This window comes from Cupriavidus sp. GW821-FHT02F09 (genome assembly GCF_059421605.1).
In genome coordinates this window covers 1-97,786 of the sequence record NZ_JBWKVH010000029.1, presented here as the reverse complement: position 1 = coordinate 97,786, position 97,786 = coordinate 1, and the positions used below count along the sequence as shown (strand labels likewise).

General features: G+C 65.6%; 83 protein-coding genes. 51 read left to right on the top strand and 32 right to left on the bottom strand.

Annotation, left to right across the window (positions count from 1 at the left end; translation table 11 throughout):
- Positions 1-159: 159 nt before the first annotated feature.
- Positions 160-480 carry a flagellar hook-basal body complex protein FliE gene (gene fliE / locus AC07XB_RS26795; RefSeq protein WP_043353483.1) on the bottom strand — a complete coding sequence of 107 codons (321 nt, stop codon included), beginning with the start codon at positions 478-480 and terminating at the stop codon, positions 160-162.
- Between the two features lie 511 nt (positions 481-991).
- Between fliE and fliF the strand changes: the two genes are divergently transcribed.
- The 7 genes from fliF (at position 992) to alkB (ending at position 8,780) form a co-directional block, all read left to right on the top strand.
- Entirely contained in the window at positions 992-2,701 is a 1,710-nt protein-coding gene (gene fliF / locus AC07XB_RS26790) for a flagellar basal-body MS-ring/collar protein FliF (protein WP_492376682.1), read from the top strand.
- Positions 2,691-3,683 carry a flagellar motor switch protein FliG gene (gene fliG, locus AC07XB_RS26785; RefSeq protein WP_492376681.1) on the top strand — a complete coding sequence of 331 codons (993 nt, stop codon included), beginning with the start codon at positions 2,691-2,693 and terminating at the stop codon, positions 3,681-3,683. Before fliF ends, fliG begins: the two co-directional genes overlap by 11 nt.
- Positions 3,670-4,527 (top strand): flagellar assembly protein FliH, encoded by an 858-nt coding sequence (gene fliH / locus AC07XB_RS26780; RefSeq protein ID WP_253928365.1) that lies wholly within the window; start codon positions 3,670-3,672, stop codon positions 4,525-4,527. Before fliG ends, fliH begins: the two co-directional genes overlap by 14 nt.
- Positions 4,520-5,995, top strand: a complete 1,476-nt coding sequence (gene fliI, locus AC07XB_RS26775) for a flagellar protein export ATPase FliI (protein ID WP_416051744.1) — start codon at positions 4,520-4,522, stop codon at positions 5,993-5,995. Before fliH ends, fliI begins: the two co-directional genes overlap by 8 nt.
- Positions 5,988-6,443: a flagellar export protein FliJ gene (fliJ, locus tag AC07XB_RS26770; RefSeq protein ID WP_174425237.1), complete on the top strand. Its 456-nt coding sequence runs from the start codon at positions 5,988-5,990 to the stop codon at positions 6,441-6,443. The genes fliI and fliJ overlap by 8 nt, the downstream gene beginning before the upstream one ends.
- 28 nt (positions 6,444-6,471) lie before the next feature.
- Entirely contained in the window at positions 6,472-7,992 is a 1,521-nt protein-coding gene (locus AC07XB_RS26765) for a flagellar hook-length control protein FliK (RefSeq protein ID WP_492828830.1), read from the top strand.
- Positions 7,993-8,126: 134 nt separating this feature from the next.
- Positions 8,127-8,780: a DNA oxidative demethylase AlkB gene (gene alkB / locus AC07XB_RS26760; RefSeq protein WP_253928368.1), complete on the top strand. Its 654-nt coding sequence runs from the start codon at positions 8,127-8,129 to the stop codon at positions 8,778-8,780.
- A 30-nt stretch (positions 8,781-8,810) separates the two neighbouring features.
- Here the strand turns inward: alkB and AC07XB_RS26755 are convergent, their stop codons facing one another.
- Positions 8,811-10,061 carry a DUF1444 domain-containing protein gene (locus AC07XB_RS26755; RefSeq protein ID WP_492828833.1) on the bottom strand — a complete coding sequence of 417 codons (1,251 nt, stop codon included), beginning with the start codon at positions 10,059-10,061 and terminating at the stop codon, positions 8,811-8,813.
- 218 nt (positions 10,062-10,279) lie between these two features.
- Between AC07XB_RS26755 and AC07XB_RS26750 the strand changes: the two genes are divergently transcribed.
- Complete coding sequence (locus tag AC07XB_RS26750; protein WP_492828835.1) at positions 10,280-11,401, top strand: tetratricopeptide repeat-containing glycosyltransferase; 1,122 nt, start codon at positions 10,280-10,282, stop codon at positions 11,399-11,401.
- A 20-nt stretch (positions 11,402-11,421) separates the two neighbouring features.
- On the opposite strand, the gene AC07XB_RS26745 is transcribed toward AC07XB_RS26750, so the two are convergent.
- From AC07XB_RS26745 to AC07XB_RS26735, 3 genes are all read right to left on the bottom strand, one after another.
- The gene (locus AC07XB_RS26745; protein ID WP_492828837.1) at positions 11,422-11,895 is read right to left on the bottom strand and encodes a thioesterase family protein; all 474 of its coding nucleotides are present in this window, start codon (positions 11,893-11,895) and stop codon (positions 11,422-11,424) included.
- Positions 11,896-13,057: 1,162 nt separating this feature from the next.
- Positions 13,058-15,643, bottom strand: a complete 2,586-nt coding sequence (gene acnB / locus AC07XB_RS26740; RefSeq protein WP_150990488.1) for a bifunctional aconitate hydratase 2/2-methylisocitrate dehydratase — start codon at positions 15,641-15,643, stop codon at positions 13,058-13,060.
- A 174-nt stretch (positions 15,644-15,817) separates the two neighbouring features.
- The gene (locus AC07XB_RS26735) at positions 15,818-16,735 is read right to left on the bottom strand and encodes a LysR family transcriptional regulator (RefSeq protein WP_492828839.1); all 918 of its coding nucleotides are present in this window, start codon (positions 16,733-16,735) and stop codon (positions 15,818-15,820) included.
- Between the two features lie 197 nt (positions 16,736-16,932).
- Here AC07XB_RS26735 and catA point away from each other — a divergent pair, with 197 nt between their 5' ends.
- The 13 genes from catA (at position 16,933) to AC07XB_RS26670 (ending at position 28,199) form a co-directional block, all read left to right on the top strand.
- On the top strand, positions 16,933-17,847 hold the full coding sequence (gene catA, locus AC07XB_RS26730; RefSeq protein WP_492373382.1) for a catechol 1,2-dioxygenase: 915 nt from the start codon (positions 16,933-16,935) through the stop codon (positions 17,845-17,847).
- A gap of 121 nt (positions 17,848-17,968) precedes the next feature.
- On the top strand, positions 17,969-19,357 hold the full coding sequence (gene benA / locus AC07XB_RS26725) for a benzoate 1,2-dioxygenase large subunit (RefSeq protein WP_492373383.1): 1,389 nt from the start codon (positions 17,969-17,971) through the stop codon (positions 19,355-19,357).
- Positions 19,354-19,863, top strand: coding sequence for a benzoate 1,2-dioxygenase small subunit (benB, locus tag AC07XB_RS26720; RefSeq protein ID WP_492373384.1), 510 nt, complete (start codon positions 19,354-19,356; stop codon positions 19,861-19,863). Before benA ends, benB begins: the two co-directional genes overlap by 4 nt.
- A 25-nt stretch (positions 19,864-19,888) precedes the next feature.
- Positions 19,889-20,908 (top strand): benzoate 1,2-dioxygenase electron transfer component BenC, encoded by a 1,020-nt coding sequence (gene benC / locus AC07XB_RS26715; RefSeq protein ID WP_492373385.1) that lies wholly within the window; start codon positions 19,889-19,891, stop codon positions 20,906-20,908.
- 28 nt (positions 20,909-20,936) lie between these two features.
- The gene (locus AC07XB_RS26710) at positions 20,937-21,722 is read left to right on the top strand and encodes a 1,6-dihydroxycyclohexa-2,4-diene-1-carboxylate dehydrogenase (RefSeq protein WP_492812967.1); all 786 of its coding nucleotides are present in this window, start codon (positions 20,937-20,939) and stop codon (positions 21,720-21,722) included.
- A gap of 684 nt (positions 21,723-22,406) precedes the next feature.
- The gene (gene fliL, locus AC07XB_RS26705; RefSeq protein ID WP_150990480.1) at positions 22,407-22,892 is read left to right on the top strand and encodes a flagellar basal body-associated protein FliL; all 486 of its coding nucleotides are present in this window, start codon (positions 22,407-22,409) and stop codon (positions 22,890-22,892) included.
- 150 nt (positions 22,893-23,042) lie between these two features.
- Positions 23,043-24,050, top strand: coding sequence for a flagellar motor switch protein FliM (fliM, locus tag AC07XB_RS26700; RefSeq protein WP_150990478.1), 1,008 nt, complete (start codon positions 23,043-23,045; stop codon positions 24,048-24,050).
- Entirely contained in the window at positions 24,043-24,501 is a 459-nt protein-coding gene (fliN, locus tag AC07XB_RS26695) for a flagellar motor switch protein FliN (protein WP_492373387.1), read from the top strand. The genes fliM and fliN overlap by 8 nt, the downstream gene beginning before the upstream one ends.
- Complete coding sequence (gene fliO, locus AC07XB_RS26690; protein WP_492373388.1) at positions 24,498-25,016, top strand: flagellar biosynthetic protein FliO; 519 nt, start codon at positions 24,498-24,500, stop codon at positions 25,014-25,016. The genes fliN and fliO overlap by 4 nt, the downstream gene beginning before the upstream one ends.
- On the top strand, positions 25,013-25,855 hold the full coding sequence (gene fliP / locus AC07XB_RS26685) for a flagellar type III secretion system pore protein FliP (protein WP_492373389.1): 843 nt from the start codon (positions 25,013-25,015) through the stop codon (positions 25,853-25,855). Before fliO ends, fliP begins: the two co-directional genes overlap by 4 nt.
- A gap of 34 nt (positions 25,856-25,889) precedes the next feature.
- A complete protein-coding gene (gene fliQ, locus AC07XB_RS26680) occupies positions 25,890-26,159 on the top strand; it encodes a flagellar biosynthesis protein FliQ (RefSeq protein WP_043353410.1) in 270 nt (89 codons plus the stop codon).
- A gap of 117 nt (positions 26,160-26,276) precedes the next feature.
- A complete protein-coding gene (fliR, locus tag AC07XB_RS26675; protein ID WP_492373390.1) occupies positions 26,277-27,062 on the top strand; it encodes a flagellar biosynthetic protein FliR in 786 nt (261 codons plus the stop codon).
- Positions 27,063-27,251: 189 nt separating this feature from the next.
- A complete protein-coding gene (locus AC07XB_RS26670) occupies positions 27,252-28,199 on the top strand; it encodes a methionyl-tRNA formyltransferase (RefSeq protein WP_492828842.1) in 948 nt (315 codons plus the stop codon).
- 109 nt (positions 28,200-28,308) lie between these two features.
- Here the strand turns inward: AC07XB_RS26670 and rtcA are convergent, their stop codons facing one another.
- From rtcA to AC07XB_RS26655, 3 genes are all read right to left on the bottom strand, one after another.
- On the bottom strand, positions 28,309-29,328 hold the full coding sequence (gene rtcA / locus AC07XB_RS26665; protein ID WP_492373392.1) for an RNA 3'-terminal phosphate cyclase: 1,020 nt from the start codon (positions 29,326-29,328) through the stop codon (positions 28,309-28,311).
- Positions 29,329-29,405: 77 nt separating this feature from the next.
- On the bottom strand, positions 29,406-30,632 hold the full coding sequence (locus AC07XB_RS26660) for an RtcB family protein (RefSeq protein ID WP_492828844.1): 1,227 nt from the start codon (positions 30,630-30,632) through the stop codon (positions 29,406-29,408).
- Positions 30,633-31,005: 373 nt separating this feature from the next.
- Complete coding sequence (locus AC07XB_RS26655) at positions 31,006-32,568, bottom strand: vWA domain-containing protein (protein ID WP_492812979.1); 1,563 nt, start codon at positions 32,566-32,568, stop codon at positions 31,006-31,008.
- Between the two features lie 206 nt (positions 32,569-32,774).
- On the opposite strand from AC07XB_RS26655, the gene rtcR reads away from it, so the two are divergent.
- Positions 32,775-34,379, top strand: a complete 1,605-nt coding sequence (gene rtcR / locus AC07XB_RS26650) for an RNA repair transcriptional activator RtcR (protein ID WP_492812981.1) — start codon at positions 32,775-32,777, stop codon at positions 34,377-34,379.
- Here rtcR and bla read toward each other — a convergent pair.
- Both bla and blaOXA read right to left on the bottom strand, forming a co-directional pair.
- The gene (gene bla / locus AC07XB_RS26645) at positions 34,376-35,263 is read right to left on the bottom strand and encodes a class A beta-lactamase (RefSeq protein ID WP_492828846.1); all 888 of its coding nucleotides are present in this window, start codon (positions 35,261-35,263) and stop codon (positions 34,376-34,378) included. The genes rtcR and bla overlap by 4 nt on opposite strands.
- 29 nt (positions 35,264-35,292) lie before the next feature.
- Positions 35,293-36,093: a class D beta-lactamase gene (gene blaOXA, locus AC07XB_RS26640; protein ID WP_492828960.1), complete on the bottom strand. Its 801-nt coding sequence runs from the start codon at positions 36,091-36,093 to the stop codon at positions 35,293-35,295.
- A 259-nt stretch (positions 36,094-36,352) separates the two neighbouring features.
- Between blaOXA and AC07XB_RS26635 the strand changes: the two genes are divergently transcribed.
- From AC07XB_RS26635 to AC07XB_RS26625, 3 genes are all read left to right on the top strand, one after another.
- On the top strand, positions 36,353-38,032 hold the full coding sequence (locus AC07XB_RS26635) for a hypothetical protein (RefSeq protein ID WP_492828848.1): 1,680 nt from the start codon (positions 36,353-36,355) through the stop codon (positions 38,030-38,032).
- 78 nt (positions 38,033-38,110) lie between these two features.
- On the top strand, positions 38,111-39,664 hold the full coding sequence (locus AC07XB_RS26630; protein WP_492812985.1) for a metallophosphoesterase family protein: 1,554 nt from the start codon (positions 38,111-38,113) through the stop codon (positions 39,662-39,664).
- The gene (locus tag AC07XB_RS26625; protein WP_492828850.1) at positions 39,661-41,007 is read left to right on the top strand and encodes a cytochrome-c peroxidase; all 1,347 of its coding nucleotides are present in this window, start codon (positions 39,661-39,663) and stop codon (positions 41,005-41,007) included. Before AC07XB_RS26630 ends, AC07XB_RS26625 begins: the two co-directional genes overlap by 4 nt.
- Here the strand turns inward: AC07XB_RS26625 and AC07XB_RS26620 are convergent.
- Positions 41,004-41,579 carry a hypothetical protein gene (locus tag AC07XB_RS26620; protein ID WP_492828852.1) on the bottom strand — a complete coding sequence of 192 codons (576 nt, stop codon included), beginning with the start codon at positions 41,577-41,579 and terminating at the stop codon, positions 41,004-41,006. The two genes, AC07XB_RS26625 and AC07XB_RS26620, sit on opposite strands and share 4 nt — an antisense overlap.
- Positions 41,580-41,735: 156 nt before the next feature.
- Here AC07XB_RS26620 and AC07XB_RS26615 point away from each other — a divergent pair, with 156 nt between their 5' ends.
- Positions 41,736-42,638, top strand: coding sequence for a LysR family transcriptional regulator (locus tag AC07XB_RS26615; RefSeq protein WP_492812991.1), 903 nt, complete (start codon positions 41,736-41,738; stop codon positions 42,636-42,638).
- A gap of 29 nt (positions 42,639-42,667) precedes the next feature.
- Here AC07XB_RS26615 and AC07XB_RS26610 read toward each other — a convergent pair whose 3' ends face one another.
- The 4 genes from AC07XB_RS26610 to AC07XB_RS26595 are packed head-to-tail and all read right to left on the bottom strand — an operon-like array spanning position 42,668 to position 47,173.
- Positions 42,668-43,405: an enoyl-CoA hydratase/isomerase family protein gene (locus tag AC07XB_RS26610; protein ID WP_492812993.1), complete on the bottom strand. Its 738-nt coding sequence runs from the start codon at positions 43,403-43,405 to the stop codon at positions 42,668-42,670.
- Between the two features lie 32 nt (positions 43,406-43,437).
- Complete coding sequence (locus AC07XB_RS26605) at positions 43,438-44,955, bottom strand: AMP-binding protein (protein ID WP_492828854.1); 1,518 nt, start codon at positions 44,953-44,955, stop codon at positions 43,438-43,440.
- A gap of 47 nt (positions 44,956-45,002) precedes the next feature.
- Positions 45,003-46,025, bottom strand: coding sequence for a Bug family tripartite tricarboxylate transporter substrate binding protein (locus AC07XB_RS26600; RefSeq protein WP_492828856.1), 1,023 nt, complete (start codon positions 46,023-46,025; stop codon positions 45,003-45,005).
- A gap of 32 nt (positions 46,026-46,057) precedes the next feature.
- On the bottom strand, positions 46,058-47,173 hold the full coding sequence (locus AC07XB_RS26595) for a porin (RefSeq protein ID WP_492828858.1): 1,116 nt from the start codon (positions 47,171-47,173) through the stop codon (positions 46,058-46,060).
- A gap of 287 nt (positions 47,174-47,460) precedes the next feature.
- On the opposite strand from AC07XB_RS26595, the gene AC07XB_RS26590 reads away from it, so the two are divergent.
- The 4 genes from AC07XB_RS26590 to AC07XB_RS26575 all read left to right on the top strand — a co-directional run bounded on the left by AC07XB_RS26590 (position 47,461) and on the right by AC07XB_RS26575 (position 51,223).
- On the top strand, positions 47,461-48,468 hold the full coding sequence (locus AC07XB_RS26590) for an NAD(P)H-dependent flavin oxidoreductase (protein WP_492828860.1): 1,008 nt from the start codon (positions 47,461-47,463) through the stop codon (positions 48,466-48,468).
- Between the two features lie 82 nt (positions 48,469-48,550).
- A complete protein-coding gene (locus tag AC07XB_RS26585; RefSeq protein WP_492828861.1) occupies positions 48,551-49,066 on the top strand; it encodes a pyridoxamine 5'-phosphate oxidase family protein in 516 nt (171 codons plus the stop codon).
- Between the two features lie 263 nt (positions 49,067-49,329).
- Positions 49,330-50,499 carry an MFS transporter gene (locus AC07XB_RS26580; RefSeq protein WP_492828962.1) on the top strand — a complete coding sequence of 390 codons (1,170 nt, stop codon included), beginning with the start codon at positions 49,330-49,332 and terminating at the stop codon, positions 50,497-50,499.
- A 28-nt stretch (positions 50,500-50,527) separates the two neighbouring features.
- Positions 50,528-51,223 (top strand): glutathione S-transferase family protein, encoded by a 696-nt coding sequence (locus AC07XB_RS26575; RefSeq protein WP_492373401.1) that lies wholly within the window; start codon positions 50,528-50,530, stop codon positions 51,221-51,223.
- A gap of 493 nt (positions 51,224-51,716) precedes the next feature.
- Here the strand turns inward: AC07XB_RS26575 and AC07XB_RS26570 are convergent, their stop codons facing one another.
- Entirely contained in the window at positions 51,717-52,592 is an 876-nt protein-coding gene (locus AC07XB_RS26570; RefSeq protein WP_492813007.1) for a LysR family transcriptional regulator, read from the bottom strand.
- A 185-nt stretch (positions 52,593-52,777) separates the two neighbouring features.
- On the opposite strand from AC07XB_RS26570, the gene AC07XB_RS26565 reads away from it, so the two are divergent.
- The 8 genes from AC07XB_RS26565 (at position 52,778) to AC07XB_RS26530 (ending at position 60,812) form a co-directional block, all read left to right on the top strand.
- Positions 52,778-53,200: a VOC family protein gene (locus AC07XB_RS26565; protein ID WP_150990449.1), complete on the top strand. Its 423-nt coding sequence runs from the start codon at positions 52,778-52,780 to the stop codon at positions 53,198-53,200.
- 34 nt (positions 53,201-53,234) lie between these two features.
- A complete protein-coding gene (locus AC07XB_RS26560; protein WP_492828863.1) occupies positions 53,235-53,930 on the top strand; it encodes a fumarylacetoacetate hydrolase family protein in 696 nt (231 codons plus the stop codon).
- Positions 53,931-54,143: 213 nt separating this feature from the next.
- Positions 54,144-54,935, top strand: coding sequence for an HpcH/HpaI aldolase family protein (locus tag AC07XB_RS26555; protein WP_492813011.1), 792 nt, complete (start codon positions 54,144-54,146; stop codon positions 54,933-54,935).
- 156 nt (positions 54,936-55,091) lie between these two features.
- Entirely contained in the window at positions 55,092-55,982 is an 891-nt protein-coding gene (gene glxR / locus AC07XB_RS26550; protein ID WP_492828865.1) for a 2-hydroxy-3-oxopropionate reductase, read from the top strand.
- A gap of 132 nt (positions 55,983-56,114) precedes the next feature.
- On the top strand, positions 56,115-57,305 hold the full coding sequence (locus AC07XB_RS26545; RefSeq protein ID WP_492828867.1) for a glycerate kinase: 1,191 nt from the start codon (positions 56,115-56,117) through the stop codon (positions 57,303-57,305).
- Between the two features lie 149 nt (positions 57,306-57,454).
- The gene (locus AC07XB_RS26540) at positions 57,455-57,829 is read left to right on the top strand and encodes a DUF1484 family protein (protein ID WP_492813015.1); all 375 of its coding nucleotides are present in this window, start codon (positions 57,455-57,457) and stop codon (positions 57,827-57,829) included.
- 392 nt (positions 57,830-58,221) lie between these two features.
- Positions 58,222-59,292 (top strand): hypothetical protein, encoded by a 1,071-nt coding sequence (locus AC07XB_RS26535; protein WP_492828869.1) that lies wholly within the window; start codon positions 58,222-58,224, stop codon positions 59,290-59,292.
- Positions 59,289-60,812 carry a hypothetical protein gene (locus AC07XB_RS26530; RefSeq protein ID WP_492828871.1) on the top strand — a complete coding sequence of 508 codons (1,524 nt, stop codon included), beginning with the start codon at positions 59,289-59,291 and terminating at the stop codon, positions 60,810-60,812. Before AC07XB_RS26535 ends, AC07XB_RS26530 begins: the two co-directional genes overlap by 4 nt.
- A 118-nt stretch (positions 60,813-60,930) precedes the next feature.
- On the opposite strand, the gene AC07XB_RS26525 is transcribed toward AC07XB_RS26530, so the two are convergent.
- On the bottom strand, positions 60,931-61,374 hold the full coding sequence (locus AC07XB_RS26525) for a MarR family winged helix-turn-helix transcriptional regulator (RefSeq protein WP_174425270.1): 444 nt from the start codon (positions 61,372-61,374) through the stop codon (positions 60,931-60,933).
- Positions 61,375-61,503: 129 nt separating this feature from the next.
- Here AC07XB_RS26525 and AC07XB_RS26520 point away from each other — a divergent pair, with 129 nt between their 5' ends.
- Positions 61,504-63,042, top strand: coding sequence for a DHA2 family efflux MFS transporter permease subunit (locus tag AC07XB_RS26520; protein WP_492373410.1), 1,539 nt, complete (start codon positions 61,504-61,506; stop codon positions 63,040-63,042).
- Between the two features lie 24 nt (positions 63,043-63,066).
- On the opposite strand, the gene AC07XB_RS26515 is transcribed toward AC07XB_RS26520, so the two are convergent.
- The 3 genes from AC07XB_RS26515 to AC07XB_RS26505 form a co-directional block, all read right to left on the bottom strand.
- Positions 63,067-63,462, bottom strand: coding sequence for a transposase (locus AC07XB_RS26515; RefSeq protein WP_492828873.1), 396 nt, complete (start codon positions 63,460-63,462; stop codon positions 63,067-63,069).
- 171 nt (positions 63,463-63,633) lie between these two features.
- A complete protein-coding gene (locus AC07XB_RS26510; protein ID WP_492813024.1) occupies positions 63,634-64,011 on the bottom strand; it encodes a c-type cytochrome in 378 nt (125 codons plus the stop codon).
- A gap of 123 nt (positions 64,012-64,134) precedes the next feature.
- Complete coding sequence (locus tag AC07XB_RS26505; protein ID WP_492373412.1) at positions 64,135-64,812, bottom strand: alpha/beta hydrolase; 678 nt, start codon at positions 64,810-64,812, stop codon at positions 64,135-64,137.
- A 225-nt stretch (positions 64,813-65,037) separates the two neighbouring features.
- On the opposite strand from AC07XB_RS26505, the gene AC07XB_RS26500 reads away from it, so the two are divergent.
- Positions 65,038-65,427, top strand: a complete 390-nt coding sequence (locus tag AC07XB_RS26500; protein ID WP_492828875.1) for a hypothetical protein — start codon at positions 65,038-65,040, stop codon at positions 65,425-65,427.
- Between the two features lie 91 nt (positions 65,428-65,518).
- Positions 65,519-65,959: a GFA family protein gene (locus AC07XB_RS26495; RefSeq protein WP_492373414.1), complete on the top strand. Its 441-nt coding sequence runs from the start codon at positions 65,519-65,521 to the stop codon at positions 65,957-65,959.
- Positions 65,960-66,161: 202 nt separating this feature from the next.
- Here AC07XB_RS26495 and AC07XB_RS26490 read toward each other — a convergent pair whose 3' ends face one another.
- Positions 66,162-67,109: a DMT family transporter gene (locus tag AC07XB_RS26490; RefSeq protein WP_492813027.1), complete on the bottom strand. Its 948-nt coding sequence runs from the start codon at positions 67,107-67,109 to the stop codon at positions 66,162-66,164.
- A gap of 109 nt (positions 67,110-67,218) precedes the next feature.
- Positions 67,219-67,746 carry a hypothetical protein gene (locus AC07XB_RS26485; protein ID WP_492828877.1) on the bottom strand — a complete coding sequence of 176 codons (528 nt, stop codon included), beginning with the start codon at positions 67,744-67,746 and terminating at the stop codon, positions 67,219-67,221.
- Positions 67,747-67,866: 120 nt separating this feature from the next.
- On the opposite strand from AC07XB_RS26485, the gene AC07XB_RS26480 reads away from it, so the two are divergent.
- The 3 genes from AC07XB_RS26480 to AC07XB_RS26470 all read left to right on the top strand — a co-directional run bounded on the left by AC07XB_RS26480 (position 67,867) and on the right by AC07XB_RS26470 (position 70,761).
- Positions 67,867-68,916 (top strand): DMT family transporter, encoded by a 1,050-nt coding sequence (locus tag AC07XB_RS26480; RefSeq protein ID WP_492813031.1) that lies wholly within the window; start codon positions 67,867-67,869, stop codon positions 68,914-68,916.
- 233 nt (positions 68,917-69,149) lie between these two features.
- Entirely contained in the window at positions 69,150-69,914 is a 765-nt protein-coding gene (locus AC07XB_RS26475) for an SDR family oxidoreductase (protein WP_492373418.1), read from the top strand.
- 268 nt (positions 69,915-70,182) lie between these two features.
- Positions 70,183-70,761 (top strand): hypothetical protein, encoded by a 579-nt coding sequence (locus AC07XB_RS26470; protein WP_492828879.1) that lies wholly within the window; start codon positions 70,183-70,185, stop codon positions 70,759-70,761.
- 189 nt (positions 70,762-70,950) lie between these two features.
- Here AC07XB_RS26470 and ada read toward each other — a convergent pair whose 3' ends face one another.
- The 3 genes from ada to AC07XB_RS26455 form a co-directional block, all read right to left on the bottom strand.
- Positions 70,951-72,018 (bottom strand): bifunctional DNA-binding transcriptional regulator/O6-methylguanine-DNA methyltransferase Ada, encoded by a 1,068-nt coding sequence (ada, locus tag AC07XB_RS26465; RefSeq protein WP_492373420.1) that lies wholly within the window; start codon positions 72,016-72,018, stop codon positions 70,951-70,953.
- Between the two features lie 150 nt (positions 72,019-72,168).
- Positions 72,169-76,011 (bottom strand): response regulator, encoded by a 3,843-nt coding sequence (locus tag AC07XB_RS26460; protein WP_492813034.1) that lies wholly within the window; start codon positions 76,009-76,011, stop codon positions 72,169-72,171.
- Entirely contained in the window at positions 76,008-77,174 is a 1,167-nt protein-coding gene (locus tag AC07XB_RS26455; protein ID WP_492813036.1) for an HD domain-containing phosphohydrolase, read from the bottom strand. Before AC07XB_RS26455 ends, AC07XB_RS26460 begins: the two co-directional genes overlap by 4 nt.
- Positions 77,175-77,836: 662 nt before the next feature.
- On the opposite strand from AC07XB_RS26455, the gene AC07XB_RS26450 reads away from it, so the two are divergent.
- Entirely contained in the window at positions 77,837-78,256 is a 420-nt protein-coding gene (locus AC07XB_RS26450) for a hypothetical protein (RefSeq protein WP_492373423.1), read from the top strand.
- Positions 78,257-78,443: 187 nt separating this feature from the next.
- Here AC07XB_RS26450 and AC07XB_RS26445 read toward each other — a convergent pair whose 3' ends face one another.
- The gene (locus AC07XB_RS26445) at positions 78,444-81,470 is read right to left on the bottom strand and encodes a hybrid sensor histidine kinase/response regulator (RefSeq protein WP_492828881.1); all 3,027 of its coding nucleotides are present in this window, start codon (positions 81,468-81,470) and stop codon (positions 78,444-78,446) included.
- A gap of 60 nt (positions 81,471-81,530) precedes the next feature.
- On the opposite strand from AC07XB_RS26445, the gene AC07XB_RS26440 reads away from it, so the two are divergent.
- Complete coding sequence (locus tag AC07XB_RS26440; protein WP_492813040.1) at positions 81,531-81,704, top strand: hypothetical protein; 174 nt, start codon at positions 81,531-81,533, stop codon at positions 81,702-81,704.
- A 54-nt stretch (positions 81,705-81,758) separates the two neighbouring features.
- Here the strand turns inward: AC07XB_RS26440 and AC07XB_RS26435 are convergent, their stop codons facing one another.
- The 3 genes from AC07XB_RS26435 to AC07XB_RS26425 all read right to left on the bottom strand — a co-directional run bounded on the left by AC07XB_RS26435 (position 81,759) and on the right by AC07XB_RS26425 (position 86,426).
- Complete coding sequence (locus AC07XB_RS26435) at positions 81,759-82,361, bottom strand: response regulator transcription factor (RefSeq protein ID WP_492373425.1); 603 nt, start codon at positions 82,359-82,361, stop codon at positions 81,759-81,761.
- A gap of 432 nt (positions 82,362-82,793) precedes the next feature.
- On the bottom strand, positions 82,794-84,431 hold the full coding sequence (locus AC07XB_RS26430; protein ID WP_492828882.1) for a methyl-accepting chemotaxis protein: 1,638 nt from the start codon (positions 84,429-84,431) through the stop codon (positions 82,794-82,796).
- A gap of 381 nt (positions 84,432-84,812) precedes the next feature.
- Positions 84,813-86,426: an EAL domain-containing protein gene (locus AC07XB_RS26425; RefSeq protein ID WP_492828884.1), complete on the bottom strand. Its 1,614-nt coding sequence runs from the start codon at positions 86,424-86,426 to the stop codon at positions 84,813-84,815.
- A 472-nt stretch (positions 86,427-86,898) separates the two neighbouring features.
- Between AC07XB_RS26425 and AC07XB_RS26420 the strand changes: the two genes are divergently transcribed.
- The 4 genes from AC07XB_RS26420 to AC07XB_RS26405 all read left to right on the top strand — a co-directional run bounded on the left by AC07XB_RS26420 (position 86,899) and on the right by AC07XB_RS26405 (position 91,529).
- Positions 86,899-87,738 (top strand): tetratricopeptide repeat protein, encoded by an 840-nt coding sequence (locus tag AC07XB_RS26420; RefSeq protein ID WP_492813045.1) that lies wholly within the window; start codon positions 86,899-86,901, stop codon positions 87,736-87,738.
- A gap of 7 nt (positions 87,739-87,745) precedes the next feature.
- Positions 87,746-88,033 (top strand): hypothetical protein, encoded by a 288-nt coding sequence (locus tag AC07XB_RS26415; RefSeq protein WP_492813047.1) that lies wholly within the window; start codon positions 87,746-87,748, stop codon positions 88,031-88,033.
- A 321-nt stretch (positions 88,034-88,354) separates the two neighbouring features.
- Positions 88,355-89,491 carry a transporter gene (locus AC07XB_RS26410; protein ID WP_493688055.1) on the top strand — a complete coding sequence of 379 codons (1,137 nt, stop codon included), beginning with the start codon at positions 88,355-88,357 and terminating at the stop codon, positions 89,489-89,491.
- A 49-nt stretch (positions 89,492-89,540) separates the two neighbouring features.
- Positions 89,541-91,529 (top strand): alkyl/aryl-sulfatase, encoded by a 1,989-nt coding sequence (locus tag AC07XB_RS26405; RefSeq protein WP_492828888.1) that lies wholly within the window; start codon positions 89,541-89,543, stop codon positions 91,527-91,529.
- Positions 91,530-91,552: 23 nt separating this feature from the next.
- Here the strand turns inward: AC07XB_RS26405 and AC07XB_RS26400 are convergent, their stop codons facing one another.
- From AC07XB_RS26400 to AC07XB_RS26390, 3 genes are read right to left on the bottom strand one after another with little or no spacing between them, the layout of a single operon-like run.
- Positions 91,553-93,145, bottom strand: coding sequence for a hypothetical protein (locus AC07XB_RS26400; protein ID WP_492828890.1), 1,593 nt, complete (start codon positions 93,143-93,145; stop codon positions 91,553-91,555).
- Positions 93,123-94,400, bottom strand: coding sequence for an ATP-grasp domain-containing protein (locus AC07XB_RS26395; protein ID WP_492373433.1), 1,278 nt, complete (start codon positions 94,398-94,400; stop codon positions 93,123-93,125). Before AC07XB_RS26395 ends, AC07XB_RS26400 begins: the two co-directional genes overlap by 23 nt.
- Positions 94,397-95,941, bottom strand: coding sequence for a pyridoxal phosphate-dependent decarboxylase family protein (locus AC07XB_RS26390; RefSeq protein WP_492828892.1), 1,545 nt, complete (start codon positions 95,939-95,941; stop codon positions 94,397-94,399). Before AC07XB_RS26390 ends, AC07XB_RS26395 begins: the two co-directional genes overlap by 4 nt.
- Positions 95,942-96,221: 280 nt before the next feature.
- On the opposite strand from AC07XB_RS26390, the gene AC07XB_RS26385 reads away from it, so the two are divergent.
- The gene (locus AC07XB_RS26385) at positions 96,222-97,628 is read left to right on the top strand and encodes an MFS transporter (RefSeq protein ID WP_492828895.1); all 1,407 of its coding nucleotides are present in this window, start codon (positions 96,222-96,224) and stop codon (positions 97,626-97,628) included.
- Positions 97,629-97,786 lie beyond the last annotated feature (158 nt).

Here is a 97,786-nt window from a genome sequence, read left to right as displayed (position 1 = left end):
GTAGTCGCCCCATCCGGCGCGCCTTCTTTGCCTACTTTCTTGGCAAGACAAGAAAGTAGGTCGCCGCCCCGCAGGGGCGGTGAAACTGCAGTTGCCTTTGACGGTAAGCAGTTGCAGCTGCCCTTGCCCCAAAGCAGCCACAAGCAAAACCCACTCCCCTCAAACCGTCATATTCATCATTTCCTGATACGCCGCCGTCAACCGATTCCGAACCTGTACCCCGGTCTGAAACGAAACATTAGCCTTCTGCATATCGATCATCACATCGTTGAGCGATACACCCGGCTTGCCAAGCTCAAAAGCCTCGGCCTGCCCATAAGCCTTCTCCTGCACGTTGCTGATGCGCGCCAGCGAACGCTGGAGCTCGCCGGCAAAACCGCCGGAAGAAACGGCGGAAGCCTGGCTTTCCTGCCCGGTGGCGCTCTGGGCCAGCCCGCGCAGTTGCTGCAACATGCCGTCGATGGAAGAGATGGTAGTCATGGCGATCCGCTTGGAACCCGCCCCGCCCTGGCCAGCCGAAGCCCGCCCCGGGGGAAACCGGTTCGAAAATGAGTCATTGAGGGTTGCGCCGGGCACCCGCCCGGGCTGCTGCCGGCAAACCTGGCGCAATGCGCCGCCTATGCCACAAATACCGCATCCGCGCGCGCCGCCTGTGCCAGCCCCCGAAGCGTACTCGCGGCGTCACCTGGGCCATTGCGGGAATTCGGGTGGAAAACGAGGCCTATTCGCCGGATTGTCTGCACCCGCCTTGGATGATCATCGATACCGTGCCGAATCTGGGATGCCGCTTACCTTTGCGCGCCCGGTCCGGACCCGAATCTCATCAACTATCGCGGGGAGTACGCGTGTTTTGTCAGCAGCGTGATCTTAGCCATGCCGAAGCCAGGGTTAGCCAGGCCAGCCGGGGTGGACAGGGCAGCCAGAGCGGCGCCCGCCATCCGGCCCAGCCGATCCTGACCCATGCCGGCCCGGCCGTGACGGGGGCGCGCGCATGAACGCCGTGGCAGCCCTGTCGAACAAGTCCGAGCTGTTCGAGCGACTCAAGACCAATCCGCGCCTGCCCCTGATGCTGGGCGGCGCGGCCCTCGCCGCAGCCATCGCGGTGGGTGTGCTTTGGTCGCGTGCGCCGGACTACAAGGTGCTCTACAGCAATCTGTCCGAGCGCGACGGCGGTGCCGTCATCGCCTCCCTGCAGCAGATGAACGTGCCGTACAAGTTCGCCGAAGGCGGCGGTGCGGTAATGGTGCCCTCCGAAAAAGTCCACGAAACGCGGCTGCGCCTGGCTTCGCAGGGCTTGCCCAAGAGCGGCACCACGGGCATGGAACTGATGGACACGCAGAAATTCGGCATCAGCCAGTTTGCCGAACAGGTCAACTACCAGCGCGGCCTCGAAGGCGAGCTGGCCCGCTCGATCGAATCGATTGCGGCGGTGCAGTCGGCGCGCGTGCACCTGGCCATTCCCAAGCCGACGCTGTTCGTGCGCGAACGCCAGAAGCCGACCGCCTCGATCGTGCTGCAACTCTACCCGGGCCGCGCCATCGATGACGGCCAGGTCGCCGCGATCGGCCACCTGGTTTCGTCCAGCGTGCCGGAGCTCACGCCCAAGGCCATCTCCATCGTCGACCAGCACGGCAACCTGCTGTCCGGCAGCGGCACCAACGAGCGTATGCTCGACGCCGGCCAGATCAAGTACGTGCAGGCGCTGGAGCGCAACTACGCGCAGCGCGTGGAGGCCATCCTGGCCCCGATCCTCGGCCAGGACAACGTGAAAGCGCAGGTGACCGCCGACGTGGACTTCTCCATCGTCGAGCACACGGACGAATCCTACAAGCCGAACCAGGACCCGACCCGCGCCGCCATTCGCAGCCAGCAATCGAGCGAGTCGAGCCAGCAAGGCGCGGCGCCGGTCGGCGGCGTGCCTGGCGCGCTGTCCAACCAGCCGCCGGCACCGGCCACGGCCCCGATCGCCACGGCCCAGCCGCCGCGCCCGGGCCAGCCGAACCAGCCGGGGCAGCAGCCCGGCCAGCAAGGCCAGGCCGCGGGCCAGGCCCAGGGCGGCGCCACCGCCACGGCCCAGACCGGCCCGAGCAGCAACCGCCACGACTCCACCACCAACTACGAGCTCGACCGTACCGTGCGCCATGTGCAGCAGGCACCAGGCGGCGTGAAGCGCCTGTCGGTGGCCGTGGTGGTCAACTACCGTCAAAAGGCGGGCGCCAACGGCAAGATGGTGTCTGAAGCCCTGCCCGCCGCGCAGCTCGCCCAGATCGAGAACCTGACCAAGGAAGCCATGGGCTTCTCGGCCGACCGGGGCGACTCGCTCAATGTGGTCAACAGCCCGTTCACCGTGGACAACGACATCAAGCCGGAACTGCCGCTGTGGAAGCAGCCGGAAATGATCGCCCTGGCCAAGACCGCCGCCGGCTACCTGCTGCTGGCACTGCTGGCGCTGTTCGTGTGGTTCAAGGTAGCGCGTCCGGTGCTGCGCAAGTACACCGCGCCGCCCCTGCCGCCGCCACAGGAAAAGTCGGCCGACAACGAAGCCATTTTGTTGCCGCCTGAAGAGCCGGCAAATCCGGAAGTCCTGCGGCTTGCCGCTAAATATGAAAGCGATCTCGCCCTGGTGCGTGACGCCGCGCAGCGCGACCCGCGCCTGGTTGCTAGTGTGATCAAAAACTGGATGGCTAGCGATGACCGATGAAGGATTGCAGAAGAGCGCCATCCTGATGATGTCGCTCGGTGAAGACGCCGCAGCTGAAGTATTCAAGCACCTTGGCCCCCGCGAGGTGCAGAGCCTGGGCTCGGCCATGGCCACGCTCAACTCGGTGACGCGCGAGCAGATGTCCGCCGTGCTGGCCGAGTTCCGCCAGGAGACCGAGCAGTATCTCGCGCTGAATGTGGACTCGAGCGCCTTTATCCGCAGCGTGCTGAACAAGGCGCTGGGCGAGGAGCGCGCGGTATCGGTGATCGAGGACATCCTCGAGTCCCGCGACCCGGGCGCCGGCATCGACTCGCTGAACTGGATGGATTCCACTTCGGTGGCAGAACTGATCCGCGACGAACACCCGCAGATCATTGCCACCATCCTGATCCACCTGGACCGGCAGAAGTCGTCCGAGATCATCGCCATGTTCACCGAGCGCCTGCGCCAGGACGTGATCCTGCGGATCGCCACCTTCGGCGGCGTGCAGCCTGGCGCCCTGCAGGAACTGACCGACGTGCTGACCAAGCTGCTGGCGGGCCAGAGCCTCAAGCGCAGCCGCATGGGCGGTGTGCGTACGGCGGCCGAGATCATCAACCTGATGAGCACGGCCCACGAAGAAGCGGTGATCGAAGGCGTGCGCCTGCACGACGGCGACCTCGCGCAGAAGATCATCGACGAGATGTTCCTGTTCGAGAACCTGATGGAAGTCGACGATCGCGGCATCCAGCGCGTGCTCAAGGAAGTGGCCACCGAATCGCTCATCGTCGCGCTCAAGGGCGCGCCGGTGGAGTTGCGCGACAAGTTCATCCGCAACATGTCGACCCGCGCTGGCGAAATGCTGCGCGAAGACCTCGAAGCGCTGGGCCCGGTGCGGGTCTCGCAAGTCGAGGCCGAGCAGAAGAACATCCTCCAGGTGGTACGACGCCTGGCCGAAGCCGGCGAAGTTGTAATCGGTGGTGGCGACGATGCCTACGTCTGAACGTGCCCTGCGCCAGTTCCGGGGCCTTGCCTCGGACAGCGATTTTGTCGATGGTCGCAGCGAGCTTCGCGGCGATCATGCCAGCGATGCCGGCGATGGCCGCGCAGCGGGCAACCGCGGCGCGCCACGCCAGGCTGGCTTCGAGAGCTTTGCCGCGCCGGCGGGCCGCGCCCCGCAGAAAAACGGCTGGCAGCGCTGGCAGATGGTCTCGCTGGATCCGCGCAAGGCCGCGCCCGCTCCGGCAGAGTTCATGCCGCTGGAGCCCGCACCGCCCCCCATCGACTTTGCCGCGCTCGACGCAATGCGTGAAGGCGCGCGCAAGGAAGGCTACGCCCAGGGCTATACCCAGGGCCAGACCCAGGGCTACGGCGACGGCCACCGCGAAGGCTATGCGCGCGGCCTGGAAGGCGCACGCACCGAAGCCGCCCACCTGCAGCAACTGGCCGCCACCTTCAGCCACGCGCTTGGCCGCGTTGACGAAGAAGTGGCCCAGACCCTGATTTCACTGGCGCTGGATGTGGCGCGCCAGCTCGTGCAGCAGGCCGTGCAGGCCGATCCCGCCGTGCTGCTTCCAGCGGTGCGCGAACTGCTCGCGGCCGAGCCGGCGCTGTCCGGCTCGCCCTGCCTGCTGCTCAATCCCGAAGATGTCACGCTGGTGGAAACCCACCTGACGGGCGAGCTTCAGGCCGCCGGCTGGAGCGTGCGCGCCGACCCGGCCATCGCGCGCGGCGGCTGCGTGGCGAGTGCCGCCAGCGGCGAGCTCGATGCCACGCTGTCCACGCGCTGGAGCCGCGTAGTCAAGGCGCTCGGCCGTGACGACCCGTGGGAGCCGCCGCATGCCTGATACCTCGGCCAATACTTCGGCCAATACTTCGGTGAATACGGATTTCACCGCCGGCCTGCATGGCCAGCGCTGGCGCGATGCGCTCACCGCGGCCTCGGCCGGCATTGCCGAGATCGACAGCAAGCGCAGCTGCGGCCGCCTGACCCGCGCCGCCGGCCTGGTGCTGGAAGCCGTGGGCCTGCGCCTGCCGGTCGGCAGCGATTGCCTGATCGAGCTGCCGGGTGGCCAGTTGCACGGCAAGAACACCGGCCCGCGCCTAGCCGAGGCAGAAGTCGTTGGCTTCGGCGCCGACCGGCTCTACCTGATGCCGCAATCCGACGTGGTGGGCCTGGTGCCCGGCGCGCGCGTCTATCCGCTCGAGCCCACGCCGCTGCCCAGCGGCGACACCACCCCGCGTGAGCCGGGCTCCAAGCGCCTGCCGGTGGGTGAAGGCCTGCTCGGGCGCGTGCTCGATGCTGCCGGGCGTCCGCTGGACGGCCTGGGCCCCATCACCGCTGCCACGGAAGTCACGCTCGGCGGCACGCAGATCAACCCGCTGTCGCGCGCGCCTATCGAGACCGTGCTCGACGTGGGCGTGCGTGCCATCAACGGCATGCTCACCGTGGGCCGCGGCCAGCGCATGGGACTGTTCGCCGGCTCCGGCGTGGGCAAGAGCGTGTTGCTGGGCATGATGGCGCGCTACACCAGCGCGGAAGTGATCGTGGTCGGCCTGATCGGCGAGCGCGGCCGCGAAGTGAAGGACTTCATCGAGAACATCCTGGGCCCCGAAGGGCGCGCGCGCTCCGTGGTGGTGGCGGCACCTGCCGACACCTCGCCGCTGCTGCGCATGCAGGGCGCCTCCTATGCCACGCGCCTGGCCGAGTACTTCCGCGACCAGGGCCGCCACGTGCTGCTGATCATGGACTCGCTCACGCGTTACGCCATGGCCCAGCGCGAGATCGCCCTGGCCATCGGCGAGCCGCCCGCCACCAAGGGCTATCCGCCCTCGGTGTTCGCCAAGCTCCCCACACTGGTGGAGCGTACCGGCAACGGCGCCGAAGGCGGCGGCTCGATCACGGCCTTCTACACCGTGCTGACCGAAGGCGACGACCAGCAGGACCCGATCGCAGATTCCGCGCGCGCCATCCTGGACGGCCACATCGTGCTCTCGCGCAGCCTGGCGGAATCCGGCCACTACCCCGCCATCGACGTGGAAGCTTCGATCAGCCGGGCCATGACGGCGCTGATCGAGCCGCCGCAGTTCGCCTCAGTGCGGCGCTTCAAGCAATTGATGTCGCGCTACCAGCGCAACCGTGACCTGATCAGCGTGGGCGCGTACGTGCCGGGTAACGATCCGGAGCTGGATCTGGCCATCCACCTGCATCCACAGATGGAGGCCTTCCTGCAGCAAGACATCCATGAGCGCGCCGGCTACGACGCCTCGATCGGCCAGTTGCATAGTCTCTTCCAACGGAGTGAACATGGCTAAGCCATCTGCATTGAATACCTTGGCCGACCTGGCCCAGAACGATACGGATGCAGCCGCGCGCGAGCTGGGCCGGCTGCAAGGCCTGCGCAACCAGGCGGAGCAGCAACTGGCCGCGCTCACGCAGTACCGTCAGGAATACCGCGAGCGCATGCAAGCCATCGCGCAGGACGGCATGACTTCCACCCGCTGGCAGGACTTTGCACAGTTCCTGGCCTCGCTCGATACCGCCATCCGCCAGCAGACCGAAGCGCTGGCCCGGGCCGAAGCCCAGTTGCTCGCTGGCCGCGCCAACTGGCAGCAGCAAAAGCGCCGCCAGAGTTCCTTCGACACGCTCATTACCCGCGCGGATACGCGCGAGCAGATTGCCAGCACGCGCCGCGAGCAACGCGACACCGACGAATACGCAGCCCGCGCCGCCCGCCTGCAAGTTGCAGGCCGCCACCGCTAAGCCGCCCAGACAAACCGAGCCCGAACACATGATCGACATCAGCCAGATTGTCAGCAATGCCGCCGCGGCCGCCACAGCCGCCTCTTCGCGCAGTACCAGCAACACCAGCAGTGCCGACGCGCAGCAGCAAGGGTTCGGCGATGCGCTGGCGCGCGCCCGCAACGACGACCGCACCAGCACCAATAGCACCAATAGCACCAATAGCACCAATAGCAGCAATAGCAGCAACGCCGGCAATGGCAGCGCAAGCAACGCCAGCAGCAACAACACCAACAACGCGTCCACACGCAACGACGCCGGCGGCCAGAACGCCAACGCCGCCAATCAAGGCACGCAGTCCAGCACGGTAGCCACCAAGCCGTCACGCCGCCAGGACAAGGACGACGAGACGTCCGAGAACCAGGCCGCGGATCCCGCCGCACAGTCCGCCGCCGCCGCGCTGGCCGCCCTGCTCGCACCGCAACCGGCCCAGCCAGCACAGCCTGCCGCGCTGGCAGCCAACGGCGCGCTGCCGGGCTCGGCTGGACTGCCCGGCACTGCTGCCCTGGGCGCACAAGCCGGCTTGAAGGACATGAAGGACCCGGCGCTCGCCAGCGCCGCGGCCGCTACGCCCAATGCGGCCGCACCGGCGACCTCGGCCGCCGCCGATACGCTGGCCACCATCGCGTCCCAGCGCGCCGCGCTGCAGGCCGTGCCGCAAACCGCGGCCAGCACCCAGGCGGCAACCGCGGACAAGTCCGCCGCAACACCCGGCACCGACGCCACCAAGACCGCCCCGGACCTGGCCGCGAGCCTCAAGGCCGCCATGGCCGGCCAGCAAGGCGGCAATGGCCAGGCCTCCTCCGGGCAGCAGGACGCCTCGCTCGGCCAGCCGTACAAGGCCCCGCTGCAGCTTGGCGATGCCGGCAAGAACAACGCGCCTGCGGCAGCCACCGCCGCCGCGCCGGCCAACCCGATGCAACTGGCGGCAGCCATGCGCGCCGCCGAGCCGGCCAGCACCGAAGCCACGCCCGCCGCCGTCACGCCGCTGATGGCGGCCGGCAGCCTGGCCGCGAGCCAGGCGCCGACTTCCGGCGGCCTGTCGCCGACCACCTCGCTGCCGATCGCGCCGCCCGTGGGTGACGGCCAGTGGCCGCAAGCGCTGGGCCAGCAGATGGTGCGCCTGTCGACCCAAGGCAACCACACCGCCGAGCTGCAGCTCAATCCGCCCGACCTCGGCCCGCTCAAGGTCGTGCTCAACGTCGTCAACGACCAGGCCCAGGCCCAGTTCGTCTCGCCGCATGCCGCCGTGCGCGCCGCGGTCGAAGCCGCGCTGCCGCAACTGCGCACCGCGCTGGCCGACAACGGGATCCAGCTGGGCCAGACTTCGGTGGGCGCCGACGGCTTTGCCGGCCAGGCCGGCAACGGCCAACAGCAGCAACGCCAGCCGGGCAACGCGCAGAACGGCTTTGGCACGTTGGCCGGTATCCCGGCAGCCCCGGTCAATGCCGGCCCCGTGGCCCCGGTGGCGCGCACCCTCGCACGCGGCGAAGTCGACACCTTCGCCTGACCGCCCGGGCGGGATGGAGGCTCGGGCGCACACGCCCGGGCATGCCACGCAGCCCAGCGCATTCGCGCTTACCATGTCGTTTTAGAGCAGGGCCGCAGCCACCAAGGCTGGCGCGCCCCGCCCGCCAGGACGCCATGACCTTCGACCTGTTCGATTCCCTCCCCCAGGACGCCCCCCGCGCCGAGCCCATCGTGCCCGGCGCAGTGGTGCTGCGCGGCTTCGCACGGGAGCATGAATTAACCCTGCTGGATAACGTGCGCGCCATTGCCACGCAAGCGCCGTGGCGGCACCTCATCACGCCGGGCGGCCTGCGCATGTCGGTGGCCATGACCAACTGCGGCCAGTTTGGCTGGGTTTCGGATGTCACCGGCTACCGCTACGAAGCGGCCGATCCCCTCAGCGGCCAGCCCTGGCCCGGCATGCCGGATGCCTTCCTGGCGCTGGCGCGCGATGCGGCCGCCACGGCCGGCTTTGCCGATTTCCGGCCGGACGCGTGCCTGCTCAACCGCTATGCGCCGGGCACCCGGCTCTCCCTGCACCAGGACCGCGATGAGCTCGACCTGCGCGCGCCCATCGTCTCGGTGTCGCTTGGCCTGCCGGCCGTGTTCCTGTTCGGCGGCCTTGCCCGCGCCGAGCGCCCGCTGCGCGTGCGGCTGGCGCATGGCGATGTGGTGGTATGGGGTGGCCCGGCCAGGCTGGCGTTCCACGGCATTGCGCCGCTGGCCGACGGCGATCACGCGCTGGTGGGCCGCGAGCGGATCAACCTGACTTTCCGCAAGACGCGCTAACGGCGTGCCGGGCGCATTGGCAGGCGAGCGTCAGCCGATCTCATCGAGCAACGCCAGCCGGCTATCGTCGGGAAACGCCTTGACGCGATACCTGGCAGGATACTGCGCCTCCGGCTCCATCAGGTCACCCAGCAAGGCCAGCGCCTGCTGCCAGCCCACCACGCGCGTCTGCCCCATGCCATCAGCCGCGTCGGGCCGTACCAGGGCGATGCGATCCGCGCGCGGCAGCGAAGTCTCCACGCCGCACGTCCAGGTGGTAATCGAGAACGAAGTGAGCGGATCGTCCTGCCGCCCATAAAGCAGGTAATTGGCCAGGAAAACACCGGCGCCGTCGCGCTCGTTCAGGCGGTCCAGGGCGGCCTTTTGCGTGTCGTATTCTTCCTTGCGGTACAGCCGCGCCAGATGGGCAAGGTGCCGTGCAGCCTCCTCGCCGGCTGGGACGAAATGCGACACCTCGGTCCCCGTGGGCACAGCGTGCGCCACGCCCCCGGGCTGGTAGCGGAACATGGCCGGCGAGATCGTGCGGCCCTGGCGGGACGCCTGCAGGCTGAGCTCGACCATGCGCAGTTGCCCGGCATCATCCTGGTCGCCCGTCACCAGCAGCACCTCGCGGGTTGGCATCATGAACACCGGACGGCCGCGTACCGGTACCCGCTCCAGCACATCCGGCAGCAGCGCGCGGCTGGCCTCGTAGCCGTCGCTCCAGGCACCCTGGTAGACGCCCTGCGCGACCGGGACGAAGGCTTCGCCAGTGTGGTCGCGCAGGTTGTCGCCCGCCATCTGCAGCGCCTGGCCAAGCGTCACCTGCCAGGAGGCGGAGGGGCCACTGAGCAGCGTCGACGTGGTTTCCGGATAGTCCACCGCCAGCAGGATCACGCAATCCTCGCCGAAGGGCAGGTAGGCGACATCAAAGGTCGAAGGATCGCCTTCCGTGCGCAAGTGGTGCAGCCGGATCTCGTCGATCAGCGAGCGGCTTCGGATCAGCGGGCGCAGCATGGGCCGGGCCTCGGACAGCAAGGCCGGCGTGGCTTGCCCGCTGGAACACAAGGTGGCCACGAAGCCATGCAGCACCTTGTCGCGCTGCGCGCCAGGCGCCTCGCAGTACGCCCGGTAGGCGTTATGGAGGTTGAAAAAAGCGTTGCGCCCGTGCTCCAGCCGGAACTCGTCCGCGTTGACATCGAGGCGCCCCTCAAAGCCCTGGCGCCGGGCAGCGGCAATGAACAACGCCGCGAAACGATCCGGCGGCGGCTTGCGCAGGAAAAACGAATCGAAGAAACCCATGGCGATGGCGTGGCCCGGATGTTGACTGGGAGGTTGGCCTGGATGACAGTGCTTACACCTTACCCCATGTCCCGGCGTTTCGGCATCCTCGCCGTGCTCCGCCATGCGCCCTGCCGCGCGGTGTTGCGCTGCCATGTTTTCCGCTATTCTTGGGCTCGCCGCGGCGCCGGGCCGACCATCCCGCCCGTGGCCCCCCCCAGGATCACAGGAAACCCGAATTGACGCGCATCTGCCTGAACATGATCGTGAAGAACGAGGCCCCGGTGATCGCCCGCTGCCTCGCGTCCGTCAAGCCATGGATCGACCGCTGGGCGATCGTCGACACCGGGTCCACCGACGGCACCCAGGCGCTGGTGCGCAAGATCATGGGGGACCTGCCCGGCGCGCTCCATGAACGGCCCTGGATCGATTTCGCGCACAACCGCAACGAGGCCCTGGCGCTGGCGCGCGCCGGCATGGAGGGCGCGGCCGGTGCCGAAGACTACGTGCTGTTCATCGATGCCGATGAAACCCTGCGCATGCCCGAAGGATTCCGCTGGCCCCGGCTGGCCGACGACGGCTATCGCTTCCAGTGCGAGCTGGGCGGCTGGCAATACCAGCGCAACGCCCTGGTCAAGGCGGGCCAGCCCTGGCGCTGGGAAGGCGTGCTGCACGAATACCTGACGCAGGATCCGGCGCATGCCTGGCAGCACCTGCCCGGCCCCGCCATCGTGGTCTCGCGCGATGGCGCCCGCGCCCGGGATCCGCAGACCTACCTGCGTGACATCGAAGTGCTGGAGCGCGCCCTGTGCAAGGATCCGGCCAACGCGCGCTACTGCTTCTACCTGGCGCAGAGCTACCGCGACGCCGGCAAGCTGGAAGCCAGCCTGAAGCAATACCAGGTGCGCGTGGCCATGGGCGGCTGGGAGGAGGAGCGCTGGTTCGCGCTGTTCCAGATCGCGGTGCTGACCAAGCGCCTTGCCGCCGACGCCGCGCATGCGGCAAACCCGGCCTACGCCCCCGGTGCCGTGCGCGATGCCTACCTCGCTGCCTACCAGGCGCGCCCCGCGCGTGCCGAGCCGCTGTGCGAACTGGCCCGCTACCACCGGCTGCGCGGCGAGTTCGCGCAGGCGCACCTCTACGCCCAGCAGGCCGCGGCCATGCCCTGCCCGGCCGATACCCTGTTTGTCGATGCGTCGGTCTATGCCTGGCGCGCGCTCGACGAACTCACGGTTAGCGCGTACTACATCGGCGCGCTGGCGCAAGGCAAGGCCGCCTTGCAAAAGCTGCTGACCGAGGAGCGTTTCCCGCCCACCGAAAGCACGCGCATCCAGTCGAACCGGCCTTACTACGGGCTGTAGCTTTTCATCCCGGGCCTGCCTTAGCCTGCCTTGGCCGCCCCACGGTCCACCCAGTTGACCTTGGGGAACTTGCGCGCGAACGCCTCCGGCATCGGCACGACCTGCTTGCGCTCGTAGCTGAAAAAGACAAAGCCGGACTTGGCCATGGCCACCAGCGCCTGGTCTGCCGGGCGCGTGATGCGGAAGGTGATATCGCCGCCATAGCGGTTGAAGTCCATCACCCCCACCTCGAACAGCAACTGGTCGCGGGCATGGGCCTCGGTGCGGTACGTGGTGGCCAGGTCGGTCACGATGATGCCCACCTTGTCGGTCTCGCCGTCCTCCGCGTCACTCGCATGCAGGTCGAAGAGAAAGCGCGCCCGCGCCTCGGAAATCATCGAGATCATCGAGTCGTTGCCGAGGTGGTTGGCGGAGTTGATATCGGTCACGCGCACCGTCAGGTGGGTGGAGTAGCAGAATTGGTCTTCGGGGAATTCGAGATTTAGGCGGGCCATGATGTGATGGGGGAAACTCAGTGAGTGATTGTTGCTGTTTCTTTTTGCGGCGTTGGTTTTTGGACCTGCGGGCCGTACGACATTGGTCTTTGGGGTTGGTCACTGTTTCTTTTTGCGGCGTTGGCTTTTGCACCCAACAGCCATACGACATCCCCCCCTGCGGGGTTGGTCGCTGTTTCTTTGAGCGGCGATGGCTTTTGCACCCAACAGCCATACGACATCCCCCTGCGGGGTTGGTCGCTGTTTCTTTGAGCGGCGATGGCTTTTGCACCCAACAGCCATACGACATCCCCCTGCGGGGGCTGCCGGTCACTCTTCTTTGCGTCGGCAAAGAAGACTAACGAGAAGAAAGCCGACCCTGCCGGGAGCAGAGCAATCGGGCTTATGCGGGGCGGTGGTTTCGTCGTACGGCCCGGAGTGTTGGCTGGCCTTTGCCATACCGGCTTGGAGGGCATCGCAAATGCATGATCCAATGGTCACGTGGTGGTGCCCCTGATCGCTTTGCTCGGTGCGCGTTCGACCATCTGCCGATACCGGCGCGGACCATCACGACACATCGCCTGCCAATGGTTTCGTGGTGGGGCGGGCGCGGTGGTCAGGGCCTTGGGTATATCAAGCCGGTGCCACCGCGCCCACGACGGAACCGGTGCGCCTGCAACTTCGTGGCCGGCCACGCCGCGAGCGACAGACGGCTTGAAGCAAGTGGTGTCCGCTACCGGGGGCCTCACCACGAATCCCAGAAGCCGGCAGGTTCGTGGCCAGTCAATCCGGTACCGGCAGAAGCCCGCAGAACCGCTGGCCATACGACGAAACCAGCACCCCTAGCACCCGCGATTGCTCTGCCCCCGGCAGGGTCGGCTTTCTTCTCGTTAGTCTTCTTTGCCGACGCAAAGAAGAGTGACCGGCAGCCCCCGCAGGGGGATGTCGTATGGCCCTTGGGTGCAAAAGCCATCGCCGCTCAAAAAAACAGCGACCAACACCGCAGGGGGATGTCGTATGGCCCTTGGGTCCAAAAACCAACGCCGATGAAATAAACAGCGACCAACCCCAAAGACCAATGTCGTACGGCCCGCGAGTCCAAGATGCCAACACCGCCAGCAAACCATAAAAGAAAAGCCCCGCAAGGGGCCTTTCAAACGTACGGCTAGAAAACCAGGACAGCTTAAACCGTCACCGTATCCGCCACGCCCTTGAAGTCTTCAATCTTGTCGAAGTTCAGGTACTTGTAGATCTGATCACCGTTGGTGGCCAGCACGCCCATGTCCGACATGTACTCTTCCTTGGTCGGAATACGACCCAGACGCGAGCAGATCGCGGCCAGCTCGGCCGAACCCAGGTACACGTTGGTGTTCTTGCCCAGACGGTTCGGGAAGTTACGGGTGCTGGTCGACATCACCGTGGCGCCTTCGCGCACTTGTGCCTGGTTACCCATGCACAGCGAGCAGCCCGGCATTTCGGTGCGGGCGCCGGCCGTGCCGAACACGCCGTAGTGGCCTTCTTCGGTCAGTTGCTTGGCGTCCATCTTGGTCGGCGGGGCAACCCACAGCTTGACGGGGATGTCGCGCTTGCCTTCCAGCAGCTTGGAGGCTGCGCGGAAGTGGCCGATGTTGGTCATGCACGAACCGATGAAGACTTCGTCGATCTTGGCGCCAGCCACTTCCGACAGGGTCTTGACGTCGTCCGGGTCGTTCGGGCAGGCCACGATGGGCTCATGCACGTCGGCCAGGTCGATCTCGATCACGGCGGCGTACTCGGCGTCCGCATCCGGCTCCAGCAGCTTGGGGTCGGCCAGCCAGGCTTCCATGGCCTGGATACGGCGCGACAGGCTGCGCGGGTCTTGGTAGCCTTCGGCGATCATCCACTTCAGCAGCGTGATGTTGCTGTTGATGTATTCGATGATCGGTTCCTTGTTCAGACGCACCGAGCAACCGGCGGCCGAACGCTCGGCGGAAGCGTCGGACAGCTCGAACGCTTGCTCGACCTTCAGGTCGGGCAGGCCTTCGATTTCCAGGACGCGGCCCGAGAAGATGTTCTTCTTGCCTTGCTTGGCCACGGTCAGCAGACCCGACTTGATGGCGTACAGCGGAATGGCGTTGACCAGGTCACGCAGGGTGACGCCGGGCTGCATCTTGCCCTTGAAGCGCACCAGCACGGATTCCGGCATGTCCAGCGGCATCACGCCGGTGGCAGCCGCGAACGCCACCAGGCCCGAACCCGCCGGGAAACTGATGCCGATCGGGAAGCGGGTGTGCGAGTCGCCGCCGGTGCCAACGGTGTCGGGCAGCAGCATGCGGTTCAGCCACGAGTGGATCACGCCATCGCCCGGGCGCAGAGAGATGCCGCCACGGGTGCTGATGAACTGCGGCAGCGTGTGATGGGTCTTGACGTCGACCGGCTTCGGATAAGCGGCGGTGTGGCAGAACGACTGCATCACCAGGTCGGCCGAGAAGCCCAGGCAAGCCAGGTCCTTCAGCTCGTCGCGGGTCATCGGGCCGGTGGTGTCTTGCGAGCCCACCGAGGTCATCTTCGGTTCGCAGTAGGTGCCCGGGCGGATGCCCTTGCCTTCCGGCAGGCCGCAGGCGCGGCCAACCATCTTCTGGGCCAGCGTGAAACCGCGGCCAGTGTCGGCCGGGTTGTGCGGCAGGCGGAACAGCGTGGACGGGGCCAGGCCGAGCGCCTCGCGGGCCTTGGCGGTCAGGCCACGGCCAACGATCAGGGGAATACGGCCGCCGGCGCGCACTTCGTCGAACAGCACGTCGGACTTGACGGTGAACTCGGCGATGACCTGGCCGTTCTTCAGGGCCTTGCCATCATAGGGACGCAGCTCGACCACGTCGCCCATTTCCATCTGCGACACGTCCAGCTCGATCGGCAGTGCGCCGGCGTCTTCCATGGTGTTGTAGAAGATCGGGGCAATCTTGCTGCCCAGGCACACGCCGCCGAAACGCTTGTTCGGCACGAAGGGGATGTCTTCGCCGGTGAACCACAGCACCGAGTTGGTGGCGGACTTGCGCGAGGAACCGGTACCGACCACATCGCCCACGTAGGCGACCAGGTTGCCCTTTTCCTTCAGCGATTCGATGAACTTGACCGGGCCGCGCTTGCCGTCTTCTTCCGGGGTGATGCCCGGGCGCGCGTTCTTCAGCATGGCCAGCGCGTGCAGCGGGATGTCGGGGCGGGTGGTGGCGTCCGGCGCCGGTGAGAGGTCGTCGGTGTTGGTTTCGCCGGTGACCTTGAACACGGTCACGGTCAGGCTTTGCGGCACTTCCGGGCGGCTGGTGAACCACTCGGCGTCGGCCCAGCTTTGCAGCACGGACTTGGCGATGGCATTGCCCTTGTCGGCCTTTTCCTTGACGTCGTGGAAGGCGTCGAACATCAGCAGCGTCTTCTTGAGCGCTTCAGCCGCAACGGGACCAATCTCGGCGTCGTCCAGCAGTTCGATCAGCGGGGCGATGTTGTAGCCGCCCAGCATGGTGCCCAGCAGCTCGGCAGCCTTGGCACGCGAGATCAGCGTGCAGGCTTCCTTGCCCAGCGCCACGGCGGCCAGGTACGAGGCCTTGACCTTGGCGGCGTCGTCCACGCCCGCCGGCACGCGATGCGTGATCAGGTCGACCAGGACTTGTTCCTCGCCAGCCGGCGGGGACTTCAGCAATTCAATCAACTCCGCAGTCTGCTTGGCCGTCAGCGGCAGAGGGGGGATGCCGAGCGCGGCGCGTTCGGCTACATGGGCGCGATAGTTTTCAAGCATGGGAACCTGCGGGTGATAGGGTTGCAAAAACCGGTTGTGCCGCGATTGTAAAATAAAGTGCACCCTTGGGTCAAACGTCTTATATCTTATATAAGAGTTAGAAACAGAAAACCCAATAAAATCAAGGCCAGGCCGCATGCAAGAGTTCCCCCGGCACCATCAGGCCACCCGCCATCAGTCCTGGCTCGGCGGCAGGAAAACCAGCTTCTCCTCCTCATACAGCCGGTAGATCATGTCCAGCATGGCGCTGATCTCCTCGGTCTCGTCGAGCCTGCGCATGCTCATGATGATGGGCGAGACCAGGTTGGGATCGTCCAGCTCCCGGTAGCTGATGTCGTCCCGCTTGAGGCCGTGCACGCTGCTCGGGACGATCGAGATACCCTCCCCGGCCGCCACCAGCCCCAGCGCGATCTGCAGCTCGCGCGCTTCATGGATACGCCCGGGCTGCAAGGCCCGGTCGTGAAACGCTGCCAGCACCTGGTCGGCGTAACTTGGGCGGGGCGCCTTCGGAAAGATGATCAGGTTCTCGCCCAGCAGGTCATGCAGGGCCAGCACGGGCTTGGCCAGCGAGAGCGGGTGCCCGACCGGCAGCGCCACGATCATCCGCTCCTCGCGCAGCACGACCCGGCGCACGTTCGGGTCCTCGTGCCGGATGCGGCCAAACCCCACGTCGATGGTGCCCTGCTTGAGCGCCGCGATCTGGTCCATGGTGGTCATCTCAACCAGGCTCAGCTCGATCTGCGGGTGCTCGGCGCGAAAGCGCCGGATGATCTTGGGCAGCATGCCGTACAGGGTCGAGCCGACAAAGCCGAGCGACATCTTCCGCTCGATCTGCCCCACCCGCCGTGTCATCGACTCCAGTTCCGCGGCTTGCGCCAGCAACTGCTGGGCGTGCGCGTAGAAAAAGCGCCCGGCCTCGGTCAGCTTGAGCGGGCGCGCGTTGCGCTCGAAGAGCTGCACCCCCAGGCCCTCTTCCAGTTGCTGGATCTGCCGGCTCAGCGGCGGCTGGGCGATATGCAGCCGTTCGGCCGCCCGGGTGAAGTTGAGCTCCTCCGCGACGGCGACAAAGTAACGTAAGTGACGCAAGTCCACGACTATACCTTTTGAGTATTCAGCCAATACTAAAACAGTGTTGGACCGCCAATTTCTGCACTCCTATCCTTCGCATCAGGCTGTGACAACGACTTTTTATACCTTTATGGCATTTTAGTTCGAATCACGCGGCCCTGGCGGAATGCCACTGCAAAGACGGACCCCCACATAGAAAACCCGAGACAAGGAGCAGACAAATGACGCATCCGGAAATCGAAGCGCTGGTGAAAGCGTTCATCCTCGACACCGCCAACGGCAAGGCCGATGCGCGCGTGCAAAGCGTAGTGGTCCGCCTGACCACCGACCTCTTCAAGGCGATCGAAGACCTGGACCTGAGCGCCAGTGAAGTCTGGAAGGGCATCGAGTACTTCGCCGAGGCCGGGCCGGAACTTGGCCTGCTGGCCGCCGGCCTGGGCCTGGAGCGCTTCCTGGACATCCGCGCGGATGAAGCCGAGGCAAAGGCCGGTCTCGCCGGCGGCACGCCGCGCACCATCGAAGGCCCGCTGTACGTGGCCGGCGCGCCCGCGAGCGAAGGCTTCGCGCGGCTGGACGACGGCAGCGAAGACGGCCAGGGCGAAGTCCTGTTCATGCAGGGCACTGTGTTCGACACCAACGGCAAGCCGCTGCCCGGCGCCGCGGTGGAGGTCTGGCATGCCAACTTGCTCGGCAACTACTCGTTCTTCGACAAGACGCAGTCCGACTTCAACCTGCGCCGCACCATCACGACCGATAGCGAGGGCCGCTACCAGTTCCGCAGCATCGTGCCGATGGGCTATGGCTGCCCGCCGCAAGGCACCACGCAGCGCCTGCTGGACCTGCTGGGCCGCCATGGCCGGCGCCCCGCGCACATCCACTTCTTCGTGTCCGCGCCCGGCCATCGCAAGCTGACCACCCAGATCAACATCGACGGCGACGAATACCTGTGGGACGACTTTGCCTTTGCCAGCCGCGAGGGCCTGGTGCCAGCGCTCAGGCACGTCGAGTCCCCGCGGGCACTGGCCGAGCACGGCCTGGACAAGCCGTTTGCCGCCATCGATTTCGATTTCCGCCTGTACGCAGATTGCGCGGCAGCGCCGGCACCGGAAGTGGAGCGCACGCGCGCCGCCGCGTAAGCCCCGGCGCCCGAGGCATCTCAGGCGCCCGCACCGCATCAGCAACGACGCAGCAACATCAGGGCCGACCTGAGGATCCCTCACGGCCCGGCGCATCCGCCACGGATGCAGGAGACACCGCATGATCCCCATTTACCCGGACCACAGCCCGGCCCTCGCGCGCCTGGACGACTACCTGGTGGAAAACCGCGAGACCGGCGACCACCGCCTGCATCGCAGCGCCTTCACCGACGAGGCCCTGTTCGAACTCGAGATGAAGCACATCTTCGAGGGCAACTGGATCTACCTGGCGCACGAAAGCCAGATCCCCGGCAACAACGATTACTACACCACCTACATGGGCCGCCAGCCGATCGTGATCGCACGCAACCGCCAGGGCGAACTCAACGCGCTGATCAACGCCTGCACCCATCGCGGCGCCATGCTGTGCCGCCACAAGCGCGGCAACAAGGCGACCTACACCTGCCCGTTCCATGGCTGGACCTTCAATAACAGCGGCAAGCTGCTCAAGGTCAAGGATCCGGAGGGCGCCGGCTACCCCGATTGCTTCAACAAGGAAGCCTCGCACGACCTGAAGAAGGTGGCGCGCTTCGAGAACTATCGCGGCTTCCTGTTCGGCAGCCTGAACCCGGATGTGGCGCCGCTCAAGGACTTCCTGGGCGAGGCCGCCAAGATCATCGACATGATCGTGGACCAGTCCGCCGACGGGCTCGAAGTGCTGCGCGGCGCGTCCACCTATACCTTCGAAGGCAACTGGAAGCTGCAAACCGAGAACGGCGCCGACGGCTACCACGTCTCCGCCGTGCACTGGAACTACGCCGCCACCACCAACCACCGCAAGCAGGAAAACGCCCGCGAGGACAAGATCCGCGCGATGGATGCTGGCAACTGGGGCCGGCAAGGCGGCGGCTTCTACGCGTTTGATCACGGCCACATGCTGTTGTGGTCGCGCTGGGCCAACCCGGAGGACCGGCCGAACTTCAACCGGCGCGAGGAATTCGCCGAGCGCTGCGGTGCCGAGACGGCGGACTGGATGATCCAGAACTCGCGCAACCTGTGCCTGTACCCCAACGTCTACCTGATGGACCAGTTCGGCTCGCAGATCCGCGTGCTGCGCCCGCTGTCGGTTGGCAAGACCGAAGTCACCATCTACTGCATCGCGCCCAAGGGCGAAGCCGACGACGCGCGCGCACGCCGCATCCGCCAGTACGAGGATTTCTTCAACGTCAGCGGCATGGCCACGCCCGACGACCTGGAAGAATTCCGCGCCTGCCAGCAAGGCTATGCCGGCAGCGCGGTGGCATGGAACGACATGTGCCGCGGCGCCACGCACTGGGTGGAAGGCGCCGACGAGGCCGCCCGCAAGATTGGCCTCAAGCCGTTGATGAGCGGCGTCAAGACCGAGGACGAAGGCCTGTACACGGTGCAGCACCGCTACTGGCTGGACGTGATGAAGAAGGCCACGGGAGCCGAAGCCAGCAAGATCAGCAGCGCCGGGAGCGAAGCATGAGCACGACCCCAACGACCGCACCCATCGGCCTTGCCGAAATCCAGGCCTTCCTCTACCGGGAAAGCCGCTTGCTTGACGACGAACAATGGGATGAATGGCTGGCCTGCTATCACCCGGATGCCGCTTTCTGGATGCCGTCCTGGGACGACGACGACACCCTGGTGACCGATCCGCAGCGCGAGATCTCGCTGATCTACTACCCGAACCGCCAAGGCCTGGAAGACCGCGTGTTCCGCATCAAGACCGAGCGCTCGAGCGCCACCATGCCGGACACGCGCACCAGCCACAACATCAGCAACGTCGAACTGGAGCGCCAGGAAGGCAGCGCCTGCACGGTGCGCTTCAACTGGCACACGCTGAGCCACCGCTACAAGACCAACTACAGCTACTTCGGCATGTCGCGCTACGTCATCGACTTCGCCGGCGAGCAAGCGCAGATCCTGGACAAGTACGTCGTGCTGAAGAACGACTACATCCACCAGGTCATCGACATCTATCACATCTGAGCGGACGCGCCGGAGGAACCACGCCATGGAATACAACATCGCTCTGCAGTTTGAAGACGGCGTTACCCGCTTCATCACCTGCGCCGCCAACGAAACCCTGTCCGACGCCGCCTACCGCCAGCAGATCAATATCCCGCTGGACTGCCGCGACGGCGCCTGCGGCACCTGCCGCGGCTTGTGCGAATCCGGCGAGTACGACCTGCCGGCGTCGAGCTATATCGAGGACGCGCTGACGCCCGAGGAGGCCGCCAAGGGCTACGTGCTGGCCTGCCAGACCCGCCCGCGCTCCGATTGCGTGATCAAGGTGCCGGCCTCGTCGGCCGCCTGCAAGACCGGCGTGACCCGCTACCAGGGCAAGCTGGCGGCGGTGGACAAGCTGTCGGACTCCACCATCGGGTTCTCGATCGAGCTTGGCGCGACCGCCGCCCCGACCTTCCTGGCGGGGCAATATGTGAACGTGGAAATTCCGGGTACCGGCCTGACCCGCTCGTACTCGTTTTCCTCCGCCCCCGGCGCCGCCCGCACCTCGTTCGTGGTGCGCAACGTGCCCAACGGCCGCATGAGCGAGTTCCTGAGCAAGGAGGCACTGCCCGGCCAGCCCATTTCCTTCGCCGGCCCCTATGGCAGCTTCTACCTGCGCGAAGTGACCCGCCCGGTACTGTTCCTGGCGGGCGGCACCGGCATCGCGCCCTTCCTGTCCATGCTGGACGTGCTGGCCGCGAACGGCAGCCCGCACCCCATCCGCCTGGTGTACGGCGTGACGCATGAGATCGACCTGGTGGCATTGGCACAACTCGACGGCGCAAAGGACAAGCTCGCCGGCTTCGAGTACCGCACCTGCGTGCTCGATCCGGTCAGCGGCGAAACCCGCAAGGGCTATGTCACGCAGCACGTGGAGCAGGACTGGCTCAACGGCGGCGATGTCGACATCTACCTGTGCGGCCCCGTTGCCATGGTGGATGCGGTGCGCGCCTGGCTGCAGGACGCCGGGGTGACGCCGGCCAGCTTCCACTACGAAAAATTCTCGGCCAGCAACGCTGCCTGACCCACCTTCCACGGATCACAGACACGCCATGAACAACAACGCGCGCTTTAGCGGGAAAATCGCCGTGGTAACCGGCGCGGCGCAGGGGATTGGACGCGGCGTGGCGCTCGCCGCCGCGGCCGAGGGCGCCAGCCTGGTGCTGGTCGACCGCTCGGCCCTGGTGCACGAGGCCGCCGCGCAAATCCTCGCCAACGGCGGTCAGGCACTGGCGGTGGAGGCCGACCTGGAAACCTATGCCGGCGCCCGCCTGATGACCAGCGCGGCGCTGCAGGCCCATGGCCGCATCGATGTCCTCGTCAATAACGTGGGCGGCACCATCTGGGCCAAGCCCTACCAGGAATACGAGGAAGCGCAGGTCGAAGCCGAGATCCGCCGCTCCCTGTTTCCCACCCTGTGGTGCTGCCGCACCGTGCTGCCCGGCATGATCGAGCGCAAGCAGGGCGTGATCGTCAATGTCTCGTCCATCGCCACGCGCAGCATCTACCGCGTGCCCTACGCGGCCGCCAAGGGCGGCGTCAATGCCCTGACCGCTAGCCTCGCCTTCGAGCACGCGCAGGACGGCATCCGCGTCAATGCGATCGCCACCGGCGGCACCGAAGCGCCGCCGCGCAAAGTGCCCCGCAACACGGCGGAGCAGACCCCGCAGGAAGCCGCGTGGTACCAGAGCATCGTCGACCAGACCATGGCATCCAGCCTGATGCACCGCTACGGCACCATCGACGAACAGGTGCGCGCGATTCTGTTTTTGGCGTCCGATGAGGCCTCTTACATCACCGGCACCGTCCTGCCCGTAGGCGGCGGCGACCTCGGCTGAGCTGCGACGACGCCGGCTCGCGCCCTCCCGGCAGACTGACGCTTCACATTTTCGTGTTTTTTCTCCACGAAGCAGCTGGGAGCTGCGTTTTCGGGGCGATGCCCTGAATGGCGAGGCGCACAACGTATTCGCCACCTCAAAAAATATGCCTTTAAGCGCATATTTCTGTGCCGCCTCGGACAGGTAACACCACTCGCGCATGGGTGGACCCGGGTATGCGGATTTCTCGGTCCGCAGCCGGCTCGCACAGCCCGCCAGGCGCGGCGTGGCGCCTGGCGCCCGCGGCACGCGGTTCTCCGCGCCGTCCCACCATTGGATTTAATCCGAAATCCAATCAATGACTTAGCAAATCGGCGCGACAAGCGGCGGCGCCATCGTCAACGCCAATTCCATGCCCTTGGCGGCCACCTGCGCCTGCTTGCCGCCCTCTCGCCAACCCGGCAAATCATGGCGGTTTCCTGGTCCGTCACCCGCTATCCGGTACCCCGCGCGGCTTTTAGTCAAACATCCACTCAAGTTCCGTGCCCGTCATTCGTTAACCCCTGTAAGACCATCCGCGTAGCTCGGATGACAAGACCTGTTCGGCTCAAAGGGCCAAGCTGAGCGGGTTTCACCCTTTTTTTCGGCCCTTTGCTTGCCGGTCATTCCCTCAAGAATGGCAAGGCATTCCGATACAGGCATCTCATGGCGAATACGCTCACTTCTTCCCAGGCTGACGGCAACACGAGCAAGCGCGGGCGACTGCTGCTGGTGCTCGGCGTCGTGCTCGTCGCGGCGCTGGGTGCCGGGGGCTTTTTTCTGGGCAACATCCTGAGCAACCGCCAACCGGCCGCGCCTGCCGCTCCTGTTGTGCCGCCGCCGATTTTTGTGCCCTTGGAAGCATTTACCGTCAATCTGAAGAGCGATGACGGTGACCGCTTCCTGCACACCGGTTTGTCGCTCAAGGTGGCCGACGCGAAGGACCAGGCGCGCATCACCGAGTACCTGCCGGAAGTCCGCAGCCGCATCTTGCTACTGCTGTCGGCCAAGCAACCGCCGGATCTGGCGACGGTGGACGGCAAGCGCAAGCTGGCCCAGGAAATCCAGAGTGTCATCAGCCAGCCGTTCGCGCCCAACCTGCCCAAGCAGCAGATCCTGGACGTCCTATTTACTTCCTTCGTGGTGCAGTAAGCGCTTTGCCCTGCCCCACCAGCAACTCCGATATGAATTCGTCCTTGTTTTCCTTGCCTGTCTCACAGCGCGCGCGCCAACGCCAGCGCGCGGGCTGATCGGTACATGGTCGCTTTCATTCATCACGGCACTCAAGGGGCAGGACACTAGATGGCCTACGACAAGTTTCTCTCGCAGGACGAGGTAGACGAATTACTGAAAGGCGTGTCAGGCGAGACCGATACGCCCGAGGTCGCCGCGCCGGTCTCCGAGGATGGCGTGCGCCCGTACAACCTGGCCACGCAAGAGCGCATCGTGCGCGGCCGGCTGCACACGCTCGAAATCATCAACGAGCGCTTTGCCCGCCAGCTTCGGACCCAGCTGTTCAACTTCATCCGCCGCGGCGCCGACATCTCGGTTGGCTCGGTGCGGATCGAGAAGTACGGCGACTTCGTGCGCAACCTGCCGGTGCCGACCAACCTGAACCTGGTGCACATGAAGCCGCTGCGCGGCACGTCGCTGTTCGTGTTCGACCCCAACCTGGTGTTCCTGGTGGTCGACAACCTGTTCGGTGGCGACGGGCGCTTCCACACCCGCGTGGAAGGCCGCGACTTTACCCAGACCGAGCAGCGCATCATCCGGCGCCTGCTGGACCTTGCGCTCAACAGCTACGGCCAGGCCTGGAATGCCGTGCATCCGATCGAGCTGGAATATGTCCGCTCGGAAATGCACACGAAGTTTGCCAACATCGCCATGCTCAGCGAGGTGGTGGTGACCACCGCCTTCCATATCGAGCTTGGCGCGGTGGGTGGCCAGCTGCACGTCTGCTTCCCGTACTCGATGATCGAGCCGGTGCGCGACCTGCTGATGAACCCGCTGCAGGACGAGGTTGAAGTAGACAAGCGCTGGATCTCCCAGCTGTCGCAGCAGATTCGCTCGGCGGAGGTGGATCTGGTGGCCGAATTTGCCCACGTGGAAAGCACCGTAGCCGAAGTGCTGGCGCTGCGCGTCGGCGACGTACTCCCCATCGAGCTGCCCGAGCAGGTCTTCGGCAAGGTCGATGGCGTACCCGTGCTGCAGGCCGGCTTTGGCACCATGAACGGCCAATATGCGTTGCGGGTAGAACGGATGATCAATCACCAAGAAATCGATTCCAACAAGGAAACCGACCATGACTGACGGCAAAGACGACAAGCCGGCCGACCCGATGGACGACTGGGCCAGCGCCCTGGCGGAGCAGACCAGCGCCGAGGAAATCGCCGCTGCCGCCGCGCCTGCCCAGGCTGTCGCCGCCACGCCTGCCACAGCCACACCAGCCGCCTCCAAGGTCTTCCAGCCGCTGGAGAAGGAAACGCCGAGCGGCTTCCACAACGATATCGAGATGATTCTCGATATCCCGGTCCAGCTCACGGTAGAGCTTGGTCGCACCAAGGTGCCGATCAAGACGCTGCTGCAGCTGGCCCAGGGCTCCGTGGTGGAACTCGACGGCCTGGCCGGCGAGCCGATGGATGTGCTGGTCAACGGCTACCTGATCGCCCAGGGCGAAGTCGTCGTGGTGAACGATAAGTTCGGCATCCGCCTGACCGACATCATCACGCCGTCCGAACGCATCCGGAAGCTCAACCGATGAAAGCCGGCCTGCGCCGGACCGCCAACGCTGCGCTTGCCGCCGGCGTGGGCCTGGCGCATGCGGCGGGCGCGTACGCGCAAGCCAGTGCCGCGGCGGCCAGCCCTGCCGGTACCGGCACGATCGCCGGCAACGCCGGGGCCGGCAGCCATGTCCCGGTCAGCAGCGCGACGGGGCTGGCGCAAGCCGGCCTCGGCCTGTTCGCCGTCATCGCCCTGATCCTGCTGCTGGCCTGGCTGGCGCGCCGCGCCGGCCTGGTCCGGCACGGCCAGGGCGGCCAGATGAAGGTGGTAGGCAGCACCATGCTCGGCCCCCGCCAGCGCCTGGTGATGGTGGAAGTGGGCGACACCTGCCTGGTGCTGGGCGTGAGCGCCGGCGAGATTCGCACGCTCCACACTTTGCCCGCGCAAGCCGCGCACAAGCCAGACCACCCCAGCGGCAGCGCGGCAACCCCGGGCTCGGCCGGCAGCTTTGGACAAAAGCTGCTGCGCGCCATGCAAGACAACCTGAAGTCATGAATTTCCTGCCTGACGCCTCCCGGCGCACTTTGCAACACCACCTGCAACGCCATCTCCGGTCCGTGCGCGAATGCGCCAGCCAACCCTGCCGGCTTGCGCTCGCGGCATTGCTGGTGAGCGCCTGCCTTGCGCTGGTGCTGTTGCCTGCCATGGCCCACGCGCAGGCGTTGCCCGGCCTGACCAGCAAAGCCGGCCCGGGCGGCAGCCAGACCTGGTCGCTGTCGGTGCAGACGCTGGTCCTGCTTACCTCGCTGTCGTTCCTGCCCGCGGCCATGCTGATGATGACGGGCTTCACCCGCATCATCATCGTGCTGGGGCTGCTGCGCAATGCGCTGGGCACGGCCAGTTCCCCGCCCAACCAGGTGCTGGTGGGGCTGTCGCTGTTCCTGACCTTCTTTGTCATGTCGCCGGTGTTCGACCGCATCTACACCGACGCCTACAAGCCGCTGTCCGAGAACAAGCTCAGCCTGGAAGACGCCGCCGCCAAGGCCGCCGCGCCGCTCAAGACCTTCATGCTCAAGCAGACCCGAGAGAAGGACCTGGCGCTGTTTGCCCAGATGGCCAAGGTGCCCGAGATGCAGGGCCCCGAAGACGTGCAGATGCACATCCTGGTGCCCGCCTTTGTCACCAGCGAGCTCAAGACCGCGTTCCAGATCGGCTTTACCGTCTTTATCCCCTTCCTGATCATCGACCTGGTGGTAGCCAGCGTGCTGATGGCGATGGGCATGATGATGGTGCCGCCGGCCACCATCGCGCTGCCATTCAAGCTGATGCTGTTCGTGCTGGTGGACGGTTGGCAATTGCTGCTGGGCTCGCTGGCGCAGAGCTTCCTGAACTGATCACGGGGCGCTAGCCCCATCCAAGGCCTTCGCCATGACGCCGGAAACCGTAATGAGCATCGCCACCCAGGCGATGAAAATGACCCTGATGCTGTCCGCGCCGCTGCTGCTGGTGGCGCTGGTGGCCGGCCTGGTGGTGAGCCTGTTCCAGGCCGCCACGCAGATCAATGAAATGACGCTGTCCTTCATCCCCAAGCTGCTGGCTCTGTTCGCCACCATGGTGCTGGCCGGCCCGTGGATGATCAACACCTTTGTCGACTACATGCGCGAAGTGTTCCAGGGCATTCCCGCCCTGGTGCATTGAGTCCGATGCGTCCGATGCGTCGGATAAGCCTGGCGTCGCACCTGGCCGCGCTGGGCAACATCTAACGCCGCAATAGCCGTAATAGCTGCAACAGCCGTATCCGCCGCAACAGCCGCCGTGCTCTCCGTCACCTCCGCCCAGCTCTACGCCTGGATCGCCGCCTTCCTCTGGCCCTTGTTCCGCCTGCTGGCCCTGATCGGCACCGCCCCGCTGTTTGGCGAGTCGACCATCCCGAGACGCGCCAAGGTTGGCCTGGCGGCCCTGATGGCGGTGATCATCTCGCCCACCATCGACCACCTGCCGCTGGTGCCGGTGTACTCGCTGGAAGGCTTCCTGATCATCCTCAACGAGGTAGGCATCGGGCTGGCAATGGGCTTCAGCATGCGGCTGGTGTTCTCCGCCGTGCAATTCGCCGGCGAAACCATCGGCCTGCAGATGGGCCTGTCGTTCGCCTCCTTCTACGACCGCTCCTCCGGCGGCCAGACCATGGTGCTGGCGCGCTTTCTCAACGTGGTCGCCATGCTGATGTTCCTGGCCATGGACGGCCACCTGATGCTGCTGGCCACCATCGCCGATAGCTTCGCCAGCCTGCCCATCGCCGCCCAGCCCCTCACCGGCGCCGGCTGGGCAGCGGTGGCCGCCTCCGGCGCCACCGTGTTCTCCTCGGGACTGCTGCTGGCCCTGCCGCTGATCGCCGCGCTGCTCACGCTCAACCTTGCCATGGGCATCCTGAACCGCGCATCTCCCCAACTGTCGATCTTCGCGGTCGGCTTCCCGGTCACGCTGGGCGGCGGCATCCTGATGATGATGCTGATCATGCCGCAGATGAGCACCTTCATGGCGCGGCTGATCGAGGGCGGGTTGAGTACGGTGGCGACGGTGTTGGGGCAGTTTGGGCGGTGAGGGTCAGGTCTCGGCAGACCCGCCCGGAGCTTTAAGAATCCGTTTCAAATTGATTCTGGCAGCGTCGCGCGGCGGTGCCGTACAGTAACGTGTCGGCGGCCGCGGTTCCAGCCAGGGTCCTTTTGCTCCCTGCTGAAGCGGCATCCATAGGTTACAAGCAGGGCCGCCCGACGATTCAGGAATCGATCGTTGAGCACCCTCTCTGCCTCCCTCGACACCGGTGCAAACGCCGGCTTCGGCCCCGCCGCCGTGCACCCCGCGGCGGTACCCGCCACGCCAAAACGCTTCGCCATCACCGCGTCCGACCGTTATGTTGGCGTCTTCGACGCCTTCGTCCAGCACGGATGGGAACCGGTGAAGCTGTTCACCGCCCGCGTCGACGGTCGCATGCATCGCACCGACGCCATCCTCGGCCGCGCGGAAGCCCGCAAGATCGACATCCAGCTCTCGCCCATGAATGACCGCTCACTCGACGGCTTGCGCGATCTCGGGTGTGACTTGCTGGTGGTGGCGAGCTACGCGTGGCGCATCGGAGACTGGGCCTCGCGGATTCCGATGGCCATCAATTTCCACCCCTCGCCATTGCCGGTGGGCCGCGGCCCCTATCCGCTGCCACGGGCCATCCTGGACGGTCTCGCCACCTGGGGCGTGAGCTGCCACAAGATCAGCAGGGACTTCGATCAGGGCGACATCCTGGCCCAGCGCCAGTTCGACCTTGCCTCCGACGAAACGCATGAAAGCCTCGATCTGAAAACGCAGCGCGCCACCTCGCGCCTGGCCCACGAAGTGGCCTTCAATCTCGATGCCCTGTGGAAGAACGCCGTGCCGCAGGGTGCGGGCTCCTACATCCCCTTCTGGACCGACGCCGACCGTACGATCGACTTTTCCCTGACACCCGAGCGCATTAACGCGATGCTGCGCGCCTTCGGGCGCCATGAATGCCTGGCGCGCATCAACGGCAATGTGGTCCACGTCATCGACGCCCACGCCTGGCACGAACCGCATAACCTGCCACCGGGCGTGGTAGACCATGTCGATGGCGAGCGCTTCGTCGTCTCCTGCACGGGTGGATTCATCGCCATTCTCGAGTGGAACCTGTTGCCACCCGGACAGATGCGGGGCACGGCGCCGCGCTGAGCGCACACGGCCGCGGGACACCACGGGCGAATTGCAGCGTTGCCCCTCAGCCCTTCAGCCCCTCGGCCCCTCAGCCCTTCAGCCCCTCGGCCCCTCGGCCCAGCCCCCCTCACGCAACCACCACCCGCGTACACCCCTCCTGCGCCTCAAACCCGATATCCACCGGCAGGAACTTGGCAATCACCTCGGCATTGCTGCGCACGTGATTGGTCACTTCATCCACGGTGAAGCTGCCGCCGCCCGCCAGGGCCATTGGCAGCAGGAGCTGGTCAGCCAGGTGTGGGCCCACCGCACCCTTGCCAGCCAGATAGGCGCTAGCCTGGCGGCAGGCGGCGGCGGCTACGCTTTGCGCGGGGCGGCCCTTCTCGCCGAACTCGCAGAAGACCTCGGTCACGTGCTCGTGCGGCAGCGTCAGCAGCACGGCGTTGCCGGGGCCTTCCTCATGGCGCAAGCCACCCACGTGCAACTGGCTGGCGTCCCATCCCATGTGCTCGCCGACGAGGTCGAGCTCGCGGCGAGCTACGTGGAACGGGACGCCGGCGATCAGCACGCGTGCATCGGGCCTGCCGGATGCGCCGCGCGTGTCCAGCGCCAGCGGGCGCCAGGCCGCGCCGGAGCGTCCGCTCACTGTCAGTTCGCCGCCGCCGGCGGGATAGAAGCCGTGGCGGCGCAGCGCGAGCTCGGCAGGCGCGCCCATGCGGGCCATCAGCGGCAGCCAGGCGTCGCGCAGGAAGGTGGCTGAAGGCGCCATGGGGTTGTGGGTGCCACCGGACAGGGTGAGCGTAAAGCCGTCGTCCCCCGCGACGGACCACAGCGCCGGCAGCAAGGTCTGCAGCACCAGCGTGCAACTGCCGGCGGAGCCAATGGCAAAGTCGTAGTTGCCGGCGCGCACGGGCCCCGGCTCGAACGTCAGCGCCGTCGAGCCGATCGCTGCGCCTTCGGTGCGCGCGCCGCTGATCGCCTGCGCCGCCACCACGGCGCTCAGGTGCTGGCGCATCAGCCCGGGCTTGCTGCGCCGGGCGCGCACGTTGGCGATATGCACGGGCGTGCCGGTCACCATGGCAAGCGACAGCGCGGTGCGCAGGATCTGGCCCCCGCCCTCGCCGTAGGCACCGTCGATTTCAATCATCACGGAATACTCTTCTGTTCTTGTTGTTATGCCAGCGCCGCCAGGGACAGGTTCGTCCCCGGCGGCGGTTGCTGCCCTCAGCCCTTCACGCACACCACCTGCTTGAGCGTGTGGACGATCTCGACCAGGTCGGACTGCGCCGCCATCACCGCGTCGATGTCCTTGTAGGCCATCGGGATCTCGTCGATGACTTCGGCATCCTTGCGGCACTCGACGCCTTGCGTGGCCAGTCGCTGGTCTTCCACCGAGAATTGGCGCTTGGCTTCGGAGCGGCTCATGGTGCGGCCCGCACCGTGGCTGCAGGAGCAAAACGATTCCGCGTTGCCCTTGCCACGCACGATGTAGGAGCGCGCGCCCATCGAGCCCGGAATGATGCCAAGCTCGCCGGCCTTGGCGCTGACCGCACCCTTGCGGGTGACCAGCACGTCTTCGCCGAAGTGGCGCTCCTTCTGCACGTAGTTATGGTGGCAGTTCACAGCCTCCATCTCCGTGGCAAAGGGCTTGCCGATCACGGCGCGCGCGGCGTCCAGCACGTTGGCCATCATCGTCTCGCAGTTGCGGCGCGCGTACTGCTGCGCCCACTCCACCGCGAACACGTAGTCTTCATAGTGCTCGCTGCCTTCCACCAGGTAGGCCAGGTCGCGGTCGGGCAGGTTGATGAAGTGTCGGCGCATATCCGCTTGCGCCAGCTCGATAAAGGTGTTGCCGATGGCATTGCCCACCCCGCGCGAGCCCGAGTGCAGCATGAACCAGACCGACTGGCTCTCATCCAGGCAGACCTCGATAAAGTGGTTGCCGGTGCCCAGCGTGCCCAGGTGGTTGCGGTTGTTGGTGCGCGCCAGCTTCGGGTGCTTCTGCGTGATGCGCTCGAAGCCACCTGCCAGCGCGGCCCAGCTCGCATCCACCGCATCCGGCACCTCGCCCCAGGCACCCTTGTCGCGCCCGCTGCGGTTGTTGGAGCGGCCGTGCGGCACCGCTTTCTCGATGGCGCTGCGCAGCGGGCCGAGGCTATCGGGCAGGTCGCTGGCGGTTAGCGTGGTCTTGACGGCGATCATGCCGCAACCGATATCCACGCCCACCGCCGCCGGGATGATGGCGCCGCGTGTGGGAATCACCGAGCCGATGGTGGAACCCTTGCCCAGGTGTACGTCCGGCATCACGGCCAGGTGCTTGAAGATGAACGGCATCTGTGCGGTGTTGGCGAGCTGCGCGCGCGCGCCGTCATCGACGGGCACGCCATGGGTCCACATCTTGACCGGGCGGCCGGTGCCAGACTGGAATACGTCGTAATTCTCCTTGCTCATGTCTTCTTCTCTCTTTGCCTTGCGGCGGGACTACGCTGGCGTTGGCCAGCAAGATACCAAATAAGGTGGGCGACTAGTGGTTGTGGAACCGGCGCTCTAATCGTAGGGCAATGCGGCATCACCACGACAAGGATCGGCAGGATTTACGCTGCGTATGCCGCAGCGGCCGGAATTGAACCGGCAATCACCAGATGTAATCCTGGCCAGCATTCGTGGCGAGTCCGCATACCGCAGGCGCCATGCGCGGCGGCTGGGGTATGCCGGCTCGGGGGCGGTAACCAGCGACAAGGGATAGGACAGACAAGCCTTGGATGTAGTCTGCCCGGCATTCGCCAGTCACCGCCGAACCTCACAACTTCAGAACTTCAAACCTTCACAGCGTCGTGGCCGATATCTCGCCCACCCAGTGGCCGGCCTGCAACTGCCCTGCAGCGAAGGCTGCGACGACTTGGAACACCGAGTCGGAGAAGCCCCCGATGTTCAGGATGTCGTCGCGCTCCGGCGCCTGGCTGGACGCGTAGGGCTGCATATCCAGGCACACCAGCCGCGCCTTGGGATTGCGCTGCCTGAAACGCTCCCACTCCCGCAGCGTGGCCGTTTCGCCATGGCGTGCATCCATCCACGACTGGTTGTCCGACACCAGCATGACCACGTCGGCGCTCACGCGGCGATGGTTCAGCCACGCCAGCGGCGCGCTGCAGTTGGTGCCGCCCGCGCCGATCGCCGCCATCTTCTGCGCGTTGGTCATCACCGTGTCGCGCGGGTTCAGCGTCAGCTTCACCACTTCCTCCTTGAACGGCAGCACCATCGTGTCCGGCTGCTTGCGCAGGAAGGTTGCGGCGACCAGCGCCGCGGCGTCCACGCAGCGCACCGCGCTGCTCGACCCCGCACGGTAGCCCGTCACCGGCGAGTGCATGGAGCCCGACACGTCGGGGCAAACCACCATGCGGCCCTCCACCAGCGGCACATTGGCCAGCGCCAGTTCCAGCGCATCCTGCAAGGCCTCGCGCACGCCCGCCGGCATGTCTTCCCCGGCGGCGTGGTACGCGGCCAGCAACTGGTACGGAAACACCCGGGCCCGCGCGATGGCTTCAGGCTGCCGCAGCTTTGCCGCGATCTCGTCCGCCATGCCCGGCAGGGCAAACACGCCGTGGCGCGCAAAGGTGTTCAGGTTCATGCGCACCATCTGCCAGCCGCCATGGCGTGCCACCTCGGCCCAGGCCTGGGCATCCAGGTCCAGCGATGCCAGCATCTGGAACGGCACCGCCGGCACCGGCGCCTGCCGCCCTTCGGCCCGCGCCAGCTTGTAGGCCTCCAGGGCCTGCGTCACCGGTGGCAGCGCAGACACGTCATACGGCTTGCCGATCAGCCGGGCAAAGAAGGCGGCGCGCCAGGCTTGCGCCGGCTTCGGGTGCACCATCTTCACCACATCGGCCAGCGACGGGCTGGTGCCCACCGATGCCGACAGCAACGCACGCTCATCGGCCGTGTTGAGCCATTGCTGCACCAGCTTCTTCGGCCGGGTGCCCAGCGACTTGCGGCCCACCGCGCCGCTGCGCAGGATCTGCACAAAGGTGCGCAGCATCTTGCCGTTGTCGATCACGCGGCCGAACACCGCCGGCAGGTACTGCGAGCCCCGCACGGTCAATGCGGCCAACAGCAGGGCCGGCATGTCCTTCATATAGCCGCGCTCGCGGCAATACACGGCGGTCTTGGCGATAAAGGCCGGATCGACGTCCTCGCACAGCGCCATCACGGCGTCGAGCTGCGCTTCGGCGCTGGCGTAGAAGGTGCCGTTCAGGCAACCCGTTGCCGCGTACTGCGCCAGGCGATGTTCGCGTCCCAGGGCATAGGCAGTGCCGCCCGCCTCGTTGATCGCGTCCGCCGGCGGCAGGAAGCGGCCACGCAGGCTTTGGAACAGATTGGTATTTGCCATTTGCATTCTCCCCAGGAGACAAGGTTGCGTCGTATTCGATGGTCTCTATTTTGCAAACGGCGTGCCAGGGAGCCGCAGGCAAGCAGCAACAAACACATAACCCAATGATTTATAACGACTTCTATCGGACCCCCTCAAGAAACGCACCAATTTCCTGCTTGTTTGCCACACCTAATATCTATATATTTGTATAGCTATCTATAAATATGAAGAACATGAAAAAGGTCGTCATCGGCTTCATCGGCACACAACTCGACCGGGGCAAAGGCTCCGCGCGCTGGGAAAAATGGCGGCCCAGCGTAGCCCTGTGCCAGCACGAAGACCTGTTGCTGGATCGCTTCGAGCTGCTCTATACCGGCCGCCACCGGGCGCTGGCCGAGCAGGTCGCGGCCGACATCGCCAAGGTCTCGCCGCAGACGGAGGTCAGGCTGAACCTGCTGGCGCTGGAGGATCCCTGGGATTTCAGCGAGGTCTATGCTTCGCTGCATGAGTTCACGCGCGGCTACCGCTTCGATACGGAGCGCGAGCAGTACTGGGTGCACATCACCACCGGCACCCACGTGGCACAGATCTGCCTGTTCCTGCTGACCGAGGCGCGCTACCTGCCGGCCTGCCTGTTGCAGACCTCGCCGCCCTTGCGGCAGGCCAGCGGCCAGCCGGGCCACTACGCCGCCATCGATCTCGACCTGTCCCGTTACGACCAGCTGGCCGCGCGCTTCTCGCGCGAGCAGCAGGATGCGGTGTCGTTGCTCAAATCCGGCATTGCCACCCGCAACGCCGCCTTCAACCAGATGATCGACGAGATCGAGCGCGTAGTGCTGCGCTCGCGCGCGCCGGTGCTGCTGACCGGCCCGACCGGCGCCGGCAAGTCGTTCCTGGCGCGGCGCGTGTTCGAGCTGAAGAAAGGCCGCCACCAGCTCAGCGGCGGCTTTGTGGAAGTGAACTGCGCCACCATCCGCGGCGACGGCGCCATGTCGGCGCTGTTTGGCCACGTCAAGGGTGCCTTCACCGGCGCGCAGGGCGAGCGCACGGGTTGGCTGCGCTCGGCCCATCAGGGCTTGCTGTTCCTGGATGAGATCGGCGAGCTGGGGCTGGACGAGCAGGCGATGCTGTTGAAAGCCATCGAGGAAAAGCGCTTCTTTCCGGTAGGCGGCGACAAGGAAGTGCAGAGCGATTTCCAGCTGATCGCCGGCACCAACCGAGACCTGCGCGCCGAGGTGCGCGCCGGACGTTTTCGCGAGGACCTGTTTGCCCGCATCAACTTGTGGACCTACCGGCTGCCGGGACTGGCCGAGCGCCCGGAGGACGTGGAGCCCAACCTGGACTACGAGCTCGTGCGCCAGGCGCGCGAGCTCGGCAGCCAGGTGCGCTTCAACAAGGAAGCACGCCAGGCGTGGCTGGATTTTGCGGTATCGCCGCAGGCCTGCTGGCGCGGCAACTTCCGCGACCTCGCCGCGTCGGTGACGCGCATGATGACGCTGGCCGACAGCGGCCGCATCGATGCCAGTGTCGTGGACGCGGAAATCGCGCGGCTGAACGACTCGTGGCAGGACGGCGCTCAGCAGGCGGTAGCCCAGGGCCAGGCGCTGGCCATCCTGGATCCCGCCGTGCGAGCCGCCACGGACCCGTTCGACCTGGTGCAGCTCGACTATGTGCTGAGCGTGTGTCGCCGGAGCAAGAGCCAGGCCGAGGCCGGGCGTACGCTGTTTGCCGTGTCGCGGCTGGGCAAGAGCAGCAGCAACGACAGCGACCGGTTGGCCAAGTACCTCGGCAAATTCGGCCTGACCTTCGCGGCCGCGAGCCAGCCCTAGCTTAGCGCCTCGGCCGCGATCCGCGCCGCAGAGGCCAGCACGTCGTTGCGATAGGCGGCGTCCTTGCCGGGTTGCGTGAAATAGATCGCCAGCACGATGGGCGGCTTTCCGGGCGGCCATGCCACACCAATGTCGTTGGCCGTGCCGTAGTCGCCGGAGCCCGTCTTGTCCGCCACCTGCCAGTCCGCCGGCATGCCGGCGCGGATCCGCGTGGCGCCAGTGGTATTGCCGCGCATCCATGCCACCAGCTGTTCGCGCTCTGCCCCGCCCAGCGCATCGCCCAACGTGAGCCGTTGCAGGCTAGCTGTCATGGCCGCCGGAGTCGACGTATCGCGCGGGTCGCCAGGCAACGCGGTGTTGAGCTCGGTCTCCCAGCGGTCGAGCCGGAACTGGTCGTCGCCGATCGCACGGGCAAACGCGGTCACGGCGGCGGGGCCGCCGAGCAGCTTCATCAGCAGGTTGGCGGCCGTGTTGTCGCTGTACTGAAGGGCGGCCGCGCACAGTTCGGCTACCGTCAGGCCGTCGCCGACGTGTTTCTCGGTGATCGGGGAATAGGCAACCAGTTCGTCCTTCTTGTAGGCAATGCGCCGTTGCAGCAGCCCGGCCTGCGTTGCGCTGCGCTGCAGGACGGCGGATGCGGCGATCACCTTGAATGTGCTGCACAGCGCAAAGCGTTCGTTTGCACGGTGACTGAGCCGCGCGCCATTGGCGGTGTTCAGCGCAGCGATGCCAAGGCGCCCGCCTGCTGCGGATTCGAGCGCGGCCAGGCGGTCTTGCGCCGCGACGCTCCCTTCGGTCCTGCCGGCCCACGGCGTACAGGCGGCGGTAAAGGGGGCCGTCGCGGCGGCGAGCAGCAGCGTGCGGCGAACGGGGCAATGTGTCATCGGTCCTTTCCTGTGATTAAGCGGTTGCATCAGAGTGATCCCAACAGTCCCGGCAACGCCTGCATGAACGCATCGCGCGCGCGCAATCCTGCGCTGACAGGCTCCTTCTTCTCATCCTGGATCAGGCGCGCAAAGACGACGTTCCGGCCGTCCTTCGCCGCCCAGCCGACAAACCATCCGTAGCCGTGGCTCCAGTCCTCGGTGCCATTGGCCAGGCGCGGGGCGCCGGTGCCCGTCTTGCCGTAAACGGCCCATCCGTTTGGCAACGCGCCGAGCGCCATGATCCGGCTTGTCATTTCATAGGCATGCGCGGTCACGGGCAATTTGCGATTGACCACCTTTTGCAAAAACGCAACCTGCTCCAGCGGCGAGATCTTCAGCGACGAGCTAAGCCATGAGCGCGTCAGCCCGTTGTGCTTGCCGGGGTCGCCGGAGATATCGCCATTGCCGTACTGGAACGCACTGACGTACCGCCCGAAGCGCGCCTGGCCAAGCTGTTGCGTCAACTGCTGCGAGTACCACACAACCGAGGTCTTCATCCAGCGCTGGGGGTCCGTGGTGACGCGCTTGGACGGGTTGCTCTCACGATACGCCTCACGATACGGCATGGCTGGCGCGTGTTCATCCGCCAGTAGCCCCGCGTCGAAGCCCATCAGGCTGAGCGGGACCTTGAATGTCGATGCCGCGGTCACGCGCTGGTCGCAGGTGCCCTCTTGTTTAAGCAGCTTGCCGCTACTGGCATCCGCAAGGACCGTGCACGTCAGCTCGGCACGGGCGGTTGATAGGGACAGCGCCGCGCAGAGCGCGGCAAAGATGGCGATTGGCTTCAAGATGATCTCCGTGATTTTTATGAGCGCGATCGATCTGGCCGGCCAGGCCGGCGCACGAAACGGAGCATAGGAGCGCGGCGGCATGACGCCAAGCCCGCTGGCTGTAACCTGCGTAACATAGCACCCTCGGCACACGCGCTGATGGCACAATTCCCACACGTCCCGCTGCAAATTACCGCTAGAAAGTGCCGCCGCAAAGGCCCGTTTCAACGTCCTGCATCAACGTCCTGCATCAACGCCCCACACACAACCGTCCCGCATGCGCCAGCCCGCCCTTGCCATCGAGCTATCCGCCCCCTATCTCGTCAACGGCGAGCCCGCGCGCTACCAGAGCCTGTGGCTGCTCGCCGCCGTCTGCGCGGCCGCGCGCAACCGCGGGGCCAGCCTGCCGGCGGTGCATTTGCAAACCCGCTTCCCCGATGCCGCCAATATCCGCATGATGGTCTCGCGCGCCTTTGCCGACTTCGCACGCTGGGGCGTGCCGGTGGGCTGGGGACCGGACCGGGGCCAGGGCATCGCGGGCCTCAACCCGGCGCGCCGCAGCCGCGGGCCGTTCTGGATCGAGCCGGAGCACGGCAAGCGCGTGCGCTTCACCGTGGATGGCCGCAGCGCTGGCGATGCGGCATTGGCGCGCTTCGTGGGGCTGGGCACTGCCGCCGCGAAGCATGCCGCCCGCCAGGCAGACGAGGCCCACCCCGCGGTCGACTACGTGATGCGCGACATCAGCTACTGGAGCCATCTCACGCAAGCCATGCGCGGCATGCAGGACGGTGTGGGCGTTGCCGGCGTTGCGGGTGGTGGCGCCAGCAACGGGGTAGCGGATGCCCTGCGCGCCGCGCAGCGCTGCGCCACCGACGATTTCCAGCACGCCTTCGCGCTGCTCAAGGAGAGCCTGGCCTGGCGGCGCGGCGACGACCTTGCGCGCAGCCGCGCGGCGCTCCAGCGCTTTGACCGCATCGTGGGCACCGGCACCGTGGACACGGCGGTGCCCACCTTCGCCGCCATGGCGCGCGTGGTGCGGGCCTGGGAGCGCTATGCGGGTAACCAGATGGAGGCGGCGCAGGCGGAACTGGAAGGCCTTGCCGCCGATCCCGCGCTGCAGCCCGTGGTGCGCTACAACCCGCGTGTGCGTTTCGAGACCCTCAACCTCGGTGCGCTGATCCACAAGACGGTGGCGATCCGCGACATGGCAACGCAGCCAGAGGCGGCGCGGCAAGCGGCCGAAGCGGCCGTGGCAGGCTTCTCCGGCGCCCTGCAGGCAGCCTATGAGGCAGACTCGGTGGATGCCGCGCAGCACGTGGCGGCCAACCTCGGGCTTTGCCTGTGGCTGTTCTGGAACCACGCGCTGATCGATCCGCGGCGCGCTTGGCCCGCGGGCCAGGTGCAGCGCCAGGCCGTGCGCTGGCTGGGCTTGTCAGAATGGATCTGCGACCGCTTTGGCGTGGGCGGCGGCTCGGCGTGGAACATCATCTTCCTGCTACGCATTGCGCGCGGCAACTGCGCGCAGGACGGCGGCGGGGCGCTCCAGGCGTTTCGCGCGCAACGGCCGCTGCTGCTGGATGAAGCGGTGGACGCGCTGCGCCCCTTCCATGCGCCCTTTGCGCGAGCCAAGGGCTTTATCAGCTGGTCGTCGCTGGCCAGCTTTGCGCTCGACGAGCACGACACCGGCCACGTGCACTACGGCGCCCTGCCGCTCGCCAACCTGCTGCTGGAAGCCAGCTGGTTCCACGCCTTCGAGCACGGCGCCACGCCTGCCGCGTTTGCCACGGTGGAGCGCCTGGCCGAGCTGCTCGGCAAGCTGCGCCCGGCGGAGCGCCGCTTCTTCGTCTCAGCCATCACCGCGCTGCCACGCGAGCTGCAACTGGCCGCCGCCGAAGCCATCCGGGCCGCACCGCGCCCCGCCCGCAAGACCAAAGCAACGCCACGCCGGTCAGGCTGACACATAACGTTCATCGTGCCGAAACATCCCATCCGTATATTTCCGCCTCGCAATCAGGGATAACAGGGAGATATAAGAATGGGTAACCACAACACCAACCGGCAAGCCGGTCCCGCCATGCGCCTGGGCGCTGGTGCCATCCTCGCCATGCTGGCTGCGGCCGCCGTGCTGCACGGCTGCGGCAGCGACAGCACGGACGCGGCGCCAGCCGCCGCCGCGCCGGTCACGCCGGTCACGCCGTCCGGCGATGCACCCAGCGCCAGCGCCAACATCCAGGCCGCGTGGGTCGAGATCGGCGACAGCAACCAGGCCATCGCCCGCGTCATCACCAACTATGCGGCGCCAACCGCCGCCGCAGGCAGCGCGTTGCCTTCGAACGCCCTTTGCCCGCTGCTGACGGTGGACGGCGTGCAGCAACGCATGGCGCTGCGGGCCGGCGCCGGCACGATGGCGCAGCGCACCACGGCCAGCGCCGCGGCTGACTCCAAACCGTCGGATTTCCCGGTCTCCGTATGCGAGGCCACGCTGCCAGCCGGCGCCGCCGCCGCCAGCGTGGCGGGCCAGACGCTGCCGCTGCCCAAGGCCCAGCCGCAACGCGTGCTGGTGCTGGCCGACACCGGCTGCCGCCTGAAGAAGGCGGATAACGCCTACCAGCCTTGCAGCGATGGCACCGCCTGGCCGTTTGCCGCGCTGGCCACCACCGCCGCCGGCATGAACCCGGACCTGGTGCTGCATATTGGCGACTACCACTACCGCGAAAACCTCTGCCCGCCCGACATCGCCGGCTGCCAGGGCACGCCGTGGGGCTATGGCTGGGATACCTGGCAGGCCGATCTCTTCAAGCCCGCCGCGGCACTCATGGCCAAGGCACCGTGGGTGGTCGTGCGCGGCAACCATGAGGAATGCGCCCGTGCCGGCCAGGGCTGGTTCCGCTTCCTCGATCCGCGCCCATATTCGGACGCGCGCTCCTGCAACGACCCCGCCAACGACAGCAACGCCAACTACTCGGAGCCCTATGCGGTTGCGCTGGGCACCGGCTCGCAGGTCATCGTGTTCGACTCGGCCAAGGCCGGCAAGGCCGCGCTGCCGACCACCGACCCGCAGTTCGTCGCCTACCAGAAGCAGTTCCAGACGGTAGGCTGGCTGGCCGCCAAGCCGGGCATGACCACCACCATGTTCACCAACCACCATCCCATCCTGGCCTTTGCGCCGGTGGCGGGCAGCAACCCGGCGCCGGGCAACCTGGCCCTGCAATCGGTCATGAGCAATGCCAACGCCCAGGCCTACTACCCGCCCGGCGTGCAAGTGGCGCTGCACGGCCACGTGCATGACTTCCAGGCCATCAACTTTGCCTCCAGCCACCCGGCTACCATCGTGTCGGGCAACGGCGGCGACAACCTGGACGTAGCGCTGCCCGATCCGCTGCCGCCCGGCACGATTCCCGCGCCCGGCACCGTGATCGACAAGATCACGCACAGCGCAAGCTTTGGCTTCGTGATGATGGAGCGCAATGCGTCGCCCGCCACCGGCTGGACCTTCAAGGCGTATAGCGTGGCCGGCAAGCTGATGGCGACCTGCGTGCAAACCTCCAATACGCTGGCTTGCGACAAGACCGGCTTCCTGGCGCCGTGATCGGGGCCCTGCGCGCCGCCAGCGCCACCATTGCCGCCAGCGCCGCCGTCTGTCTCGCGGCTGGCGCTGGCGGCGCGGCGCTTGCCGCGCCCGCGCCGGGCGTGGTGCTGATGCCCGGCGCCCCGCCCGCCAGCGTGGTGGACACCATCGGCAAGGGCACGCCCAAGGTCGCCGCCAAGGTCGACCCCACCGCCGCCGTGTTCCGTCCCGATCCGGCACTGGCCGCGTTGGGCAAGCGCATCTTCTTCGATGCGCGCCTGTCCGAGCCGCGCGGCACGTCCTGCGCCGGCTGCCACGACCCCGCGCGCGCCTTCGCGCCGACACTATCGCCCGCGTCGCTGGCAGGCCCGCACGTGCCCCAGGGCAGCCGGCCCGGCCGCTTCAGCCTGCGCAACGCGCCCTCGCTGCTGTACGTGCGCTACATCCCGCGCCGGCATTTCTACCAGGACGACGACGCGCCTTACGCCTCGCCCTTCGGCGGCCTGTTCGCCGACGGCCGCGCCGATACGCTTGCCGAACAGGCGCGCGGCCCCTTGCTCGACCCCAACGAGATGAACAACGGCACGCCGGCCAGCCTGCTGCGCAAGGTCAAGGGGACAGAGCTGGCGCCCGTGCTGGCGGCGCGCTTCGGCCCCGCCGTGCAGACCGATCCCGAGCAAATGCTGCTGGCGCTCGGCAAGGCGCTGGAGGCCTACCTGCAGAGCGATGAGATGGCGCCGTTCAGCTCCCGCTTTGACGACTACCTGCGCCATCGCACGCCGCTGGCGCCGGCACAAGCCCGCGGCCTGGCCTTGTTCAAGAACCCGGACAAGGGCAACTGCATGACCTGCCACACGCTCTCGGATACCGCCAGCCGCCCAGAGCGCTCGCTGTTCACGGATTTCGGCTATGACGCGATTGCCGTGCCCCGCAACCGGGCGCTGGCCGCCAACCGTGATCCCAAGCGCTTCGACAATGGCCTGTGCGACACCGCCCGCCGCCTGCGCTGGCCCGAGCCGGAGCAATGGTGCGGGTATATCCGCACGCCCGGCCTGCGCAATGTCGCGGTGCGTCAGAGCTTCATGCACAACGGCGTGTTCACCACGCTGCGCGATGCCGTGGCCTTCTACAACACGCGCTCGACCGACCCGGGCAAGTGGTATCGCGGCGGCAAGACCTTCGATGACGTGCCGGCGGCGTATCGGGGCAATATCAATATCAACTCGACGCCGATGAACCGGCGCGCGGGCACCAAGCCGGCCATGACCGAAGCGGAAATCGACGATCTCGTGGCGTTCCTGCGCACGCTGACCGATGCGCCCTATGTGGGCATCATGCCGGCTGCGCAGGCCGCCAAGCCCTAAGGACCCCGCGCCGCACAGACGGCATCGGCCTCGAACCCGCGAAAGACCAGCTGCGTGGGATCCGGCTGCGGCTCAATCTCGCGGCCGTCCTTGCCGGCCAGCCGCAGCACCTGCCCGGTGCAGCTCTTCGCCGCCGCGTTGCGCTGGTAGCGCAACTCGTACTGCCAGCCCGGCAGCGGCACAAAGGAAACCCCCACCGAGCACCGATAGGGCTGCTCGCCAGCGGCAACCGCCGCTGCCGTCAGGTAGATGCGCTGGCCAGCCACCAGCCACCGCTCACGCGTGTGGCCGGGCGGCTCCGGCGATATCCCCACCATGACCAGGTCACGCTCCGTGCCCATCGCGGGCAGCTGCTTGCCCGTGCCGCCCAGCAGGAGCGGCTTGGGTGGCTTCGGGCACCTGGTGGCGTCCACCACGCTGAAGGTCGTGTTGTCGTCCGTGTTGGTCACCAGCCGGATGCGGGCGGCGGGCGTGCCGGTCTCGACCCGATAGTGGGAAATGCAGCCGGACAGGGCAAGCGCCAGGACGCAGAGCGCAGCGGGCGGGATGGCGGTTTTGCGGACTTTCGACATGGGGATGCAGGAAAGTTGGCCACCGGCAAAGCATACCTGCTTTGATTTCATGACGGTTTTCCCCAAGAGGCCAATTGCGTGTGCCATGGCACAATGATCGCGAACGTGCGCGTTCGGTCTGTCAGGTGGCCAGTCAACCAATACCGCCCGCTCAACATGATAAATATCAATCACATCTACGCATTCCTTGAGCTGGTGGAGCAGCGCAACTTCAACGCCGCAGCGGAGAAACTGCACCTGACCCAGTCAGGCCTGTCGCGTAAGATCAGCGCCATCGAGGAACGGGTCAACCAACGGCTGTTCGAGCGCACCACCCGCTTCGTCCGCCCTACCCGCGCTGCCATGGTGCTGGCGCGCCACTGGCGCGAAGCGCTGGTCAGCTATCAAGCGGGGCTTGCGGAGATTGGCGCAACGGACGCGGACCTGGCCGGCTCGCTGTTGATTGGCGTTAGCGCCACCTCCCGGTTTGGCGAGTGGCAGAAGTTCAGCGACCTGTTCTTTCAGACCTTTCCCAGCGTGAATGGCCGCATCGAGTCGATGCCTTCGCAAGACGTGGTGTTCTATGTGCGCAACGGCGATCTGGACGTCGGTTTTTGCGGCGGCCCGATCGAGGACGACAGCCTGGGGGTCATCCAGATAGAGCAGATCCGCTACCGCGCGCTCCTGCCTGACGATCATCCGCTGGCACAGCGCGCGTCGCTGGCCATGGCGGACCTGGAGGGGGAGGGGCTGAGCCTGGTGAACGCCAAGACCTGGCCGCGGGTGCGCGAGAACCTGGATGCGTTGCTGGCGCAACGCGGCCTGCTCGGCGCGGTCGCCTACGAGTCCAACTTCATCGATCTGGTCCTGCGGGACATCATCGACAACCGCCGCGTCGGCATCCACCCGCTGGCCGAGAACTACCTGCTGCCCAGAGGCGTGACGTTGCGCGAGATCGATGACCTGACGCTCTGCCTGGAGAATATGTTCGTGTGGCGAAAATCCACCACGTCGCCCCTGGTTCGCAGCATGGTCAGCATGCTCACGCGGTACTGCGACGGCGCTGCGGCGAAGGCGTGAGTGCAGGCCTTCGCCCGCACCCACGGCTCCTATCGTCCTACGAAATTCGCCTTGCGTTTCTCCGTGATGCTGCCCATGCCCTCCTTCAGGTCATCGCTTTCCAGCATGAAGGACAGCTCTTTCTGCAGGCGATAGGCCTGCACGGCTGGGCTGTCTGGCACCACCGCACTGACCAGCCGCCGCAGCCGCGCGATGACCAGCGGCGAGTTGTCCGCCAATGCCCTCGCATACTCGAGCGCTGCGTTCAGCTGTTCGCCTTCGGGCACCAGCCGGTTGACCAGCCCGACCTCATAAGCGCGCCGGGCCGGCAGCACGCCGCCGAGCAGCATCACCTCCATCGCCACCTTGTGCGGAATCCGCGCGGCCAGACCGGCGATCATGCCCATCGACACGCCCAGCTTGGCTTCCGGGTACATAAACCTGGTCGTCTCCGTGGCCACGCACAGATCGCACATCTGGACCAGTGTCATCGCTGCACCGAGGCACCAGCCGTTGACAGCGGCCACGAGCGGCTTGCCAGACGGTGCGCCCGCGCCGGGAATGCTGCGAGCGATATCTTTGGGGAAGGCCCGGAGATCGGCGCCCATCGTGAAGTTCTCGCCGTTGGCGCAAATGACGCCTGCCCGCGCACTGCCTTCGTTGAGCCGGCAAAGCGAGTCGTGCAGCCCCTGCACGACCTCATCACTGAACAGGTTCTTGCCTGGACGGTTCAGCGTGATGATCGCGACCCGATCCCGCTCCTCATACAACACGACCTGATCTGACATATGCCTCCTTGGGATGGGTCAAACTAGTAGAACTAGCGTCTCGCGTACCGCTGTTGCAGCGGCAGCTTGTAGAGTTTCCCGTTGGGCTCACGGGGCAGCGCGGGATCGAAATCGATCGTCTTGGGGCATTTGATCGCCGAGAGCTTGCTACGGCACCAGGAGATCAGCTCCCGACCAAGCTCGGGGCCCGCGTCGTGCGGCGTGACGGTCTGCACCACCGCCTTGACCTGCTCGCCGAGGTCCTCGTCCGGAATGCCAAACACCGCGCAGTCCGCAACCGCCGGATGGGCACCCAGCACATCCTCCACTTCCTGTGGATACACGTTGACCCCGCCCGTAATGATCGTGAATGACTTGCGGCCCGTCAGGTACAGATAGCCTTCAGCGTCGACGTAACCCAGGTCGCCATAGGTCCGCCAGCCTTGCGGGCTCGTCACCTTCTCGGTCTTTGCGGCGTCACCGTGATAACTGAAATTGCCCGTGCCCTCGAAGAAGATCATGCCGACCTGCCCCACCGGCAACTCATGCCATTCGTCGTCAAGGATGTGGATGGGTGCCTGCGTGGAGCGCCCGACCGAGCCCTTGTGCAGCAGCCACTCCTCGGACGTGATGCCGCATGCGCCGACGCCTTCGGTGCCCGCATACACCTCGTAGAGAACCGGGCCCCACCACGCGATCATGGCCTCCTTCACGTAGACCGGACAAGGCGCGGCGCCATGGACCGCGAAGGTCATCGACAAGAGCTGGTAGCGCCGTTTCACGGCATCGGGCAGGCGCAACATGCGGGAGAACATGGTTGGCACCCACAAGCTGGCCGTGCATTGGTATCGTTCGATCAGTGCCAGCGCCTGCTCCGGGTCGAAACGCTTCATCACGATCAGCGTTCCCCCCGTTGCCAGGATGGCGCACGCATACCGGAACGGCGCGCTGTGGTAGAGCGGCGACGTGGAGAGGAAGACCGTGTCGCGGGTGCAGGTCTGCATCAGCGCTGCCAGGCGAGGATCGGCGCTGTCGTACGGGCGGGTCATCGTGGCACGCTTGACGCCCTTGGGCTTGCCCGTGGTGCCGGACGAATACAGCAACACCTCCCCGCAGGCCGGGTCGGAGAGTTCGCTGTCGTCAAATCCCGCGGCGGCGCGGTCCCAGTCCAGGTAACCTGCCACTTCTCCCGCGCAGGCAATGCGGTGTACACCGGGATCGAGCAGGCCAGGCAGGCCCGGCATTGCCGCAACCTTGCTGGCCGCGATGACCAGCACGCTGGCACCGCTATCCGCCACGATGTACGCAAGTTCTTCCGCCGTCGCCCGTGTCGAAACCGGCGTGAAGTAGACGCCGATGCGTTGCGCTGCGAGACAGACCGCCAGGAACGCTGCGTCGTTTTCCAGGCAGAAGACCAGCGTATCACCCGCACGAAGTCCCTGGCTCATCAACAAGCGTGCGCCGCGATTGGCTCTGCGCTCCAGCTCGCCATACGTCAACGAAGAATTGTCGTCTGCAAAAATGGCGCACACGTCTTCCGGCGCGGTCTTTCCAAAAAGGGATGGATGCATGATTCAGTTGGCTAGTCGGCTTGGTGCCTTTGCGGATTGCATGGCTTCTATTCTTCGATCGAGATGCCGGAATGGCGAACCGCGTCCGACCAGAATTTCAGCTCCGTCTGGAAGTACCGCGCGGATTCCTCCACGCTGAGGTTGAGCGGCTGGAGGTTGTAAGCCAGCGACTTCGCCTTGATCTCTTCGTCGACCGCTTCGCGAAACGCCAGGTTCAGCTTGCGCAGGACCGCCACCGGCGTACCTGCCGGCGCGTACAGGCCTACGTGGAATTTCAGGGAGAACTTCTCCATGCCCGGTGTTTCGGAGGCCAGCGGTATGTCTGGCATGGAAGGACTGCGGTGCGGGCCCGTTTGCGCGATCACCTTGACCCTGCCGGTAGGCAGCAGCGACGCCATCCCGGTGTAGCCGTCGAAGGTCATGTCGATGACGCCGGAACCCAGGTCGTTGAGCAGGGTCGGCCCACCTTTGTAGGAAACCTGCGTCAGCTTGATCCCCGCCATCTGTTCGAGCAGCACCGGGCCCAGGTGCGTCGTGCCGCCTACCGTCGATGTCCCGTAGGTGAGGCCACCCGGCTTGGTCCTGGCCAGGGCGAGAAAGCCCGCGAGGTTCGTCACGGGCAGCGTGCCGCTGACGGCCACCGCGAAGCCGTCTTCGCCCAGGTAGGTGACGGGAACCAGATCGGTTGCCGTGTTGTAGGGCAGCTTGCGGTAGAGCGCGGAGTTGGTCAGCAGCGTGTTGACGGCGATCAACAGGGTGTAGCCATCGGCGGGGCTCTTCGCCAAGGCGCTGGTCGCAATGATCGTGTTGCCGCCCGGCCGGGGCTCGATCACGACGGGCTGGCCCAGGATCCTGGCGACCCGGATGGCAAGCGGGCGAAGAAAATTGTCGGTGGACCCGCCCGCGGGGAACGGCGTGATGACACGGACGGGACGCGATGGAAATGCATCGGGCTGCTGCGCCGACGCACCTGGGCCCAGGGCCGCAAGCCCCAGCAAGACGGCAGGCGCTGCCGCAAGCCGCGCACGGCGCGTCCATGACAAAGCTGGGAACCGGCTATTCGTGATCATATTCATACACTCCTCTTGGGATGCGCGCAGCATCAGAATTTGTGACGGATGCCGACGGCCGCGCCCAGCATGCTGTCCTTGCCCGCGCCCAGGAAGTAGCCATTGGCGAAGCTGATCGCCGAGGTATCGAAATCCAGGCCGGCGTTCTTGGCATAGGCCGTGGTCAGGTACACATCCGTGCGCTTGGACAGGTTGTAGTCCACCATGAATGAGACCTGCCACGGGTTCTTGATGTTCGCGCCGCCCAGGCTCTTTACGTCGTCGTAGTAGTAGGCCAGCGTGAGGCCAAGCGCCGGCGTGGCCTGATAGTTGGTGCCGAGCCAGTAGTAGTCGTCGCGCAGGATCGCAGCGCCGCTGGCGTCGGTGTTCTTGCCCCAGCGGTAGCCGCCCATGAGCTTTGCGGCACCCACGGTATAACTAGCGGCGGCGCCGACCTTCTTGAACGTGCCGGTGCCGCCCGCCGCGTTCAGCGTGGGGTTGAACTGGTCATAGGCAAGGCTCGCGCCGAACGGGCCGGCTGCGTAGGACACGCCCGCCCCGTAGCCGGTATCGCGGCGGAATTGCCCTGGCACCTCGCCACTACCGGCAACGCCGTTGCCGAAGCTCCAGTGCGCGATGGCCGTGACAGGCCCAAAGACACCGTTGTACTTGACCGCGTTGTCCGACCTGACGTTAAGGCCAAGCAACGCCACGAATGGCTCGTACTGGCTCGCGTAGCCCGTGGGGGAGAAATCAGCGAGCATGCTGAACAGCGTGGAGTACTGGCGGCCGAAGGTAACGCGGCCGAAGCGCGCGCTCTCCAGGCCCACGTAGGCCTGCCGCCCGAACAGGCGGCCACCTTGCTGCAGCTTGCCATCGTCGGAGCCAAAGCCGTTCTCCAGCACGAACAAGGCTTTCATGCCGCCGCCGAGCTCCTCCACGCCGCGCAGGCCCCAGCGCGAGCCGGACAACCCACCCGCCGTCATCCGTGCCACGTTGCTGGCCGGGCCGGCGGCAAAGCCATTGGCTGCGGACGGCGTGACGCCGGAAAGATTGGTGACGTACTCGATATTGGTATCCACGACGCCGTACAAGGTCACACTGGAATCGGCCTGCGCCACACCAGCGAACAGGCTGAATGCAGCCAACGCGAAAAGCGATTGCTTCATGCTCGAAATCTCCTCCTGCCATCGTTATTGTTCTGATCCGTGGGAGCATCGCGTCCGGCGAGATGTCCTGCCGCAAACTATTTCATATCGACCCGGGAGCGTCCAATGACGGTTCCGGGTTTATTGATGTGAGAGTGGAATCAATGCGAAAGAGACGGGGCAGACGGCATGGAGCGTTTCATGCGAGGTTCGCATCATTAAAGCCCGAACGCGCATTGGACGCGGCCGGCGCACGGCTCGTATAGTTTTTTGAAGCACGCTCCCCCTCCATCCCACAAGGAAATTCCATGGCCATTCCGTCGGCGCTGAACAATGCGCTTCGCCTGCCAATCATCGGGTCACCCATGTTCATCAGCTCGGGCATCGAACTGGTGGTCCAGCAATGCATAAACGGCATCGTGGGGGCCTTCCCGGCGCTCAACGCGCGCCCGCAGGCGCAGCTTGCCGACTGGATCGCGGAGATTCGCGAGCGCCTGGCTAGCGCGCGGCGGGCTGACCCGGCGCGCAAGGTCGCGCCCTTCGCCGTGAACCAGGTCATGAGCAAGCTCAACACACGCTGGGAGCAAGACCTCGTCACCATCGTTGAGCACCAGGTTCCCATTATCATCACCAGCCTGAAGGCCCCCCCAATGGAAGTCATCCAGGAAGTGCATGCCTACGGTGGCCTGGTCTTGCATGACGTGACCAATGTGCGGCATGCCAGGAAAGCCGCGTCGATGGGCGTGGATGGCCTGATCCTGGTGGCCGCCGGCGCCGGCGGCCAGGGCGGGGACCGCAGCCCGTTCGCCCTGATCAACGAGGTGCGGCGCTTCTTCGATGGCGCCGTCGTGCTGGGCGGCGCCATATCCACGGGCGGCGACGTGCTGGCCGCGCAGGCCATGGGCGCTGATCTCGCGTACATGGGCACGCGCTTCCTCGCCGCGCAGGAGTCATGCGTAAGCGATGTCTACAAGGAAGAGCTCATCCAGAGCACGGCGGCCGACATCGTCTACAGCAACACCTTTACCGGGGTGTACGGCAACTACCTGCGGGCAAGCCTGGTCAAGGCAAACCTGGACCCCGACAACCTGCCGCCGTTCAGCGAGGAAACCAGCAAGTACCGCAGTGCCGGGGACGGCAACGTAAAGGTCTGGCGCGATGTTCGCGGCGCCGGCCACGGATGCGGCTCCATCGATGCGAGCGAGCACGTGGCGGACATCATCGCCACGCTTGAGGCCGGGTATCACCGCGCTGCCGATGAGATGCTGCGCAAGCGCTTCGCCCCGGCAGCCAGGGCGGCCGCGTCAATGTCCTGAAGTTTGACATACGGCTGCCGTGGTCCGTATAAAAGAGGGGCGCGCGCAACCCGGCGCGTCCCGACAACCTCCACGGATCCCTATGCGGACGCCTTCCCTTGCCGATGCCTGGCCCACCATCCGCGCGCTGATCGAGCGCGGACAGCGATCCTCCCTTTATTGCGCCCTTGCCACCGTCGGCGCCGACGGCATGCCTACGGTCACGCCCATCGGGACCGTGTTCGCGCGCGCGGACCAGACGGCATACTTCTTCGACCGCTACACCAGCACGCTGGCCGCCAACCTTGCGCACAACGACCACGTTTGCCTGATGGCCATCGACTCTGGCAAAGGATTCTGGTTGCGTTCGCTGCTGCGCGGCCGCTTTCACCAGCCGCCTGGGGTACGCCTCTATGGCACTGTCGGTCCGCTGCGCCCGGCAACGGCCGCAGAGCTTCAGTTGATCGAAGCCAGGGTTAAGGGGTCTCGCTGGCTCAAGGGGACGCGGCTGTTGTGGTCGAGCTTCACCCACGTGCGGGATATCCAGTTCTCTGCCTTCAGGCCAGTGGCCTACCCGGTCATGATGGAGGGGCTGTGGGAGACCGCGCGCAAGCCCTGACCTCGCCCGCCAGCGAAACCCAGCCTTTGCCATATCCAGATTGACAGCGCTTGCGCTCGGACTTACCCTCGGCCGGGTTATCCGATCGGCCCGCATACCGATATCCCTATCGATATCACTTCACGGCTGCCCGTAGTGTGACAATCAGGTCACGACAAAGAAGAAAACAATAACAACAATACAAAGACAGAGACCGTTCCACCGTGCCCCCTCGCCTGTCCGACCTCCGCCCCGTCCTGCCGATCCTGATTGGCGCTTCCGTCATGCTGAGCCTGGCCATGGGCCTGCGCCAGAGCCTTGGCATCTTCATGCCCCCGCTGACCAGGGACATCGGCATCTCGGTGTCGGATTTCACGATTGCGATTGCGGTGCAGAACCTGGCCTGGGGACTGCTCCAGCCCATGGCCGGCGCCTGGGCCACGCGGGTGGGGTTCCGGCCGTTGATGATGAGCGGCTCGCTGCTCTATGTGCTGGGGCTGGCGCTGCTGGCCACGGCGCACGGCATCGCAGGCGTGACGCTCGGCGCGGGCGTGGCGATCGGCGCATCGATGGCTTGCACGGGCAGCGCCATTGCCATGGCGGTGGCCGCGCGGCCGGTGCCGGCGGCGTTGCGCAGCGCGGTGCTTGGCATTGTGTCCGGCGCCGGCTCGCTCGGGGCTCTGGTGGCGGCGCCGATCGGGCAGGTGGTGGCGCAGTCGTTCGGCTGGCGCGTGGGGCTGGCGGCCTTTATCCTGCTTGCGCTGGTCATGCTGCCCGCCGCGTGGTACGCGGGCAAGGTGGATCGCCTGCCGCTGCCCACGTTGCCCGGCGCCGTGCAGCAGAATGCGCGCGAGGCGCTTGGCGCGGCGCTGCGGAACAAGGCGTTCCTGGTGATGGGCGCCGCGTATTTCGTGTGCGGCATGCAACTGGTCTTCCTCACTACGCACCTGCCTTCGTATCTCGACATCTGCGGCATGGACCCGATGCTCAGCGCCAAGGCACTCGGCGTGATCGGCGGCTTCAATGTGCTGGGCAGCCTGTTCTTCGGCTGGGCCGGCGGGCGGGTCAACAAGCTCGTGCTGCTCGGCATCATCTACAGCGTGCGCTCGCTCGCGCTGGCCTGGTACTTCTCATCGGCGCCCACGCCGGGCAGCACGCTGGTGTTTGCCGCCATAATGGGCTTCCTGTGGCTGGGCGTGGCGCCGCTGGTGGCGGGCTGGATCGCGCAGACCTTCGGCCTGCGCTGGCAGGCCATGCTGGGCGGCGTGGCGTTCTTCAGCCACCAGATCGGCAGCTTCGTCGGCGCGTTTGGGGGTGGCCTGGTCTACGATGCGCTGGGTTCCTACACCCTGGCGTGGCAGACCGGAGTGACACTTGGGCTGGCCGCCGGGCTGGCGCAGATTGCCTTTGCGGTGGCCACGCGCCCGCGGCCGCCGCAGCTGATGGCCACGTAGGCGGGCGCTACGGCAAGGAGCAACCATCATGGCACTGACTCTCCACTACCATCCGCTGTCTTCGTTCTGCCACAAGGTGCTGATCGCGCTCTACGAAAACCAGACGCCATTTTCCGGCGTTGTGGTGAACCTTGGCGAAAAGGACTCGCGCGCCGCGTTCCTGGCGCTCTGGCCCATCGGCAAGATGCCGGTGCTGCGCGACGACAGCCGCGACGTGACGCTCCCGGAAACCACGATCATCATCGACTACCTCAACCAGCACTACCCCGGCGCGCGCGCGCTGCTGCCGACCGATGATGACGAGCGCCGCGAGGCGCGGCTGTGGGATCGCATCTTCGATCTCTACGTGCACCTGCCGATGCAGAAGATCGTAGGCGACCGGCTGCGGGCGGAGGCAGAGCGCGACCCGCGCGGCGTGGCGGACGCGCAAGCCGCCCTGCGCACCGCCTACGACATGATCGAGCAGCGCATGGCCAGCCGCACCTGGATGGTCGGCGAGCACTTCACGCTGGCGGACTGCGCCGCGGAACCGGCGCTGTTTTACGCGGCAGCGGTAGTGCCTTTCGCGCCGACGCATCCGCGCCTGGCCGCCTATTTCGAACGGCTGGTGGCCCGTCCCGCGGTTGCGCAGGTGCTGGCCGAGGCCCGCCCCTACTTCTCCATGTTCCCGATCAAGGACGCCATCCCGGCGCGCTTTCTCCAGGACCAGCCGCCGGTTGCCTGACCCCTTCACATCATGCAGGCCGTCGCCGCCGGCAACGGCGACACGCCGGACCAATGGGTTGCGCCCGTGGTTGCCCGGCGACAGATCTTCCTGGCCGGCCTGGCAGAGTGAATGACTGCACATTGAAAATGCATGACGGCGATGTGCGCGATGTATCACGAATTGACACTTCATCCCGCTGCCGGGTGATGCACGCGGCAGTTCTTGCGCCCATGGCGGGCCCGCTTCGTTCCTAAAGCCGGGATAAGGCCGCAATGGCCCTGCTCCTCTTCGCATTGATCCCCCTTCCCGCTGCTTAATATTCCGCCGCACCTTACGAAACACGACGAGGTGCGGCTGAACCCGAAACGCTGAGGAATTGAAGATTTGCTGGCCCGGCCGCGCCCATGCGGGTGTTGCCAAGTCGTCCTGGTCGCCCCGCGTGTGCTCCCGCCGCGCGGGGTGCTTTTTTTTGCGCGCCGCGGCAATGCGGCGCGCGGCCCGGGGAGGAACATCAACCGGCCGCGTGCGCGGTCTCGGCGACCAGCGCATCGATCAGCGCCGCCATGGACGCGCGCTTGAGCGACGACTGCCTGACCAGCACGCCGATCTCGCGGAATATGGGTTCGCCGGGCAACGGTATCTCCACAACGTGACGCGCGGCCCGCAGCGGCACCAGCGCGGCCGGAATGATCGCGCAGCCCAGTCCTTCATCGACCATCCGCAGGATCACGGCGGGCTCGTCCAGCTCCATCCCCTCCTCGACCCACAGCCGGTGCCGGCGCAGATAGCGGTCCACCAGTTGCCCGCCCATGGAATGCCGGTTGTAGCGGATGAAGGGCATGGCCGCCAGCACCGCCTTCAAGTCGCGCGGCGAGCCCGCCGGCGCAACGCCGACAAAGCGCTCGCGCATCAGCGGTACCCATTTGAGTTCCTGCGGAATGCCTAGCCTTGGCTTGATCAGCACCGCCACGTCGAGCTCGCGTGCATCGACCTGGGTCAGCAATTGGGTAGATGTGCCGGGGACGATGTTGACGTGTGTCTTGGGAAATCCGGCGCGAAAGCGCTTCATGGCCCCGGGCAGCAGCGCGGCCTGCACGGTGGAGACGGCGCCAAGATCCAGCGGCGTGGTGTCGGAGGCGGAATGCGCGCGGCCCTTCATGGACTCGTATAGCTCGACGAAGCGCATGGCTTCAGGCAGCAGCTTGCGGCCCTCCTGGCTCAGCGCGACCGATTTGCCGGCCCGGTCGAACAACGTGCAGCCAAGGTCTTCCTCCAGCCGGCGTATCTGGGTGCTCACAGCTGACTGGGTGAGGGCAAGGCGTGCGCCGGCGGCGGAAAAGGACGAGGTCTCCGCCGCAACAAGGAAGGTGCGGAAATAACGGATCATGTGGGGGTCATTTGGGGGTCATTTGGGGGTCATGTGCGAATCACAGGCGGGATGGCGTGACTCATATTGAAATTTTCGATGCTGAGCACAGAAATCATTCGTTTCATATTACGACTTCTGCTGATTACAATCAAACACGGCAACACACCGACAACCCCCACGCACAAGAGACAAGAGCCCCTTTGATGAGCGCAACCCCGTTGTTCCACCTGGCCTTTCCCGTCAACGACCTGGAAGAAGCCCGCCGCTTCTACGGCGAGCTCCTCGGCTGCCCCGAAGGCCGCAGTTCGAACGCCTGGATCGATTTCAATTTCTATGGCCACCAGGTCGTCGCCCATCTCGCGCCGGAAGAGTGCGGCCACCGTGCCACCAGCGCCGTCGACGGCGACGAGGTGCCGGTGCGCCACTTCGGCGCGATCCTCTCCATGGATGCCTGGGAAGCGCTGGCCGAGAAGCTGCGCGCTGCCAATACGCAGTTCGTGATCGAGCCCCATGTGCGCTTCAAGGGACAGGTCGGCGAGCAGGCGACGATGTTCTTCCTGGATCCGTCGGGCAACGCGCTGGAGTTCAAGGCTTTTGGCGACATCAGCCAGGTCTTCGCAAAGTAATCCCTCCACGCTTTCGTCACAGAAGGACCCAGACATGACCGAATTCGTAATCCAGCCCGCCGAACAGGCAAGCGTCGCCGTGGCTGGCAGCAGCGCCCGCTTTCCCATCCGCCGCGTGTTTTGCGTGGGCCGCAACTACGCCGCGCACGCCCGCGAGATGGGCAATGACCCGGACCGCGAACCGCCGTTCTTCTTCACCAAGCCGGCCGATGCCGTGGTGGCCGCCGAGGGCACGGTGCCATATCCGCCGCTCACGGAAAACCTGCACCACGAGGTCGAACTGGTGGTGGCGATCGGCAAGGGCGGTGCGAACATCAAGCCCGAACAAGCACTCGACCTGGTGTGGGGCTATGCCGTAGGCGTGGACCTGACCCGCCGCGACCTGCAGGACACCGCCAAGAAGATGAGCCGTCCGTGGGACTGGTCCAAGGGCTTCGACGCCTCCGGCCCTTGCGGCCCGCTGCACCCCGTGGCCAGCATCGGCCATCCCGGCGCAGGCCACGTGTGGCTCAAGGTCAATGGCGAGACGCGCCAGGAAGGCGACCTGAACGAGCTGATCTGGCCCGTGGCCGACGTCATTGCCTATGTGTCGCAAAGCGTGACCCTGGCACCTGGCGACCTGATCTTCACGGGCACGCCGGCCGGCGTCGGCGCGCTGCAGCCCGGCGACGAAGTGACCGCCGGTGTGGCTGGTGTCGGCGAGATCGTTTTCCGCGTGGGCAAGCGTTAAGACGCATTGCACTGGCAAGACATACGATGACATGGCTCACCGCGAGCCATGTCATGGCCTCAGCACGATTCCCGCCTGCCTCGGGCCACGCCGAGCGCACTAACTTTCCTCAAACCAGCCTTAACCTTGCTGCTTCGCTTGACGACGTGCCTGCGCGGGTTATACTCTCCCCATGTTGTACGATAACTTATAAGTCAAGCCACAGGAGACACAATGCGCGAGAACCGGATACGGAACATGTGGGCGAACGGGCAAGCCGTTGTCAATGGCTGGCTGTCCATCCCCAGCAGCTTTGCCGCGGAGACCATGGCCCACCAGGGCTGGGACTCGCTCACGGTGGACCTGCAGCACGGCGCGCTGGACTACCGCGACGCCCTTAGCCTGTTCACGGCGATCTCCACCACCGACACCATGCCGGTGGCGCGCGTGCCCTGGAATGAGCCAGGCATCCTGATGAAGGTGCTCGACGCCGGCGCGTACGGTGTGATCTGCCCGATGATCAACACGCGCGAAGACGCGGAGCGCCTAGTCGCCGCCACCCACTACCCGCCGATGGGCACGCGCAGCTTCGGGCCGATCCGCGGCATGCTGTATGGCGGCCCCGACTATCCCGAGCGCGCCAACGAAACCATCGTCGTCTTCGCGATGATCGAGACGAGGCAGGGGCTGGATAACCTGGACGACATCCTGTCGGTCAAAGGGCTAGATGCGGTTTATATCGGCCCGTCCGACTTGTCGCTCGCGCTCGGCTGCCGCCCGACATTCGACGATGTCGACCCACCCGTCGCGGAGGCGATCGCGCACGTGGTGGCCCGCGCCAAGGCGCACGGCGTGGTCGCCGGCATCCACAACGGTGCGCCGGAAGCGGCATTGCGCAGGATCGAGCAAGGCTTCCAGTTCGTCACCGTTGGCTCCGATGCGCGCCTGATGGCGGCCGGTGCCCGGCAGGTGGTGACGCAGATGCGCGACGGGCAGGCGGCAGGCGGCGAAACATCGGGATACTGAGCCGGTACTGAGCCGGCCCCGTTTCGGGACAAGCATTTCAGACAGCGTTTCAGACAAGATCGAGACAAGAGATTTGAGGCACCGGCATCGCGGTGCCCGCTGCGCAGGCGTCCGGCGGCAAGCGATGCCATTGAGATCGACTAACGGAGAACGAAAGTGAAGCTTGGATTTATTGGCCTTGGCATCATGGGCACCCCGATGGCCGCCAACCTGATCGCCGGGGGGCACGAAGTGAGCCTGTCCAGCCGCAGCGGCGTGCCGCAATCCCTGCTGGACAGCGGTGGCGTGGCTTGCAGCTCCGGCAAGGAAGTGGCCGAACGCGCGGACGTGATCTTCCTGATGGTGCCGGACACGCCCCATGTGGAGGCCGCGCTGTTCAATGACGGCGGCATTGCCGCCGGGCTGAGCGCCGGCAAGATCGTGGTCGACATGAGCTCGATCTCGCCCATCGCCACCAAGGGCTTCGCCGAGCGCGTGAATGCGCTTGGCTGCCAGTACCTGGATGCGCCGGTGTCCGGCGGCGAGGTCGGCGCGCGCAACGCCACGCTGTCGATCATGGTCGGCGGCCCGCAAGCGACGTTCGAGACCGTGCGCCCGCTGTTCGAGCTAATGGGCAAGAACATCACGCTGGTGGGTGACAACGGCGCGGGGCAGACCGCCAAGGTGGCCAACCAGATCATCGTGGCACTGAACATCGAGGCGGTTGCCGAGGCCCTGCTGTTCGCCTCCAAGGCCGGCGCGGATCCGGCGCGCGTGCGCCAGGCGCTGATGGGCGGCTTTGCGTCGTCCAAGGTGCTGGAAGTGCACGGCGAACGCATGATCAAGCGGACGTTCGACCCGGGCTTTCGCATCGGGCTGCACCAGAAGGACCTGAACCTTGCGCTGTCGAACGCGCGCGAGATGGGCGTGTCGCTGCCGAACACGGCCACCTGCCAGGAGTTGTTCAATGCCTGCGCAAGCCATGGCGGCTCGGACTGGGATCACTCCGCGCTGGTCCGCGCGCTTGAGCTGATGGCCAACCATGAAGTCGCGGCCAAGAAGGATTGAGGGCACGACTTAGCCAGCAGTCTTTGCCATCGGGCAGCACCCGCTGCCGCCCGATGGCCTTTCCCCACTTTTCCCCTTTCCTCGGTATGGCGTTTGCCCTGCGGTGAGCGCCGTTCACCCCCGCCTCGCCCTATGCCTAGCCTTCCCGATCCCCTTATCGTCATTGCCCCCGATTCATTCAAGGGCTCCCTTGCGGCCGACCAGGTCGCCGCCGCCATCGCCGCCGGGATCCAGCGCGCGCTGCCCGGGGCGACGATCCGGCAACGCCCGATGGCGGACGGCGGCGAAGGCACCATCGACGCAATGCTGGCCGCAGGCGGCCAGCGCGCCGGCATCGAGGTACGCGGCGCGGACGGCGCCGCGCGCATCGCCACGGTAGCGCTGCTCGCGGGCGACCGCGCCGTGATCGAATCCGCGGAAATCGTCGGCATCACCGATCCGGCAGGCATGGCATGCCCCGTGGCGCAGCGCTCGACGACCGGCCTCGGCGATGCCATCAAGGCCCTGCTCGACCTGGGCATGCGCGAGATCTTCGTCGGCCTTGGCGGCAGCAGCACGAACGATGGCGGCGCCGGCCTGCTGCATGGCCTGGGGCTGCGCTTGCTGGATGCGCAGGGCCGCGACATCCCGCCAACGCCCGCCGCGCTGCCCCAGCTGGCGGCAATCGATGCCAGCCAGCTCGACCCGCGGCTGGCTTCCACCAGGCTGGTAGCGATGTGCGATGTCACCAACCCGCTGACCGGGCCGCAAGGCGCCACTGCCGTGTTCGGCCCGCAAAAGGGCGTGCAAGCGCAGGATGTGCAGGCCATCGATGCCGCGCTCGCCGGCTATGCGAGCTTGCTGGAGCCGGCGCTCGGGCGCCACGCCGTGGACGCCGCGGGTGCGGGCGCGGCCGGTGGCCTGGGCTACGCCTTGCTGATGCTTGGCGCGCAGATGCGCCCGGGCGCCGACATCGTGGCGGACTGCGTAGACCTCGATGGCGCGCTCGCGGGCGCCGACTGGCTGATCACCGGCGAGGGACGCAGCGATGTGCAGACGCTAAGCGGCAAGGCGCCGTTGATCGCCTGCCAGCGCGCCCATGCCTGCGGAGTGCCCGCCTCACTGCTTTGCGGCGCCATCGACCCCGCCGCGCTGCCGGCCCTGGGGACGCATTTCACGGGCTGCTTTTCCCTGGCGCCCGGCCCGATCACTGTCGAGCAAGCCATGGCCAACGCGAGCGCTTTGCTATCGGATGCGGCGGAACAGATGGCAAGACTGCGTTTCACCAGCACTCATCCGCTCGAACATGGGCGCCCCCGCCAGGCGGGCGAGGCCTTGCACTGAGCGCCACGGCGCGCCCTGCCTGAAAATCCAGAAATTTCTTAAAGGTGAGCGACCGCGGAAGCAGTATGCTTTTACGAGTCCGCCACGCTCGCGTTGAAGCAGGCGGCCTGGTCTTGCCCCCATAGCCTCCCCCTCTTTAAGGAGCTTGCATGCATCCTAGCGCCCGAGCCGGCCCCAATTCGATCACGCGCGGCGGCAGTCCCGCCGACCCGCTCCTCGCCATCAGCAGGCAAGGCGATCTCATCGCCGAGCTGATCGGCATGACGCGTCCCGCCAATGCCGAGGAACAGCCCCTCGTATCCGCACTGATCGACCGGATCGAAACGCTGGATCGCGGCCTGCGCGAACGCATCGCCAACGGTTGCGCGGAGTTGCAAAGCGTCAGCGCCGGGATGGATAGCCTGCTGCAACTGGCGGAGCTTCAGAGCGAGAAGACGGAGGCGGCTTACGGCTTGTACTGCTTGCTCAAGCTGCTGAAGCTGCAACTGGATGACGCTGTGGAGGACGTGGCTCGGCTGGTCTGAGACGCCGGCGGCCGGGCTGCGGCCGCGACGGCCGTTACACAAGGCGCGGCCTCAACGTTGAAGACATTGCAAACCGTGCCGCTACGCCGGCGTGTCATGCGAATTGGATTTGATTCAAATAGAATTCTTTAAATAATTCTGATAGATGGTATTTTCCCGGCGGGAGTTTCCCATGGGCCTTTTGGCGCCGCATCCCATATTCATGGGATAAATCCTTCCCCGCCGTGGAGCCGCAAGCCCCCTTAGCCAGCAGTGGCAAGCCACCTTGGGGATTCAAAGAGCCAACGTCACGGCATCTCTCACCCGTTCGGAGGTGGGCACCTTATTTCCCGGTCGATACAATCGCCATCACGGGAAAAGGCAACGTGTGATGCGTCGGTAGTCAATCAAGAATGCACAAGTTATTTCGCACCGCCATCGGCGTGAGCGCGTTGGCACTGGTCCTGCCGGCGCACGCCGTCGTCACCAGCTATCGCATCTCCGGCGATCGCTACATCCTGCGCGTGCTCGCCCAGACCAACGATCCGGTCGACTGCCAGCTCGACTGGCAGGTCCGCACCACGGCAGGCTTTACGCGCCAGGGCTCCGTCTTCATCAACAACGTCCCTGGCAATAGCTGGAACGAGGCACTTGGCCCGTTGGTGCAGGACGCGGACCCGCCGGCTATCGGCGCCCGTTGCCAGCTGTCCGACATCGAGCGAACGCGGCGCGCGCAGGAGCAGGCGCAAGAGCAGGAACGCCAGGCGCGGGCACGCCGGCTCGAAGAGGAACGCCGCCTGGCGGCGCAACGGCAAGCCGAGCTGCGGCAGCAGGCAGCGTTGCAGCAACAGTTGCAACAGCAGCAGGCGCAACAAGCCCGCGAGCGGGAGGCAGAGCGCAAGGCCGAAGCGGCATCGCAGGACCTGAGCCGGGGCAATGCGCAGCAGGCGGCCCGCGAGCGCGAGCAACAGGAGCGCGTCGCCGCGCAGCAGCGCCAAGCGATGCTGGAGGAACAGCGCCGGGTCGAGCTGCAGCGCCGCACCGAACAGCAGCGCCGGGCGGAACAGGAGGCCCAGGAGCGCGAACGCCTCGCCCGCCAGAAGGCGGCGGAGCTGCAGCAGCGCCGCGCCGCGCTAGGGCAATCCGCCATGGCGATGAGCGGGTCCATGAGCCAGCAGGCCGCGACGATGGGCGCGGACATCGCGCAGATCGCCGGGGCAGGGCAGGGGCGCGTTGCCGAGATGGCGTGGGAGGCCCCCCAGGGCGATGCGCTCGCGCCGGTGTCCGGCGAGGCGATGCGCAGCTTCTTGCTGGGCCAGGTCGACCTGCCCGCCGGCGTGCGTGCCGAAGCGGCCGGCGCCGGCATCCCGGGTTGCCGGGCGCGCGCCGCCCAAGCCGCCAGCGCGGCACAGGCGTCTTGCCCACCCATCACCAAATTGCCCGCCACAGAGGCGAACCCAGCCACGACGAGGAAACTGCCTTGAGCCAAACCAACCGAACCCTGCTGCGCGGCGTCGCCGTCGCAGCCGCCGCGCTTTGCCTGGGCGCTTGCAGCACGACAAACTTCTCCAGCATGGATGCCGCGTACAAGCAGCAAGGCACCGTAGCCGCCGTGCAGCCGCTGACGGGCAGCGCGCTAGTGGTCGTGCGCTGGCCGCAGGCCATCACGGAGTCCGCGCAGGCGCTCCTAAAGCCGAACTGGGTCAGCCGCTATAACGATCTCGTGTGGAACAACCCGGTGTCCATCATGGGCTTCGACGGCATCCACGACGCCTACCAGGGCATCCCCGCCGGCTCGATCTACTACGCGGCGGAGTTCACCCGCCTGCTTGGCCGCTACATCCCGTCCGCCGACATCGCACTGGAGCCGCTGATACTCGATGCCGAGAACGGCAAGCTGGTCTATCGTCCGCTGGTGCGCAATCGCTTCCCGGCGCGCATGGTCGTGGACCTGTGGGATGTCCCGCTGACCCACAAGGGCAGCACGCATGGCTCGGCCCAGGTCATCGCCAGCGTGTCCACGGCCGGGCTAGCGTCGGCCAAGACCTGCGGGGTACTGGCCTACAAGCCGGCGCTGAACATCATGCCGGCCTTCGATGCCGCAGCATGCCCCGCGCTGGAGGCCCGCGACGTGCCCCATCCAGATGTGATCTACGGCTTTGCGGGCGACTCCTGGGACTACAGCACCCCCATCCCGACCAAGGCGGGCGTGCCACTCGCGCCGGATGCAGCCGTGGCGTTCCCGCAGACCTATGAGCCGTTCAGCAAGGCGTACTACGAAGCCTCCGCGGCACCGGATTTCGATGCCGACGGCAAGCTGCGCAACGAAACGCTGGACAACCTGGCGCGCGTGGTGGCCGACGGACTCACGCGGATCGATGCAGCGCAGGCAACCCGCGTGGCATTCGACGCCTATGTCGCGCGCTACGACAAGCCGCTGGCCGAGCGCCTGGCGGCACGCACACCGGCCCCCGGCGATGAGGCCAAGCTGAAGCTGATCTCGCAGCTTGCCGATGCCGAACGCAAATGGGTCGCCGCGCAGGACCGCGCCCTGGTGGCCAAGCTGCTCGACGGCGCCTATGGCAAGAGCTTTCGCGCGATGCGGCTAGCCAAGGAAAAGCAGGGGGCACGCCAACAGATGATGTCCATGGCCGGCGCCTTCGCCATGGCCGGGGCGGGCATGGCCAGCGGCGCGTTCTCGGGCGCGGGCGCGTTCAATGCCCAGATGGGCAACACCATGGCGCTGCAGGCCGCCATGCAGTACTACAGCGTATCGGGCCAGGCCACCACGGCGTTCTACGAGCAGTTCGGCGCGGAGATGGCCGCGCAGGACAGGCTGGTCCAGATCGAGATCGGCGGCAAGCAGATCGGGCTGCAGGCGGACAATCGCGCGCGCTTGTATGAGGAGGCTGGCAAGATCTATCAAACGGCTTTTGGCGGCGCCACCGAGGCGCCAAAGCCCAAGCCGGCCATGGCGCGGCGCGCGGGGGGCGCGGCGAAGTAAGGCGGCGAAGTGAGGCGGCGAAGTGAGGCGGCGAAGCAAGGCGGCGAAGCAAGGCGGCGAAGCAAAGGGGCGCCGGGGTAGAGCACTTCAGGGATTTGGATGGGCTTGCTGCCCGCCGTCAACGATCGACGATCGTGCCCAGGTTTTGCCGCACGCGCTGGAGCAGGCCGATCAGTTGCTCGCGCTCCGGCTCGCTGAGGCCGGCCAGCGCCTCCGCCGCAACCTCGTCGCCGACCCGCCGGGCCTTGTCCAGTGCGCTTTCCGCCTTGGGCGTCATGCGCACCACGCGCTCGCGGCGGTCTTCCGGGTTGGGCACGCGCTCGATCCAGCCGCCCTCTTCCATCCGGTCAAGCAGGCGTCCCGCCGAAATCGGCGCGACTTCCAGCAGCTCGGCGAGCCGCACCTGGTTGACTTCACCATAGTGCGACAGGTAGGCGAGTGCGCGGCATTGCGCCCGGGTGAGATCGAGGGACGACTTGGCCAGCTCATCGAACCGCTTGCCGTTGAGGCGGCCAACGTCCGAGACCAGGAAGCCAAAGCGCTTTTCCAGTTTCGTTTCCATGGCGCGATTGTACAAAGATCTCCCTCAGGCACGCCGCCACGCCAGCAAGAAGCGGCTTGCCATGCTTTGGCGCGACCGTATAATAAGCATGCTTATTATTCAACCCCACCCCTCCAGGTTGTTCAAACCATGTCCTCCGATGCGGTAGCCGGGCGCGTAGAAATGCCGCTCAACCGGCCCATGATCACCATCGCGATCATGGCCGCGACCTTGATCCAGACACTCGACAGCACCATCGCCAACGTGGCGCTGCCCCACATGCAAGGCAGCCTGTCGGCATCGCAGGACGAGATCACCTGGGTGCTGACCTCGTACATCGTCGCTGCCGCGATCGCCACGCCGCTCACCGGCTGGCTGTCCGACCGGCTCAGCGTCAAGCGTCTGCTGGCCATCTCGATCACCGGCTTCACCATTGCCTCGGCGTTCTGCGGGATGTCCGACACGCTGGCGCAGATCGTGGCGTCGCGGCTGCTGCAGGGCATATTCGGGGCGTCGCTGGTGCCGCTGTCGCAATCCATCCTGCTGGATATCAACCCCCGCGAGAAGCAGGGACAGGCGATGGCGGTGTGGGGCATGGGCGTGATGGTGGGGCCCATCCTGGGCCCGACGCTGGGCGGCTGGCTGACCGATAGCTACAACTGGCGATGGGTGTTTTTCATCAATGTGCCGATTGGCGCATTCGCGTTGTTCGGCGTGCTGTCCTTCCTGCCCAACCGGGCGCCGGCACGGGCCTTGAAGTTCGATGCGTTCGGCTTCATCACGCTTGGCCTGGCCATCGGCGCGCTCCAGGCCATGCTCGACCGCGGCGAACAGCTCGACTGGTTCGGCTCGCTGGAGATCCGCATCGAGGCCATCCTGGCGGGGGTCAGCTTTCTGTATTTCCTGGCGCACACCGCCACGGCCGGGCCCAGGTCATTCTTCCGGTACCAGTTGCTCAAGGACCGCAACTTTGCCACCGGTGCCTGCTTCATCTTCGTGATCGGCGCGGTCATGTACGCCACCCGCGCCTTACTGCCGCCGATGCTGCAAAACCTGATGGGCTATCCGGTGGCCACCACCGGGCTGGTCACCGCGCCAAGCGGCGCCGGCACCATGCTCTCCATGCTGCTGGCCGGGCGCCTGCTCAAGCGCATCGACGCGCGGGTGCTGCTGTTTGCGGGCTTCCTGATTTCCGCTTTCGCGCTGTGGCAGATGATGCAGTACACCGTGGTGCTGTCGGTATCCGATATCGTGTGGCCCGGCATCGTCCAGGGCTTTGGCCTGGGACTGGTGTTCGTGCCGCTGAGCGCGCTGACGTTCTCCACGCTCGCGCCGGAACTGCGCGCGGACGGCACGGCCACCTACAGCCTGATGCGCAATATCGGCAGCAGCATCGGCATCTCCGTGATCCAGACCTTGATGACGCGCAACACGCAGGTGGCCCACGCCGACCTGGCGGCCAATGTGAGCGTGTACAACCCGGCCCTGCAATCCTTGCTGGCAAGCGGCTCGCGCTATGACCTGGCCATGCTCAACCAGTCGATCAACCAGCAGGCCGCGATGATCGCCTACCTCAACGATTTCAAGGTCATGTTCCTTGCGACGCTGCTGGTGGTGCCGCTCATCCTGCTGATCAAGCCCACGCGCCACGTCGAGGACGATGCCGTGGCGCATGCGGCCATGGATTGACGCGCTTTTAGCCGAGATTGTTCATTAGCGATGTGCCTGCGAGAGGTCGACTGGCTCATCGGCATTGCCCCACAAGCCCTCAAACCACGGTCTTCGTTTTCGCGCCACGGCCAGGCGCAAGACTGGCTTGACATTTCCTGCATCGTCATCCCACAGGGCGCCCACGGCCAGTACCCGATGGTGAAGCGTGCAGAGGGTGTGATGCACCTTCTGACGCATCACTGCATGGCGAAACACGCTCATCAGGTTGTAAGCGAGCATCGCCACGCCCAGCGCTGCCTCCGTGGCCCAAAAGTCGCGTAACACAAAGCGACTCAAACCAAAGTCGGCCTTGAGCTCCTCGATGCGGCTCTCGCAATCGGCCCTGCCCCGGTACAGGCGCCAGACTTCCAGCGCGGGAAGTTGCAGATCGGTGAGCATGGCCTTCTAGCGCCAGCCCTGCAAATCGGCGTCATCGGCAAACAGCGGCAGCGTCTTGCCCCCAACGGTGGCGTTCTCGGCGCCGTCCTTGCGGCCGATGTGCTGGCGAATTTGTTTGTAACCAATCCTGAAATGGCTCTTAGATTTCTGTGCCCACCTCTCATCGCAAAATCATCGATTTTTTGAAATCACACCACTCATGTATTGATTTAAATCGCGCAGATCCTTAATCCTCCAAGGGTACGGCGATAGCTTTACACCATTCTCTTGCAAAGTTTTGGGAATCAAGTCTCCGTTTGGACGAAGTATTATCGAGGATACAATAACACCAGGATAATCATTTAGTCGTTTTTTGAAAGCGGATGTTGTAAGATCAGGTGTAGGAGGATTGCTTTTATTAGCCAATGGTCCCGTTCCTTTGATATCCATTCCGTGGCACATGGCACATCTCTGTAAATAGAGATTTTTCCCATTGAAATTATCCGCGAAGGATAGTGATGTTTGAACTAGCGACAAAATTCCTAGCGAAGCGATGAATAATATTTTCATTTTTCATTTCCAAAAGATGCTGGCGTCGTTGCGCAGCCTTGGCCGATCCACTTGTACTGTCTGCGGCCGCGCGCCTAGCCAGAACCGCTTCGCTTCATTTTGAAACAACCTCTTAGCAAATCTTTAGCTGGCGGCCCCGGCGATTCGCTGCCGGACATCAAGGTACTCCGCCACGGCGCGCTGGAACACCGGCAACTTGCCGGTGAAAAAATGGTTAGCGCCGGGCACCACCACGACCGGCAGCTCCTGCGGGCGCGCCCAGTCGAACACCGCTTGCAGCGGCACATTGGCGTCGTTCTCGCCATGGATGACAAAAGCTTCGGCCGGCACCGTGGGCGTGTCGTAGGTGCGCCCGCCGGCCGCTGGCCCGGCCGGCATGCCGGCCAGGATCAGGTACGCGACGGGCTCGCCGCTCTGCAGCAAGCGCTGCGCCACGCGCGTCTGCACATAGGCGCCGAACGAGAATCCCGCCAGCGCCAGCGGCAGGCCCGGGTGCGCTGCCTGGATCTGCCGGACCACGGCAAGCACATCGTCCGTCTCGCCCGCCCCCGCATCGTGGCCGCCTTGCGTGCCGCCCACGCCCCGGAAATTCGGCCGCACGGCAAGGAAGCCTCGCGCCTGGAAGATCCTGGCCAGCGCCACCGGGATCTTGTGTTCCGCGCTGCCGCCCAGCAGCGGATGCGGGTGCGCCACGACAGCGATCGCGCGGATCGGGCCTTGCGGCGCATCCGCCAGGGCTTCGATGCTACCGGCAGCGCCATCGAACCAGATGCGATTGCCTGAGGGGGGAAGCGAGGACATAAGGAGGTAGGGGATTAGGCGTAGGAAAAAACAGACCGGCCAGCCTTGCGGGCAACGCGGCGGCTTTGCAGCCGCATTGTAATGCCCGCAAGGGTGGATGACAGCCACGGATGGTCGGATACAGAGGTCAGGCGGGAGCGTTCGCGCCGCGACCCGCGCCCGGCCGGTGCCTATACTCGTTGCATCACTTCCATGGCCTTGCGGCACCAATCAGGAGGACAGCCCATGACCGCCTCGCAAGCCGATCCCGATCCTGGCCCCGCGGCCCCGCCGCCGCCCGTCCCCAAGGCGGCAGGCGCACCGCCGCAGGTCGTGCCGGCCGGCTACCGGCAAGGCATCATCACCGCTATCACGGTCCTGCTGGGCTTCTCGCTGGCGTTCTGGCGCTTCTGGGGCTTCGAGAGTCCCGGCCACTGGAGTGTCCAGGCGCTGTTCGCCGCCACCTCCCTGATGGCGGCGGTGTGCCTGCAGATCATCGCCCTGTTCCGCTCGCTGCGGGTGGAGGACGACCAGGTGCCCGAGTACCGCAAGACGGTGCGCTGGTTCATCGCCTCGGCCATCGCGCTGCTGATCGGGTTGTTCGGCGCCATGCTGGATGCGGCCGTGGCGGGATAGGCGCCCGGAGGGCACGCCCTGCAGCCTGCATCGCGGCCAAGTAGAATGCACCCCGCCATTCAGGAAACACAAACAACAGGAGATAACGCCTATGCAGATTCCCGCTACGTTGGAGTGCCTTTGCGGCCAGGTGCAGCTGCGCATTGCCGGAGAACCGGTGGCGAGAGCCAATTGCCATTGCCAGGCCTGCCGGGATTTCTATGCCACGCCGGTGTTCGCCGCCACGGCCTGGGAGCCGGCCAACGTGGTGGTGGCGCGCGGCGCGCAGCACCTGGCCACCTATCATCATGCGACCCGGCAGCTCCAGCGCCAGTTTTGCCCGCAGTGCGGCGAAACGCTCTTTGGCATCAACCGGCTGGGCATGTCGGTGATCCCGAACACCCTTTTCGCGCGGGCCTGCGGCGGTGCGCTGCCGGATGCGCTGCAGCCAGCCATGCACTTGTTCTATCGCCATCGCGTGCTGGAAGTCGACGACGCCCTGCCCAAGTACCTCGACGGCTGGGATGGCCCGGTGCACAAGGCCGGGTTCTGAGCCAAGGGCCGCGGCCCGGATGCCATTGGCAGCGCCAGGCGCCCTAAGCGGGTTCAAGCATGCGGGTGCGGGTGCGAATGCCGGTGCGTGTGGTCGGCGTCAGCCTCGACCATCATGAAATGGTGAAGCGTTCCATGGTGTGGGCAAGAGTGCCGGGCGGAGTGCCTGGCTGGCGCGAACCACAATATACCTTGGCCGCGGCTTATTCCCGTTGCGCGACTGGCCGGTGCCGCGCAGGCATTGTCATGGCGGCTACGCCCGCGACGACACACGCCAGGCCGGCCCAAGCCCCCGCGGCCAGCGATTCCCCAAGAAACACGATGCCAATGGCCACGCCGATCGGCACGCGCAGATAGGCTTGCGCCGTGGTGCCCACCGGCCCCAGCGTACGTACCAGGCGAAAGTAGATGACAAAGGCCAGCGCGGTCGAGAACACGGATAACGCCAGCAGCGCCGCAAGCGATGACAGCGACGGATGCAGCGTCCAGGGCCGGTCGATGGCCAAGCTTGCCGGCACCAGCACCGCCGCCCCGACGATCATCGAGCCCGCGGCGGGCGCGGCGGCGGGCAGGTCCTTGAACGAGCGCCCGTAGATAGCCGCGCCGGCGTAGCAGACGGTCGCGGCAACGATGGCCAGTTGCGCAAGCAGTTGCTGCCCAAGCCCGCCCAGCACGCTGGTGCCGACGATCAGGCAGATGCCCGCAAGCCCCGCCACCACGCCGAACAGCTTGCGCGCCGTGATGCGCTCATGGCGCGTGACCAGCCACGTGCCCAGTACGGCGATCACCGGCGACGCGGAGTTCAGGATCGTCGCCAGCCCCGCCGGGACCGATTGCTCGGCCCACGCAATGAGCGTGAACGGCACTACGCTGTTGAGCATGGCCTGCACCGCAAAGCGGCGCCAGACTGCCGCACCGCGCGGGATCTGCATGCCTCTTGCCGCCATCCACGCCACCAGCAGCGCACCGGCGATCAACGTCCTGGCCGCAATCAGCGTGACGGGGGGAATCGTGGCCACCCCAAGCCGGATGAATGTGTAAGACGCGCCCCAGAGCGTGGACAAAGCCAGCAGCAGGACCATGTCCAGCGCGCGGCCGCTGGCGCCTTGGGCGTGGTTGGCGCGTGCATCCGCGCTGGGCAGGGCTGGCATGGCGTTCTCTCTGAAAGGGCTCATCGCCATTGTGGGCGCGTGCCGCGGGAGAACGTTTCAGCTTGTGGCGAAGCATGGATTGCAGGCCAAGCCAGCCCACATCAGGGCATCAGGGCGCCCTGCTGGAATCCCCACCCAGCGGATCCAGGGTGATCTGCACCTGCCTCAGGATGCCCTGCTTGTCGAAGTAGCAATTGAACAGCGAGGATAGGTTGCCCTCCTGGCGGAAGCGATAGGACCAGACGTCGCGCTGCATCAGCGGGTAGTACTGCACCGGCTCGAGCGGCTTGCCGAAATGCTCTTCCACGTCGCGCTTGGTCCAGCTATCGACCTTGGCCTGGTAGATCTCGGAAGTGACCAGCATCTGCCGGAAGTTCGTGAGTTTTCCGCTGGCATCGAAATCGGCCGCGTAGGCCTCATAGCCCAGCGGTTGCTTGGAGTAGATCCAGCGCCCGGAACCGTCGGCCAGCCGGTAGATATTGGTGGGCTCGCCGAAGGTCGCGCGCACCGCGCTTTCCGGGGCGCCGATCAGTTTCTGGCCTTCCTGCACCGGTTGCAGGACGGCGCAGGCTGGCAGCATCAGCAGCGCAGCCGCACAGATCAGCCAGCCGCCCACGTATTGCGAGGTGGTTTTCATAGCATTCCAGAGGGGAAACCGCCATGCCCGGCATGGCGTCCAAGGCTGAAATATATAGCATCCCCCGCCACCACGCCGTGGCGCGACAATACGGCATTGCCACGCCTTGCTGCCTTGCCCATGACCATCCGAACCGCCGCCCCCGCCCTGGCCGCCGCCCTGCTGTTTGGGGCAAGTACGCCACTTGCAAAGGCCCTGGCCGGGTCGATCCCGCCATTGCTGCTGGCCGGCCTGCTTTACCTGGGCAGCGGGCTGGGGCTTGGCATCCTGCTGGCGCTGCGGCGCAGCATGAGCGGCGCCGCAGCAAGCCCGCTCAGCGTGCCGCGCCAGGAGGCGCCATGGCTGCTGGGTGCCATCCTGGCCGGCGGCGTGGCGGGGCCGGCCCTGCTGATGACCGGCCTGGCCAGCACCAGCGCGGCATCGGCCTCCCTACTGCTGAACGTGGAAGGGGTATTCACCGCGCTGATCGCCTGGGTGGTCTTCAGGGAAAACGCCAGCCGCCACATCGTCCTTGGCATGCTTGCCATCGTGGCGGGCGGCTTGCTGTTGTCCTGGCAGCCGGGCAGCCTGCGGTTGTCCGCTGGCGCCTTGCTGATCGTCGGCGCGTGCCTGTGCTGGGCCATCGACAACAACCTGACGCGCAAGGTGTCAAGCAACGACGCCATGTTGATCGCCTGTATCAAGGGGCTGGTTGCCGGCGTGTGCAACACCGGGCTGGCACTGGCCGGCGGTAACCACCTGCCGGCGCTGCCCGCGCTGGGCGCGGCCATGATCATCGGGTTCCTCGGCTACGGCGTGAGCCTGGCTCTGTTCGTCATCGCGCTGCGGCTGCTGGGGACCGCCCGCACCGGCGCGTATTTCTCCGTGGCGCCGCTGTTCGGCGTGGCGATCGCGTTCGGCATGTGGCCGCAGGCTCCGCAGCCGGTGTTCTACGTGGCGGCGCTGCTGATGGCGCTGGGCGTGTGGTTGCACCTGCGCGAGCATCATGAGCACGAGCACAGCCACGAGGCGACCGAGCACAGCCACGCGCATCGCCACGATGCGCACCACCAGCACGAGCACGCCTTCGACTGGGACGGGCAGGAGCCGCACCGGCACCTGCATCGGCACGAGCCGCTGGTGCACAAGCACCCGCACTATCCGGATACGCATCACCGGCACTCGCACTGAGGCATTGAGGCACTGAGGCAAGGGCTCGGTATCCACACGGTTTTCTTGAAGCCGTGCACGTAGTTGCGTTTTTTTCCAACACTGCCCTGAGCGAGGCTGCCGTTGTTGAAATCGGTGATCGGCGGCTGTCGTGTCTTTCCATTTCGCCTGAATTCGATGCCAAGAAACGGAGTTCTTGCGCCTCGACAGGCGAGCAGACTGACGGCTGATCAATTTGAATATCGGAAAGAAGAATGAACACGCTTGCAAACAAAGTCGCCATCGTCACCGGCGCTAGTTCCGGGATTGGACGCGCGACCGCGCTACTTTTCGCTCGTGAGGGCGCAGCGGTGATCGTTGCCGCTCGTCGCAAGGCTGAGCTGGAAGACCTTGTGAGGGAAATCACTGAAAATGGCGGAACGGCTACATATGTCGCAGGCGACGTCAGGGAGGAGGCATATGCTCGGACTCTCGTTCAGACGGCTGTTGAGCGTTTCGGTGGATTGGACATCGCGTTCAACAACGCGGGGACACTCGGCGAAATGGGGCCTACACCGGGCGTCTCGGCGACGGGTTGGAGCGAGACCATTGACACCAACCTCACCAGCGCGTTCTTTGGCGCGAAGTATCAGATCCCCGCGATGGTGCTTCGTGGCGCCGGAAGCCTCATCTTCACTTCGACGTTTGTTGGGTACACCGTCGGCTTCCCCGGCGTCGCAGCCTACGCCGCCAGCAAGGCAGGATTGATTGGGTTGACACAATCACTCGCCGCAGAGTTTGGGCCGAAGGCCATTCGCGTCAATGCAATCCTTCCTGGCGGAGTAGACACGCCCATGGGGCGCACAATGAGTGCGTCGCCCGAAGCCATGGCTCATGTAGCAGGACTACACGCTCTCAAACGCATCGCGACACCGGAGGAACTTGCGCAGTCGGTCCTCTACATGGCATCCGGCGCCTCGTCATTCATGACCGGCGCAGCGCTGCTGGTTGACGGAGGCGTGTCGATCAATCGCACCTGATGTTGTTGGGACTTGGACTTGGGCTGGGGCTGGGGCTGGGGCTGGGGCTGCTAGAGGAAATGCTGGCCTGACGCGATCTACCGCCTGTTCAGTCGTTTCGACCTTCAATGCCTGCCGAACCGCCGGACGTTCGCCTGTCGCCTTCGAATCGGGAGCGATGGATGGCGGTATAGTACGGCCGGACGCTGACGGCTGCGATCAGGCCAAGTGCGGACATTCAACCTATCAACGAACGTCGTAACCACGCCTGGTTCTTCGGCATCAACCCATGAAGTTCAGACACCTATTGCTCGCTATCACCCTGACGTGCGTTGCGCTGCCGGCAACCACGCTTGCCGTCATCAAGCCATTGCGAGTGGTCGCCCCCACGCTGATGCCCGATGTCGCCTGCCCGCTCCCAGGCATCTGCATCGACGACCTGGCCAGACTCGCCGACGCGCAGGCGCTGTATCGGGAGGGGTATGCGAAGGCGGCCAGCGCAGTTGGCCCGTTCCGGCAATCGCCGCGTGTGGTGTTTTGCTCGACGCAGGCATGCGCCGATACCTTCGGGCTGGGGCGGCGTGCAGCGGTGGCGATCGGGAACTTCGGCACAGTGGTAGCCCCGCGGGGGTGGCAGGCGTTCTATGTCGCGCACGAGCTGATTCACCATCGGCAGGCAGAGATGCTGGGCAATATCGCCGTGGCGTCGCAACCCGGGTGGCTGATCGAAGGCATGGCGTACGCGTTGAGCGGCGACCCAAGGCATCCGCTGGGCGAGCCGTTCGAACAGTGGCGATCGCAGTTTGAGGCTTGGTATGCCGGCGTGGGTGCGAGCGACCTATGGGCGTCGGCGCGCGAGGTCCGCTGAGGTCTTTACGTCTCCCTACGTCTTCTTACGTCGTCAGACACAGAGCCTCGTTGTTCGCAGTCCGTCAATCGTGATGCTGACGCCAGCAAACGCTGGCATATCCCTCTTGGTCGCGTTCGGCGCTCAAGCGTGGCCAATCCAAGCCGGCTATCGCTTTCGCGTTCGTGGTTCGGCTTTGGCGTTGCGGGACTATGCCTCGCGCTTCAGCAATTCCCGCTTACGCTCAACGCCCCATCGATATCCAGAGATGTCGCCATCTCGCCGGATAACGCGATGGCAAGGAATGGCCACCGCGATATGATTTGCGCCGCAAGCCTGGGCAACTGCCCGCACGGCCTTCGGTGAACCTATACGCGCTGCGATCTCGGCGTAGCTGGCCGTTGCACCTGGCGGAATCTCGCGAAGCGCTTGCCAGACCCTCTCCTGGAACGCGGTACCTCGGACGTCGAGCGGAAGATTCAACCCGATTGCCGGCGCCTCGATGAAGCCGACAACGTTCGCGACCAGTCGCTCGAAATCCGCGTCCCCGCCGACGAGACTTGCTTTGCGGAACAGATCCTGCAGATCACGCACGAGAAGGTCGGGGTCATCTCCCAACAAGATCGCGCAGATGCCCCGTTGGCTTTGCGCCACCAGGATGGCACCCAGTGAGCACTGGCCGACAGCAAAGCGGATTACCGCGTTTTTGCCGCCACCCCGATAGTCACGTGCGCACATGCCGAGCATGCCGGCGGATGCCTCGTAGAAGCGACTGTTCGAATTGAACCCGGCCTCGTAGATCGCATTCGTAATGGTCTCGGCACCGGCGAGTTCCTCGCGCAGCCGCCGAGCACGGGACGCGCTCGCGTACGCTTTCGGAGTCAAACCAGTCTCGGCTTTGAATATCCGGTGGAAGTGAAACATGCTCATGCCAGCTTGCAGAGCTAGCGCTTCGAGATTGGGTTGGACCTCCGAGACGTCGATAAGCCGGCAAGCTTCGGCGACCAGGGCGGCACGCTGGGCAGCCGCAGCACTTCGGTCCGAAGAGACACGTCGACTGGATCGGTAACCGGCGGCTTCCGCGGCTTCGGCGGAATCGAAGAACTCGACGTTCTCCCGTTTCGGGAGACGGGCCGAGGAACTCGGGCGACAATAAATCCCCGTCGTCCTGACTCCGTAGACAAATTTTTCGTCTGCCGAAGGATCTCGCGCTTCCACGGCCGCCCATCGCTCGTCATCAAGCGAAGGAGCCCCTGGCATATTGGCATCTATATTCATGATCGCGTCCAAGAACGGCTTGGTGTGAGGACACTATAATCCTCGATTCGATCGCAAGAACTCCGTTTCTTGCGATCGAAACGCCTCACGGCGTACACCGCCACAAGTACCCGAAGCGATTCCCGCTATCCGGGGATGCCGAGGCCGCCCCTAGGGCGCGACGCCGCCATCCAGCGTGGCCAGCGCCGCCAGGTAGTCGTAGCGCTCGACTTGCGCGTGCAGGCGCTGGCAGCCATCGGCGGACAGCAGGCGGGTAAAGACGTCCCGGTAGCGGGCGAAGGTGTGATTGGCCGCGCTGTCGCCCTCTTCCAGCTGTTCGCGCAGGAGCTTGAGCACCGCCTCCTGCGTGACATCGGGATCCGCAAGGGGGCCGGACGTATCCGGCGCGCCGCCATCCAACGCTGCGGGCCCGGTTGGCAGGTGCGTGCGCAAGGTCGCCAGCAATGGCGGGAAGGTGGTGCGCAAGGCCGCCAGCAGCGTGACGGGGTCGGGGCGCCCGGGCGCATGAGGAAGTTGCAGGCTCGCCTCCAGCGTAGCCGCCGCGCACGAGATCGACATGGCACCGAGATTGGCGGCCAAGCCCTTGAGCGAGTGCGCGAGCGACAACGCGCCGTCGCGGTCGCCGCGGGACAGCCGCTCGCCGATCCGGTCCGGCATGTCTGCGTAACCGCTGGCAAAGCGCTCAAGCAGCTGCCGGTAGACTTCCGCGCGGCCGCTGACGCGGCCCAGGCCGCCGCCGACGTCAAGATACGCAGAGGTTGCCAGCGCGTCCACCCAGGCCGGCCGGGACCCGGCTGACGGGGCCGCGTCGTCGCCGCCCGGGACCGCCAGCCACTGGCGCAGCATGGCATAGAAGGCCGGCGGGCTGATCGGCTTGGCGATATGGTCGTTCATGCCGGCTGCCAGGCAGCGCGCCCGGTCTTCCGGCAACGCGTTGGCCGTCATCGCCACCACCGGCAGGCTTGCGAACTTCTCTTGCTCGCGGATGTGCCGGGTGGCTTCAAACCCGTCCATCACGGGCATCTGCACGTCCATCAGGACCAGGTCGTAAGCGCCGGCCTGGAGCAGGTGCAGCGCCACGGCGCCGTTCTCGGCCGTATCGGGGTAGATGCCCGCGGCCTGCAGCAAGTGGACCGCGACCTCGCGGTTGATGTCGTTGTCTTCTACCAGCAGCACGCGCGCGCTCGGCAACTCCGGCATGGCATCGAGCGCCGCCGAATGCGGCTCCGCCGCCTCCGGTGGCGCGTCATTGTCCGGGGACAGCGTGCGCACCGTCGCCTCCAGCAGCAGCGATGCGCTCACCGGCTTGATCAACGTCGCGTCAAAGCCCGATCGCTCGCCCTCGCGCAAGACTTCCTCGCGGCCATGGGCGGTAATCATGACGCGGCGCGGGCGCGGGTGGCACAGGCGCATGGCGTCGATGTGGCGAGCGGTCTCGATGCCGTCAAGACCAGGCATCTTCCAGTCGATGAACACGGCCTGGTAGGGATCGGCGGCTTCGTCGGCCTGGGCAATCCTTGCCAGAGCGGCACGGCCTGAGGCGGCCTCGTCCACGCGGAAGCCAAAGTTGCGCAGCATGGCAATGATGACCTGGCGGGCGTAGTCGTGATCGTCCGCCACCAGCAGGCGGCAGCCCGCCAGCTGTGGCGCGACCAAGGCGCTGGCAGGCCGCTTCTTGCCCGCCAGCAGGTCCAGCTCGAACCAGAAGTTGCTGCCCTTGCCCGGCGTGCTTTCGACCCCGAGGGTGCCGCCCATCAACTCCACCAAACGGCGGCAGATGGCCAGGCCCAGGCCGCTGCCGCCGTAGCGCCGGGTAGTCGAGGCGTCGGCCTGCTCGAAACTCTGGAACAGGCGCGAGCAGGTAGCCGCGTCAATGCCGATGCCGGTGTCGCGCACCTCGAAGCGCAAGCGGATGCGGGGCTGGCATTGCCCGTCGCCGTGGTGCTCGACGCGTATGACGATTTCACCCTGGTGCGTGAACTTCACCGCGTTGTTGGCGAAGTTGATCAGGATCTGGCGCAGGCGCAGCGGATCGCCGCGCAGCGAGTCCGGCACGTCCGGGGCGACTTCGACGATCAGCTCGAGGTGCTTGGCATCGGCCCGCTCGGCCACCAGGTCGCACACCGTGCGCAGCATCCGCTCCAGCGAAAAATCGACCCGCTCGATCTCCAGCTTGCCGGCCTCGATCTTCGACAGGTCGAGGATGTCATCGATGATCTCGAGCAGATGCTGGCCGGAATGCTGGATCTTTTCCAGGTAGCCGCGCTGCTTGTCGTCGAGCCGCGTGCGCAGCGCCAGATGTGCCATGCCGATCACCGCATTCATCGGGGTACGGATCTCATGGCTCATGTTGGCCAGGAAGCTGGCCTTGGCATGCGCCGCGCTCTCCGCGGCCTGCTTGGCCACGACCAGTTCGGCATTGGTCTCGGCAAGCTCGCGCGTACGTACCTCGACGCGGCGCTCCAGCGTCTGGGACAGCGAGGTCAGCCGGTGGTTGGCCTCGACCTGCTCCGTGATATCGATGCCCACCGCGCCGACCCCCACCACCTCATGGGTAGCCGGGTTGCGCACCGGGAAGCGCGTCACCTGGAGATGGCGCTCGCCATGGGGCGTCTGAAGCGCATAGACATGCTCCTCGGCCTTGCCCGAGGACATCACGCGCGCCTCCATGTCCCGGCGTACCCGCGCGACTTCAGGGTTGGAGCCGGAATCCCAGTCGGACCTGCCCAGGACTTCGCCCTCGCTCGCGCCGAGCAGCGCCTGCATGGCCGGGTTAAGGGCCAGCATGGCGTGATCGCGGTCCTTGAGCGACATGATGGCGGGCGAGTGCTCGAGCATCGCGCGCATCCTTTCCTGGCTCTCCGCCAGGCGCCTGCCGTCCCGCCGCGCGATCCACGTGGCGGTGCCGATCAGCAGCAGGATGATGGCCGTCAGTGCCGCCAGCACGTCGCGGGTAAACAGGTACGGGGCGAACGCTTCGCCCATGTTCTGCTCCACGATCAAGCCCATCTCCAGGCCGGGGACCCAGATCCCTGCGCCCGCGGCCCGCTGGCCACGGTAGTCGGCATAGTCGTAGGCAAGCACAGAGGCATGGTCGCGCAGCAAGCGCTCGGCAACCAGGGTCAGCGGGCCGCCCGGCTGGGCGCTGCCCCCGTCCTTGCCGCTTTGGCCGGGGACCCGGGCCCATACGTTGAGCATGGACGCGGTGCCCGGCGCCAGCCGGCCCTTGGCCTCCAGCTCCGGGCCGAAGCGGCTGGGAGACACCAGCCGGCCCCGGGCGTCGATGGCGTAGAGCTCACCGGTGCGGCCGAACTGGCCGGCCGCGATGATAGGCAGCATCACGGCACCGGGATCCAGCCGCAGGCATAGCACGCCAATGGCGCGTCCCGCGTCCAGCAGCCGGGCGCACACCACCTGGAACGGCAGGTCCACCAGCGTGCCCCATGGGTCCCGGGTTCGCTCCGGGGCAGGATAAGGCGGCGAGGCCGCGCTGCCCTCTTCCAGCGCCCGCCGGGCCGTCCGGGCAGGTTCCGGCAAGAGCAGGCGGCCGGTGCGGCCGGGCAGCTCCGACGCCACGATCTTGAGGTCCGGCGTAGCCAGGACATAACCGAGGTAGCCGCTGCTCTGGAAGACCGGGGTCACCCAGCGTTCGAACCTGGCCACCGCCTCGCCATCCGGCAACGGCTGGCCTGGCGCCAAGAGCAGCGGGCGCGCAAGCCTGAGCGCCTCCGGCAGGCGCGCAATCCGCTCGGCGCGCCGCTGTTGCTCGCCACTCCAGAGTCCCAGCAGCCGCGCGTTCGTCGCCAGCATCGACTCCACCCGCGCGCCCAGGTTGGCCCGGTCGTTCTCGTACACCAGCTGGGCGGCGCCGCCGGCCAGCAGGCAGACTGTCACCACCAGCAGCACGGGATAGACGTAGCGCCGCAGACCGGCGCGCGTGGCCACCCGCCTGCGCCAGGCAGCCAGCCATCCAGAGGCGGATGCGCCCATCATGCCTGCGGCGTGGTGACGGGATAGCCGTTGGCGGCCACTAATGCCGCCTCGCGTGCATGGTCCGCGTCGGTGTCCGCGTAGCGTTGCGAAATGGCCAGGAACTCCGGCGCGATGGCCAGGAACGCGTCCACCATGTCCGGATCGAAATGGCTGCCGCGTCCTTCGCTGATCATCCTTACCGCCTGCTCGTGCGGAAATGCGGGCTTGTAGACGCGCCGGCTGATAAGCGCATCGTAGACATCGGCGATCGCCATCAGGCGCGCGGAGACAGGAATCGCATCGCCCGACAACCCGTCGGGGTAGCCGCTGCCGTTCCATTTCTCCTGGTGATAGTGCGCAATCTCGCGGGCGTAGCGCAGGAAGGAGTTAGGGGTGCCGCACTGGGCCTCGGCGTGCGCAATGGCATCACGCCCCAGCGTGGTGTGGGTCTTCATGACCTCGAACTCTTCGGCGGTCAGCTTGCCGGGCTTGAGCAGGATGCGATCGGGGATGCCGACCTTGCCGATGTCGTGCAGCGGGGCCGACTTGAACAGCAGCTCGATGGTCTCGTCGTTGAGCTCGTCGCAAAAGCGAGCATGGTGGCGCAGCGCCTGCGCCAGGCGGCGCACGTAGTGCTGGGTGCGCCGCAGGTGGTTGCCGGTTTCATTGTCGCGCGTCTCCGCCAGGGATGCCATGGCCATGATGGTGACGTCCTGGATCACGGAGATCTCCCGCAGCCGGCGCTGCACCTCCTGCTCCAGGTAGGCCGACTTGTCCCGGAGAAAATCCCTGGCGTTCTTGAGGGTGAGATGGGTGGCGATGCGCGCGTGCATCACCAACGGGCTGAGCGGCTTCATGATGTAGTCCACCGCGCCCACCTGGAACCCGCGCGTCTCGTCGTGCTCGCCGGTACGGGATGTCAGGAAGATCACCGGCACGTCCATGGTGGCCGGGTTCGCCTTGAGCTGGCGGCACGCTTCGTAGCCGTCCATGTCAGGCATCATCACGTCAAGCAAGATCAGGCTTGGCGCCGCCGCCGTGGCGATGCGCACCGCCGCACTGCCCGAGGTCGCCACCTTCACCCGATAGCGATCCTGAAGCAACGCGGCCATCATCGCGATGTTTTCTGGAAGATCATCCACCACAAGAATCGTGGGCAGGGCGTCGGAATTATCAGAGCGCATGGGGAGATTCAGGTCGGGATACTTGCCGGGCAGGCAAGATGACGGCGTTTCCGGCGCGCTTCGAAAGACATACCGTCATATTGCGTTGACATAGCGGATTACTCGCACCGGTTCGCTTTTCGCCCGGGCCAGGCCACAGATTGCACGGGACGCAACAACCCCAGGCGCATCCCGGCCCCTGCCTTGCCATAACGGCCATCTTGCGTCGCAATTCAGCCCCCTCTTGCGGAGGGCATAAAGGTTTGGCATCCGCTGCCGTTAACCCCGCTCCGGGCGGGCATGGCAAAAAAAAAGCCCACCGAAGTGGGCTTTCGCAAGAGCAACGGACATCGGTCACATGGCATTGACACTGACACCCCGCGATCGCTTCAATGCACGCCGACTACGTCAAAAAAAAGACGCGTCCGCATTGCCGGCACCGCCACACACCACGCACCGCACCGGCCGTTGCCCGACCAACAGCGAGTCCATGCAGGCATCAAGGCCCGTCTTTCGCTGAATCGAAGCAACGGCGGCATTGTCATTGGCTCTCGCAAGATCGGAAAGAGTAAGAATACTCTCCCCCTCCCCCAATTTTCCCCTGGCAACGGATGCGGATACGGGGTGTGCAACCTGAGTAATTCCACTCTTTCGCGGCGGCCATCGCCGAGCCATCATGAGGCATGGAATCTCATCAGCAAACGGTTCGCCATACCTTGCGCATCGACCAGTGGATAACGGCGGTGGGCGGCGGGGAAACGTCGCTGGCGTATGACGACTGGTTAAGCCACGTTCTCAATGGCCTGGCGCCCGGACTGAAGGAGCATGCCATATCGATAGCAACCCGGGAAGGCAAGTGCGAGTTCCGGCTCCAGCATCGCGCACGCTATGAAGTCCGGCATCCGAGGATCGGCATCCGGCGCTTCGTGTGCGCCGTCGACAGCGATGCGACATTGATCGCCTTCGAGAATACGATCTCCGGTGTCCGCTACCCATGGGTGACGATCGACGGCGCACTCACCCACGTTGAACTGTTCACACTCAGGTTGCTATCCGCCGGACTCGACCTGTGTGCCGCCCCGGTCGGTGTGGAGAGCCGCTGAAACGTTGATGGGTCCTGGCGACCGACGCGATGGCGCGATGGCCGCCCCCCTTTTTTCCGGTCCAGAGCCCGCTTTGCGTGTGAGGATTGCCAGCATGGCCGATTCTGCAGGGAAACAGCACTCCCCTGTGTCCCCCCCTTGCAGATGAAGCGCCAGATTCACGCGCAGGGCTGGCTCTGGACCCTTTTTATACCGCGCCCACGGCGCACGCCGAGCGCATGTTGGCGATCAGCGCCGGGAAGTCCCGGCCCAGCGTGGAGAGCGCCGCGGCATCCGCACGGCCATCCTGCAAGCCGCGCTCCAGCGCCGCGCAGGCCTGCGCGAGCTGCGCCGCCCCAAGCATGCCCAGGATGGCCTTCATGCCATGGGCATGCAGGCCAGCCTGGCGAACATCGCCGGCCCCGATGGCCTCATGGATCCGCGTTGCCATGTCCGCGCGTTCTGCGCATACGCGCCTGGCCAGATTGATGTAAAGATCCTCGCGACCGAACAAGAGCTTGATCCCCGAGGCGGCGTCCAGGCCCGGTATGGCCTTCAGGGCCTGCGTCACCGCTGACGCCGGTGGCGTCGCCTGCGCCGTCACCGCCACCGTAGTCCCTGCGCCTGCCAAGCCACGAGTCGCGCCCCACGGCGCGGCAACGGGCGGCAGCCATGCCGCAATGGTGCGGAACATCGCCTCTGCGTCGATCGGCTTTGAAATATGATCGTTCATCCCGCCCTCGATGCAGCGGATGCGGTCCGCCGACATCGCGTCTGCCGTCAGTGCCAGCACCGGCAGGGCATAAAGGCCCAGGTCGTGGCGAATCGCGCCAGTGGTCTCTATGCCATCCATGCCCGGCATATGGATGTCCATCAGCACGATATCGAATGCGTGTTCCTTGAGCGCCGCCAGCGCCTGCTGACCGTCGCCGGCAACGTGCACGTCCATGCCCACCAGTACGAGAAGATCGTGCGCGACCTCCTGATTGATCGGGTTGTCCTCGACCAGCAAGACCTTGCGCCCGTGCAATGCCTGCCACGCCGGCCCGGCGATCGAGCGGCAATCCGATGGCACCATCGCCGCATGCGAAAGGCCGGAGCCCGGACCGGCCGCCCGGTCTGCCCGCCCAATCTCCAGCGACACCTCGAACGAGAAGATGCTTCCCACACCGGCCTGGCTCCGCGCGAGGACGCGCCCACCCATGAGTTCCGCCAGCTTCTTGCTGATCACAAGCCCTAGGCCCGTGCCTTCAAAGCGGCGGTTCAGCGCGCCGTCCAATTGCTGGAACGGCGTGAAAAGCTCCGGCAACGCTTCCGCAGCAATGCCTACGCCCGTGTCCTCGACCTCGAAGGACAAGCCGATATGGCTGTCGCGCACGAGTGTCTCCCTGACTCGCAGGCAGACCTCGCCACGATCCGTGAACTTCAGCGCATTGCTCAGGAAATTGATCAGGATCTGCCCGACCCGCAGCGGATCGCCGACAAGCCGAGGCGGAATCGCGGGGGACGTGAAAATAGACATCATGATGCCTTTTGCTTCCGCCGTTTCCCAGAACAGGCCAGTGACACGATCCAGCAGTTCAGACAAGTCGAACTCGCGCGCGTCGATGGTGAGTTTGTCCGCCTCGATCTTCGAGAAATCCAGGATATCGTTGACGATCCCCAGCAAGTGCGCCGCGGATGCGCCGATGCGCTCCAGATAGCGGTCCAGCTTGTCCGCGCGCTCGCGCTTGAGCGCCAGATGCGACATGCCGATGATGGCATTCAGCGGCGTCCTGATCTCGTGGCTCATGTTGGCCAGGAACTTCGCCTTGGCGCGCGCTGCCGACTCAGCCGCCTCGCGCGCTGCCGTCAGCTGCAGGGTGCGCTCTTCGACGCGTGCTTCCAGCGTGTTGGTCAGCGCCTCCAGGGCCTGCCGGGTGCGTTCCTGCTCGGTGATATCGGCGACCACCGTACCGACGCCGATGATGCCGGCATCGTCCGGCCCGGGCACCGGGAACTTGACCACGCGGAAAATGCGTTCATAGCCGTAACGAGGACTGATCGCATGCACCTGGCTTTGGGATGTCCCGCTGGCCAGTACCAGCTCGTGCATATCGCGGCTGATCTGGGCGATATGGCGATTCGGGATGATGTCCCAGTCGCAGCATCCCACGGCAGCGCCCTGGGGCACCCCGATGGCTTGCTCGTAGGCGTGATTGGCCATGATGCCCACACCCTTGGGGTTCTTGTAAGCCAGCCCGGTCGGCACGTTCTCGCGGAATGCGCGCATGCGTTCCTCGTTCTCGGACACGCCGCGGCGCGCGCGCCACTGGAACACCGCCAACGCAAGGATCAGCCCGATCGCGATCGCGCTAAGGCTCACGATCGCCGTGCGGACCAGGAAGTACGACTGATAGGCTTCGTCAACGGGTAGCTCGACGACCAGCCCCATGTCCTGGTCACCCAACCATCGGCCAGCCCCGATGACCTTGCGCCCATCATTGCCGTCATAGCCCTCGGCGGCGACCGCCTCCTCGCCTCTATCCATCAGCAGTTGCAACGCAAGTTCCGTCGGGGCATCGCCAATGCGGCCACGCACCAGCGAATCGGCCGCAAGCCGCTTGCCGGGCACTCTCGCCCACAGCGCCTCGGAAACGTCCCGCCGCGCACGATCTGGCGCCGCATCGCGCTCCGAGGCGCGGGTCGGGGAGAGAATGCGCGCGGAGGAGTCAATCACGTAAGCCTCGCCCGTTTCGCCTATCCGGCCCGCCTTGAGAATCTTGAACAGCTTCACATAGGGATCGATGCGCAGGCACAAGAAGCCCACGATCAATCCATCCGCGTTGATGCGTGCGCACGCCAGCTGATAGAACATCCCGGCCGGCTGCTCAATGCCCTGGACCATGAGCGGCTGCGTCGAGACGGTGGGGCGCGAAATGGCAAATCCGAGCTCCTGCGCCCCCCGCAACGTGCGTAAGGTCGGCTCGGTCAGGTCCGAGGCGTTGACATAGCGCGGGCTGCTCGCCGCGACTATGGTGTGGTCCGGCCGGATCAGGGCATAGCCATCGAAGCCCCGGCTCCTGTAGATCGGCAGGATCCACTGATCGAGTTCAGTCCGCAGATCGGCGCTGCCGGGATCGGCCAGTATACGTTTCGCCAGTTTTATCAGGGCAGGGTTCTCGGCAATGGTCCCGACTCGCCCCGCCGAATCCTCTCCCATCGTCCGGTTCAGGTCCGATATGGCCTGCAGCACGGATTTCAGGCGGCTTTCGGCACTCCGATGAAATTGCTTTTCAAGGCCCCGGAGCACCTCATGGCTCAAGACCAGCAACAAGGCAACGGCGACCGCCGTCATGATGAAATTCAGGCGGGTTTCTCTACCGGCTGCCCCTCGCAGACTCCTGAAGTAACGCTTGAGCATGATTTCCTGCGACGGTTCTCGGCTTATAAAACGGCGGCGGCATTCCGGACCAGTGCCAATAGCTAACGCGACCGAAATTTCTGGCTTTCGTCACCGTTTATGGCGACCAAACGGGATGGCTCAATCGAGAAGCAGCGTTGTCAATTCAATCGCTGATTTGACTTGCAGTTTCTCCATCAAGTGCGCCCGGTGATTTTCCACGGTGCGAACGCTGATCCCCAGTTCCCTGGCAATCGCCTTGCTGGTCTTGCCAGTCGTGACGTGCCAGGCAACGACTCGCTCCTTCGGGGTCAGGCGTGCAAGCCGCGTGCTTTTGTCGGCGCAAGCCAGCTTCTGCTCGTGCATCTGGCGGCTGCGTTCCAGCGCGCCCCGCACTTTTTGCACCAGCATGGCGCCATCGACGGGCTTCTCCAGAAAATCGAGCGCGCCCGCCTTGATCGCCTTGACCACCGAAGGGACCTCGGAGTAAGCGGAAACAAAGATGGTAGGAGGAAGAATGCCCATGCCCGCCAGCGCTCCCTGCACCTGCAGGCCGCACATCCCCGGCATGCGCAGATCGCAGACCAGGCATTCAACTGGCGCCGGCCGGTACGATTCAACAAACTCGCGAGAGGAAACAAACGTCCTTATGTCAGCGCCAAGACCACGGAGCAACTCGTGGTACGCCCAAAGCACAATTTCATCGTCGTCGACTAGATAGATGACGGATCGTTCAGTTGCCACAACCTACGCCTCCAGTTCCTGGCTCCCTGCGACCGAATTTCGGCCTGCCCGTACGCTCACCTACTGCGCAATGCAGTCGATAGGGCCATTCGGACACCTGACACGCTCTACATCCACCGGCACAGTAAACCATCATGATGGCTAAGTTGAAATTGGGCAATTCCCGTAGTAGTTGGCAAAGAACGAAACCGAAAATATTTCGATTTCTGGACTTATATTTATTAAGAAGCAACTTAATAGCGCAACGTACCCCGTCGTGCCGCGACGTGGAATGTGCTGCTTTGTCCTCCAGCATATGAGAATCCGTAATTACCATATAATTTAATTACCGTACTCCAGGATAAAAATCATTTTTCTCAATGTGCCAGCGGCACCCGGGATGACTCCGGGGCGCTGGCCCACGCCAGCCATGCCGGGAACGCAAGTGCGCGATCAGGCCACTGCGGCGGCGCGCTGGAGGCGTGCGTCCCGTTCGCTCGCCGGCGCATGCGGCCGCCCGGCGCCGCCGGCGCCCGGCAGGCGGAAGAACGCCACCACCTCGTTGAGCTCCTGGCCCTGTTCCTGCAGCGCCCGGGATGCGCTGGCGGCCTGTTCCACCATGGCAGCGTTTTGCTGGGTCACCTGGTCCATCTGCGAGATCGCCAGGTTCACCTGCTCGATGCCGCGGCTTTGTTCCATCGATGCGCTGGCAATGTCTTCCACGATGCTGCTCACGCGCGCGACCGCCTTGGTCACCGAGCTCATGGTCTGCCCGGCTTCGCCCGCCAGCGTGGAGCCGTCCTGGATCTGCTGGAGCGAGCCCGCGATCAGTTCCTTGATCTCCTTGGCGGCGCTTGACGAGCGTTGCGCGAGGCTGCGCACCTCGCTGGCCACCACGGCAAAGCCGCGGCCTTGCTCGCCGGCGCGGGCAGCTTCCACCGCGGCGTTGAGCGCGAGGATATTGGTCTGGAAGGCGATGCCTTCGATCATGCCGGTGATGTCGGCAATCTTGGTGGAGCTGGCGCTGATGCCCTGCATCGTATCGACCACGCGGCCAACCGCCGTGCTGCCGCTCTGCGCGATATCGGCGGCCTCGCGGGCCAGTTCGTTGGCTTGCCGGGCGTTCTCGCTGCTCAGGCGTACCGTAGTGGTCAGCTCTTCCATGCTGGCGGCGGTTTCCTCAAGCGATGCCGCTTGCTCTTCGGTGCGCTGGCTCAGGTCCGCATTGCCCGCGGCGATCTGCGCCGATGCCCCGGCGATGCTTGCGCTGCTCTCGCGCACGCGGGAAACGATCTCCGTCAGGCGCGCGTTCATGTCGCGCAGGGCCGACAGAAGGCGGCCGGTCTCGTCCCGCGCTACTACGGCAATCTGGCTGCCCAGATCACCGCGCGCTACCGTTTGCGCCACGTCCACGGCCGTTTGCATGGGCCGGGTGATGGAGCGCGTGATCAGCAGGCCGCTCACCGCGGCGAGCACCATGGCGCAAATGGACATGACGATCAGCAGGTTGCGCTGCGCGGCATAGTCCTCCTCCAGCCTGCGCACCGTATCGACCTGGCGGCCTTTGGTGAACTCGGTATAGGCATCGGTCGCCTTGACCAGCGCCCCCAGCAAGGGGCGGCATTCGTCGTTCATCTTGAGGATGGCCTCGTCGCGCTTGGCGGCGAGCGCGAGGTCGACGATGGCGATGGCCACGGGACCATAGCGCGACTCCACGCGATCGATCTCGCGCACCAGGTTGCGCGCGGTGTCACTGGCGTCGCTGTCGCCCGACACCATGTCCTTGAGCTTTGCCAGCTGCGCCTGCACATCGTCATGTGCGCGTAACGCGGCTGCCTTCTCCAGGGTCAGGTCCTCGGGCCTGGTGACGAGAGCCAGGTTGCGCGCCGCGATGGCACGCCGGTCGACAGCGGTCCGCACCTGCGCGGCGACTTCGGCGCGCGCGTTGATGCCATGCAGGTAGCGGGAAAAGCCGTCCGTGGTCTGGCTCAGCGCGCGTAGCGACAAAGCGGAAATGGATAGCGCGATGGCGGCTAGCAGGCTAAAGCTCAGCACGAGCTTGCCCTTGATGGTCAGGCTGTTGAAATTCACGATTTAATCCCCTTGTCCCGTTGGGACGTTGGTGCTGCGGAATGGTCCATGAGTCATGGCTTGAATCGCCAATGCGAACCGTTGCGCTGCAATCCCGTTCCCGCTTTTCCTATTTGTGATGATCTGGGCGATCGTCTTCGCGTCGCGCCGTCTTGTTATGGCCTAAACAGCACAATTCCAAATGCATACGGAAGCACGCTGCAGAATGGCTAACGGCAAGAAATCGGAAGATATCCCCCCTCCTGGAGAGGGGCAGGCTTTATGGAATTCGGCCAAGTAGCGCCGGGGCCGCTTTGCGTTGCGCAAGCGGGCGTTAATGGGGAGCGTTAAGGTCTCAACCAGCAAGCGGCGTGGTGTCACCCACTGGCCGAATCCGCAGGCTCAAGCCGGCAATGGGTCCGGCATGGTCTCCTGGGCGGCCTCGGTGACACGGGGACGGTTGTGGCGCCACGCCGCCAACTCCCCCGCCCCCAACGGCGCAGCGAACAGATAGCCTTGCGCCCAATGCACGCCGTGCTGTCGCAGGTAGGCGGCCTGCACCTCGTTCTCGATCCCCTCGGCAGTCAGCTCCAGATGCAGCCGCTGGCCCAGGCTGATGATGGTGTCGAGCACCACGGCATTGACGGAGTCCGTGCCGATGCCCATGACGAACGAGCGATCGATCTTGAGGAAATCGGCATGGAGCTGTTCAAGGTAGGACAGCGAACTCTGCCCCGTGCCGAAGTCGTCGAGCGCCAAGAGCACACCCTGCGCGCGCAGGTGCGCGATGTTGCGTTGCACCTGCTCGTCGTTCGGCAGCGCTTCGCGCTCGGTCACCTCCAGGACCAGCAGTGGCCCGTCGGGGCCGAGCTTGCCCAGGAGCCGCTGCACATCAGCGACGAATCCGGGCGTCGCCAGGTGGGAAGCGCTGACATTGACACCGATGTGGTCACGCGGCCCCAGCCCCAGGCCTGGCAAGTCGGCGGCCACCAGATCAAAGATATGCCGAGTCAGGTCGCCGATGAGGCCATTGTCTTCGGCCAGCGGGATGAAGATGTCCGGCCGGATATTGCCCCGGCCGGGCCGGTGCCAGCGGACTAGAGCCTCGAGCCCGCTGCACTCCCCCGTGGCCAACCGGATGACCGGCTGGTAGACCATGTGGAACTCGCGCTGGCGCATGCCTCGGTAGATCTCGTTGACCAGCGACAAGCGCCGCCTGCAGAACAGATGCGCCAGGTATCCCGAGAGCAGCGCCGCCAGTACCAGGAAAGGCGCGTAGTGACGCCACAGCTCATGGCGGTAGGCAGTGATCAGCGCCGGTGCGACCGCGACGCGCACCTCGATGGGAAAGGCGGCGGACTTGGCCAGCTTCATGCTGTTCCGGTAGCGCGGGCCGGTTGTCGTCGCCAACGGCGCACCGGTCGGCAACTGGCGCAGCGAGTCGCTGAGCAGGATCTGGACCTGGAACTGGCCGCTGTACGAGGCGGCTGCCTGAATGTCCAGCAGGTACTGCCCGTCGATCACGGCCAGCACGCCCGAGCCGTTGCCGATGCCTCGCGAGACGATGACCGCGGGCCGGTCCGGGACCAGGGAGGTGCCCGCGCTCGGGGTGATCCGCGGCCCCAATGGCAAGCTGGTCATCGCGTCGAATGCCAGGGTGAGCGGGATATCGTTGACCTTGCCCAGAACCGGCGAGCAGTAGAGCTTCTCTTCATGAACCAGGATGAGCGAGCGGAAATACGGACTCAGGGTGCTCGCCCGCGTGAGTTCGCCGATCACCTCCTGGCATGGCTTGCCGAGCAGCGCCATGGATTTGTCGACATTGGCGGTGACCACGCCGAGGATGTTGTCCATCTGCTTCTGGATCGACACCGCCGTGACCAACGCTTCGCCGTCGGCGCGTTGCCTTCCCTGCAGGAATACCAGCGGCACCATGACGAGTGCGGGGATCAGCATGGCTGCCAGCACGATTGCCGGGTGCCAGTATTGCTCACGCCGAAGCTTGATGATCTGCACGTTCGATGCTCCTGCGCGTGACGTGCAGTCGGGAGGCCAAGTTTAGGTACCCCATCCCTGCTGACGTGCTCGCGCTACGGTGTGATTGATGTGTACTCGTCCGGGCCCGCCATGCGTCCAGGCCCCACCTTCAGCACGACAACCGCTGCAATCCAGGTCGACTTCCCGATGATCTTGTGTTTGTCTCGCGAGCGTTCCCTTTACCTTGCTGCATCCTGGCCGGGGCCCTCATTTTTAGTACAAATCCTAAATTTAGAAGATGGATCTTACAATAAGGCATCGCTTAGGCGGCGAATTCCATAATCACCGCAACCTCTCTCGCATTGATGTCGGTGCAGTGACCGGCCCGGGCATAGCGATCGATTCCGCTCGAAGGGATCGGTTGCGGCCGACGCTTGCATTTTAGGACTTGTCCTATTCTCTTGACGGCATGCCGCCAGTAAGCTTGCGCCTTGCCTTACCGAGAAGCGAAATGAAGCACAACGAAACGCGCCGTACCTTGACGCTCGGGCTCGCCGCCATTTCCATGGCCGCGGGCAGCGCCTGGGCTGGCGAGGCCCAGGACCTGTACGCGGCGATGATCAGTGGCAAGTGCGTGCCCGCCGCCGCCACCTTGCAAGCGCGCGCCAAGGCTGGCGTGGCCGCGGCCCAGGGCCATCTGGGCATTGCCTATGTCCGCGGCGCCTGCGTCAAGAAGGACATGCAGGCAGGCGTGGCCTGGCTGCGCAAGGCCGCCGCGCAGGGCGACGCGGATTCGCGCAATGAGCTTGGTAGTCTCTATTCGACGGGCGATGGCGTGCCCAAGGACTATGCGCAGGCGAGGCGCTGGACCCGCCTGGCGGCCGAGCAAGGCTACGGGCCGGCCCAATACAACCTGGCACTCCAGTACCACTTCGGAGAAGGCGGGCCGGTGGATGATCGCGAGGCGGTCATATGGCTGCGCAAGGCGGCCGTGCAGGGCCTTGCGGACGCGCAGGCGAACCTGGGCGCCATGTTGATCAAAGGCGAAGGCATGGTCCTGAGCAACAAGCGCGAAGGCGTGCATTGGCTGCGCAAGTCCGCCATGCAAGGCCATCCCACCGGCCAGAACAACCTGGCGGCAGCCTACGAGAATGGCTGGGGCGTGGCGCGCAACCTGGTACTGGCCTACGCCTGGGTGCTGCTGTCGACCCGCGAGGCCAAGCCGGGTTCGGAAGACATGACGCTGCGCACCGGAATGGCCGCGGAACTGACCGCCAAACAGCGCGCCGAGTCCGAGCGGCTGGCGCGCGAGTGGAGGGTAGGACAAGACCTCACGACGACGATGCCATGAGCGGAGGATGAGCCGTGGCAAGCCATCGACCATCGTCGAATGGTTTCTGCATCAACGTCTTGGCAAGTCCAACCGGTTCACCCCCGAGGCCTGCCTGCGGCGCCGGCTCGCTCGCACTGCTGATTATCCGTTCAATCGCGTTGATGAACGGCTGCCCTGGGCCATAGCCGACCGGCCTCTGGCGCCTGTCACTCTTACCCAAGAAAATGTACCTGCTTCCGCTATCGCTATCCCTGATTGCACTCAGTTCCGGCTGCGCTTTGACGCCCGAATCCATGATCCGGTCTCAGCTTGACGAAGCGGTGGCGAAGGCGGAGAGCATGGCAGTCAGTGACTCCCGAGATAGGAGCAACTGCAAAGCGTCCCCCAAGACCTGGCGCGCACCAATCCACTCGCTAACGCAGGATATCCGCGTACGGAGATGCGAGACCGTCTACTACTATTTCGCCACCTACGCACAATTTGTGGGAGACGTCTACCCAATCGCCTTTGCGCCGGGCATCGCTTTCGTTGGGTCCGAGGATCTTCTCACGGGTGAAAAGGGAATGGCCGACTAGCCTTGTGCAGGCAGCCGTAAGGCATCGCTTTGGCGCCCATTTTCCAGGCTTCAAGCTCGTTGTCATTTACCCAAGCTCGTCGTCACACATCAGCCGGTCATCCACCGATGATCACTTATTGCGTTTCACTTCGCATCAGATTGGGAGCATTCATGCGAAATAGCATTACCCCGGCCGTTCGTTCCGTACGCCGCGCGCTGGGAAAACGCGCAATGACATGCGGCAAGAACGTAACGGACGCACGCACTTCGCGCGGGCCTGCATGGCATGGCTATCTCGACACCGTACGGTTGGCCCCATCGGCCGCGGCATTGTTGTTCGGCCTGCTGCCTGGTATTGCGGCTGCCGATGGCGCACGGGACTGGATGAATCTCCCGATCGACACGAATCTGGTCTATCTCTACTACAACCATGTTCAGTCCAACACGCAACTGGACACGACCCTTCCAGTGCAGGGGGTCAACGCCACCATGAACATGGCGTTGGTCCGCTATGCATATTCCTTTCCGGTGGCAGGCAAGACCGGTGGCATCCAGTTCCTGCTGCCCTACAGCTGGGCGAGCGCCAACGTCGATAGTTCCATGGCCCCGCTGGCGTCGCGCGAGTTCAGCAAGAACGGCGCGGGCGACCTGACCGTTGTGCTCGCGGCCAACCTGTTTGGCGCGCCGGCACTGACTCAGGAAGCATTTGCAAAGGCCACACCGCAGACGCTTCTTACCTCGGCCGTCTTCCTTACCGTCCCCACCGGGCAGTATGACCGGAACAAGCCCGTCAATTTCGGTGGAAATCGTTGGGTGATCAAGCCACAGCTTGCATTCAACTACCCTTTTGGCAAGTCGATGCTGTCCGTCAATGGCAATGTCTCGTTCTACACCGAGAACGGCGAGTACTTCCAGCCGGATGGTCACGGAAAGCTACAGCAAGCGCCGTTAGGAACGCTGGAAGCGCACTACAGCTACAGCTTCAACCGCGCGCTGTGGGCGGCGGTGGACATGGTCTACAGCAACGGGGGGCAGACCAGAATCAACGGCATCAAGCAAGACAATGCGCAGAACACGCTCAAGCTTGGCGTCAGCGGAAGTTTCAATTTCACCCCTACGGATGCCGTGGCGGCTTCCTTCCTCAAGACCGTCAGCACGCCAGCAGGGGCCGCTAATGTGAAGGTCTTTTCCATCAGCTACAACCACGCGTGGTAGTAGTCGACATCCTTGCAGTGAATACCCATAACAAGAAGAAGCGATAAACATGAAGAACAGACTTGGTCCCCGGCAACGCCTGCTGGCAATGGCGTTCGCCCTGGCGAGCACCCCGGCACTCCTCTGCGCGCAATCCGCCCCGGCGCCTGGCAAACCTGCCACGGACCGGACCCGGCAAGCCAACGCCGCGGTGCTCAAGGCGCTTCCGTTCAACGACCGGGCCGACTTCGAATCGGCCCAACGCGGGTTTATCGGCACCACACCGGACCTTGTCATTCAGGCGGGGAACGGCAAGCACGCTGCCTGGAACCTGCCGGCGTACGATTTTCTCAAGGCTGAGACGGCGCCCGACACCATCAATCCCAGCCTGTACCGTATGGCCCAGCTCAATATGTTCAACGGGCTGTTCGCCGTTGTCGACCGCGTCTACCAGGTACGCGGCTTTGATCTGTCAAACATGACGATGATCGAAGGCGATACCGGACTGATCCTGATCGATCCGTTAATGAGCAGGGAAACTGCGAAAGCCGCGCTTGATCTCTATTACCAGCACCGGCCGCGCAAGCCGGTCGTGGCAGTGATCTACACCCACAGCCACGTGGATCACTATGGCGGCGTCAAGGGCGTCGTGAACGAGGCGGATGTCAAGGCTGGCAAGGTAAGGATCCTGGCGCCCGAGGGCTTCCTGGAAGAAGCGGTCAGCGAGAATATCTACGCCGGTACCGCCATGAGCCGCAGGGCCACGTATATGTACGGGTCGCTATTGCCGCGCGGGCCGCAAGGCCAGGTCGATGGTGGACTCGGCAAGAGTACCTCGCTTGGCGAGGTCACCTTGATCTCCCCCACCGATTCGGTGACAAAGACCGGCGAGACCCGCACGATTGACGGCGTGCAGATGGAGTTCCTGATGGCGCCCAATACCGAAGCGCCCGCGGAAATGCTGATCTGGCTGCCTCAGTTCCAGGTGCTCAACATGGCCGAGGATGCCACGCACACGCTCCACAACCTCTATACGCTGCGCGGCGCCCAGGTGCGCGATGCCAGGGAGTGGTGGAAGACCGTCAACGAAGCGGCCAATCGCTATGGCGTGCGCGCCAAGGCCGTGATCGCCCAGCACCATTGGCCGACCTGGGGCGACGCCATCGTGCCATTCCTGGAGAACCAGCGTGACATGTTCAAGTACCTTCACGACCAGACGCTGAATCTTGCCAACCAGGGCTACACGTCGGTGGAAATTGCCGAGATGCTGAAACTCCCCGACAGCATTGGCAAGCAATGGTACAACCGGGACTACTATGGCTCGGTCAATCACAACGCCAAGGCGGTCTACCAGCGTTACCTCGGCTGGTATGACTCCAACCCCGCAAACCTGTACAAGCTGCCGCCCACCGAGGCAGCCGTGCGTTACGTGGCGTTCATGGGCGGCGCGAAGCGCGTCATCGACAAGGCCCGGCAATCGTTCAAGGAAGGCGACTATCGCTGGGTGGCGGAAGTGATGAACCACGTTGTCTTTGCCGATCCGGATAACAAGGAGGCGCGCGAACTGGGCGCCGATGCGCTGGAGCAGCTCGCCTACCAGACCGAGAGTCCCACATGGCGTAACGAGTTCCTGATGGGCGCCCTGGAATTGCGGCGCGGCACCGTCAAGCTACCGGGCGCCGGCGTGGCCTCGGCGGATACGGTGAATGCGATGACCGCCGACATGATCCTGGACTACGCCGGCATCCGCCTGAATGGGAAGAAGGCAGCCGGGAAGACGCTCAATGTCAACTGGATCAATCCGCAGACCAACGAGCAGTACGCGATCGAGCTGCGCAATTCGGTCCTGATCTATACCGTCGGGAAACAGCTCCCCAAGGCGGATGTCACGATCACAACCAACAAGCTCGGCCTGGCCAGCGTGCTGGGCGGGGCGACCACACTGAGCAAACTGTCGCAGGCGGGAGGGGCAAAGGTGGAAGGCGCTGGCGAGAAATTCGACGAACTCGCCGGCATGCTCGACACATTCAAGCCTGACTTCAATATCGTGACGCCGTAGTCCGCGAGAAAACGCGAGTGTATTTATGAAAAGGCGGTATCCAGCACTGGCGCAACGCCAACGTCGCGCGTGGGGGTATGCACAAGGGCGGAGACCATATCCAGGCATGCCAGGGCCTGGCCGATGAGGTGCCGCTCCTGATCCGGGTCTCGCGCCGCCTGGACTACCAGCCTGGCGCTCATGCACAGCCGCAAGGCGCTGACCGGGACACCTGCCCTGTGGCCGCTGTCCACGGGCTGGCCAAGCTGGTAGGCCACGCCTGCGTCGGCGCTCCCCGGCGCCTGGACCCGGCGAAAGATGGCGGCCGTCTCCTCCCGGCTGAGCGCGGCCCTGCCGCCTCCCGGCTGGCACCGGTACAGCAGGAAGGGGTGAATGGTCTGGATCTCGTCCCAGTGGGATGGCGCGTTCAGCGCGGTGCGGTCCAGCGCCGGCACCGCCAGCGCGGCAAAGGCGGGATCGCTGCCCAGCCTTTGCTGGATGGCACTGGCAAATCGCCGCAGAATGCCAGCGGCTTGCCCGGCCGGCACCGCGAGGAATTCGCGCAGCTCGTGGATCGCAGCCTGCCAGCGCAGCAGCAGGCCGAAGTTCGCATAACTGCCGAGCGCCTGCGCGCTTGCCCAGCCTTGCGGCCATTCCTCGCGCGCGGAGTACAGGCGCAGCTCCGCCGGGACGCCGCGCTCGCGTAGTGTCTTGCCCATGGCCGCTGGCAGCAGCAAGGCGCCGGAAAACGAAGGCCCGGTCACAAACTTGGAGCCGGTCAGCGCCACCATGCAGCCGTTGCGCAGGTAGGCCTGCAGCGTACCCGGCTCAATGCGGAACTGGCAGGCGTCGACCAGGACCTGCACCGCCGAGGGCCAGCGGCGATGCAGCGCCGTCACGCACGCAATGCTCGGCGCGATGCATCCGGTCTTGGAGATGTCGATCTGCACCAGCAACACCTGGCGTCCGTCTTGCACGGCCTGGCTGACGAGCGCATCGATTTGCGCATCGACCACGCTCGCATCCCGCAAGCTGCCGTCCGCATGGCGGATCGGCACATCGAGGATGTCGCTGGCGCAGGCCTGGCTCAGCGACTCGCCCGGGATGGTGGTACGGCCCAGTGCGTTGTACGTGCTGAAGTGGCGCCCGGCGAGCGCGGCGGCCACGCCGCTGCCGCTCTCGGCCTCGCCGGCCAGGATCACCAGCGGCCGGCCCTGAACGCCCAGAACACCCGCATCGCCCGCATCGCTGCCGGCCCCATCGGCCGCCACCCGCGCGGCAACGCGCGCCGCGAGCAGGTGCACATCGGTGCCGGAAGCCGAGAAGACAAGCCCGGTGCCAAGCGCATCGCCAATGCCGCACAGCGCCAGCAACTCGCCGCGCAGCCGGTCCAGCTCGCGGCGATACAGCTCGGCCGCGCTCTGGTGCGGCAGCGCCGCGGCAAGCCGGTTGCGCAGCACGTCCACCTCGGCGAACGCGGCGGGAGAAATCCCCGAGGACGTGGAGGAGCCAAAGGGAACCAGCCCCGTCGAGGCGAGCGGCTGGCAACCGTACTTGTTACGGCCGGTCGCCGGATCCAGCGCGATGCGGTGGTCCCCGCCGCTGACCAGCAGGTCAGCCGTCGATGGCAGCGGCATCGTGCGCGTCCATGCGGTCGGCATGGGCCTGGCTGGCGTTGATCAGCATGGTGCGGAACGCCGCGAAGATCTTGTGCATCTGCGGCTGCTTGTACGGGAAGAGGTCAACCGGATCGATATCGTGCACCACCATCGCCGTATCGGCCTCGAACACCAGCAACGCACCATCCGGCGTCTCGGCGCAATCCAGGCCCACGTAGTCAAGGCCCAGCCGCTCCTGGATCCGTGCGAGGGCATCCTTGTGGCGCAGCGCGAAGGTGTGGTCGAAGTCGCGCATGATGGCGGCTTCTTCATCCCGCTTGGCCGCGCTCTCGGCCATGCCGGCATTGAGATAGTGGATCATCCAGTGCTCGGAGATGCCGACGTGGCACACATAGGCGCGCCCTTCGATCAGCACCAGCCGGTATTTGCGGAACTGGCCGTCATCGTTCCGGTAATCGATGAAGTAAGAGACATAGAAAGCCGGCTCGTCCGTCTGCGCCAGGTAGCCGGCGAGTTCGGCCGCGTCGCCGATCTTCTCCAGGCCCTTGCCCGCATGCGAGCCAAGCGGCCTGACGATGATCGGGAAAGCGCCCTCGCCCAGCACCGACGAGATCGCTGCCTGCCCGCTGGCGATGCCTGCCAGCACCTGGCGATCCACCCGCAGCGTCGGCGGCATGCACACGCCCGGCGCCGAGGCCAGCAACGACGCCGCCCGGTCCCGCGAGAGCTGTTGCAGGCGATCCGGCTGGTTCAGCACCGGGCGCGGCCAGATTGCCGCGAGCGCGCGCAGGTGCTCCAGCACGGGCTGGGTACGGTCGGATTCGCCAACCGCGATGAACAGCACGTCGTGCTCCGGCACGGCCTGCGGCAGCGGGTTCTCCGGCGTGACGTAGAGCGCATCGAGCGCCACGTCGGAGTTGCCCAGCAGGCACTCCAGCGGCGTGTTGGCCATCAGGTCGCCCGACACCATGATGGCCAGCACGCGCAGGCGGGCTTCGCCATTGCGCAGGGTCGGCAAGTGATAGAGCTGGCGCGCCTGCAGCGCCTCGGCCTGCATGGTCATGGCCAACGCGTGATCGCCGATGAGCTGCAGGACCAGCGAGAGATCCATCAACGCATTGGCATCGTCCGGCTGTGCCTGCAGGTGGTTGATCAGCTCGGCGCCGAGCGGGCGCAGGTCCTCGTTCTGATGGGCCGCCCGCAGCAGGTGGCGCAGGCCGATCAGGGTGTCAGGGGCCGGCGTCATGTTGGCGGAATCAAGAATTGCGTTCATTGTGGTAGGCCGCTGGCTTCGGGAACGGGTACGGGTGATATGGCGCTCAGCGACCGGCCAAGCGCGAGAGTGGCGTTCAGCAAGACATCGATATCCTGCGGCGCGCTGCGATGATTGAAGAGCGCAACCCGGATCGCAAAGCGAGCGTCGAGCACGGTCGACGAAGGCGCGGCGAGGCCGGATTCCTGCAGGGCGACAACAAGATCGCGGTTGAGCTGTTCGATGACGCCGTTCGCATCGGCATCAACATTGGCGCTGGCATTCGCGCCGATAAAGCGGAAGCAAACGATGTTGAGCGATACCGGCGCCAGCAACTCAAGCTCCGGCTCGGACTCGATGCGCCGCGCGAGTTCCTGCGCCAGGGTGCAGGTGTGGGCGATCATGCCGCCCAGCCGCTCGGTGCCGTAGACCTTGATCGTGAACCAGGTCTTCAGCGCACGGAAGCCGCGCGACAGGTCCGGCCCGAAATCGCAAGGCCAGGGGGAGCCGGCCGCCATGCCGCGCTCGCCGCGGCTGAGGTACGTGCCCTCGTGCGTGGCAAAGGTGCGCAGGTGCAATTGCCGGTCGCGGACCACAAAGAAGCCGGCGTCATAGGGGACCTGCAGCCACTTGTGAAAATCGAAGGCGATCGAATCCGCCTGCTCGATGCCGCGCAGGCGCGGCGCCAGTTGGGGGCACAGCATGGCCAGGGCGCCAAAGGCACCATCGACATGAAAATGCAGTTGCTCCCGGCGGGCAATGCGCGCGATCTCGGCCAGGTCGTCGATGGCGCCCGTATCCACGGTGCCGGCGGTGCCCACCACAAGAAATGGCTGCAAGCCGGCAGCGCGATCGACGGCAATAGCGGCGGCAAGGCACGCCATATCCATGCGCCCCATCTCGTCAACGGGAATCGAGCGCAGATTGTCCTTGCCGAGGCCGGCCAGGTCCATGCCCTGGGCGATGCAGCCATGCGCCCGGGTGGAGGTGTACGCCGTCAGGGGCCGCGATGTCTGCCCCATGCCGGTTGACCGTACCTCGGCCCCGAGCGCCCGGGTCCGGGCGACCAGCACGCCGGACAGGTTGGCCATGGACGAGCCGGTCAGGAACAGGCCGCTGGCATCCTCGGGAAAGCCGAACAGCTCGATCACCCAGCGCAGCACCTGCCACTCCACCTCCACCGGGATATGGTCGCGCCCACCCAGGTTGGCATTGAGCCCGGCCGCCAGCATTTCCGCCAGCATCCCGACCGGCGTGCCCCCGCCGTGCACCCAGCCCATGAAGCCGGGATGCGCGTTGCCCACGGCAAATGGCAGGATGCTGTCCATGAAGGTCTCATGCACCTGATCCAGCCCGCTGCCCTCCCGCGGCAGGGACTCGCGGAAGCGTGCGCGCACCGCGTCGGGAATCGGCTGCCAGACCGGGCGGGCACGGATGCCCTGGAGGTGGTCCAGCATATCGTCGAGCATGCTGTGCCCCTGCGCCCTCAGCGCGCTCCAGTCGACGGGATCGAGACTAGTGGTGACTGGCTGCCAGCAGCCCTGGGTGGTTGGTGTTGACATGGCTAATGGCGGTCCGGAAAACGCTGCGTCCCCATGGGAGGTGCGGTTCGCGACCTGGTTTCCGGGACATCGTGCCGGGGATCATAGCGCTGGGCCAGCAGGGCATTTGGTGGAGTACGGCCGGTTTTCCGCCCTATTTCTCTGCGACCGAAAAACAACACTGCCGGCGCTGCCTTACCACATTCCAATCATTTGCGAGTGCCGCTCCGCGAGACGATAATTGTGTCGTCAAGCATCTAATGTATTGCTCGCGCCACTCCTTCAGCAGCCGCCCTCCCTCATGCAGCCACACCAAGGCTTACCCTATCCCCAACGCTCCTGGGCCATCCTCACCGTGTTTTGCGGCCTGATCATGGCCGTGCTCGATGGCTCGATCGCCAATATCGCGCTGCCCTCGATCTCGCGCGAGCTGGCGGCCGACCCGTCCAGCACCATCTGGGTGGTCAACGCCTACCAGCTCACCGTCACGGTGTGCCTGCTGCCGCTATCCTCGCTGGGCGACATCCTTGGCTACAAGCGCGTGTACCGCGGCGGCCTGGCGATATTCCTGGCGGGCTCGCTGTTGTGCGCGCTGTCGCCCAACCTGCCGGTGCTGGTGGCCGCGCGGGTGCTGCAGGGCATCGGCGGCGCCGGCATCATGAGCGTGAACACGGCGCTGGTGCGCTTTATCTATCCGCCCACCAAGCTGGGCCGGGGCATCGGGCTGAACGCGCTGGTGGTGGGCATCACCATTGCCGTGGGGCCCTCGGTGGGCGCGCTGATCCTGTCGGTGGCGAGCTGGCCGTGGCTGTTCGCCATCAACGTGCCGGTGGCAATCTTTGCGCTCGCGCTGGCCCGCACCGCACTGCCGGCGACGCCGCCCCAGCCGCGCAGCTTCGACTATCGCAGCGCGCTGCTCTCGGCCGTGGTCTTTGCCTTGTTCATCCTGGGCGTGGACGGCGCGGGCCACGCGCAATGGCGCCCCGCCGCCGCCGCCGGCCTGGTGGTGGCAGCGTTGCTGGGATGGTGGCTGGTACGCATGCAGCGCGGCAAGCATGCGCCGCTGGTGCCGGTGGACCTGTTCGCCAGCCGCGCCTTCACGCTGGCGGTGGGCACGTCGTTCTGCTCCTTCATGGCGCAGATGCTGGCCTTCGTGGCGCTGCCCTTCTACCTCGAATACCAGCTTGGCCGCACGCTGCACGAGACGGGGCTGCTGATCACGCCGTGGCCGCTGATGGTGGCCATCATGGCGCCCATCTCGGGACGCCTGTCCGATCGCTATCCCGCCAGCATCCTGGCCGGCATCGGGCTGGCCTTGCTCGGGAGCGGGCTGATCGGCCTGGCGACACTTGGGCCGGAAGCGTCCAGCTTTGCCGTGTGCTGGCGCATGGCCATGTGCGGATTGGGATTCGGGTTATTCCAGTCACCGAACAACCGCGCGATGATTGGCGCCACGCCGCCGGCGCGCAGTGGCGGCGCTAGCGGGGCGCAGGCGACAACGCGGTTGCTGGGGCAGACCACCGGGACAGCTGTTGTGGCGTTGTTGTTTAGTGTTGATGCCAGCGGGGCGGCTCGGGTGGCGCTTTTTGTTGCCGCGGGGGTGGCGCTTGTGGGGGCTGTGGTTAGTTTTAGTCGGTTGCGGAGTGGGAGTGGGAGTGGGCCTGCGGTGCGGGTGGGGGTGGGCGTGGCCGCTGAGGCGGATTTGTGATTTTCTTGTTGGTGTTGGATTTTGGGGCCATACGACATCGCCCAGCAGGGGGTTTCGCTGTTTATTTCATCGGCGATGGCGCTTGCACCCAAGAGCCATACGACATCCCCCTGCGGGGGCTGCCGGTCACTCTTCTTTGCGTCGGCAAAGAAGACTAA

What these genes read in the sequence shown, in the direction of transcription:
- fliE (WP_043353483.1), bottom strand. Translation starts at nt 480, where the DNA reads ATGACTACCATCTCTTCCATCGACGGCATGTTGCAGCAACTGCGCGGG.
- fliF (WP_492376682.1), top strand. Translation starts at nt 992, where the DNA reads ATGAACGCCGTGGCAGCCCTGTCGAACAAGTCCGAGCTGTTCGAGCGA.
- fliG (WP_492376681.1), top strand. Translation starts at nt 2,691, where the DNA reads ATGACCGATGAAGGATTGCAGAAGAGCGCCATCCTGATGATGTCGCTC.
- fliH (WP_253928365.1), top strand. Translation starts at nt 3,670, where the DNA reads ATGCCTACGTCTGAACGTGCCCTGCGCCAGTTCCGGGGCCTTGCCTCG.
- fliI (WP_416051744.1), top strand. Translation starts at nt 4,520, where the DNA reads ATGCCTGATACCTCGGCCAATACTTCGGCCAATACTTCGGTGAATACG.
- fliJ (WP_174425237.1), top strand. Translation starts at nt 5,988, where the DNA reads ATGGCTAAGCCATCTGCATTGAATACCTTGGCCGACCTGGCCCAGAAC.
- AC07XB_RS26765 (WP_492828830.1), top strand. Translation starts at nt 6,472, where the DNA reads ATGATCGACATCAGCCAGATTGTCAGCAATGCCGCCGCGGCCGCCACA.
- alkB (WP_253928368.1), top strand. Translation starts at nt 8,127, where the DNA reads ATGACCTTCGACCTGTTCGATTCCCTCCCCCAGGACGCCCCCCGCGCC.
- AC07XB_RS26755 (WP_492828833.1), bottom strand. Translation starts at nt 10,061, where the DNA reads ATGGGTTTCTTCGATTCGTTTTTCCTGCGCAAGCCGCCGCCGGATCGT.
- AC07XB_RS26745 (WP_492828837.1), bottom strand. Translation starts at nt 11,895, where the DNA reads ATGGCCCGCCTAAATCTCGAATTCCCCGAAGACCAATTCTGCTACTCC.
- acnB (WP_150990488.1), bottom strand. Translation starts at nt 15,643, where the DNA reads ATGCTTGAAAACTATCGCGCCCATGTAGCCGAACGCGCCGCGCTCGGC.
- catA (WP_492373382.1), top strand. Translation starts at nt 16,933, where the DNA reads ATGACGCATCCGGAAATCGAAGCGCTGGTGAAAGCGTTCATCCTCGAC.
- benA (WP_492373383.1), top strand. Translation starts at nt 17,969, where the DNA reads ATGATCCCCATTTACCCGGACCACAGCCCGGCCCTCGCGCGCCTGGAC.
- benB (WP_492373384.1), top strand. Translation starts at nt 19,354, where the DNA reads ATGAGCACGACCCCAACGACCGCACCCATCGGCCTTGCCGAAATCCAG.
- benC (WP_492373385.1), top strand. Translation starts at nt 19,889, where the DNA reads ATGGAATACAACATCGCTCTGCAGTTTGAAGACGGCGTTACCCGCTTC.
- AC07XB_RS26710 (WP_492812967.1), top strand. Translation starts at nt 20,937, where the DNA reads ATGAACAACAACGCGCGCTTTAGCGGGAAAATCGCCGTGGTAACCGGC.
- fliL (WP_150990480.1), top strand. Translation starts at nt 22,407, where the DNA reads ATGGCGAATACGCTCACTTCTTCCCAGGCTGACGGCAACACGAGCAAG.
- fliM (WP_150990478.1), top strand. Translation starts at nt 23,043, where the DNA reads ATGGCCTACGACAAGTTTCTCTCGCAGGACGAGGTAGACGAATTACTG.
- fliN (WP_492373387.1), top strand. Translation starts at nt 24,043, where the DNA reads ATGACTGACGGCAAAGACGACAAGCCGGCCGACCCGATGGACGACTGG.
- fliO (WP_492373388.1), top strand. Translation starts at nt 24,498, where the DNA reads ATGAAAGCCGGCCTGCGCCGGACCGCCAACGCTGCGCTTGCCGCCGGC.
- fliP (WP_492373389.1), top strand. Translation starts at nt 25,013, where the DNA reads ATGAATTTCCTGCCTGACGCCTCCCGGCGCACTTTGCAACACCACCTG.
- fliQ (WP_043353410.1), top strand. Translation starts at nt 25,890, where the DNA reads ATGACGCCGGAAACCGTAATGAGCATCGCCACCCAGGCGATGAAAATG.
- rtcA (WP_492373392.1), bottom strand. Translation starts at nt 29,328, where the DNA reads ATGATTGAAATCGACGGTGCCTACGGCGAGGGCGGGGGCCAGATCCTG.
- AC07XB_RS26660 (WP_492828844.1), bottom strand. Translation starts at nt 30,632, where the DNA reads ATGAGCAAGGAGAATTACGACGTATTCCAGTCTGGCACCGGCCGCCCG.
- AC07XB_RS26655 (WP_492812979.1), bottom strand. Translation starts at nt 32,568, where the DNA reads ATGGCAAATACCAATCTGTTCCAAAGCCTGCGTGGCCGCTTCCTGCCG.
- rtcR (WP_492812981.1), top strand. Translation starts at nt 32,775, where the DNA reads ATGAAGAACATGAAAAAGGTCGTCATCGGCTTCATCGGCACACAACTC.
- bla (WP_492828846.1), bottom strand. Translation starts at nt 35,263, where the DNA reads ATGACACATTGCCCCGTTCGCCGCACGCTGCTGCTCGCCGCCGCGACG.
- AC07XB_RS26635 (WP_492828848.1), top strand. Translation starts at nt 36,353, where the DNA reads ATGCGCCAGCCCGCCCTTGCCATCGAGCTATCCGCCCCCTATCTCGTC.
- AC07XB_RS26630 (WP_492812985.1), top strand. Translation starts at nt 38,111, where the DNA reads ATGGGTAACCACAACACCAACCGGCAAGCCGGTCCCGCCATGCGCCTG.
- AC07XB_RS26620 (WP_492828852.1), bottom strand. Translation starts at nt 41,579, where the DNA reads ATGTCGAAAGTCCGCAAAACCGCCATCCCGCCCGCTGCGCTCTGCGTC.
- AC07XB_RS26615 (WP_492812991.1), top strand. Translation starts at nt 41,736, where the DNA reads ATGATAAATATCAATCACATCTACGCATTCCTTGAGCTGGTGGAGCAG.
- AC07XB_RS26610 (WP_492812993.1), bottom strand. Translation starts at nt 43,405, where the DNA reads ATGTCAGATCAGGTCGTGTTGTATGAGGAGCGGGATCGGGTCGCGATC.
- AC07XB_RS26605 (WP_492828854.1), bottom strand. Translation starts at nt 44,955, where the DNA reads ATGCATCCATCCCTTTTTGGAAAGACCGCGCCGGAAGACGTGTGCGCC.
- AC07XB_RS26600 (WP_492828856.1), bottom strand. Translation starts at nt 46,025, where the DNA reads ATGATCACGAATAGCCGGTTCCCAGCTTTGTCATGGACGCGCCGTGCG.
- AC07XB_RS26595 (WP_492828858.1), bottom strand. Translation starts at nt 47,173, where the DNA reads ATGAAGCAATCGCTTTTCGCGTTGGCTGCATTCAGCCTGTTCGCTGGT.
- AC07XB_RS26590 (WP_492828860.1), top strand. Translation starts at nt 47,461, where the DNA reads ATGGCCATTCCGTCGGCGCTGAACAATGCGCTTCGCCTGCCAATCATC.
- AC07XB_RS26585 (WP_492828861.1), top strand. Translation starts at nt 48,551, where the DNA reads ATGCGGACGCCTTCCCTTGCCGATGCCTGGCCCACCATCCGCGCGCTG.
- AC07XB_RS26580 (WP_492828962.1), top strand. Translation starts at nt 49,330, where the DNA reads ATGCTGAGCCTGGCCATGGGCCTGCGCCAGAGCCTTGGCATCTTCATG.
- AC07XB_RS26575 (WP_492373401.1), top strand. Translation starts at nt 50,528, where the DNA reads ATGGCACTGACTCTCCACTACCATCCGCTGTCTTCGTTCTGCCACAAG.
- AC07XB_RS26570 (WP_492813007.1), bottom strand. Translation starts at nt 52,592, where the DNA reads ATGATCCGTTATTTCCGCACCTTCCTTGTTGCGGCGGAGACCTCGTCC.
- AC07XB_RS26565 (WP_150990449.1), top strand. Translation starts at nt 52,778, where the DNA reads ATGAGCGCAACCCCGTTGTTCCACCTGGCCTTTCCCGTCAACGACCTG.
- AC07XB_RS26560 (WP_492828863.1), top strand. Translation starts at nt 53,235, where the DNA reads ATGACCGAATTCGTAATCCAGCCCGCCGAACAGGCAAGCGTCGCCGTG.
- AC07XB_RS26555 (WP_492813011.1), top strand. Translation starts at nt 54,144, where the DNA reads ATGCGCGAGAACCGGATACGGAACATGTGGGCGAACGGGCAAGCCGTT.
- AC07XB_RS26545 (WP_492828867.1), top strand. Translation starts at nt 56,115, where the DNA reads ATGCCTAGCCTTCCCGATCCCCTTATCGTCATTGCCCCCGATTCATTC.
- AC07XB_RS26540 (WP_492813015.1), top strand. Translation starts at nt 57,455, where the DNA reads ATGCATCCTAGCGCCCGAGCCGGCCCCAATTCGATCACGCGCGGCGGC.
- AC07XB_RS26535 (WP_492828869.1), top strand. Translation starts at nt 58,222, where the DNA reads ATGCACAAGTTATTTCGCACCGCCATCGGCGTGAGCGCGTTGGCACTG.
- AC07XB_RS26525 (WP_174425270.1), bottom strand. Translation starts at nt 61,374, where the DNA reads ATGGAAACGAAACTGGAAAAGCGCTTTGGCTTCCTGGTCTCGGACGTT.
- AC07XB_RS26520 (WP_492373410.1), top strand. Translation starts at nt 61,504, where the DNA reads ATGTCCTCCGATGCGGTAGCCGGGCGCGTAGAAATGCCGCTCAACCGG.
- AC07XB_RS26515 (WP_492828873.1), bottom strand. Translation starts at nt 63,462, where the DNA reads ATGCTCACCGATCTGCAACTTCCCGCGCTGGAAGTCTGGCGCCTGTAC.
- AC07XB_RS26510 (WP_492813024.1), bottom strand. Translation starts at nt 64,011, where the DNA reads ATGAAAATATTATTCATCGCTTCGCTAGGAATTTTGTCGCTAGTTCAA.
- AC07XB_RS26505 (WP_492373412.1), bottom strand. Translation starts at nt 64,812, where the DNA reads ATGTCCTCGCTTCCCCCCTCAGGCAATCGCATCTGGTTCGATGGCGCT.
- AC07XB_RS26500 (WP_492828875.1), top strand. Translation starts at nt 65,038, where the DNA reads ATGACCGCCTCGCAAGCCGATCCCGATCCTGGCCCCGCGGCCCCGCCG.
- AC07XB_RS26495 (WP_492373414.1), top strand. Translation starts at nt 65,519, where the DNA reads ATGCAGATTCCCGCTACGTTGGAGTGCCTTTGCGGCCAGGTGCAGCTG.
- AC07XB_RS26490 (WP_492813027.1), bottom strand. Translation starts at nt 67,109, where the DNA reads ATGCCAGCCCTGCCCAGCGCGGATGCACGCGCCAACCACGCCCAAGGC.
- AC07XB_RS26485 (WP_492828877.1), bottom strand. Translation starts at nt 67,746, where the DNA reads ATGAAAACCACCTCGCAATACGTGGGCGGCTGGCTGATCTGTGCGGCT.
- AC07XB_RS26480 (WP_492813031.1), top strand. Translation starts at nt 67,867, where the DNA reads ATGACCATCCGAACCGCCGCCCCCGCCCTGGCCGCCGCCCTGCTGTTT.
- AC07XB_RS26475 (WP_492373418.1), top strand. Translation starts at nt 69,150, where the DNA reads ATGAACACGCTTGCAAACAAAGTCGCCATCGTCACCGGCGCTAGTTCC.
- AC07XB_RS26470 (WP_492828879.1), top strand. Translation starts at nt 70,183, where the DNA reads ATGAAGTTCAGACACCTATTGCTCGCTATCACCCTGACGTGCGTTGCG.
- ada (WP_492373420.1), bottom strand. Translation starts at nt 72,018, where the DNA reads ATGAATATAGATGCCAATATGCCAGGGGCTCCTTCGCTTGATGACGAG.
- AC07XB_RS26460 (WP_492813034.1), bottom strand. Translation starts at nt 76,011, where the DNA reads ATGATGGGCGCATCCGCCTCTGGATGGCTGGCTGCCTGGCGCAGGCGG.
- AC07XB_RS26455 (WP_492813036.1), bottom strand. Translation starts at nt 77,174, where the DNA reads ATGCGCTCTGATAATTCCGACGCCCTGCCCACGATTCTTGTGGTGGAT.
- AC07XB_RS26450 (WP_492373423.1), top strand. Translation starts at nt 77,837, where the DNA reads ATGGAATCTCATCAGCAAACGGTTCGCCATACCTTGCGCATCGACCAG.
- AC07XB_RS26440 (WP_492813040.1), top strand. Translation starts at nt 81,531, where the DNA reads ATGGCTCAAGACCAGCAACAAGGCAACGGCGACCGCCGTCATGATGAA.
- AC07XB_RS26420 (WP_492813045.1), top strand. Translation starts at nt 86,899, where the DNA reads ATGAAGCACAACGAAACGCGCCGTACCTTGACGCTCGGGCTCGCCGCC.
- AC07XB_RS26415 (WP_492813047.1), top strand. Translation starts at nt 87,746, where the DNA reads ATGAGCCGTGGCAAGCCATCGACCATCGTCGAATGGTTTCTGCATCAA.
- AC07XB_RS26405 (WP_492828888.1), top strand. Translation starts at nt 89,541, where the DNA reads ATGAAGAACAGACTTGGTCCCCGGCAACGCCTGCTGGCAATGGCGTTC.
- AC07XB_RS26400 (WP_492828890.1), bottom strand. Translation starts at nt 93,145, where the DNA reads ATGCCGCTGCCATCGACGGCTGACCTGCTGGTCAGCGGCGGGGACCAC.
- AC07XB_RS26395 (WP_492373433.1), bottom strand. Translation starts at nt 94,400, where the DNA reads ATGAACGCAATTCTTGATTCCGCCAACATGACGCCGGCCCCTGACACC.
- AC07XB_RS26390 (WP_492828892.1), bottom strand. Translation starts at nt 95,941, where the DNA reads ATGTCAACACCAACCACCCAGGGCTGCTGGCAGCCAGTCACCACTAGT.
- AC07XB_RS26385 (WP_492828895.1), top strand. Translation starts at nt 96,222, where the DNA reads ATGCAGCCACACCAAGGCTTACCCTATCCCCAACGCTCCTGGGCCATC.